At 68.1% G+C, this 84,707-nt stretch carries 73 protein-coding genes and 1 tRNA gene; 39 read left to right on the top strand and 35 right to left on the bottom strand.

Annotated elements, in window-relative coordinates:
- From C1Y63_RS08620 to C1Y63_RS08605, 4 genes are all read right to left on the bottom strand, one after another.
- Positions 1-686: hypothetical protein (locus tag C1Y63_RS08620; protein ID WP_146128909.1), on the bottom strand; the 686-nt coding region annotated here is incomplete at its 3' end.
- Between the two features lie 128 nt (positions 687-814).
- Positions 815-1,498 carry a GNAT family N-acetyltransferase gene (locus tag C1Y63_RS08615; RefSeq protein ID WP_106016050.1) on the bottom strand — a complete coding sequence of 228 codons (684 nt, stop codon included), beginning with the start codon at positions 1,496-1,498 and terminating at the stop codon, positions 815-817.
- A gap of 15 nt (positions 1,499-1,513) precedes the next feature.
- Positions 1,514-2,767, bottom strand: a complete 1,254-nt coding sequence (gene glp, locus C1Y63_RS08610; protein WP_106016049.1) for a gephyrin-like molybdotransferase Glp — start codon at positions 2,765-2,767, stop codon at positions 1,514-1,516.
- Between the two features lie 141 nt (positions 2,768-2,908).
- Entirely contained in the window at positions 2,909-3,832 is a 924-nt protein-coding gene (locus tag C1Y63_RS08605) for a UTP--glucose-1-phosphate uridylyltransferase (RefSeq protein ID WP_106016048.1), read from the bottom strand.
- A 605-nt stretch (positions 3,833-4,437) separates the two neighbouring features.
- Between C1Y63_RS08605 and C1Y63_RS08600 the strand changes: the two genes are divergently transcribed.
- The 3 genes from C1Y63_RS08600 to mscL all read left to right on the top strand — a co-directional run bounded on the left by C1Y63_RS08600 (position 4,438) and on the right by mscL (position 6,355).
- On the top strand, positions 4,438-5,019 hold the full coding sequence (locus tag C1Y63_RS08600; RefSeq protein WP_158256126.1) for a 5-formyltetrahydrofolate cyclo-ligase: 582 nt from the start codon (positions 4,438-4,440) through the stop codon (positions 5,017-5,019).
- Positions 5,020-5,066: 47 nt separating this feature from the next.
- Positions 5,067-5,801 (top strand): SAF domain-containing protein, encoded by a 735-nt coding sequence (locus C1Y63_RS08595; protein ID WP_106016046.1) that lies wholly within the window; start codon positions 5,067-5,069, stop codon positions 5,799-5,801.
- A 146-nt stretch (positions 5,802-5,947) separates the two neighbouring features.
- Positions 5,948-6,355, top strand: a complete 408-nt coding sequence (gene mscL, locus C1Y63_RS08590) for a large conductance mechanosensitive channel protein MscL (protein ID WP_106016045.1) — start codon at positions 5,948-5,950, stop codon at positions 6,353-6,355.
- 183 nt (positions 6,356-6,538) lie between these two features.
- On the opposite strand, the gene C1Y63_RS12535 is transcribed toward mscL, so the two are convergent.
- The 7 genes from C1Y63_RS12535 to C1Y63_RS08560 all read right to left on the bottom strand — a co-directional run bounded on the left by C1Y63_RS12535 (position 6,539) and on the right by C1Y63_RS08560 (position 12,212).
- Positions 6,539-6,721: a hypothetical protein gene (locus C1Y63_RS12535; RefSeq protein WP_146128908.1), complete on the bottom strand. Its 183-nt coding sequence runs from the start codon at positions 6,719-6,721 to the stop codon at positions 6,539-6,541.
- 9 nt (positions 6,722-6,730) lie between these two features.
- On the bottom strand, positions 6,731-7,291 hold the full coding sequence (locus tag C1Y63_RS08585; RefSeq protein WP_106016044.1) for a molybdenum cofactor biosynthesis protein B: 561 nt from the start codon (positions 7,289-7,291) through the stop codon (positions 6,731-6,733).
- Positions 7,292-7,390: 99 nt separating this feature from the next.
- Entirely contained in the window at positions 7,391-8,767 is a 1,377-nt protein-coding gene (locus C1Y63_RS08580) for a S1C family serine protease (RefSeq protein ID WP_233195653.1), read from the bottom strand.
- Between the two features lie 229 nt (positions 8,768-8,996).
- Positions 8,997-10,412 carry a HAMP domain-containing sensor histidine kinase gene (locus C1Y63_RS08575; protein WP_233195652.1) on the bottom strand — a complete coding sequence of 472 codons (1,416 nt, stop codon included), beginning with the start codon at positions 10,410-10,412 and terminating at the stop codon, positions 8,997-8,999.
- Positions 10,413-10,498: 86 nt separating this feature from the next.
- Positions 10,499-11,191 (bottom strand): response regulator transcription factor, encoded by a 693-nt coding sequence (locus C1Y63_RS08570; RefSeq protein ID WP_106016043.1) that lies wholly within the window; start codon positions 11,189-11,191, stop codon positions 10,499-10,501.
- A gap of 565 nt (positions 11,192-11,756) precedes the next feature.
- On the bottom strand, positions 11,757-11,930 hold the full coding sequence (gene rpmF / locus C1Y63_RS08565; protein ID WP_106016042.1) for a 50S ribosomal protein L32: 174 nt from the start codon (positions 11,928-11,930) through the stop codon (positions 11,757-11,759).
- 15 nt (positions 11,931-11,945) lie between these two features.
- Positions 11,946-12,212 (bottom strand): type B 50S ribosomal protein L31, encoded by a 267-nt coding sequence (locus C1Y63_RS08560; protein ID WP_106016041.1) that lies wholly within the window; start codon positions 12,210-12,212, stop codon positions 11,946-11,948.
- Positions 12,213-13,502: 1,290 nt separating this feature from the next.
- Here C1Y63_RS08560 and rpmB point away from each other — a divergent pair.
- From rpmB to C1Y63_RS08530, 6 genes are all read left to right on the top strand, one after another.
- The gene (gene rpmB, locus C1Y63_RS08555; protein ID WP_075725347.1) at positions 13,503-13,739 is read left to right on the top strand and encodes a 50S ribosomal protein L28; all 237 of its coding nucleotides are present in this window, start codon (positions 13,503-13,505) and stop codon (positions 13,737-13,739) included.
- Between the two features lie 3 nt (positions 13,740-13,742).
- Positions 13,743-13,907: a 50S ribosomal protein L33 gene (gene rpmG, locus C1Y63_RS08550; protein WP_027013145.1), complete on the top strand. Its 165-nt coding sequence runs from the start codon at positions 13,743-13,745 to the stop codon at positions 13,905-13,907.
- Between the two features lie 3 nt (positions 13,908-13,910).
- On the top strand, positions 13,911-14,216 hold the full coding sequence (gene rpsN, locus C1Y63_RS08545; RefSeq protein WP_075725345.1) for a 30S ribosomal protein S14: 306 nt from the start codon (positions 13,911-13,913) through the stop codon (positions 14,214-14,216).
- A gap of 12 nt (positions 14,217-14,228) precedes the next feature.
- Positions 14,229-14,477: a 30S ribosomal protein S18 gene (gene rpsR, locus C1Y63_RS08540; RefSeq protein WP_106016040.1), complete on the top strand. Its 249-nt coding sequence runs from the start codon at positions 14,229-14,231 to the stop codon at positions 14,475-14,477.
- 423 nt (positions 14,478-14,900) lie between these two features.
- Positions 14,901-15,944, top strand: coding sequence for a putative nucleotidyltransferase substrate binding domain-containing protein (locus tag C1Y63_RS08535; protein WP_106016039.1), 1,044 nt, complete (start codon positions 14,901-14,903; stop codon positions 15,942-15,944).
- Positions 15,944-16,621, top strand: a complete 678-nt coding sequence (locus C1Y63_RS08530) for a TetR/AcrR family transcriptional regulator (RefSeq protein WP_106016038.1) — start codon at positions 15,944-15,946, stop codon at positions 16,619-16,621. Before C1Y63_RS08535 ends, C1Y63_RS08530 begins: the two co-directional genes overlap by 1 nt.
- A 145-nt stretch (positions 16,622-16,766) precedes the next feature.
- On the opposite strand, the gene C1Y63_RS08525 is transcribed toward C1Y63_RS08530, so the two are convergent.
- The 4 genes from C1Y63_RS08525 to C1Y63_RS08510 all read right to left on the bottom strand — a co-directional run bounded on the left by C1Y63_RS08525 (position 16,767) and on the right by C1Y63_RS08510 (position 22,643).
- Positions 16,767-17,597, bottom strand: coding sequence for a CoA ester lyase (locus C1Y63_RS08525; RefSeq protein WP_106016053.1), 831 nt, complete (start codon positions 17,595-17,597; stop codon positions 16,767-16,769).
- A 251-nt stretch (positions 17,598-17,848) separates the two neighbouring features.
- Positions 17,849-19,405 carry a bifunctional phosphoribosylaminoimidazolecarboxamide formyltransferase/IMP cyclohydrolase gene (purH, locus tag C1Y63_RS08520; protein WP_106016037.1) on the bottom strand — a complete coding sequence of 519 codons (1,557 nt, stop codon included), beginning with the start codon at positions 19,403-19,405 and terminating at the stop codon, positions 17,849-17,851.
- A 126-nt stretch (positions 19,406-19,531) separates the two neighbouring features.
- Positions 19,532-20,149 carry a phosphoribosylglycinamide formyltransferase gene (purN, locus tag C1Y63_RS08515; RefSeq protein WP_233195657.1) on the bottom strand — a complete coding sequence of 206 codons (618 nt, stop codon included), beginning with the start codon at positions 20,147-20,149 and terminating at the stop codon, positions 19,532-19,534.
- A 508-nt stretch (positions 20,150-20,657) separates the two neighbouring features.
- A complete protein-coding gene (locus C1Y63_RS08510) occupies positions 20,658-22,643 on the bottom strand; it encodes a hypothetical protein (protein ID WP_106016035.1) in 1,986 nt (661 codons plus the stop codon).
- Positions 22,644-23,052: 409 nt separating this feature from the next.
- On the opposite strand from C1Y63_RS08510, the gene C1Y63_RS08505 reads away from it, so the two are divergent.
- Complete coding sequence (locus tag C1Y63_RS08505; RefSeq protein WP_106016034.1) at positions 23,053-23,778, top strand: M23 family metallopeptidase; 726 nt, start codon at positions 23,053-23,055, stop codon at positions 23,776-23,778.
- 244 nt (positions 23,779-24,022) lie between these two features.
- Here the strand turns inward: C1Y63_RS08505 and C1Y63_RS08500 are convergent, their stop codons facing one another.
- The gene (locus C1Y63_RS08500) at positions 24,023-26,686 is read right to left on the bottom strand and encodes a UvrD-helicase domain-containing protein (RefSeq protein ID WP_106016033.1); all 2,664 of its coding nucleotides are present in this window, start codon (positions 26,684-26,686) and stop codon (positions 24,023-24,025) included.
- A gap of 211 nt (positions 26,687-26,897) precedes the next feature.
- Between C1Y63_RS08500 and C1Y63_RS08495 the strand changes: the two genes are divergently transcribed.
- On the top strand, positions 26,898-27,260 hold the full coding sequence (locus C1Y63_RS08495; RefSeq protein WP_369831038.1) for a chorismate mutase: 363 nt from the start codon (positions 26,898-26,900) through the stop codon (positions 27,258-27,260).
- Between the two features lie 50 nt (positions 27,261-27,310).
- On the opposite strand, the gene C1Y63_RS08490 is transcribed toward C1Y63_RS08495, so the two are convergent.
- A complete protein-coding gene (locus C1Y63_RS08490; RefSeq protein WP_146128907.1) occupies positions 27,311-27,643 on the bottom strand; it encodes a hypothetical protein in 333 nt (110 codons plus the stop codon).
- 535 nt (positions 27,644-28,178) lie between these two features.
- Between C1Y63_RS08490 and pgi the strand changes: the two genes are divergently transcribed.
- The 4 genes from pgi (at position 28,179) to C1Y63_RS08470 (ending at position 32,431) form a co-directional block, all read left to right on the top strand.
- Positions 28,179-29,822 carry a glucose-6-phosphate isomerase gene (pgi, locus tag C1Y63_RS08485; RefSeq protein WP_106016030.1) on the top strand — a complete coding sequence of 548 codons (1,644 nt, stop codon included), beginning with the start codon at positions 28,179-28,181 and terminating at the stop codon, positions 29,820-29,822.
- A complete protein-coding gene (locus C1Y63_RS08480) occupies positions 29,812-30,297 on the top strand; it encodes a hypothetical protein (protein ID WP_146128906.1) in 486 nt (161 codons plus the stop codon). The genes pgi and C1Y63_RS08480 overlap by 11 nt, the downstream gene beginning before the upstream one ends.
- Before the next feature lie 126 nt (positions 30,298-30,423).
- Positions 30,424-31,677: an MFS transporter gene (locus C1Y63_RS08475; RefSeq protein ID WP_233195651.1), complete on the top strand. Its 1,254-nt coding sequence runs from the start codon at positions 30,424-30,426 to the stop codon at positions 31,675-31,677.
- 94 nt (positions 31,678-31,771) lie between these two features.
- The gene (locus tag C1Y63_RS08470; protein ID WP_106016028.1) at positions 31,772-32,431 is read left to right on the top strand and encodes a hypothetical protein; all 660 of its coding nucleotides are present in this window, start codon (positions 31,772-31,774) and stop codon (positions 32,429-32,431) included.
- 167 nt (positions 32,432-32,598) lie between these two features.
- Here C1Y63_RS08470 and C1Y63_RS08465 read toward each other — a convergent pair whose 3' ends face one another.
- Positions 32,599-33,456: a DNA-formamidopyrimidine glycosylase family protein gene (locus C1Y63_RS08465; RefSeq protein ID WP_106016027.1), complete on the bottom strand. Its 858-nt coding sequence runs from the start codon at positions 33,454-33,456 to the stop codon at positions 32,599-32,601.
- On the bottom strand, positions 33,443-38,881 hold the full coding sequence (locus C1Y63_RS08460) for a DEAD/DEAH box helicase (protein ID WP_106016026.1): 5,439 nt from the start codon (positions 38,879-38,881) through the stop codon (positions 33,443-33,445). Before C1Y63_RS08460 ends, C1Y63_RS08465 begins: the two co-directional genes overlap by 14 nt.
- 243 nt (positions 38,882-39,124) lie before the next feature.
- Here C1Y63_RS08460 and C1Y63_RS08455 point away from each other — a divergent pair, with 243 nt between their 5' ends.
- The 6 genes from C1Y63_RS08455 to C1Y63_RS08430 all read left to right on the top strand — a co-directional run bounded on the left by C1Y63_RS08455 (position 39,125) and on the right by C1Y63_RS08430 (position 43,420).
- Positions 39,125-39,886 carry a 3'(2'),5'-bisphosphate nucleotidase CysQ gene (locus C1Y63_RS08455; protein WP_106016025.1) on the top strand — a complete coding sequence of 254 codons (762 nt, stop codon included), beginning with the start codon at positions 39,125-39,127 and terminating at the stop codon, positions 39,884-39,886.
- On the top strand, positions 39,883-40,680 hold the full coding sequence (locus C1Y63_RS08450; RefSeq protein WP_106016024.1) for a thymidylate synthase: 798 nt from the start codon (positions 39,883-39,885) through the stop codon (positions 40,678-40,680). The genes C1Y63_RS08455 and C1Y63_RS08450 overlap by 4 nt, the downstream gene beginning before the upstream one ends.
- 276 nt (positions 40,681-40,956) lie before the next feature.
- Entirely contained in the window at positions 40,957-41,511 is a 555-nt protein-coding gene (locus C1Y63_RS08445) for a dihydrofolate reductase (protein ID WP_106016023.1), read from the top strand.
- A 141-nt stretch (positions 41,512-41,652) separates the two neighbouring features.
- Positions 41,653-41,904: a mycoredoxin gene (locus C1Y63_RS08440; RefSeq protein WP_106016022.1), complete on the top strand. Its 252-nt coding sequence runs from the start codon at positions 41,653-41,655 to the stop codon at positions 41,902-41,904.
- Between the two features lie 357 nt (positions 41,905-42,261).
- Positions 42,262-42,948: a Panacea domain-containing protein gene (locus C1Y63_RS08435; protein ID WP_158256125.1), complete on the top strand. Its 687-nt coding sequence runs from the start codon at positions 42,262-42,264 to the stop codon at positions 42,946-42,948.
- Positions 42,949-43,045: 97 nt separating this feature from the next.
- Entirely contained in the window at positions 43,046-43,420 is a 375-nt protein-coding gene (locus C1Y63_RS08430; protein ID WP_146128905.1) for a hypothetical protein, read from the top strand.
- Positions 43,421-43,583: 163 nt separating this feature from the next.
- On the opposite strand, the gene C1Y63_RS08425 is transcribed toward C1Y63_RS08430, so the two are convergent.
- Positions 43,584-43,656, bottom strand: a tRNA-Arg gene (locus tag C1Y63_RS08425).
- 348 nt (positions 43,657-44,004) lie between these two features.
- Here C1Y63_RS08425 and C1Y63_RS08420 point away from each other — a divergent pair.
- Together C1Y63_RS08420 and C1Y63_RS08415 are read left to right on the top strand one after the other, a co-directional pair.
- Positions 44,005-44,271 (top strand): hypothetical protein, encoded by a 267-nt coding sequence (locus tag C1Y63_RS08420; protein ID WP_106016019.1) that lies wholly within the window; start codon positions 44,005-44,007, stop codon positions 44,269-44,271.
- Positions 44,272-44,528: 257 nt separating this feature from the next.
- The gene (locus tag C1Y63_RS08415) at positions 44,529-45,446 is read left to right on the top strand and encodes a DUF1906 domain-containing protein (RefSeq protein ID WP_106016018.1); all 918 of its coding nucleotides are present in this window, start codon (positions 44,529-44,531) and stop codon (positions 45,444-45,446) included.
- 116 nt (positions 45,447-45,562) lie between these two features.
- Here the strand turns inward: C1Y63_RS08415 and C1Y63_RS08410 are convergent, their stop codons facing one another.
- The 7 genes from C1Y63_RS08410 to C1Y63_RS08380 form a co-directional block, all read right to left on the bottom strand.
- Entirely contained in the window at positions 45,563-47,002 is a 1,440-nt protein-coding gene (locus C1Y63_RS08410; RefSeq protein ID WP_106016017.1) for a cation:proton antiporter, read from the bottom strand.
- Between the two features lie 87 nt (positions 47,003-47,089).
- A complete protein-coding gene (locus C1Y63_RS08405; RefSeq protein WP_369831037.1) occupies positions 47,090-48,196 on the bottom strand; it encodes a hypothetical protein in 1,107 nt (368 codons plus the stop codon).
- Positions 48,197-48,439: 243 nt separating this feature from the next.
- On the bottom strand, positions 48,440-50,062 hold the full coding sequence (locus C1Y63_RS08400) for a cation acetate symporter (protein WP_106016016.1): 1,623 nt from the start codon (positions 50,060-50,062) through the stop codon (positions 48,440-48,442).
- 3 nt (positions 50,063-50,065) lie between these two features.
- A complete protein-coding gene (locus C1Y63_RS08395) occupies positions 50,066-50,410 on the bottom strand; it encodes a DUF485 domain-containing protein (protein ID WP_106016015.1) in 345 nt (114 codons plus the stop codon).
- A 436-nt stretch (positions 50,411-50,846) separates the two neighbouring features.
- Positions 50,847-53,315, bottom strand: a complete 2,469-nt coding sequence (locus C1Y63_RS08390) for an HAD-IC family P-type ATPase (RefSeq protein ID WP_106016014.1) — start codon at positions 53,313-53,315, stop codon at positions 50,847-50,849.
- Positions 53,316-53,337: 22 nt separating this feature from the next.
- On the bottom strand, positions 53,338-54,177 hold the full coding sequence (locus C1Y63_RS08385) for an enoyl-CoA hydratase (protein ID WP_106016013.1): 840 nt from the start codon (positions 54,175-54,177) through the stop codon (positions 53,338-53,340).
- Positions 54,178-54,310: 133 nt separating this feature from the next.
- On the bottom strand, positions 54,311-55,108 hold the full coding sequence (locus C1Y63_RS08380) for an aldo/keto reductase (RefSeq protein ID WP_233195655.1): 798 nt from the start codon (positions 55,106-55,108) through the stop codon (positions 54,311-54,313).
- Between the two features lie 467 nt (positions 55,109-55,575).
- Between C1Y63_RS08380 and C1Y63_RS08375 the strand changes: the two genes are divergently transcribed.
- Positions 55,576-57,075 (top strand): carboxyl transferase domain-containing protein, encoded by a 1,500-nt coding sequence (locus tag C1Y63_RS08375; protein WP_106016012.1) that lies wholly within the window; start codon positions 55,576-55,578, stop codon positions 57,073-57,075.
- Positions 57,076-57,286: 211 nt separating this feature from the next.
- On the opposite strand, the gene C1Y63_RS08370 is transcribed toward C1Y63_RS08375, so the two are convergent.
- Together C1Y63_RS08370 and C1Y63_RS08365 are read right to left on the bottom strand one after the other, a co-directional pair.
- Positions 57,287-57,646, bottom strand: a complete 360-nt coding sequence (locus C1Y63_RS08370) for an FKBP-type peptidyl-prolyl cis-trans isomerase (RefSeq protein ID WP_106016011.1) — start codon at positions 57,644-57,646, stop codon at positions 57,287-57,289.
- A 454-nt stretch (positions 57,647-58,100) separates the two neighbouring features.
- Positions 58,101-59,399 carry a citrate synthase gene (locus C1Y63_RS08365; RefSeq protein ID WP_106016010.1) on the bottom strand — a complete coding sequence of 433 codons (1,299 nt, stop codon included), beginning with the start codon at positions 59,397-59,399 and terminating at the stop codon, positions 58,101-58,103.
- A gap of 804 nt (positions 59,400-60,203) precedes the next feature.
- Here C1Y63_RS08365 and C1Y63_RS12530 point away from each other — a divergent pair.
- The 4 genes from C1Y63_RS12530 (at position 60,204) to C1Y63_RS12855 (ending at position 64,640) form a co-directional block, all read left to right on the top strand.
- Positions 60,204-60,389, top strand: coding sequence for a hypothetical protein (locus tag C1Y63_RS12530; protein WP_146128904.1), 186 nt, complete (start codon positions 60,204-60,206; stop codon positions 60,387-60,389).
- A 165-nt stretch (positions 60,390-60,554) separates the two neighbouring features.
- Positions 60,555-61,688, top strand: a complete 1,134-nt coding sequence (serC, locus tag C1Y63_RS08360; protein ID WP_106016009.1) for a phosphoserine transaminase — start codon at positions 60,555-60,557, stop codon at positions 61,686-61,688.
- A gap of 267 nt (positions 61,689-61,955) precedes the next feature.
- Complete coding sequence (sepH, locus tag C1Y63_RS08355; RefSeq protein WP_106016008.1) at positions 61,956-63,158, top strand: septation protein SepH; 1,203 nt, start codon at positions 61,956-61,958, stop codon at positions 63,156-63,158.
- A gap of 6 nt (positions 63,159-63,164) precedes the next feature.
- Complete coding sequence (locus C1Y63_RS12855) at positions 63,165-64,640, top strand: hypothetical protein (RefSeq protein ID WP_199189091.1); 1,476 nt, start codon at positions 63,165-63,167, stop codon at positions 64,638-64,640.
- A gap of 126 nt (positions 64,641-64,766) precedes the next feature.
- On the opposite strand, the gene C1Y63_RS08345 is transcribed toward C1Y63_RS12855, so the two are convergent.
- The gene (locus C1Y63_RS08345) at positions 64,767-65,591 is read right to left on the bottom strand and encodes an RNA methyltransferase (RefSeq protein ID WP_106016007.1); all 825 of its coding nucleotides are present in this window, start codon (positions 65,589-65,591) and stop codon (positions 64,767-64,769) included.
- Positions 65,588-67,039: an NCS2 family permease gene (locus C1Y63_RS08340; RefSeq protein WP_106016006.1), complete on the bottom strand. Its 1,452-nt coding sequence runs from the start codon at positions 67,037-67,039 to the stop codon at positions 65,588-65,590. The genes C1Y63_RS08345 and C1Y63_RS08340 overlap by 4 nt, the downstream gene beginning before the upstream one ends.
- Before the next feature lie 107 nt (positions 67,040-67,146).
- Between C1Y63_RS08340 and C1Y63_RS08335 the strand changes: the two genes are divergently transcribed.
- Both C1Y63_RS08335 and C1Y63_RS08330 read left to right on the top strand, forming a co-directional pair.
- On the top strand, positions 67,147-68,844 hold the full coding sequence (locus C1Y63_RS08335) for a chorismate-binding protein (protein WP_158256124.1): 1,698 nt from the start codon (positions 67,147-67,149) through the stop codon (positions 68,842-68,844).
- Between the two features lie 60 nt (positions 68,845-68,904).
- The gene (locus tag C1Y63_RS08330) at positions 68,905-69,591 is read left to right on the top strand and encodes an aminotransferase class IV (RefSeq protein WP_106016004.1); all 687 of its coding nucleotides are present in this window, start codon (positions 68,905-68,907) and stop codon (positions 69,589-69,591) included.
- Between the two features lie 85 nt (positions 69,592-69,676).
- Here C1Y63_RS08330 and C1Y63_RS08325 read toward each other — a convergent pair whose 3' ends face one another.
- The gene (locus C1Y63_RS08325; RefSeq protein WP_106016003.1) at positions 69,677-70,324 is read right to left on the bottom strand and encodes a DUF3027 domain-containing protein; all 648 of its coding nucleotides are present in this window, start codon (positions 70,322-70,324) and stop codon (positions 69,677-69,679) included.
- 137 nt (positions 70,325-70,461) lie between these two features.
- On the opposite strand from C1Y63_RS08325, the gene C1Y63_RS08320 reads away from it, so the two are divergent.
- Entirely contained in the window at positions 70,462-71,340 is an 879-nt protein-coding gene (locus C1Y63_RS08320) for a glutaminyl-peptide cyclotransferase (protein WP_106016002.1), read from the top strand.
- 143 nt (positions 71,341-71,483) lie between these two features.
- Positions 71,484-72,065: a DUF2771 domain-containing protein gene (locus C1Y63_RS08315; RefSeq protein ID WP_106016001.1), complete on the top strand. Its 582-nt coding sequence runs from the start codon at positions 71,484-71,486 to the stop codon at positions 72,063-72,065.
- A gap of 146 nt (positions 72,066-72,211) precedes the next feature.
- Here the strand turns inward: C1Y63_RS08315 and C1Y63_RS08310 are convergent, their stop codons facing one another.
- A complete protein-coding gene (locus tag C1Y63_RS08310) occupies positions 72,212-72,598 on the bottom strand; it encodes a cold-shock protein (protein WP_106016000.1) in 387 nt (128 codons plus the stop codon).
- 418 nt (positions 72,599-73,016) lie between these two features.
- Here C1Y63_RS08310 and C1Y63_RS08305 point away from each other — a divergent pair, with 418 nt between their 5' ends.
- The 3 genes from C1Y63_RS08305 (at position 73,017) to C1Y63_RS08295 (ending at position 76,027) form a co-directional block, all read left to right on the top strand.
- Positions 73,017-73,652 carry a resuscitation-promoting factor Rpf1 domain-containing protein gene (locus C1Y63_RS08305; RefSeq protein WP_106015999.1) on the top strand — a complete coding sequence of 212 codons (636 nt, stop codon included), beginning with the start codon at positions 73,017-73,019 and terminating at the stop codon, positions 73,650-73,652.
- 383 nt (positions 73,653-74,035) lie between these two features.
- Positions 74,036-74,380: a DUF485 domain-containing protein gene (locus C1Y63_RS08300; protein WP_106015998.1), complete on the top strand. Its 345-nt coding sequence runs from the start codon at positions 74,036-74,038 to the stop codon at positions 74,378-74,380.
- A gap of 3 nt (positions 74,381-74,383) precedes the next feature.
- Positions 74,384-76,027, top strand: a complete 1,644-nt coding sequence (locus tag C1Y63_RS08295) for a cation acetate symporter (protein WP_106015997.1) — start codon at positions 74,384-74,386, stop codon at positions 76,025-76,027.
- A 321-nt stretch (positions 76,028-76,348) separates the two neighbouring features.
- Here C1Y63_RS08295 and C1Y63_RS08290 read toward each other — a convergent pair whose 3' ends face one another.
- Positions 76,349-76,540 (bottom strand): hypothetical protein, encoded by a 192-nt coding sequence (locus C1Y63_RS08290; RefSeq protein ID WP_106015996.1) that lies wholly within the window; start codon positions 76,538-76,540, stop codon positions 76,349-76,351.
- Between the two features lie 150 nt (positions 76,541-76,690).
- Here C1Y63_RS08290 and C1Y63_RS08285 point away from each other — a divergent pair, with 150 nt between their 5' ends.
- From C1Y63_RS08285 to C1Y63_RS08270, 4 genes are all read left to right on the top strand, one after another.
- The gene (locus tag C1Y63_RS08285; protein ID WP_106015995.1) at positions 76,691-79,198 is read left to right on the top strand and encodes a helicase-associated domain-containing protein; all 2,508 of its coding nucleotides are present in this window, start codon (positions 76,691-76,693) and stop codon (positions 79,196-79,198) included.
- 110 nt (positions 79,199-79,308) lie between these two features.
- The gene (locus C1Y63_RS08280; protein ID WP_106015994.1) at positions 79,309-80,970 is read left to right on the top strand and encodes a DNA repair helicase XPB; all 1,662 of its coding nucleotides are present in this window, start codon (positions 79,309-79,311) and stop codon (positions 80,968-80,970) included.
- A 56-nt stretch (positions 80,971-81,026) separates the two neighbouring features.
- Positions 81,027-81,653 carry a DUF3239 domain-containing protein gene (locus C1Y63_RS08275; RefSeq protein WP_106015993.1) on the top strand — a complete coding sequence of 209 codons (627 nt, stop codon included), beginning with the start codon at positions 81,027-81,029 and terminating at the stop codon, positions 81,651-81,653.
- Positions 81,654-82,586: 933 nt separating this feature from the next.
- Entirely contained in the window at positions 82,587-82,847 is a 261-nt protein-coding gene (locus C1Y63_RS08270) for a response regulator transcription factor (protein ID WP_106015992.1), read from the top strand.
- Positions 82,848-83,566: 719 nt separating this feature from the next.
- Here the strand turns inward: C1Y63_RS08270 and C1Y63_RS08265 are convergent.
- Complete coding sequence (locus C1Y63_RS08265) at positions 83,567-83,941, bottom strand: hypothetical protein (RefSeq protein WP_106015991.1); 375 nt, start codon at positions 83,939-83,941, stop codon at positions 83,567-83,569.
- Positions 83,942-84,707 lie beyond the last annotated feature (766 nt).

Raw genomic sequence — 84,707 nt, 5'->3', positions numbered from 1 at the left:
GGGCCCTCATCATCCTTCTTCTTCTTTGATTTCTTGGTGTGCCGCAAAGCACCCTTCATCACGGCCTCCCCCTGGGCAATAAACCCATCAAGCAGACCCTTCGTCGTCGGATCACACTTCGCCGTCAACGTGTACAAGCCATCAGCGTCCGTGGTGCTACTCCAGTGCAAGCTTTCCGCCCCCGGCTTCGCAGGCTCACGATCAGAAGCCGGCTCCTGCCGCTCCTTCAACATCCGCTTCGCGTCCTTGATCGGCCGGCCAGCCACCAGGCGGGCCAACTCCAACCGCGCGGCGGGATCCTCCGGGGTGGTTTTCCCCTCATTGGCTTTCACCACCGCAGCATTGATGTCGTCCACTGTGGCGTCACTCAACTGCCCACCCAGGTGCATGTCGCGGAATTCTGCCTGCGCTGCGCGCTGGTCTTTCCGCACCGGCTTGTACATCGACGCACCCCGGGTGATGAGCTTCTTTGCTTCCCGGGTGGGCACAGCGTAGAGCTCTGCGAGGTAGTCCTCGGTGCGCGGGGAGCCGACCTCGTCACCGGCGTGGTCTTGATCGGCGTAGTAGGCGTATTCGGCGAGGAGGTGTTGGGCAGCACGAAGCTGCGGCTGCGCTTGTTCCATCGCTGCGCGCCGCTGTTCGGAGGTCATGCTGGGCATGGCCTTAGTGAGGCTGATCCAATCCATGCCGCACACCCTAAGAGCACGGCAACCCGGAAATCTAGGGGTCAGTTTTCTGCCTGTGGATAACCCACCCCGCCCACACCGTGTGCGCTGGTGGGAGGGGACGCGAACCTTGGTCCACAGGCCCCTTTTTAGTAGCGCAGAGTGCCGCGGCGCTGGAGGCGCGCCACCGCACTGGTGGCGTAGTCGTCGTCCACGAGGGACACCTGCACGTGGTCGAGCCAGTGGCCGTCGATGTGGAGGCTGCGGCGCAGTAGCCCCTCGTGACGGAAGCCGACGGCGTGGAGAACGCGCCCCGAGGCGGGGTTATTCGGCAGGTAGGTGGCGGTGATGCGGTGCAGGCCCACCCGGTCGAAGGCGTGGTCGACGGCGAGCGCCACCGCTGCTTGGGCGACTCCCTGCCCGGTGACTCTGCTGGACACCCAGTATCCGATCCAGCAGCTCATGGAGGTGCCGCGTTCAATGCCGCCGAGGGTGAGCTGCCCGGCGAAGGCACCGTCGACATCGATGGCAAGCGGCAGCAGTGCCCCCATGGCAGCGAGCCTGCGTTGGGTCAGTAGCTGGTGGTTGTAGGCGCTGCGGCTGTGCGCGGCACGCCAGGTGCCCTCCACCGTGGGCTCGACGGGCCGGATGAGCTTTTCGTCCTCGAGGCGCAGGTCCCGCCAGCGGGGATAATCTTTCGCCGCCAGGGGGCGCAGTTGCACGTGGGCGCCGCAGCCCAGCAGCACTTGGGAGGTGCGGGCCGGCCAGCCGGGATGCTCAGGCGATTCCTGCAGGGTGACGAGGCGGCGCAGCACATCACGCACGGTGTTCACGCGTGGCTGCCTCGCCTAGGCCCGTTGAGAGAGGAAGAGCACGTCGACGACGTCGCCGGGCTGGATGAGTTCCACGTTGTCGGGCACCCGGATGATGGCGTTGGCTTCGCCCATACCGGCCAGCAGGTGGGCGGGTGCGCCCGTGGCCCCGGAGAGTCCTTGGACGAGGTAGTCGGAGGTTTCCGCATCGCGCATGAGTTTGGCGCGCACGTAGCCGCGGCGACCGAGGCGGGATTGGATGCGGCCGACGCTGCGGGCGCGCACGTAGCGGCGCTGGGTGGAGGGCTTGCCGAGGGCCTGGCGAATGACGGGCCGGATGAAGATCTCGAAAATGACGAGCGCGGAGACGGGGTTGTTGGGCACGAGGAAGACGGGGGTGCCGCCGATGACGGCGAAGCCTTGCACGGAGCCGGGGTGCATGGCCACGCGGGTGGTATCGACGTCGCCCATCTCTGCCAGCACGCTGCGGATGAGTTCGGAGCCGGCGCCGCCGACGCCGCCGGAGATCACCAGGATTTCGCTGCGCAGGAGTTGCGCCTCGATGATGTCGCGGAGCCTGCGGGGTTCGCCCTCGATGATGCCGACGCGGTGGACGTCGGCCCCGGCTTCCCGGCCGGCGGCGGCCAGGGCATAGGAGTTCACGTCGAAGACCTGCCCCAGGGTGGGTTCCCGGTCAATGTCGACGAGTTCGCGGCCGACGCTCATCACGGACAGGCGGGGGCGGGGGTAGACCAGCACCTTGGAGCGGCCGACGGCGGCGAGCAACCCGATTTGGGCGGGGCCCAGAATGTCGCCCGGCTGGACGGCAACGTCGCCGGGTTCGATGTCAGCACCGACGCGGCGGATGAATTCCCCGCTGCGGACGGGTCGGGTGGGGCGCACGCGGGTGGTGCCGCGGTCGGACCATTCCAGGGGCAGCACAGCGTCCGCCAGGGAGGGCAGCGGCGCGCCGGTGAGCACGCGGACGGCCTGTTTAGGTTGCAGCCGCAGGGGCTGGGAGGAGCCGGCGGCGACTTCACCGACGACGGGGAGGGACACGTGGGCGGGGTTGAGGGGCTCCGCGCCGGACAGGGGGCGCTGCCCGCCGACGTCGACGGCGCGCACGGCGTAGCCGTCGATGGCGGCCTGCGCGAATCCCGGCAGTGGCCGGGTGGCCTCGACGTGTTCGGCGCACATGAGGCCAAGGGCCTCGGAGATGGCGATCCGCACCGGTTCAGGGGTGACCGGGGCGCTGGTGACGTGCACCAGTTGTTCTTCGACGGAGCGCATGACGTCTTCCCGCTCGTGTATCGGACAGGGCCAAAGCCACACGCCCGCAGCGCGGGCGGTGGACACATGCCTTGTAGTATCGCAGGATTTTCCCGCCGGCGTTTGGGCGTACACGCCCCGGGGTCCCTGCGCGGGGAGAATCTAGGCGTCGTCCGGGTTGTCTTCAGCCAGCCGTTGGGTGAGGTAGCGGCGCAGGCCGGGCGCGTACTGGGGGTCGCGGAGGGCGAAGTCGACGCAGGCGCGAATGTAGCCGCCCGGGTTGCCGAGGTCGTGGCGGGGACCGGAGTGCACGATGATGTGCACCGGGTGGCCTTCGTCGATGAGCAGGGCGATCGCGTCGGTGAGTTGGAGTTCCCCGCCGGCGCCCGGGGTGATGCGGCGCAGCGCGTCGAAGATGTCCCGGTCGAGGAGGTACCGGCCGGTGGCGGCGTAATTGGAGGGGGCGTCGGCGGCAGCGGGCTTTTCCACCATGCCGACCACGCGTTTGAGGTTCGGGTGCTCCGGGTCGTCGACGACGTCGAAGATGCCGTAGTTGCTCACCTCATCGTCCGGGACGACGCAGGCGCACAGGATGCTGCCGCCGACGCGGGCGCGGGCTTCCGCCATGGTTTCCATCACACCCTGCGGGAGGACCATGTCGTCGGGCAGCATGACGGCGACGACGTCTTCATCGTCGCTCAGTTGTTCTTCCGCGAGGCTCACCGCGTGCCCCAGGCCGAGGGGGCGGTCTTGGGTAACGGGGATCGTCTGGATGAGCCCGGGGGCGCGCCGCACCTTCGCCAGTTGGGCGTCCTTGCCGCGTTCCTCGAGGAGGGTTTCCAGCTCGGGGTAGGGGTCGAAGTGGGCGAGCACGCCCTGTTTCTTCGGGGCGGTGACGATGACCATTTTGCTCGCGCCGAGGCTGGCGGCCTCCGCGGCGATGACTTCGATGCCGGGGGTGTCGACCACGGGGAGGAGTTCCTTCGGCACCGTCTTGGTGGCGGGCAGGAAGCGGGTTCCCATGCCGGCGGCCGGCACGACGACGGTCTTAACGGACCATTTGTGGTCAGCGATCGGAAGATTCATGAGATTTCACTTTACCGTTGGGGCCGCACGCCCTTGAGGACGTTTGGGGCATCATCTTCGCCACAGTGGGCGCACACCTGCCGCGAAAGCAGGCGCCACGCGCCACCCGGAGGGGTGGGGCGTCACGGCGACAATGTGCTGCTCATCTGCAGCGCCGCACCCGCGCTGGCACATGCGCGCCGACTCGCCAGCCGGCGGCGAAATGTATGCGGAAAACACCGACATGTTTTGCCCCACACTGGCAGCGACTGTCATCTATGCTGTCATCGAGACCACCCCCGCCGCCCCACCCGACAGCCGAATTTCCGCACCGGCGACGCACACACGGGGCGGAGGCGGCGCGGGATGAGACTACTTTTGACGACACCTATGCGCCGATTTTAGCTAAACGGCGAAAAATATGGGTCCGATTTTAGGGTTTTTAGCTCCGCAGAGTAGGGCGCTTACCAGGAATTTTGCAATTATCGAGCCGGCAACGATAGATGGAAACGCATCAAATTGTGAAAGATAGCACCAACGGGCCGTACAGTGGGGGTATGGGCACCTCATCACAAAGCAAGGGTGTCAGAGTCAACTCAACGACACCATCCATTACCCGCGCCGACATGGCCGCCGCGAAACAGAATATTCGGGCACGGATCCGCGCCCGGCGCGCCGCGCACCCGCGCCCGGATTTGGACGAGGCCATCGCCGCCCACGCCGCGTGCATCGCGCACGGCGCGAGCCAGGTGGCCGCCTACTACCCCACCGCGGGCGAGCCCGGCGGCTGCGCGCTGCTGCCCGCGCTGTCTCGGCAGTGTCGGCCGCTGATCCCCCGTACCTTGCCGGGCCACGCCATGGACCTGGGCTGGGCGGACGGGCCTCTGATCCCCGCCCACTTTGGCGCGCAGGAGCCGGCCGCCGGCGGGCATTCCTTTTCGACCTGCGACCTCATCTTCGTGCCCGCGCTCGCCTGCACCCCGCAGGGGCTGCGGCTGGGGCAGGGCGGCGGATTCTACGACCGGGCGCTCGGCGGCGACAGCAACGTGCCGACGATTGCGCTGCTCTACGACGAGGAAGTCCTCGACGAGCTTCCCATCGAGGATCACGACATGCGGGTGTGCGGCATCATCACCCCCTCGGGGCTGATCTGGTGCGGCCCGCAGCTGGAGATGGAGATGCACCAGCCCTGCCGGCCTGAGGCCTAATCCTGCCGCGGGAACCATTTTTCGCGGCGCTCGTATCTCACTGACACATGAGCGATACAACCCACCACTATCCCGCCCCCAGCCCCTGGCGCCGCGAGGCCACTGCACCCACCACGACCCCCTCTCTCCTCAGCCGGCTGTCCCGCCGCCTGCAGGAGCCGACCCCGGATTTCCGGCAGCGGCTGCGACTGCGGCGCTTCGGCGCCCTCGCGCTCGTGGCACTGGCGGCGGTGGTTGCCACCGGCTCCCGCGTAGAGCGAGTACCCGTGGCCACCCGGGAGATTCCCGCCGGCACCCAGCTGCAGATGGGGGACGTCGAGTGGCGGGCGATGCCCGCCGGGACGGCGCCCCACGACCTGCCGGACGCGGAGGGCCTGGCGGGGGCGATTACGGCCCACGGGCTTGTTGCCGGGGACATTGTCACCGGTCTCGATATCATGGGCAGCCACCTGACGAACACCTTTGTGAGCACAAACACCAAAATCGGGGAAAGTCAGCCAGGCAACATGGTGCCGCTGCGACTCGCGGACCCGACATTGGCCCCCTTGTTGCACCACGGCGACGTCGTCGACATCGTCACCGCCGCAGAGAACGAACCCGCTCCGCGCGTCATCGCCGCAGGTGGAACCATCATTTCCACCGTTGGCGACGGCTCTACGGGTAGCACATCCTCTATCCTCGTGGCCCTGCCGGAGGCGGATGCGCGCGCTGTGGCGGCCACCGCACTGCACACCCCCCTTGCGGTTGTCATCACAGGGCCCCGGGCACACGCCGCCAGGTAAGCCCAGGTGCCGAACTACCGCTACCTTTGGTGTGCCCATTAGGCTTCAACCCACGAGCCGGGCGCAACCTTTGCGCCCACTGCTCCCGTTTTGTTAGGCCCACGCATGCGCGTGCCGGCCTTGGTCACTTCACAAGGAGACACCCCATGCTTAAGGGCTTCAAGGACTTCATCATGCGCGGCAACGTCGTCGACCTGGCTGTCGCCGTCGTCGTCGCCACCGCGTTCACCGCGATCGTCACCGCCTTCACCGACAACCTGATCAACCCGCTGATCGCCTCCTTCGGTGGTGCGAATGCCGACGGCCTCGGCTTCTACATCATTGCTGGCAACAAGGACACCTTCATGGACTTCGGTGCCGTGATCACCGCCGCCATCAACTTCGTGATCGTCGCCGCCATCGTCTACTTCCTCATCGTCGTCCCGATGAACAAGGTCAAGGCCGCTCAGGCTGCCCGCGCCGGCGCTGACGAGGCCGAGGAAGAGGAGACCGTCGCCATCGACACCCAGCTCCTCACCGAGATCCGCGACCTGCTGAAGACCCGCAACGTCTAAAGCACCTCCCCCACACTCGCACTACCCGCCGCGGTAGTGAGAGCGCGAGGACGCCGCTAAGCGCCGCACCCGCCCTTCACACAGGGCACCGGGTGCGGCGCGTTTTTCTTCTCCCGGCGAAGAAACACCCGCACCGTCGCACGAGCAGTCGTGACGGTGCGGGTGTGTGTCTGTGTGCGCGGCTTAGGCGCCGTGGTGGGGCGGGGTGTTCTCCTCATAGAAGCTGCGGGATAACCCGACGTCCGTGCGCGTCTGCGTCTCCCCCAGCCACGGCGGGGTGGGGTCGCCGCCACGGGGGACATCGGTGCGGGAGGGGGCCCGGCGCTGCCGGCGGCGGGGCGTGGGTTGTCCATGCGAGTCAGCCATCGGTGGGTGCTACTCGCAGGTCCACTGGTCGAGCTGGTCGAGCACGTGGTGCACCAGCGGCCCCAGGGTCGCCATGCCGTCGCGGATCGCGGAGCGCGAGGGCGCGAGGTTGACGATCATCGTCGACCCCGACACGCCCGCAATGCCGCGGGAGGTGCCCGCATCGATCGCGCCACACGCCAGGCCGCTGGCCCGCAGCGCCTGGGACACGCCGGGCAGAATCTGGTCGAGCACCACCCGCGTCGCATCCGGGGTCTTATTCGACGGCCCCACGCCCGTGCCACCAATGGTGAGCACGAGATCGGCGCCGCCCACCACGGCGGTCTCCAGGGCCTTGCGGATGGTCTTCATCTTCGGCTCCACGCCGAGTACCGCATCGACGGTGAACTCGGCCTCCAGGAGCAATTCCGTCACGAGGCGGGCGGTGTCTTGCGGATCCCCCACAGAGTCACCCACGAGCACCACGAGGGCGCGGCGCACCGCCTGCCCGGTCTCCATCGCGGCGAGCACCGCATCATCGGGCTCGGCAATCGCATCCAGGTCGACGGGGGTGGCGGGCGTGGTGTCCATAGCGGTCAATCCAATCGGAAAGGGTGAAACATCTACTCGGGTCCCGGGCGCATCCACCGCAGTCCACGCGCCCGGGGAACAATCATCGGTCAGTGTGCTCTAGCTTAGCGTGATGGTGACTTCGCGGATGTCGTTTCCGGAATCCCGATCCGCGACCTTCAGGGTGATGGTGTCGCCGAAGTCGTGGGAACGAATCGCCGCGATGAGCGCGTCGGCCGAGTCCGTCTGCCGGTCATCGACCGCGAGGATGACGTCGCCGGGGCGGATGCCCGCTTCCTCCGCGGGGGAATCCGGGTCCACCTGGCCGACGAGCGCGCCGGAGACCCGGGAACCCGGGGCGAGGCGCACACCAATCTTCGGGGTGGTGACGTGGCCGTCCTCGATGAGCTGCTGGGCGATCTTGCGGGCCTGGTTGACGGGGATCGCGAACCCGAGGCCGATGCTGCCGGCCTCACCATTGATCTGCGCCATGGAGGCGATGACCGAGTTCATGCCAATCAGGTTGCCGGACATATCGACGAGCGGGCCGCCGGAGTTACCCGGGTTGATGGCCGCATCCGTCTGGATGGCGTCAATGAGCGAGCTTTCGCCGCCCTGCTGCCCGGAGGCCCGCACCGGGCGGTTGAGCGCGGAGACGATACCGCTGGTCACCGTCGCGGACAGGCCCAGCGGGGAACCGATCGCGACGACCTGCTGGCCGACACGCACCTCATCGCTATTACCGAAGCTGATGACCGGCAGATCCTCCGCGCCGCGCAGCTTAATGACCGCAATGTCGTAGGAGGTGTCGCCGGCAACGAAGTCCGCCTCGAAGGAGCGGCCGTCGTTGAGCTGCACGAGCATCTGGCCACCGTCGGCGGCGTTCTTCACCACGTGCATGTTGGTGAGCACGTACCCATCGGAGGAAATAATCGACCCGGAGCCCTCATCGACGGCCTGCGGGGAGGCCACCTTGATGCTCACCACGGTGGGCAGCACGTTCGCCGCCACCTCCTCCACCGAGCCGGGCGTGCTGGTGGCGGTGCGGTGAATCTGCGGCTGCTCCCCCAGTGCGTTAACCACGTTCGTGGAGGAGGTGTCCTGCTGCCCCGCCACGACGACACCAGTGATCGTGCCGGCGGCGATCGACCCAACGAGCATCATCGACAGCGCGGTCGCCAAGCCGACCGTGCGCTTCGGGCGCACCTCAGGCTGGGCCACACCCCCGGCGGGACCCGCGAGCGGGACCGCCTCCTCCGGGATGAGCGCGGCGGGTGCTTCCTGGGCGCGGTGCGCGCCCTCCCGAGGGGCCTGGGCGGCCGGGCCGTAAGGGTTGGCCGGGGTATCAAAGTCAGCCACCGGGATCTCCTGCGTCGGCTGCGCGTCGCGGTAGGGGTTCGCCGGGTGCGGCTGCGGCACCTGGCCGGGGTGCGCCGCAGCGGGCTGCGGGGTGGTGGAATCGTGTGCGGGATTCATGGGCGTGGTGTGCTCGTTCATGCGGTCTAGAATGCGCCGCGCGTCTGCGCAGGCACTGGGATGAGTTCGGCAGGAGCTTAGGAGAAAGTTTCCGATTTCCTGAAAGGATATGCCCTCTACCACACCCACGGTAGAAGCCCAGCTCAGGCCACAATCCTGCGCGTGCGCCGCCCACGATAGGTGCCTGGCGCACAGCACAACCCCCGGAGGTGCCCTCCGGGGGTTGTTCGTTGCCACGCGGGCGGTGCGGTTAGTTCTTGGGCTCGCGGGCGGCAGCGCCTGCCTCGCGGGTGCCGAAGGCGAAACCCCAGCCGCTGCCGCCCTTCGGCCCCTGCGGCGCCTTGGTGAGATCCTCGGCGCTGGGGGCGCCCGGCAACGTCACGGTCATCATGGTGCCGCCGTCGGAGCTTTCGCCGGCGACAACGGTGCCGTTGTGGCGGTTGACGACCTGCTTGACGATCGCCAGGCCCAGGCCGCTGCCCGGCATGGAGCGGGACTGGATGGAGCGGTAGAAACGCTCGAAGACCTTCTCCCGCTCGCCGACGGGGATACCGGGGCCCGAGTCGGAGATCGTCAGCACCAGCTGATCGCCGACCTCCTTCATGACGACGCGGACGACACCATCCCCGGGCGACCACTTCGCCGCATTGTCCAGCAGGTTGAGCACCGCCCGGCCCAGGGCGAAGGGGTCGCCTTCGACGAACCAGGGCTGGTACGCCACATCGAAAGTCACATCGGAGCGGCGGCGCTGCACCCGCTCCAGGGAAGTCTCGACGGTCTCCATGAGGTCGACGACTTCGAAGTCCTTCTCCGGACCGTCTTCGCGGGCCAAATCCACGAGGTCGCCGACCAGGGTGGACAGCTCATCGAGCTGGGCGATGACGTCGCGTTCCAGGTCGCGGCGGTCCTGCTCCGCGATCTGCGCGGAACCCGCCTGGCTGACCATCATGAGCAGCTCAATGTTGGTGCGCAGCGACGTCAGCGGCGTCTTCAGCTCGTGGCCGGCATCGGCCACCAGCTCCGTCTGCCGGTGCCGGGAGGCCTGCAGGGCGCTGAGCATCCCGTTGAAGGAATTCGTCAGCTGTGCGATCTCGTCGGTGCCCTCCACCGAAATCGGGCGCAAGTCATCAGTGCGGGCCACGTAGTCGACCGCATTCTGCAAACGCTTGACCGGCCGCAGCCCCGCGGACGCGGCCACCGCACCCGCAGCAATCGCCACGAGCACGCCCAAGCCACCGATGAGCAGCAGCACAATACCCAGGGAGCTAATCATCTGGTGTGTTGAGCCCATGTCCTGGGCGAGGATGACGCGCGCGCCCGCGGCGTTCCGCTTCGCGAGGATGCGCTCGTTACCCGCGGTGCGCACGGTGCGGTCCTTCTCGTTCTGCAGCACCGCAGCCTCGTCCTGGAAATCGATGGGATCGCCGACACCAGCCACCGCCCCGGCCCCGAAGTAGGCGATGCGAATGTCCGGGTTATACACCTTAAACATTGCGATCTCCGCGCCGGGATTGACGAGGAAATTCGGATCGAAGGACTTACTCAACAGCGAGTTCGCCTTCTCATCCAGTTCAGAATCGACCTGGTTCGACAGCGACGCGGACACCGTCCAATACGCCACCACCGACATCACAACCACGGCCAGCGCCACCATCGAGGCGGTCACGACCGACAGTTGCCACCGCAGCGAACTCCGCCGAGACCCCTTACCCGGGGCCTCAGGGGCCTGCAGCCCAGATGTCTTTCTCAAAATCACGGAGCAGTCTCCCGCAACACATAACCCACGCCGCGGACCGTGTGAATCAGACGCGGCTCACCAGCCGCCTCCGTTTTGCGACGCAGGTACCCAATGTACACCTCCAACGCGTTGCCGGAGGTGGGGAAATCATAGCCCCACACCTCCTCCAGGATCGCCGCCCGGGACAGCACCCGCCGCGGCGAGCGCATGAGCAACTCCAGGAGCGCGAACTCCGTGCGCGTGAGCGAAATCTGCCGATCCCCCCGCGTCACGCTGCGGGTCTCCGGGTCGAGGCGCAGATCAGAAAACGCCAGCCGCGCCGAATTCGACGACACCGACGCATCGGCCGCGGCGCGGCGCAGCAAGCTGCGCACCCGCGCGAGAAGCTCCTCCAAGGCGAAAGGCTTCGGGAGGTAATCATCGGCCCCCGCATCCAGGCCGGCCACACGATCAGAGACCCCATCACGGGCGGTGAGCACGAGAATCGGGCGGTCGTCACCATTGCCGCGCAGCGTCCGGCACACCTGTAGACCATCCAGGCGCGGCATCATCACATCCAGGATCACGAGATCCGGCTGCTCAGCATCAATCACGCGCAACGCATGCTCGCCGTCCTCAGCGAGGACGACCGTGTAGCCATTGAACGTCAACGAGCGCCGCAGGGACTCCCGGACGGCCTGCTCGTCATCAACAACAAGAATCTTCATTGCGCCTTCTGCTGTACCAAGAAAAGAAACGAAAAACCCGGCACCCGCGCGCATCAACCGCACACGGGCGTAGGTCACAAAGGAGGGCAGTACGGCGCGCAAGGACCACAGGCAACACCTGTGGCCGGACACGGCCGCACCCGCATCGCGGAAAACACCATCACTGGTTCCACCCCGCCCGCACTCCACCCAGGTAGAGCACCAGCGGACATATGCGAATTGACGCAGGGTAGAACAGACTCTGAAAAGCTTACTCTACTGAGAGCGATTCAACCGGCGATAACCTGCCAGAAAACCCCCACCAGAGGCGTACACCACACCCACAGCCACGACCCCAAGAAAAACCTCAACAGCACTTAAGAAGCCCCTGATAAGACTGACCATCGATCAAGATCGCTCAGCGCCCCGCCACTCCCCACTCCCTATCCGGGTACACGTGCCACTGATGCACCACCCCCGACACCACAGACCGCAACATGCACGCAGCCCGCCCTCCCAGACAAGGGAGAACGGGCTGCGATGGAACTCGTGTCACCTCACACGGAGGCGACAGGCTCACGAAGTCTTAGAACTGCTCGACCTCGACGAGACCCAGCTGAGCTGCCTTGACCAGGCGGCGCGGGATCAGGTGAGTGCGGCCGTCGATCTTGACCTCCTGGAGGGCGACATTGTCGGCCTTCCACTGAGAGCGGCGAGAGTGGGTGTTAGCACGCGACATGCGACGCTTCGGAACTGCCATTTTTCTTTCCCTCCTTTAGTCTTTCTTCGCGCGGCGAGCGCGGTTGCCGTAACGACGCTGGAACTTCTCGACACGACCAGCGGTGTCCATGACACGCTGAGCGCCGGTCCAGAACGGGTGGGACTCGCTGGTGACGTCCACGACGATCAGCGGGTACTCGTTGCCATCTTCCCACTCAACGGTGCGCTGAGAGGTGGCGGTGGAACGGGTCAGGAACTTGAAACCCGTGCCGGCATCCTGGAAGACCACCGGGTGGTAGTCAGGGTGGATATCCTTCTTCATTAACGATCCTTCAATAAGGTTGACCATTACCGTAGACCTCATCCACCTGATGTGGAGAGCGATCCCTGTTACAAGCCGCCGGGATTCACAAAAACCTTTCGCCACCAGCGAGCTCCCTGGAAGTCAGCGGGGAACCATCATGACCCGCGAGCTGAGCGTGTGCACGAGAACTCAGCGGGGAAGGCACTGGTGAACGCGCGAAAGGCGTCTACGAGCGGAGCCCAGAAGTTGGGCAACTCTTGGAAATCCTACAGACAACGCGGGCAAAAACCTAACCCACCCCCGCCCACTACCCCGCAGCCGCCCACCAACCGGCCACCAACACACCCCATCGACACGGCGACGCCAGAGCTTTTCACGGCAACCTGACACAGTGTGAACGCCGTGGCGCGATGACAGGGCGCCTCACTGTGGACCCACCCAGGGCCCAACACAGCAGCGCCCAGACAGCACCGCGACGAGAGGGACCCTAGCGAGAAAACAAACGCATCTTTCGGGATTGCGCGCACCAGCGCGCGGACGAGCACACCTCAACCAACCGGGTTCGTTGCGCGGCGCGCCGACGCTGCAAAAGGCGATGGAGATAGCGACTCGCCCCAACCGCGGCCGGCGTGAGCACCTGCCCAACAGCAATCGCCGCGAGTACCTCGCGACAGACTCGGCAGGGCGCGCACACTACGACCACTCGGAGACCGCGCAGCAAAAATTCAGCCAACACCCGACTCCAACACCGCGATAGCCACCCCTCGAGCGCCACATATATATAGGAACGCTGCGGGACCACGCCCCATCGAAGGGACCGTCCCCCACAGGCCACCCCGGCGGCCGCCAGCGACTGCCCGTGAGGCACGGGCAGACATCGCCGGTGTGTTGTGCGCAGCATTTGGACACACACTGCTTTAGGCTCAGGGACGTTTCGACGGTGGGTCACACCCACACGCAGTCCCCACAACCGGGCGCCACCACGTCCCGCAGGACTGGTCCCGCACGACATCCTCCCAAGGACTGCCCCACCGACACTTCTCCCCCAGTTGTCACTTTCGCCACGGCCGACATGGCGCAACACGCACCCGCGGCACGGACGGCGAGTGACAGAGGCGCCGATCGTGGCCACGTGCGGCTTGGTCGATTAGGCAAACGCTCGGGCATACCTGTATGGTTGTCCCTTGCTGTTGTCAAAATGTTCGTTTAACGCCCCGTCAGCTGGCATGGCCGCGCCCCGGAGATGATTTTTCCTCTGGTGCGGCTGCGGCCACCGTTGCACGTGGGCGGCTAGGAGAAAGAAAGTCCATGTCGGCAATTTGCCAGGTCACGGGACGTCAGCCGGGTTTCGGCAAGTCTGTCTCGCACTCGCACCGGCGCACCAACCGCCGTTGGAATCCCAACGTGCAGCGCCGCAAGTTCTTCCTGCCCTCTGAGGGCCGTACCATCACCCTGACTGTGTCCACCAAGGGCCTGAAGGTTATCGACCGCGACGGCATCGAGTCTGTCGTTGCTGCGATCCGTGCACGTGGGGAGAAGATCTAACAGATGGCACGTAACGATATTCGTCCGATCATCAAGCTGAAGTCTACGGCTGGCACCGGTTACACCTACGTCACCCGTAAGAACAAGCGAAACAACCCGGACCGTATGACCCTGAAGAAGTACGATCCGATCGCCCGCAAGCACGTCGAATTCCGCGAGGAGCGATAATTCATGGCTAAGAAGTCGAAGATCGCCAAGAACGAGCAGCGCAAGGAAATCGTCGCCCGCTACGCGGAGCGCCGCAACGAGCTCAAGGCCATCATCAAGAACCCCAACTCCACCGACGAAGAGCGTCTGGATGCTCAGTACGAGCTGAACCGCCAGCCGCGTGACGCCTCCCCGGTGCGCGTTCGTAACCGCGACGCTGCCGACGGCCGTCCGCGTGGTTACCTGCGCAAGTTCGGTCTCTCTCGTGTCCGTGTCCGTGAGATGGCTCACCGCGGTGAGCTGCCCGGCGTTCGTAAGTCCAGCTGGTAAGGGAGTTTTCTAATGAAGCGCACCAACATGAAGAAGGCGCGGATGGAGCAGTCCCGCCGCCCCAAGAAGAACCCGCTCAAGGTCAAGGGCATCACCTCGGTGGACTACAAGGACACCGAGACCCTCTCCCTGTTCCTCTCTGATCGTGGCAAGATCCGTTCTCGTCGCGTCACCGGCCTGACCCCGCAGCAGCAGCGTCAGGTTGCTACCGCCGTGAAGAACGCCCGTGAGATGGCTCTCCTGCCGTTCACGAACCGCTAAGCACGACGGTTGTACAAAGGGACAGTTTTGACAGCCTTTTAGCCCCACATTGTGGGGCCGGGCGTCCACTGCCACCACACTGTGCGCAGTGTTGATGCCACCCCAAACAACCCACCTCCGAGTGTTCTCGGCGGGTGGGTTTTTTGGTACCTCCGCCGCAACCCCACCGCTGCTTCGCGCCTGCAGCAGGAATCATCGCCGCCGTACAGAGCGTCCGCCGTCCTGCCCGTCCAGGCGGCGCTAGGATATGGGGAACTGCCACCGGCCGACCACGCCGACGTCCAGCGCGTCCCGCCCGTCGCGGTGGTGCGTGCTCGGGTGGTTCGGTGTCGGCCCTTTCCCGCCACGGGCACCCCCATACCCCTGCTCTCTTGTTCGTCCGCCTCTGTCCGCGCGTTGTCTTCTCGTGAAAGGTTTCTTCGCATGCTGCACGAGTCTTTGTATCAGCTGGCCGCTGAGGCGCCCACCTGTTCCTCCCTGCCGATGGCACGCGGGGTGCTGGCGGACGCCTACGATGTGCTGCGCCAGTCGGCACGCCACGCGGGCGACGCCACGGAGCTGGGTGCATGGTTGTCCCGCATCGTCGTCGATGTCATCAACTCCCCCGCCGTTATTGCCTCCGTGGGCTGCGGCACCCAGTTCTACCCCTCCGGTGCCTTCGGCCGTTTGGAGGGCCTCGTCGACTCCCGCGTGCGGCTGCTGACGTGGGGCACTGCCGCGGCGCAGGACTTCGCCGCCGAGCTGTTGACCTCCGCCGGGCTCACGGTCCGCACCCCGCTGCCGGCGGCGACTGCTGCCGGCTGGCAGGACATCGCCCGGGAGGCGGTGGCGTCCCGCGATGCGGAAACCCTCGGTCTCATCAACGATGCCGGCACCTGGGGGAACTTCGCTATTCACGCCGCAGCAGAGAAAACCTGCGGGGTCGCGGATGTGGCCACGATCCTGCGCGACGATGCGCTCGCGCACCGGCCTCCGGCGGTGGTCGTGAAATCGGGGCTGCCGGACAAGGAGTCGTGGTTCGACATTCGGGAGCACCTCGTGGTGCCCGCAGCCCGGCTGGCGCGCTGGGCGGGGTTTGCCGCCGGTGCCCGCAGCACCCACACCCCCACCCGCTTGGCGGTCGCGGCCGCCGCCGGGGTGGTGGAACCCGCGGAAGCCGACGCCTTGCGCCAGGCGTGGGTGGCGGGCATGGACACCTACCTGTTCCTGTGGGCCAACGGCATGCCGGTGAAGCAACAATTGTTTGCTGACTTGCCGCCGATCCAGCGCACTCTGCTTGGTGCGAGTGCCAGAGCGGTGGCCGATGTGGCCCGCAGCGTCGCCGCACGATCCGCCCCACCGGGTGCTGCGCCCACGGCGCAGACCACCTACCACTCCAGCGTCACCCCACCTGTGGCCAGTGCGTTGCACTCTGGCCCCACGACCCAGCAAGCCGCGGCTGATGCCCGCGCAGAGGGAGAGCACTAATGGCCGGCAGCGTCGGACGCCCCCGCAAGCACAGCCCCCGCCGCAAAGGGTCCACCGCCCGGGAGGAAATCCTGGACGCCTCCGCGGAGCTGTTCACCACCCAGGGCTACGCCACGACCTCCACGCACCAGATCGCGGACGCGGTGGGGATTCGGCAGGCCTCCCTGTACTACCACTTCCCCTCCAAGGCGGACATCTTCATCTCCTTGTTGAAGTCCACCACGGAGCCCTCCCTCGCGATCGCGGAGCGCCTCGCCGCCCCGTCGACGGATGCTTCCCCGGAGCTGCGGCTGTGGGCCCTGGTGGCCGCCGAAGCCCGTCTGCTCATGAGTTCCCGCTGGAACCTGGGCCGGCTGTACCAGCTGCCGATTGCCGTCAGTGAGGAGTTCGAGGAGTTCCACCACGAACGCCACCAGCTGGCCGCCGTGTTCACGGACCTGGCGGAGGAGATCGTGGGCGCCGGGGATACGCGCGCCCAGTTGCCGTTCCTGCTGTCGCAGACGGTGACCGAGATGCGCCCCAACAACGGCACCGCCCCCTTCGATGTCTCCGGGCACTCCCTGCCGGAGGAGGCGGTCATGCTCGCCGACGCGGCACTGACGGTCCTCGGTGCCGAGCACCCCGCCGAGCGGGTGGAGTGGACGACGCGCGTGCTGGCCGAGGCCGCAGAGCAGTAACACCCCCATCCCCGCAGTAGCACCAGCACCCCACGCTCAGCGGGTCCCGGGTGCGCGCATGCCAGCGCCCCACCAGAACACGTTCCTCGTGTCCCTGCTGGGGCGCTTCGCTGCGTGAGGCGGAGTGTGGCTGCCGCCTGGGTGCTTAGGCCATGTGCTCGGCGCGGGCCACGATGCGCTGGGCCTGCGCGATGAGCGGGGCGTCAATCATTTCCCCGTCCAGCTTGAACGCGCCCGGGTGCTGTGCCGCGCCCGCCACCACGCGGCGCGCCCACTCCACCTGGGCCGGGTCCGGGGCGTACGCCCGGCGGATGGTCGCCACCTGGGCGGGGTGAATGCAGCAGGTGCCCATGAAGCCGCTGCGGGCGGCATCGGCGGCCTCCTCAAACTGGCCCTGCTCGTCGCGGAAGTCCGCGTGCACCGCATCGAGCACATACTTGCCGTGGGCGGCGGCGTGCAGGTGCATGAGGCTGCGCGCCAGCATCATGGTGGTGCGGTAGGGGCCGGGCCGATCCGCCGGTGCGCCTTCGTCCGGCAGGTAACGGGAGTGCGTGCCCCCGAGGAACTGGGTGAGGTCTTCCGCACCCCAGAACAGGCCCACGACCCGCGGGTCGGCGGCAATATCCTCCGCGTGAAGGACCGCCAGGGGGGTTTCGATCATGGCGATGACCTCAAAGCCGTCGCACTCCGGCGGCAGTGCTGCCTGCACCTTCGGCACCATGATCGTGTGGTAGTTCGTTTCCCGCACGGCGGCGATGTCGGCGGCGAAGCCGGGGTCGTCGGGGCCGCACACCCGCACGATGGTGGTGTCGGGGTCGAGGGCACTGGTCACCACGTTCCGGCGGGCGGTGTCGCGATCGTGTGCCCCGGCACCGTCCTCCAGGTCGAGGATCACGGTGTCGGCGGCGGCGACCGCTTTGGCGAAACGCTCCGGGCGGTTCGCGGGCGCGAACAGGACAGCGGGGCCGGGGTTCATCGTGGGCACCAGGGGGTTCCTTCCAACGGCGGATGACGGGCGGGGGTGTCCCCGCCGCTGGCGCGGGCAGGGACTACTGGTCCCAGTATGCCGCACCCGCCCGTCGCGCAGCACCCCCGCGAGAAGGCCGCCGCCCCACCGTGAGCGGTGCTGAGATGCACGCGGCTGTACACACACGACGGCCCCGGGCGCGCCATCACCGGTCGGCGCCCGGGGCCGGGGGTGGCACCAGTGTGGTGCCCAGTGGGTGTTTAGTGCGCGAAGTGGCGGGCACCCGTGAGGTACATGGTCACACCGGCCGCAGTGGCGGCCTCAATGACCTCGGCGTCGCGGATGGAACCACCCGGCTGCACGACGGCGCGCACGCCCGCCTTGGCAAGCACTTCGAAGCCATCGGCGAAGGGGAAGAACGCGTCCGAGGCCGCCACCGCGCCACGGGCGCGCTCCTCGCCCGCGCGCTGCACGGCGAGACGGGCGGAATCCACTCGGTTGACCTGCCCCATGCCGACACCGACGGTGGCGCCGTCGCGGGACAGTAGGATGGCGTTCGACTTCACAGCACGCACCGCGCGCCACGCGAACTCCAGCTCCTTCAGGGTGGCCTCGTCGGCGGGCTCGCCTGCGGCCAGCGTCCAGTTGGCGACCGCGTCTCCGTCGGCGTCGACGAGGTCGCGCTGCTGCACGAGCATGCCCCCGGAGACCTGCCGCAGCTCCCGGCCGGCCCGCTGCGGGGCCTCGGCCTGCAGGATGCGGATGTTCTTCTTCTGCGCCAGCAGCTCCACCGCGCCCTCGGCGTAGGAGGGGGCGATGATGACCTCGGTGAAGATGTCGGCGACCTGCTGCGCCATCTCCACGGTGACCTCACGGTTGGCGGCGATGACGCCACCGAAGGCGGACACCGAATCGCAGGCGTGGGCGGCCCGGTGGGCGGCCGCAATCGACTCGTCGCTCACAGCAATGCCGCAGGGGTTGGCGTGCTTGATGATCGCCACGCAGGGGCGCTCATGATCCCACGCGGCACGCCACGCCGCATCGGAGTCGGTGTAGTTGTTGTAGCTCATCTCCTTGCCGTGGAGCTGGCGGGCGTACGCCAGGCCGCCGTGCTCCGCGGGGTCGACGTAGAGCGCCGCCGACTGGTGGGGGTTCTCCCCGTAGCGCAGCGTGTGCGCCAGGTTGAGGCTCATCCCCATCCACGGCTGATACTCCTCCGTGGAGGTCTGCTCCCCCATCCAGGTCGCCACCGCCACGTCGTAGGCGGCGGTGTGGCGGAACGCGTCGACCGCCAGCTGGGTGCGCTGCGCGCGGGTAAACCCTCCCGCGGCCACCGCCTCAGCGACCTCCCCGTAGCGGGCCGGGTCGACCACCACAGCGACACTCGGGTGGTTCTTCGCGGCGGCGCGCACCATCGACGGCCCGCCGATATCGATCTGCTCCACGCAGGCATCGAAGTCCGCGCCCGAGGCCACCGTCTCGGTAAACGGGTAGAGGTTGACCACCACCAGCTGGAAGGGGGAGATCTCCAGCTCGGCCAGCTGCGCCAGGTGATCCTCCTTGCGGGTATCCGCCAGGATGCCGGCATGCACCCGCGGGTGCAGGGTCTTCACCCGGCCCTCCAGGCACTCGGGGAACCCGGTGAGGCTCTCCACGGGGGTGACGTCGATCCCGAGGGCGGCGATCGTCTTCGCCGTCGACCCGGTGGAGACGATCTCCACCCCATGGTCGGCTAGCGCCCGGGCCAGATCCTCCAGCCCGGTCTTGTCGTACACGCTGACCAGCGCGCGCTTGATGGCTTTCACGTCATCACTCATGGGGCTTCTACTCGCCGTCGCTTTCACTTCGTAGGAATGGGGGTGGTGACCTGGACTGACACAGGTGACCGGGGGGGGAACACAGCCACACTCACCTGCCGCAGCAGGGTGAGCAGGGTGGGAGAACTACTGGGGTGCGCGCCGCCGTGTCGCCGCCGCGATGGCGGCCAGCGGGTCGTTGCGCAACACGGAGACGATGAGGGCGCGCTCCACGACCTTGATGCGTTCGTGCAGCACCTCCTCGGTATCCCCGGGGAGCACCTCGACGGGGCGCTGGGCGATGATGGGGCCGGTATCGACCCCGCCGTCCACCACATGCACCGTGGATCCGGTGACCTGCACCCCATAATGCAGCGCATCCCGCACCGCGTGCGCGCCAGGGAAGGCGGGCAGCAGGGCGGGATGCGTATTGATGATGCGGGGTGCGAAGGCGGCGAGGAACCCCTCGCCAAGGATCCGCATGAAACCAGCAGACACCACCAGGTCGGGGTGGTACTCCCCCACCGCGGACGCCAACGCCACGTTCCACGCGGCACGATCCGCGCCCGCGCTCAGCGGCACCTGGGCTGTCGGCACACCCCGGGCGGCGGCCTTGTCGAGGGCCGCGCACTGGGTGTCGCTGACGAGGCCAACGACCTCATAGCGGGTGCCGGGGGTGGGGGCGGCCGCCCCGCGCATGATGGCGTCGGCCAAGGTGCCCGCCCCGGAGGCCAGAATCACGACCCGCACGACGTCGCCCGCCACGGGGGTTGCGGTGGGTGCGGCTGCGGGCGCAGCCGGTGTCTGTGCGGTTGGGTGGTCACCTGTCGTCGCTGAGGTCACGGACAACATCCTAGACGAGCACACACGGCCAGCAGGAAACTCGCGGCGGGGGCAGCGGCTACCCCCGCACCACCCGAACAACCCCCTCACGTGCCCTCACGAAGGCCGCCGAATCACCCGGCAGCCACGGGCCAAAACACCACGTCACACACCACGCGCGCGCCTCTCACTGGCCCTGCAGCAGCCACCCACACCAAGTGCTGTCACCCCAGTGCGGTGGGGAGGAAAAATCCCACAGCGCACACCACCTCGGTGCCCCGATCGACACCGGCCACCCGTAGCCAGCACCGCACATATCGCCCCGCACCTATCTCAGGTCGCTCAGTCCGCGGCCCGCCCCACGATCCCCGCAGACAGCTGTGCCCCGAGCACCACAGGCGCGCAGCCTTAATGTCTCGGGGCACAACCAGCCGGTGAGGGGGCTGGGTGGCTACTCGTCCTCGCGCTGGGCCTCGGCGCGCTCGCGGGCGGCGCGCAGGGCGTTGAGTTCGTCCTTGATGGTCGTGCGCGGCGCGGACTCGTCCATCTCCGACTCGCTGTCGTCGGCAGTGGGCTCGCCAGCCCCCTCCGGGGTGGCTGCGGGCGCACCGTCATGGGCGGTCTCGGAGTCCTCATCACCTGCATCCGGGTCCCCGGAGTCGGTGTCCGCTGCCTCCGCCGCGTCGTGCAGGTCGTCCGCCTCTGCGTGCACGCCGCCGGCGTCGGCGTCGGCCAGCGCATCGTCGTCGACATCCTCAGCGGCAGCGATGTCCTCGGCGGCGTCGTGATCGGCAGCGGTGCCCTCAACGGAGTCGACCCCGCCCGTGGCGGACACCTCTCCAGGCACCTCGTCATCGGCGTCGGCATCATCCCCGGCGTCTGCGGCAACGTCGGCGTCGGCCTCAACCTCAGCATCGGGGTCCTCCACCCCAGCATCTGCGTCGCTATCCGCAGCAGCATCGTCCGCGTCGTCTGCGTTCTCGGCGGGCTCACTGGCCTGAGCCTCGGAGGCGTCTTCGTCGTCGACGGCGAGAGCCTCCGCGTCGGCCACGCTCACGTCCTCATTCTCCGCGCTTACTGTGGGGGCTGCTGCGGTGTCGTCGCGCGCCTCGGCGGCGGTGTCGACAGTGTCTGCGGTCTCGACCGCGACGTCCTCGTCCTCAGCGGCGGCATCAGCGGCCGTCGCGGCGGCACCGCTGGCCGTGCTGGCTGCTGCGGTGGTGGTGCGGCGGTTGTCGCGGGCGATGGTGATGAACAGGGCGATGAGGGCACCGGCAGCGAAGAAGCTCGCCAGGGACAGTGCTGCCGGCCAGTAGGACGCACTCAGGGTCCCGAGAACACCCATCTGCCCAACGGTGAAGAACAACAGCACGCCGAGACCGACGACGATGCTCACCAGGGCGGTGAACAGCTGGCCAAGCACGGTGGCCCAGGTGGGGCTGGTGCGGGGTGCCCGGTAGACGATGACGGCGGCGATGACGACGCCGACAAGCCCGGCCAGTCCGAGGCGCTGCCACTGTTCCCAGGAGTGCTGGGGAACGGCGGCGAACCACAGCATCGGCGGCAGCGGGGCCTGGAGGATGGTCTCCTGTCCGAGGGCCACGAAGGTGTCGCCGACGAGGATGTAGCCCAGGCTGCCGAGGACGAGTCCCACGACGGCGGCGGTGGGGATATAGAGGGCAGCGAGCCCGATGTTGCCGACCCAGGCGGGAGCACCGCTGAAGGCGTGGAGGAACGTCGATGCCTCCGACCAGTGCAACCCCAGCGCCACGCTTGCGAGCACGAACCAGGCGATGAGCATCGCGGTGAGGAACTTCGCGCCCAGGGCGATGCCGTGGACGAGGAACTCGGGGATGCGGAACTTGCGGGCCAGTGCCGCGCACAGTTTCACCCCGCCGCCGGCAACGAAGGCGATGACCTCCAGGATGGCGACGCGGCCCAGCGCCTGCCCCATGGGCGGGGTGCCGACGGGCAGCACTGTCGCCGCGTCGAGGAGCATGCCCGCCGCCACGAGCGTGAGCAGCAGGGGGATGCCGATGGTCGCCACCATGAGCACGCCCAACTGCCGCAGGGTGATGCGGCCCCCGATGACGCCGCGCACGCGGCGGGCGGTCGCCAGGCACACGATGAGGCCCGGCAGCAGCGGCACCACCCCGAGGGCCGTGTCGCGGCTCGCGACGGGGGCGGTCATGGTGACGAGGAAGAGCTGCGCGATGGTGGCGGGCAGCGCCACGAAGGACGAGCCGGTGACCAGCAACGCCACAAGAGCCACAGCAATCACAAGCGTGACCACTATCACATTGAGGATGAGGGACGGCAAGGCGAAGCCCTGAAGCAACGCCTTCCACGAGCCGCCAGCGGCCGCCGCAGGGGTTGCCGGAGCCTTCGCCCGGGCCGCTTTCGCGCGCGCCCGCGCCGCCTTCGTGGGGCGCGCCACGGGGCGCGGACTTCGTCCCGAACGTGCCTGTGGGCTTGTCTTCTTACTCACATCGAACCACTGTGCCACGCAGACGCAGCCCTGTGGTTAAGGCGTGCCCAAGGATGTCACCAACTTCGCAGCCACGCCCGCACCACACCCACACGCACGCCACCCACCCGACGTTCAATAACAATTCGATAACGACCGTAACGTTCAGACTGAACGCCACGACGTGAAGTTCGAGCCGCATTTTTTCCAAAAAGGGTTGCCGGACCGCAACCAAACCGTTATCGTTGACTCTCGTTAGATAACGGGATGGTCACGATTGCATGTGGTCCACTCGACAGCATCACGTCACACCCGGCGGATGCCACAGACAACAACCACCGTGATCCCGGTAGTGAAGAACCTGAGGAAGAGGCTTTCAATGCAGAAGCAGGCTCAGCGCAGCAGTGCAGGCGCACACCGCAAGACGAGCGTCTCGCACTCCACGAAGGGCGCTGCAGCCCTGCTGGCCGTCGCCACCGGTGCCGCCGGCTCTGCCGCCGCCGCAGGCGCAGCTGTCGCCCACGCCCAGGCTCCTGCCGAAGCCCCCGTCGCCCCCTCCTATGAGTTGGCCGCCGACGACGCGCAGATCATCATCGACTCTGCCCCGCAGATCCTCGAGATCGCCGAGTTTAAGCCGGTCGCGAACCTCGCCGACCAGGTGACCAAGGCCATCCAGTACGCCGGCGAGCGCAAAGCCGCCGACGAGGCCGCCCGCGCGCCGCAGGCCGTCAAGCCCGCCGAAGGCATCCTGACCTCCGGGTACGGCATGCGCTGGGGCACCCTCCACGCCGGCATCGACATCGCCAACTCGCTGGGCACCCCGATCGTCGCCGTCGAGGACGGCACCGTCATCGACGCGGGCCCGGCCTCCGGTTTTGGCCAGTGGGTGCGCATCCAGCACGAGGACGGCACCATCACCGTCTACGGCCACATGGAAACCATCGACGTCTCCGTCGGCCAGCAGGTCACTGCCGGCACCAAGATTGCGGGCATGGGTTCTCGCGGCTTCTCCACTGGCGTGCACCTCCACTTCGAGGTTCACCCCGGTGGTGGCGGCGCGATCGACCCCGTGCCGTGGCTCGCAGAGCGCGGCATCAACGTCTAAGACGTTCCCCCGCACACCGCAGCAGCTTCTTCACGCTTCAAGGCCCCACACGCACCCCGCGTGTGGGGCCTTCGCTGTTGCCGCCTCGCGCAATTGAGCCAGACGGCGGACCAGGCGGCCTGTGGGCACCGACAGGGCCCACGCCAGGGGCTTCACGCGCCGAACACTCCCCCACGCCCCACAGGCATCGGGGAAGGGGGCACTCGGCGCGCGGCTGCGGCAACACTCAGCCGCACTCGAGCGCTTAGAGCTTCTGGATCGGGACGTTACCCAACAGCATGAGGCGGATGGTGCCGGAGGAACCGAAGTTGATCACCGCCGTATCGGCGGGGGCACCACGGTTGACTTCCTCCACCGTGCCGAGACCGTACTTGTCGTGCACGACCCGATCACCGGCGGCCAGCTGCAGATCCAGCTTCCCGACGTTCGCCTTCGGAATCCCGCCACGGGGCTGCTTCCTCGCCGAGGGCTTCTGCCCCCACCCGGAGCGCGCACCACCAGAGGAACCACTGCGGTGGTAGCCGCCGGAGGAACTCCCCCAGCCGCCGCCCCAGCCGCTTGAGCCCCAGTCGTCGCCGGAGTCGTAGTAGGGCTCCTCGCGGCGCCACTCGATGAGCTCAGTGGGGATTTCCTGCAGGAAACGCGACGGCGGATTCGTCATGGGGTTGCCCCACGCGGAGCGCATCATGGCGCGGGTGATGTAGAGACGCTTACCCGCACGGGTGATACCGACGTAGGCGAGGCGGCGTTCCTCCTGCAGCTCCTCCGGGTCGCCGAGGGAACGGGTGTGGGGGAACATGCCGTCCTCCCAGCCGACGGAGAACACGACGGGGAACTCCAAGCCCTTCGCCGTGTGCAGCGTCATGAGGGTGACAACCTGGTCCTGGCCCTCGGGGAGCTGATCGGAGTCGGCGACGAGGGACACGCGTTCCAGGAACGCGGCCAGGCTGCCGGGTTCGGGCTGCCCGTCATCGAGGTCGACGACGAAGTCCTCCGCCGCACCATCGCTCGGGGCGATGCCGGAGTTCTCGTCCTGGGCGAGGGCGCGGGCGACAGCCGCCCGGGAACCGGAGTCCATCTCCTCGTAGGCGCGCAGGTTCGCCGCCTCGGAGGCGAACTCGCGGGCCACCGCCACGAGCTCGTTGACGTTATCCAGCCGCGTCATGTCCTGAGGATCGTTGGACTTCATCAATTCATCCCGGTAGCCGGTGGCCTCCAGAACATCCGTGACGACCTGGCCCAGATCCGGGTAGCCGGTGGTGGCGTCCCGGGCGGCCAGTGCCGCCATGCGCAGCGAGTCCATCATCTGCACAAAATTCGCAATCGCCGTCTTCGAGCGCGTCGCCAGGCCATCAATCTGCCCGGCCGCGGCGGCGCTGAGCGCCTGCGCGAAGCTGAGCTGGTGGGAGTCGGCGTACATCGTCACCGTGGACACCGCCTTATCGCCGATGCCGCGGCGTGGGGTGTTGATGATGCGCCGCAGGCTCACCGTGTCCTCCTCGTTGTCGAGCAGGCGCAGGTAGGCGACGATGTCGCGGATTTCTTTCCGCTCGTAGAAGCGGGTGCCGCCGACAACCTTGTAGGGAATCCCGGAGCGAATAAACACGTCTTCCAGGGCGCGGGAGGAACTGTTGGTGCGGTACATCACGGCCATCTGCCCGAAGGCGATGCCCTTGTCCGCCAGTTCGTCGATCTCGCCGGCGATGAAGCGGGCCTCGTCGTGCTCGTTGTCGGCCACGTAGCCGACAATCGGCTCCCCGGCCCCCTCAGCAGTCCACAGGCGCTTCTCCCGGCGGCCATCATTGCGGGCAATGACCGCGTTGGCCGCATCCAGGATCGTCTGCGTAGAACGGTAATTCTGCTCCAGCACAATCGTGCGGGCCTGGGGGTAGTCGCGCTCAAATTCTTCAATGTTGCGAATCGTCGCCCCACGGAAGGCATAGATCGACTGGTCGGCGTCGCCCACCACACACAGCTCGGAGGGCTGCAGCCCGCTCGTCGTCGGCACCCGGCCCACCAATTCACTCACCAACACATACTGGGCGTGGTTGGTGTCCTGATACTCGTCGATGAGTACGTGGCGGAACCGCCGGCGGTAGTACTCCGCCACATCCGGGTGGCGCTGCAGGATACTGACGACCTCAGCAATGAGATCGTCGAAGTCGACGGCGTTCGCCTGCCGCAGCTGCCGCTGATAGTCGGCGTAGATCTCGGCGATGGTGCGGCGGTAGGGGTCCGCGCCCGTGGCCTCCACGCCGGCGGCTTCCTCAGGACCTACGAGTTCGTTCTTCCAATTCGAAATGCCGTTGGCCACGCCGCGCGGGGTGAACTTCTTGATGTCGAGCTGGCGGTCTTTGATGATCTGGTTGATCAGCCGCAGCGAATCATCCGAGTCGTAGATGGAGAAGTTGGTGTTCAGACCGTCCACCAGGTGCGCCTGCTGCCGCAGGATCCGCACACACGTCGAGTGGAACGTGGATACCCACATGCGTTCCGCGATGGGGCCAATGAGTTGGGCGACACGTTCCCGCATCTCCGTGGCGGCCTTGTTGGTGAAGGTGATGGCAAGCACCTGCCAGGGGGCCACGCCCCGGGCCGCCAACAGATAAGCGATCCGGCGGGTGAGCACCGCCGTCTTCCCGGATCCCGCACCCGCCACGATGAGCAGGGGGCTGCCGGTGTGCTCCACGGCGGCGCGCTGCTGCGGGTTGAGCCCCTCGAGGAGCTGCTCCACCGGCACGGCCCGCACGCCGGGCTGTTCCCCACCCGGGTAGCCGCCGGCGGCGGACGGACGCCCAGCGGCGAAAGGATGCGCGCCGCCGTCGCGGGCGCCCGCAAAAGGATTGTCGGCGGCGTCGCGCGCACGGGCCGGGCGGAAGGGGGTGGAGTTCGAATCCTGAGACACCATAGTGATTATCAAACCTACAGGTCTGTGCCGCAATTGGCATCCTCACAGCTGGGAACAGTCGTTCGAGACTTGCTCGCCACGAAGGAGCCCCGCGCAACCATGCACACACCTGGGTGCGCTGCCCCGCCACCCGGGCCCCACCACGGGCGGGAGACACCCAGTTTCCCGCAGCGCACGGGTGGAAAATATCGGGCACTGCGGGGCCCACACTGTGGCACAATGGTGCACCATGAACGCCCACGACGGTGACACCACCGCTACCCCCGACACCGCCACCCAGGAGCCTTTCGACATCCGCATGCCCACCGGCACGGATGACCCCTTGTCTGATGCGGAGATCCAGCAGTACCGGCAGGAAATCGACCGCCTCGACCGGGTGATCCTGGACGCGGTGAAGCGCCGCAGTGAAGTCTCCCGCGCGATTGGCCGCACCCGGATGGGGTCCGGCGGCACGAAGCTCGTGCACACCCGGGAGGTCGCCATCATCAACCAGTTCCGGGAGGAAATTGGTGAAGAGGGTCCGGCCCTGGCGAACCTGTTGCTGCGCATGGGGCGCGGCAAGCTGGGCTCCTAAGACCCCGGCATCCGGCGGCGCGCCCCGCTCGGAGCGCGCCTCCGCCGTCGCTAGTGCTCGGGGGCGGGCGGCGACGCCGGCTCCACGGCGGGCAGGTCGCGGTTCGGCAGGCCGGCGGGGGCGGCCGCGCGCTGGCGCAGGCGGGCGTGGAAGAACTCCACCTGCTCCGCCCAGGAGGTGAAGTCCTGCGGGCCGGTGGTCACATCAGACTGTCCGCGCAGGCGCGCCAGGCGTTCCCAGCGCACATATTCGCCCAAAACCTCCACCATGAGGTCGGCGACCGCGACGTGGTGTTCGCGGGCGGCCTCCTCCAGCTGGGCGAGCAACTCCGGGGCCAAGTCGAGGGGGTACGTCGTGTGGTCACTATTGCTGGTGGCACTCATGCCACCACTGTGCGCGCCCGCTGCGGCGCTGTCAATGGTCTGCGACACACCACCCCCGCACGCACCACCCCTTCTCTGAGATCTCCCCCATTTCTCCCCCGCACCCCACCGGCAGGTCCGGTTGTGTGGTTTTCCGCCCGTTCCCACACTCGCGCAGGCGTCTGGTGCCGGAGTGCGGCGACCGGCAACTCCCCGCCAGCCGCCCCCACACTGGATGTGTGTTCCATCTCCCCGGCCCGCCCTGAACTGGCCTAACTCACACTCTCGCCCGCGGTGTGGGCCCGCGCGGTGGTCGCGTGTGGGTTGGGCGACTAGATTGGTTTCCGGACAACGTCGACTCCGCCGACACCCACACACCCCACACAATCCCACACCCATCCCGCCCCGGCGGGTGCCCATGGAGCACCCCTCTCACGGTCCTCCATCACACTCGCCCCGGGAGAACACCCCTGAACACCTGGCAGGGTGGCGATTGTGCGCGTCGGGGCGCGCGGGCGACGACGACAACACCTTATGTGTAAGGAATGAACCTGACATGTCTTTTGACATTTCCTCCACTGAGCAGTGGCAGAAGCTCGCCACCCACCACACCGAGATGGCGAACACCACCCTGCGCGACCTGTTTGCCGCCGATGCCGCCCGCGCCGAGAAGCTGACCTTCGACGCCGCCGGCCTGCACGCGGACCTGTCGAAGAACCTCGTCACCACTGACACCCTCGCCCTGCTCATCGAGCTGGCTGAGGCTGCCGGGTTGAAGCAGCGCACCGAGGAGATGTTCGGCGGCGTGCACATCAACAACACCGAGGACCGTGCGGTGCTGCACACCGCGCTGCGCCTGCCGGTGGAGCAGTCCCTCGAGGTCGACGGCCAGGACGTCGCCGCGGACGTGCACGATGTGCTCTCCCGCATGCGGGACTTCGCGCACGCCCTGCGCTCCGGGGAGTGGCTGGGCTACACCGGCCACACCATCAAGACGATCGTCAACATTGGTATCGGCGGCTCCGACCTGGGCCCGGCGATGGCGGTGCAGGCGCTGCGCTGCGAAGCAACCGCAGGTATTTCCGCCCGCTTCGTCTCCAACGTCGACCCGGCAGACTTCCACGCCAAGGTCGATGACCTCGACCCGAACTCCACCCTGTTCGTCGTGGCCTCCAAGACGTTCACCACCCAGGAAACCCTGGCGAACGCCCACGCGGCGAAGCGCTGGATCCTTGATGCCTTCGGCGACGAGGCCGCTGTCGCGAAGCACTTCGTGGCGGTGTCCACCAACGCAGAGAAGGTCGCCGAGTTCGGCATCGACACCCGCAACATGTTTGGTTTCTGGGACTGGGTGGGCGGCCGCTACTCCGTCGACTCCGCCATCGGCCTGTCGCTCATGGCGGTCATCGGCCCCATGGACTTCATGCGGTTCCTCGACGGCTTCCACGCCATGGACGAGCACTTCCGCACCGCCGACTTCGACAAGAACCTGCCGGTGCTCATGGCGCTGCTCAACGTCTGGTACGGGGACTTCTATGGCGCAGAAACCCACGCGGTGCTGCCCTACTCGCAGGACCTGGCCCGCTTCCCCGCCTACCTGCAGCAGCTCACCATGGAATCCAACGGCAAGTCGGTGCGCCGCGACGGCTCCGCCGTCACCGTGGACACCGGTGAAATCTACTGGGGTGAGCCGGGCACCAACGGCCAGCACGCCTTCTTCCAGCTGCTGCACCAGGGCACCCGCATGGTGCCCGCCGACTTCATCGGTTTCGCCCGCCCCCGCCAGGACCTGCCGACCGCCGACGGCACCGGCAGCATGCACAACCTGCTCATGAGCAACTTCTTCGCGCAGACGAAGGTGCTGGCGTTCGGCAAGAACGAGCAGGAGATCTCCGCCGAAGGCGTGCCGGTCGACTTGGTCACCCACAAGGTGATGCCGGGCAACCGCCCCACCACCACGATCCTCGCCGAGGAACTCACCCCCTTCATCCTGGGCTCCCTGATCGCCCTCTACGAGCACATCGTCTTCGTCGAGGGTGTCATTTGGGACATCAACTCCTTCGACCAGTGGGGTGTGGAGCTCGGCAAGAAGCAGGCCGGCGACCTGCTGCCCGCCGTCGATGGGGACGTTGCCGTCGATTCCGGCGATGCCTCCACCGATGAGCTCATCACCTGGTTCCGTGCCCACCGTGGCGCCTAAGCGCACCACCGCCCGCGCTGCTGCGGGCGGTGCCCTCCTCTGCCTCGCCCTGGGGTTGGTGAGCTGCGCGGAGCTGAGCAAGGATCTCGCGTTCGGCGATATCGAGCACTCCGAGCAAACCCAGGTCACCGTCACCCTGGGCCACCTGGATGACCAGGACCGCTACCTGGTGGTCTGCCCGGAGACCACCGCGAAGCAACTGGCCCGCACGCTGGGTACCCAAGCGCCCGCGAAGTACCCGGAGGACGGCTACACGGATCGCTCCGCGCTGGTGTTCCTCACCCCCCGTGGGGAGACCACGCTGCGCACCTACGCGCTCGACCGCTTCGACCTGTGCAAGTCCTCCAACGCCTGGGAGGTCACCGACATCACCCAGCCGCTGAAGCTGACGAAGGACGAGAAGTCCGGCGCCTGGTACGCCTCCCCCGTGCCGGCGGCGGAAGCCACCGCCAATACCGGCACCGTGGTGAACTAGACCCACCACGCACGCCCCGCATGCACCCCCACCCGCATCCTTGCGGTGGGGGTGCCGGCGTTTGCGCGCGTTCACTGTCGCCCCGGGCGCACGGGAAAGACGCACCGGGGCCTACAATGTGGCATCGTGTCTACCCCAGCCCAGCCCACCGGCGCGCCGACGCCTGCCCGCATCCTCATTGTCGCCGGCATCGCGATCGTGCTCACCGCACTGAACATGCGCGCCGCCGTCACGGGGCTTTCCCCACTGCTGCCGCGGATCACCGCCGACCTGGGTATGACGACCACCCAGGTGGGTCTCGTCGGCATGATCCCCACCGCCATGTTCGCGGTCTCCGCCCTGGTGAGCCCAAAGATTCTCAAAATCCTCACCATCCCCCGGGCGCTCTGCGCCGGCATGGTGCTCACCGCCTTGGGCCAGTTGCTCCGCGTCCTCGTGCCGACGGTGCCGGGCATGTTTGCGGGTTCCCTGCTCGCCCTGTTCGCGATCGGTATCGCCAACGCGCTCGTGCCGCTGGCGGTGCGTGCCTTCTTCCCCACCCGGGTGCCCGCCTGGTCGATGGGGTACCTGGTGACCATGCAGGTGGGCATGTCCATGGCGCCGCTGCTCGCGGAGCCGCTGGCCGCCGCCGGTGATGCCGCCACCGGCGGACACGGCTGGCGCATCAGCCTCGGCGCCTGGAGCATCCTCGGCGTGCTCGCGGCAACCGCCTGGCTGCCACTGCTGGGCATGCCGCGTTCGGCGGTGGCGGCGAAGGCCTCGGCCGCCCCCTCCAGCCTGCCGGTGTGGCGCACCCCCGTCGGCTGGGGCCTGGCCACCATGTTCGGGTTCACGTCTTTCGCCACCTACGCGATGATGCTCTTCCTGCCGCAGATGTACGTCGACGGCGGGGCCACACCCCAGTTCGCCGCACTCATGCTGTCGGTGTGGGCGGGTCTGGGCCTATCACTGGCCTTCATCGGCCCCTGGCTGGTGGGGCGCTTCACCAACCCCTACCCGGCGATGGTGGCGTTCCTCATCATGTTCGTCGTCGGCAACATCGGCATCGCCACCAATCCCATGTCCGCCCCCTGGGTGTGGGTGGTGCTGTCCTCCCTGGGGCCCTGCGCGTTCCCCATGGGGCTCACCCTGGTGAACATTCGCGCCCGCACCATGCTGGGTGCGACAAGCCTGTCGTCGTTTGGGCAGGGTGCCGGCTACACCCTGGCCTGCGGTGGGCCGTTCTTCGTGGGCCTGCTGCACGACCACGCCGCCGGCTGGGCGTGGCCCACCGCCGCCACCACCGCGGCCTTGGTCGTCGTCGCCATCGGCGGTTTTTTCGCCTGCCGGCCGGTGTACGTGGAAGACCAGCTCGCCGCCCGGGGGATCACAGCGGCATAAGCGATCCTCCGCCGCGCCTCCGAGGCAGGATCACAGGCGCGCCTGCTGCACTCGAGAAGCACCCCAGAGAGCCCATGCGCTAAACTCTGCCACCATGAGTTTGCTTGCGCGCGCAGTCCCGTCTCGGCCTTCTACCCGCACCACCCGCACGGTGTGCGCCCTCGGTGTCGCCGCCCTGCTGCTGTCGAGTTGCTCCCGCGGCCCGGCCACCGACAACACCTTCACCGACGCCCTTGCTGACGCGTCGCTGCTGGAGAAAGTCACCTACCGGATCCCGGAGCTGTACTCCACGGAAGACAATGCCATCGACTTCTGGGCGGTCGGCTGCCCGGGCGCGGGCCGCCAGGCGATGGAATACCAGCTGTCGCTCGAGATGCCTGACTACCCGGAGGACGGCCCGAAGGAAGGCGAGCAGCTGCTGATCCTCGCCAACGAGGACAACTGGTACGAGTTGAAGAACATCCCCTCCGACGAGGTGGACCTGTGCTACACGGATGTGCTGGCGGGCGTGTACCACCCGGTCACCCAGGCGATGGACTTCCAGCACCTCGATGGCCGGTGGCGGATGAGCCTGGAACCGGATTCCTTCTTCGTCGACGAGCTCAACACGCGCGCCCGCTACGGCGCGAACGTCGAGAACGAAAACCCGGACGCGATGAGCGACGAGGAAGCCGCCGGGGACGCACCGGCAGCAGAAGCGCCCGCGGCCCCTGAGGCCCCTGAGGCCCCGGCGACGACGCCCGCCGCCGAGTAACGCACCCGCGCGCCCCGCGAGGAATCCCCCACCGCCCCGAGCCGCGTCTCTGCTCGGCTGGCAGGTGGGGTTCCTGCTTTCGGGGCCTGTGTGCCCCGTTAGAGTCCGCCGGGTGTCGCGCCCGGTGGAGTGGGGTCGCAGGGTGTGGCCGCAGCACGCCGTGTCCCCTAGTTCCAGCGGCTGGCCTCCGACAGGCGGGAATCCCACCGCCACTGCGGCGGCGTCGGCTGGCAGGTGGGGCACCACCAGATGAAGCGCTCCAATTCGCCCACCTCCCCGCCCCGATCCACCCCGCCGAGGGTGTCTTTGACGATCGGGGTTCGGCAGCGCCGGCAGGGCTTCCCACCCCGCCCGAACACGTAGGTGGTTTCCCCGGCGCGCCGCACGCCCGTCGTGACCCGCACGGGGCTCAGCCGGTTCGCCCACATCACCCGGCGGGTGATGTCCAGGATGGTGTCCACATCAACCTCCCCGGTGGGCACTCCGGGGTGGACGCCCGCGAGGAAACAGATCTCGGCCCGGTATTCGTTGCCCACCCCGGCCAGCATGCTCTGGTCGAGGAGTGCGGCCCCGATGGCCCGCTCCGGGCGGCGGCGGAGCCTGCGGGCGGCCGCCTCGTGGTCGAAGGTGGGGCTCAACACATCGGGCCCGAACTGGCTGATGTGGGCCGGGTAGTCCGTAGCACTCATGAGCCGCACGAGCCCTAAGTCGTGGCCCACCAATTCCAGGGGTGTGGGGTGGGCGTCGAAGTGCAGCACGACCCGCGCGGAGAACCCAGGGGCCCGCCAGCGGGTGCCCACGGGGTGCAGTGCCCAGGTGCCCTCCATTTTGAGGTGGGTGTGGAGGATCTGCTCGTCGAACTGCATGTAGAGGTTTTTGCCGTAGGGCCACAGGGCGCGCAGCACCCGACCGTTGAGGCTCACGGTGGCCAGCTGCGGCACCCGCAGGCTGGTGTGGCTGACGCTGAGGCCGACAAGCGGGTGGAGCCTGCGGGCGAGCTGGTAGACGGAATCACCTTCGGGCATTGCGTCCTCCTCGCCGCCCGCGGCCTGCGGCACCGCCGCGGGGGCGGGGCGTGAAGGGGCTGGTGCGCTGCGGGGTCGCGGGATCCTCCGGGTGGGTCTGCTCTCCGCCAGTGTTGTCAGTGTCCGCCGCGTGATCGTCGAAGCTCAGGCCACCACCCCCGCCGGCAGACGGGGTGCCGGCCGGCGCAGCATCCGGGCCGGGATCCTCCGCGAGGAGGGGCGCGTCCACGGCCCGCCGGCCACCGCGCGGCGGCACGCCCCCGCGGCCTGCTGCCGGGCAGGCGGACTGTGGGCGGCTGCGGTCGGTGATGCGCAGGCCTTTCGGCGTCAGCCCTGCGCCCGCGCCCCGCAGCAGGGCAGTGAGTTCCCCGGGCAGATGGCCGCCGAGGACCGGCTCGCCGTTGATCTGTTCCACAACAATCGGTGCGAGCACCCGCCGGCCGATGGCGTCCGCCAGGGCGGCCACCACCAGCGGGACGGTGTCCTCCCAGGTGATCCCCGTGGGCAGGGAGTCCTGCGCCAGGCTCAGGCTCCTCCCGCCGCGGGTGAGGTACGCCAGGAGGATCCCGTCGGTGATGACGACGAGGGCGCCGGCGGCGCGGGTGCCGCGGATGTCCTCCGGCCAGGGCAGTGCCGCACCATAGGGGTTGGCGGGGTCGGCGGCCGCCAGGACGAAGGTCTCCGGGTCGGTGGCCCCGCTGGGCCAGCCGCCCACGTCCGCCGAGTCGTGCTGCCCGCGGAGGCGATCAATGACCGCAGCCGTACTGAACTGGGCGGCGCCCAATCCTTCGATGACGTGGGCGCGCACCGCGCGGCCCTGTTCCTCAAAGGTGGCCAGTGTTTTGTAGGCCAGGGCGAAGCCACCCGGGGTGTCTTCGGCGACCACGCCGCCGCGGGTGACCACCCCGTAGCGGTCCAGCCAGGCCTCCCCGTGGGCGATTGCCCGGGCGGTCGCGTCCGGGTTCGCCGCCACCGCCAGTGCCCAGCGACCGGTGGTGTCCTGGGGGTGGCTACGCGCCCGGGTGGCCTGCGCGAAGCTGGTGCGCCCCATCCGCAGCCGCCCCCGGGCAGGGGTACGCGGCGCGCGGTGCGCGGCCCGGGGGCTGGACTGGGTAGCCAGGCGCGCCCGCACCGGGCCGAAACCGTCGGGGGTGACCAGCCCGAGTTCCACGAGCTCCCAGAGGGCGCGGCGCACGGTCTCCTCGTCCCCGCCCCCGGGGATCTCTAGCCCCAGCTCGTCGGCGCCGCTGGCGCCGGCGACGATCTGCGGGAAGTAGAACCCGCCGCCGGCGGACAGGGTGTCCAGGATGCGTTCCTGCACGGCAGTCAGGGGCAGCTCCTCGCGTTCCTTCTCGGTGCGCAGGGGTGCGAGTTCGGCGGCGTAGTCGCTGGGCAGCAGCATGAGCCACGGGTCGTGGGCGGCCGCGCTGCCAGCGCCGATGATGGTGATCTCGCCGGAGAGGCACAGTTCGTCGAGCATGCCGGGCTGGTAGTCCCGCACCCGGGTCGGCAGGATGACGCTCTCCCAGGCGGAGGCCGGCAGCCGCACCCCGGCGAGTTGCTCGAGTGCCTGGAAGACCCCGTCGACGCCGGTGGCCTGCGGGGCGCGGCCCACTGGTGCGAGCCCGTGCCAGCCCAGCAGGAATCGCGCGTACGCGCTGTGGCTGACGGGTTCCGCCTGGGCGCGGGCCTTCGCCAGGCTGCGGCTGCGCATCCGGCGGATGACCTCCTGGTCGGCCCACTGCTCCTCATCGCGGCTCAGCGCCCCGGTGACCAGCTGCCCCCGCTCCGCCAGCTGCCGCAGCACGTTGTACGCCACCGCGTGTGCCAGCCCGAAGGCCTGTGCCGCCTCGGCGGTGGTGAAGGGCCCGTGGGTGCGGGCGTAGCGAGAGAGCAGCTGGGTGAGCGCATCATCGATGGGGGTGGGATCGACAGCGATGCCGGGCGGGGTGGGAATCCCCAGCCCGTCCCGCAGCAAGGGCGCGTCCTCGGCGCGAGCGAGGTGCTCCCGGCCGGCGATGCGGACGACCATGGCGCGCCGCCCCGGCAGCGCCACCGCAGCATCGGCGAGTGCCCGCCGGGCGGCATCCGCCTGTGGCTGCGCTCCGCCCGCGGCCTGCGCGCCACGGGGCGCGACACTGGCGAGCAGTTCCGGGGTGACGTACTCATCCAGCTCGTCCAACGGCACCGGGCCGAGGATCTGCAGGGCGTCGAGCAGCTGCTCGTGTGTTGTCGCCCGGCGCGCCGGCGCGGTGCGCCGCACCTCGTCGGTGACGTCGAGGACGATGTCCGGGTCGAGGAGATCCTTGAGTGCGACGGTGCCTAAGAGTTGGGCCAGCAGCGCCGGGTCGAGGGCGAGGGCGGCGGCCCGTTTTTCTGCCGCCGGGGTGTCCCCCTGGTACATGAAGGCGCCGGTGTAGTTGAACAGCAGGCTGGCGGCAAAGGGGGTGGGGGTGGTGACGGTGACCTCGGCGGTGCGGATCTGGTGGCTGGCCAGGTCCGCGCAGACTTTCTGCAGGCTGGGTAGGTCGTAGACGTCCTGGAGGCATTCGCGGACGGTCTCCAAGATGATGGGGAAGCTGGGGTAGGCCTTCGCGACGTCGAGGAGTTGGGCGGCGCGCTGCCGCTGCTGCCACAGTGGGGCGCGGGCCCCGGGGTTTTTCCGCGGCAGCAGCAGGGCGCGGGCGGCGCATTCCCGGAAGCGGGAGGCGAACAGGGCGGAGTCGCCGACGGTAGCGGTGACGATGTCGGCGATCTCGTCCGGGTCGAAGTGGAACAGTTCGCTCCCGGGTTCGTGCTCCCCGTCGGGCAGGCGCAGCACAATGCCGTCGTCGCCGGCAACGGCCTGGGCGTCGATGCCGGTCGTCTGGGCGATGCGGTGGCCGACGGCCAGCGCCCAGGGGGCGTTGACGCCCCTACCGAAGGGGGTGTGGAGAATGACCCGCCAGTCGCCGAGTTCGTCGCGGAACCGCTCAAGCAGCAGCGTGCGCTCGTCGGGGATGATGCCGCAGGCCTCGCGCTGCTCCTCGAGGTAGGCCAGGAGGTTGTCGCGTGCCCAGGGGTCGATCTCGCCGTGGCCGCCGAGCAGGTTGTCGAGCATCGCCGGGGTGGCGGCCACCTCACGGCGGAAGGCGCCGACTGCGCAGCCCAGTTCGAAGGGGCGGGCCGCCTGGTCGCCTGTCCAGAACGGCAGCCGGCCGGTGTGCCCCGGGGCGGGGGTGACGAGCACCTGGTCGCGGGTGATCTCTTCGATGCGCCAGCTGGACGCCCCGAGGGTGAACACGTCGCCGACGCGGGACTCGTAGACCATTTCCTCGTCGAGTTCGCCGACGCGCCGCGGCGCGGAGCCTGCCTCGTCACCGCCGACGAGGAACACGCCGAACAGCCCCCGGTCGGGGATCGTGCCCCCGGAGGTCACGGCGATGCGCTGCGCGCCCGGCCGGGGGCTGAGCATCCCAGTGACCCGGTCGTAGACGACCCGGGGGCGCAGTTCGGAGAAGTCCGTCGAGGGGTACACGCCGCTGACGAGGTCGAGGACCGCGTCGAAGACCTCCCGCGGCAGCTGCTGGTAGGGCATCGCCCGGCGGACGATGTCGAACCACTCGTCGGCGTGGATCTCACCCTGGGCGGTCATGGCGACGGTCTGCTGGGCGAGCACGTCGAGGGGGTTGCTCGGCACCACGAGTTCCTCGATCTCGCCGCGCGCCATGCGGGAGACCACCACGCAGGTCTGCAGCAGGTCGCTGCGGTGCAGCGGGTAGAAGGAGCCGGCGCTCGTGGCGCCGACGCTGTGGCCGGCGCGGCCGGTGCGCTGCACACCACTGGCGACCGTCGGTGGGGACTGGACTTGGATGACCTTGTCGACCGCGCCCATGTCGATGCCGAGTTCCAGGGAACTGGTCGCGACGACGGCGCGCAGCTCACCGCTTTTCAGCATGTTCTCTGTTATCGCGCGTTCGTCTTTGGCCACCGACCCGTGGTGGGCGCGGGCGATGAGTGTCGGCGCGGTGCCGGCAACGTCGTTGACTTTGCCGAGGCTGGCGGGCAGGCGCCGCATGCTCGCGGAGAGTTCCTCTGGTGCGAACTGGGCCGCATAGAGCTCGTTGATGCGGGAGGTCAGCCGTTCGGCTTGGCGGCGGGAGTTGACGAAGACCAGGGTGCTGGTCGCGCCCATGATTTCCTCGTACACGGCCTGCTCGATAAACGGCCAGATGGATCCGGGCTGCGGGGTGGTGCCCTGGAGTTCCTCCCAGCCGCCACCCTCGATCGTGGCGAGACGACCAGCGACTACGGCGGTGTCGACGGCAGGGGCAGCCCCCACTGCAGGCGCGGCCGCAGCTGCGGCCTTCTCGTCCGCCGGCACCGATCCTGGCGATTCCGCCGTCGAGTTCGGGTCCTCGGCCGGGAGCAGGACCGGCCCCTGGGTGCCCCACAGTGCACCGGGATCGACCTCACCCACGGTGTCCTCTGCTGCGTCCTCCACGGCCTGGCTGGGCGACGTGCCCTGGGGCTGCTGCGGGTGCGGAAAGTGTTCGTCGAGGATCGCCCCCAGCCCCGCCATGCCGCCGGAGCGGTCGTCGAGCACGACCTCCCCGATGGGGGATCCCAGTTCAGGGGTGGGCAGGTCGCTCATGTTCGGCACCGCGGAACGCACCTGCAGATCCCACGCCTTCGCCGACTCCGGGTTCACCATGGTCACCGGCCGATCCCCGCCGAGGAAGTGGGCGACCCGCTCCAGGGGGCGCACGGTGGCGGACAGGCCGATGCGCTGCGGGGGCGTGGCGCACAGGTGCTCCAGCCGCTCGAGCGACAGGGCGAGGTGCACGCCCCGCTTGGTACCTGCCACCGCGTGGATCTCGTCGATGATGACGGTGTCGACGCTGCGCAGAATCCCACCCGCCTTGCTTGTCAGCATGAGGTAGAGGGACTCCGGGGTGGTGATGAGAATGTCCGGGGGATTTTTCACCTGCCGCTGCCGTTCCGCCGGCGGTGTGTCGCCGCTGCGCACAGCAACCCGAATATCGGGTGCCGCCTCCCCGAGGCGGGCGGCCACCTGGCCAATACCCAGCAGCGGTGCCCGCAGGTTGCGTTCCACGTCGACGCCGAGCGCTTTCAGCGGGGAGATGTACAGCACTCGCACGCCCTGCCGGGCCTGGCCATCCGGGCCCGACTGCGCCCCCGCCGCGCCGGCCGTGGGCAGGTCCTCCACCGGCAGCGGCAGCTGGCCGGGCTGGCCGGCCAAAGAATTCAACGCCCACAAAAACGCCGCCAGCGTCTTACCGCTACCGGTCGGCGCCACGATGAGGGTGTTCTCCCCACGGGAGATCGCCTCCCAGGCGCCGGCCTGGACTGCGGTGGGGGCCGCAAACACCTCCGAAAACCAGGTGGCGACCTCCGGGCGAAAACGTTCGGTGAGCGTCGACATGTGCACCACTGTAAAACACAAGTGCGAATCAGCTCTACCGCCACCCGCGCGCCCTGTGGATAACTGTCGCCCGGGCCCCTTTCGTTCCCTGCGGACGGCCGACTCTGTTCCCTGTGTACGCCCGGCACGAACGGTGGCGGGGCGCTCGTGAACTCCACCCCTGAGCCATACTCCGGGGCGGGGTGTTATTGAACGGGCTTTACAAGTCCACACCCGGGCATAAAACCAACTACTCTAGGAGGCATGACTGCGAAAGTTGATGACGCTATTTTGACCCGCCGCCTGGCGCAGGGCACCGGCGAGATCCTCAAAGGTGTGCGCAACGTGGGCCTGCTCCGCGGCCGCAACCTCGGCGACGCGGGCGATGACCTGGCACAGAACTGGATCGCCCGGGTGCTGGCCCAGCACCGCCCCGACGATGGTGTGCTCTCCGAGGAGGCCGCCGACAACCCGGCGCGCCTCGCCAAGGACCGCGTGTGGATCATCGACCCGCTCGACGGCACCAAGGAGTTCGCGACCGGCCGCCAGGACTGGGCCGTGCACATCGCCCTCGTGGAGAACGGCTCCCCGATCCACGCCGCCGTCGCCCTGCCGGACCTCGGTGTGGTGTTCACCTCCGAGGAATCCAAGGCTGTGGGCGGCCCCCTGGCCAAGAAGGTAGTCATGAGCCACAACCGCGCCCCGGAGGTCGCCTCCTTCGTCGCGGAAAAGCTCGGCTTCGACACCCTCCCCATGGGCTCCGCCGGCGCGAAGGCCATGCACGTGCTGCTCGGCGACGCGGACGCCTACGTCCACGCCGGCGGCCAGTACGAGTGGGACTCCGCCGCACCGGTGGGCGTGTGCCTCGCCGCGGGCCTGCACTGCTCCCGCCTGGACGGCACCCCGCTGACCTACAACAACAAGGACACCTACCTGCCGGACGTGCTGATCTGCCGCCCGGAGCTCGCCGACGACATCCTGGACTACGCCGCGGAATACCGTGAGGCCCACGGCAGCTTCGCATGATCCTGACCCCGTACGAAGACCTGCTGGCGAAAATCCTGCGGGAAGGCACCCACAAGGACGACCGCACCGGCACCGGCACCACCTCCCTGTTCGCGCAGCAGATGCGCTTCGACCTGTCGGAGAGCTTCCCGCTCATCACGACGAAGAAGGTGCACTGGCACTCCGTCGTGGGCGAATTGTTGTGGTTCTTGCGCGGCGAGTCGAACATCGGCTTCCTGCACGACAACAACATCACCATCTGGGACGAGTGGGCCGATGACAACGGCGATCTGGGGCCGGTGTACGGGGTGCAGTGGCGCTCCTGGCCGACCCCCGATGGCCGGCACATCGACCAGATCCAGCAGGCGGTCGAGACACTGAAGTCGAACCCGGATTCGCGGCGCAACATCGTCTCCGCGTGGAACGTCTCCGAGCTGCACAACATGGCGCTGCCGCCGTGCCACCTGCTGTTCCAGCTGTACGTGGCCGACGGCTCCCTGTCCTGCCAGCTGTACCAGCGCAGCGCTGACATGTTCCTCGGTGTGCCGTTCAACATTGCGTCCTACGCGCTGCTCACCCACATGTTCGCACAGCAGGCGGGCCTGAAGGTGGGCGAGTTCATCTGGACCGGTGGTGATTGCCACATCTACGACAATCACCGCGAGCAGGTGGAACTGCAGCTCAGCCGCGAGGCGCGCCCCTACCCCCAGGTGGAGCTCGCACCGGCGGACAGCATGAGTGACTACACCTTCGAGCACATCACGCTCACCGGCTACGATCCGCACCCGCTGATCCGCGCCCAGGTGGCCGTGTAGCGCACAGCACACACGCCCCCTCCACGCGCACGCGTGGACCCCAGGCCGGCCCGGCCCACCCCCAACCCACGATCTCCTCGCACCGCCGTCAGGCGCTGCGATGAGGGTTTGCGGTGGTGGACCGGCCGGCCTGTGGCGTACCGTGCGCCAGTAGCCCTCGCGCCGAGTGCGGTTTCTCCCCCACGACCCTCGTGGGGCCTCCCGGGCGCACCGCGCAGCGCTGGGGCGCTCGTGGGCGTTTTGTGTCCGGTGGCTCTCTCACGCAAGGTGGTTGTCATGGTTCGCGCAATTTGGGCACAATCCCTCGACGGCATCATCGGCGACGGCACCGACATGCCCTGGCACCTGCCAGAAGATTTAGCCCACTTCAAGGCCGCCACACTCGGGCACCCGGTCGTCATGGGCCGGGCGACGTGGGACTCCATCCCCGCCCGCTTCCGCCCCCTGCCGGGCCGCCGCAACATTGTGCTGTCCCGACAAGCCCCCGGCTCCTGGTCCGCCGGCGCGGACGTCATCCACTCCCTCGACGACGTCGCAGGGATCGATGACGCCGTCATCATGGGCGGCGGCCAAGTCTACGCGGCGACGCTGCCGCTGGTCGACGAGGTCATCGTCACCGAGATCGATGTCCTGCTCGCCGAGGTGCTCGGCGCGCAGGCCGTGCACGCCCCCTCGCTCGAGGATTTCCACCCCACCGTCACGGGGCCGTGGCTCACCTCCGCCGATGGCCGGCTCACCGCTGGCGGTGGGGCGCACAGCACGCAGAACGCGCCAGCACCGCTGCGTTACAGGTTCCTCACCTACACCCGCACCGCGGCACCCTCCGCGTAAGCGCACGCACCCTCCCGCTGGCCGGAAGGTTCGGTAGCATGGCCAGCACCCACACATCCACACCCCGACTGTCCCCCACGCGGTGAGTACGGCACAGGGGTGTGGCGAATCCACACCAGTGAAAGGTTTATTCTCTCCACCATGAGCAACCACGTCACCCTGTACACCACCACCTGGTGCCCCTTCTGCCAGCGCCTCACCAAGGCCCTGGACCGGACGAACACCCCGTACACCAACATCGACGTGGAGCAGGACCTCGACGCCGCCGCCTGGGTGGAGTCCGTCAACGACGGCAACCGCGTCGTGCCGACCGTGAAGTACTCCGACGGCACCCACGCCACCAACCCGCCGGCATCTGAGGTGCGCCGCAAGCTGGAGGAGCTGAGCTCCTAAGGCCCACGCCGCATCGCTGCCGGGTCCCCTCACATGTGTGTGGGCGGGACCCAGTCGTCGTTGTAGAGCATGGGTGCGCGACTGCGCTGACGTAGCACAATTGGCCGATCTGTGGAAAAATGCACGAAAGTGGGGGTACAATCCCGCAAGGGGCCACAAAGCGACATGACGCCACCGACGACAAATGCCGTCGGGACCGAAGCATCGGCGCCTACCCCTCACCCCGCCATCCATGGATGACGTCTCATCTGTCAGCCATCGTGAGTTCCCCAGACACAAGGTTCCAGAGGTTTCTTCGGATCGAGGATCCAGACGAGACCAGTGTTGACACTTCCGGCTATGCCGAGAGGATCGCTCGTGCCAAACACTCCAACCGTCCCCACGTTCTCTGCCATTAAAACCGCCCAGGCGCTCAACTTCTTTTTGAAGGAGAGCGCAGATGACAGCAAAAGCCGTGACGGCAAGAAGTACCTGAAGCTCATCAAACTGCTGTGGGCCGCCGATCGTTTCAGCCTGCGCAACTTCGGAACCGAGTTGACGGAAGACCGCTACGCTGCATTGACATACGGCCCGGTCGCTTCGTCGACCTACAACCTCATTCGTGCGTGCAAGCCGAACGAAGTACCTGATCCCAAGTGGACATCGATCGTCGACGCTCAGTGGTGGAAAGAACATTTCGAAACCCGCGACTACGACGTCGCGATCATTTCTGACCCCGGCACCGATCACCTGTCCAAGGCCGACATTCTCATGTTGGAGAAGGCATACGAACACTTCCGTTCGAAGGGCGCGTTCGAAGCGGCATGCGACATCAGTCATGTTTATCCCGAGTGGACGCGCGCCTTCGTTCCGAATTCCGAGAAGAAGTCGTTCCGCATCCAGACCATCGACTTCTTCGATGACCCCGAGAATCAGCCTGACGAATACTTCCAGGTGGACCCAGAGGTACTTAAGGCTGCGCGCGAACACTTTGTCGAGCGCAATGCATTGCGCGAATTCATCACGCAGCCCACGCAAGATACCCGTGAAGATGCTACGGCTTGATGGAAAACGCAGGGAACTATGGCTCACTCATAGTTGCGTGGCTGGCTCATCCCTGCGATTCCAAGGGGATCCGCCGTTTCCCTCGGAGACGGCCCACATGTTTTTTGTCCTCGGGAAACCCGACCCAGAGCACTTCCTCTTGGTCAACGCGACGTCTCGAGTAGAAAAGGCGCGCGATCAACTCGATCGGATATTCAAGCCTTTCGACTGCAGCGCCAGTGATGTCTCAGTAACCCTCGAGGCAAAGTCACACCCTTTCCTCACTAAGAAGACGTTGATTGACTGCTCGCAACCACATCGACTGAGCCTCGAGGAACTCATCAACGGCGCTCATTTTGAGCTACTCGAGAATGCGCCCGACCTCGAATTCTTCATTCCCCTTCTCACCGCCTGGGCAGCCAGCCCGCTGACAAACGAAGCCGACCTGACAAGTCTTCGCCCGCAGTGGAAAGAGCACGGGATCCTGTTTTAGCCCACAATCACACCCTGCGAGGTTCCTCACCCATCAGGAGTGCGGGTGCCGGCTATCCCGATCACATGCGCAGACCCCCGAACCCTGGCAGGGCTCGGGGGTCTGGCGTTACTGGCTGGGGGAGGCGTATGAGCGTGAACCCGGCGCAGTTGCTGTGGTGTTGTGCCCCAGAGAGGAATCGAACCTCCGACACCGGCTTTAGGAGAGCCGTGCTCTATCCACTGAGCTACTAGGGCATGCGTCGCGTCTAAGGGTACAACATCACCCGCACCCGGCGTACGTGCGGGGCGTGCGACCCTCGATGGGCGCACGCAGCACTGCCCGCAGGGGAAGCGTCGGGGGCACCTGCCGTGTGAGGTTGGTCGCGCAGCACCCCCACATTTCCGCTGCGCGGGGGTAGCAGATGGGGTGAAACAGGAAACACTTGGGCACGTTTGGAACACGCGGCCCGTGGTTTCGCTCTAGGGTGGAGGGTAACCGTGCGCCACCCCGCACGCCGGCAGCGTGATCGTTGCGGCAGCAGCTGGCGCCGCGCCCGCCGTCGACACCGTCGACGTCTATCCACCACAGATTCGAGGGACCCCATGTCTGTTAAGCCCACTTTCACCGACATCAACGGCATCAAGGTTGTGTGCACCCTGGCCGACCAGAACGACTTCGAGTACCTGGAGATCGACAAGCTTCTGGACGACGGCACCAAGGAGCGCCTGCTGACCCTGAACATGTACGACGCGAAGAAGCTCTTCGGCGCCTGTGAGATGTTCATGGCCCGCACCATCGCGAAGAACTTCTCCAACATGAACGGTCAGCTCACCCCGAACGACCGCAACTCGATGCTGGACGACGAGTAAACCACTCCACTCCCCCACGCCACTGCGGTGGCGTGGAATCCCACCCCTGCCGCGACTGCGTGTCGCCGCAGGGGTGTTGTCGTCTGCGGGACGGGCCGCGGCGTGCGCTCTGGGGTGGCTCTCGGCGTCCTGTTCTGCCCCGCCACACCACAGTTGTTGCTAGAGTGGCTGAAGTTATCTCTATCCACTTCTGTGGCGCATGTGCCGGCGTTTTCTTCTCAACCCCCGGGCGCGCCCCACACGATGGAAGGCCCCCAATGACACTCAGCCGCCGCCACTTCCTCGCCAGCACCCTCCTCGCCGTCGGCGCAGGCGTGGTGGGCGCGGGCACCGCCCACGCCCGCCCCGTCCTCGCCCGGGTGCTCGACTACTCCGCCAACGTGCCCAGCGGCGCGGCCGTCCGCGCGGCCGGCTACCAGGGCGCGATGCGCTACGTATCCGCGCCCCGCCCCGGCGCGGAGTGGATGAACGCCAAACCGATCCGCCGCCCAGAGGCCGAGGATTTCGCCGCCCACAACCTGGCGGTGGCCTCCGTGTACCAGTTCGGGGTGGGCCCCACCGCCGACTGGAAGACCGGGGCCGCCGGTGCCACGAAGCACGTGCCGCTGGCGATCGACTTCCACATCCGGGCCGGCGGCCCCACCGGCCGCCCCATCTACATGGCGGTCGACGCGAACCCCACCCGCAGCGAATACGAGCAGCAGATCCGCCCCTTCCTCAAGGAGGCCGATCGCCTGCTGCGGGCCAAGGGCTACATTCTGGGCGTGTACGGCAACTACAACGTCATCGACTGGTGCGTGGCCGACCGCCTGGGGTCCTACTACTGGATGCACGACTGGGGTTCCCAGGGCCGGCTGCACCCGCAGGCGCACATCCACCAGCTGCCGCAGAACAAGCAGGTCACCGTCGATGGGGTGCAGTGCGACGTCAACGAGGTATACGCCAGCGACTGGGGCCAGTGGACCCCGGGCCTGCCGACGGTGGTGCTGCCCGACACCACCAGCCGCCCCGGCACCCACGGGGCGGGCACCACGCCCACCGCGCCAGACGCGGGGCTCCCCCTCGAGCAGGTGGGCGACCTCGTGGGGCTCACCCCCGATGAGACCGCCGCCCTGGGGCGGGCCGGCCAGGCGCTGAGCAAGCTGCTCGGCGGGGGCTCGTCCTTCTCCTCCTAAACAACAACGCGCACGACCACGCAGCCACAGATATGTGGAGGCGTGGTCGTGTGCGTGTGTCGGCACCTGCTGTGGCCGCTATCGGGCCGTGAGCCCCTGCGGGGGCTGCGCGGCGGCTACTTCGTGGAGGGGTGATCGTCGTCGAGGGTGACCTCCGAATCGGCACCCGTCGTGGACTTCGGGCGCTTCTTCTCCTGGGTCTCCACCGCGGTGGCCTTGTTGGAGGGGTGCGCCTGCTGCCCGGCCTTCGCAGCGGCTTGGGTCTTTTGCTCCTTGTACTCCGCGTGCTCCTGCTTGGCGGCGTGCTCCCGGTGGGCTTTCGCCTCCGGGGAATCCTCGGCCTCGACAGGGCCGGGCAGGTATTGGCCCGCCAGGTGCGCCAGCATCGGGAACAGCAGCACCGTCGCCGCCCCGGAACACACGAGGATGGACGCCAACGCCTCGTCGATGAGCCCGCGGGCTTCCGCCACGTCGGTGACCGCCACAATGATCGGCAGGCCGGTGGCCGAATAGAGCGACATCTGCAGCTGATCGCGCACGCCTGTAATCCCGGAGCCGGTATCGGTGAAGCGTTCCGCGAGGAAGATCGGCAGCCCGCGGGCCATGAGGATGACCACCACACCCATGACGACGAGCCAGGGGGCGTCCTTGACGTCGTCGAGGTGGATCGACATCCCGGAGGTCACGAAAAACACCGGGATGAGCAGGCCGTAGCCCATGACGTCGAGGCGGGCCTCCACCGTTTTGCGCGCCCGGGCCGGCACCAGCCCGCGGAGAATAATGCCGGCGGCGAACGCGCCCAGCACCACATCCAACTCAAACACACTCGCCAGGGCCATGAGCAGCGTGAGCAGCACAATGACCGCGCGCATCACCGTCTGCGAGGTGTGCGAAGCGCCGTCGCGCACGGCGCGCCCCACCCAGGGCACCAGCCGGGACACGGTGCGCGGCACGAACGCCACCACCAGGGCGCCACCCATGAAGATGAGCAGGAACGCCAACGTCGGCCACGTCGCCCGGGAACTCAGCAGCAACGCCATCGCGAACACCGGGCCGAGCTCACCGACCGCGCCGTGCACGAGCACACCCCGACCCACCGGGGAATCCGACACCCCCGCCGTCTTAATGACCGGCAGCAGGGTGCCCATCGCCGTCGAACTCACCGCGATCGCCATGACCACGCTGCGGAGCATGTCGTCAGTGCCGAACACCACGAGGGAGCCGGCGAACGCCAGCATGAGGCTGAGCAGCCACACCCCGGAGGCGTGCTTCATCTGCCGGCCGCGCATGGTGTCCGGGTCGATTTCCCAGCCCGCCAGCAAAAACAGCATGCCCAAGCCCAACTCCCGCAACAGCGCATTGGAGCCGTCCGAGTGCGCCAGGTCGAGCACCTCCGGGCCGATGAGCACCCCCAACACCAGCATGAACACCACGCCGGGGACACGTTTACCGGTGAGGAAGCTGAGCAGCGGCGACAGCAGTGCCGCGACCGCGATCCACATGATGGACACGATGACGCCGGGCTCCACAGACGCACCAGAGGCAAGAAAAGTCATGACTGGGATTTTTTCACCCCACCCACCCAGGAACCAACCACACACCGCGCATGGGTGGAATCCCGCAACCCGGGTACCCCCGCCCGGCTAACGGGATGCCGGCGGCACCTGCGGGCCCACCACAACCCCGGTGCGGCGCGTTGGCGTGACGGTCACCCGGTGGGGCTCGTCCGTCTGCGGCCGCAGCGTCGCCACGCTCGTCGCCCGCGGGCGGGTCGCCGCGGAGGGCTCCTGGGTGGTGGGCTCCGGGGGCGGGGACCCGGCCGCGGAGGTGGACGTCGACGACGACGTCGCCTGCGCCGTGGAGGACTGGGGGCGGCCCGTCGGCAGCGCACGAGTCGTGCGCGGCGCCGGCGGGAGTGTCGTCGGCAGGTTGAAATAGCGCCCCAGCTGGGTGCGCACCAGGTTCGTCAAATCATCCGCCGTGCCCGTCACCGCCGCAGCGACCACGAAATCCTCCCCGAAGGACACGGAGGAATGCAGGCTCAGATCGTTCGACCAGCCCCACTTCGAGCCTTTCACCCCCGGCAGGATGACGGTGCCGAAATCCTGGGCGTAGCCGTCGGCGGCCACCGGCTGGGCGGCGCGCATCGCGCCAAGCACCGGGGAGGTGGGGTCCTGCTGCAGCTTCTGGGTGATGTAGCTGACCACATCGTAGGTGGAGGTCACGCTGTAGCCCCACATGTCGGAGGCCCGCGTCGACAGCAGCCCATAGCGCTCGGCGGTCGCCGCCACCGCATCCGGGTAGCGGGCGTAGAGGTCCTCCGCGGCGCGGTCGTCGGAGACTTCGATCATCTCGATCGCTTCCTCCGCGTCCTCCGGGTCGCCCTCCTCCAGCACGTAGTCGGCGATGTAGAGCTTGATGAGCGACAGGGCGGGGCGGGCGAAACGCTCCGTCGCCGTGCCCGTGTGGAACCCATCCGACAGGCGGGTGTAGGACACCTGGGAGCCGGTGGGATTGTTGACGAACTGGGAGAGGTTCTCGTCCGACAGGCGAACCGCCTGCGGGTTGGGGGCGTTACTGCCCTGCGGCGTCTTCACAGTCGTCGGCGCGGCAGCCGGCGGGGTGCCGTTGCTGTCGTGGGCGATGACCCACGGCAGGCTGGCGAGCGCGCACACAGAAACCACCACTGGCACTTTCAGCAGCCAGTGGTGGTGCAGCGGGCGGGTGCCCTCGTCGGGGGCGAGCGTCATGCAGAACATCATAAACCGTGTGCCGACACCCACCACCAACCCCACCGCATCGGCGGGGTGCGCAGCCCCGACAGGCCCGGCCACCACCACTGCCCGCGGCCACCACTGGCCCCATCAGCATGCAACCACGCCCCGGCGACGAAGCGCTGGGGCGTGGCGGATACCTAGGTTCTGTGGGTCACGCGGTCCATGCGGGCCACGTGGGCCCTGTGCCGCACGGCGGCAGTGCCGGTGTGCGTCGATCTAGTGGTCGACGGGAGCTTCGACGCCCACACCGGTCAGGGAGCGGACTTCCATCTCGGCCTGCAGGTCATCGAAGTTGTCGGGCTTGCCCACCAGGGTGCCGATGATGCCGGCGAGGAAGGCGAGCGGGATGGACACAATGCCCGGGTTGTTCAGCGGGAACCACGCGAAGTCAACGTTGGGGAGCATCGAGGTCGGCGAGCCGGAGACCGCCGGGGAGAAGATGATGAGTCCCAGGGCGCAGACGAGGCCGGTGTACATCGAGGCCAGCGCGCCGGTGGTGTTGAAGCGCTTCCAGTACAGGGAGTACAGGATGGTCGGCAGGTTCGCCGAGGCCGCGATGGCGAAGGCGAGGGCGACGAGGAAAGCAACGTTCTGGCCCATGGCGAGGATGCCCAGGATGATGGAGACGATGCCGATGATGACGACCGTGATGCGGGAGACCCGCACCTGCTCCTCCTCGGTGGACTGCCCGTCGCGGATGATGGAGTGGTAGATGTCGTGCGCCACGGATGCCGAGGCGGTAATCGCCAGGCCCGCCACCACCGCGAGGACGGTGGCGAAGGCGACGGCGGAGATCAGGGCCATGACGATCGGGCCGCCCACTTCGAGGGCCAGCAGCGGGGCTGCGGCGTTCGCGCCACCCGGCGCGCCCTTGATGTTGTCGGGGCCGACGAGGGCGGCGGCACCGTAGCCCAGGACGAAGGTCATGAGGTAGAAGGCGCCGATGAGGCCGATGGCCCAGGTGACGGAGCGGCGGGCTTCCTTCGCGGTGGGCACCGTGTAGAAGCGCATGAGCACGTGCGGCAGGCCCGCGGTGCCGAGCACCAGGGCGAGTGCCAGGGAGACGAAGTCGAGGCGGGTGGTCGCGGACTTGCCGTACTTCAGGCCCGGGTCCAGCACCGCGCGGTTGCCGCCGTGGTTGTCGACGGCCTGCTGCAGCAGCTCGGAGAAGTTGCCCTTGACGCCGATGAGGATGGCAATGGTGAGGCCACCGACGCCGGCGATGAGGAGCACCGCCTTGATCATCTGCACGTAGGTGGTGCCCTTCATGCCGCCCAACAGCACGTAGGCGATCATCACGGCGCCGACGACGGCGACGATGATGGCCTGGGTGGTCTTGTCGTGGATGTCGAGCAGCACCGACACCAGGGAGCCGGCGCCTGCCATCTGGGCGATGAGGTAGAACAGCGACACCCCGAGGGTGCCGAAGGCCGCGGCGAGGCGGACCGGCTTCTGCTTGAGCCGGAAGCTCAGCACGTCGGCCATCGTGAACTTGCCGGTGTTGCGCAGCGGCTCGGCGACGAGCAGGAGGGCCACCAGCCAGGCGACGAAGAAGCCGATGGAGTACAAGAAGCCGTCGTAGCCGTTGAGGGCCACCGCGCCGACGATGCCGAGGAAGGACGCGGCGGACAGGTAGTCGCCGGCAATCGCGAGGCCGTTTTGCTTGCCCGAGAAGGACGCGCCGCCGGTGTAGAAGTCACTGGCTTCCGAGGTCGACTTGCCGACCTTCATCACCACGGCCATGGTGACGACGATGAAGATGACGAAGATGGCGATGTTCAGCAGCGGGTTACCGACACTGGTGGGTTCTCCCGCGGCGTGGAGTACAAGAGTATTCATGGTTTAGTCCTCCATCTTCTTGCGGATCGCGGTGGCACGCGGCTCGATGTTCTTGTTCGCGTAGCGGATGTAGGCGGCCGTGATGAGGAAGGTCGTGGCGAACTGCGCCAGCCCCATGAAGACGCCCAGGTTGACGTTGCCGATGACCGGCTTGGAGTACAGGCCCGGGTCGTAGACCGCCAGCAGGACGTAGAGGAGGTACCACAGGAAGAACGCTGCGGTCATCGGGAAGGCGAACTTCCGGAAGGAGGACTTCAGGTCCACGAACTCGGGGCTTTGCTGCATGGCCCGGAACTCTGCCGCCGTGGGTTCACGGCGCGAGTCCGCAGGCGTGGCGTGTGCGCTCATTGCTGCTCAACTCACTTTCGGGTTGTGACGCTTCCGGCTGGTCGGGGGTGCCGCCAGCTCGCAGTCGCGAGGAGGGTGGCGCGTCGCACTCGGGGACAATTCTTCACCGAAGTGTGATGCCACCCACGAGGAGCGAATCCCTGTGGTTGACATCATGTGACGCTGTCGTAGTGCCCAAGTTACTCACCTCACATTGCAATGTGTAAATAGTTCAGTCCTCAGGCTCAGCAAATTCTGCAAAACCACCCCCGTCGACCACGTTCACCTGCACTGTTGATCCGTCCAACATCACCCCCGTTTTGTCACAAATCGGCAACATGCAAAGTTTGCAAACCCCGAATTTGCAACCCCGACGGGCGATACCCGCACAGACGACACCCCACCGCACAGCATGCGGTGGGGTGTGCATGACGGCCTCAGCGGCGCGGGCAACGACTTACGCGGCGGGCGTCCCCCGGCGGGCGCCAATGGCCTTGCCGATCCACCAGGCCGCCTCAATGAGCGCCGCCCCCGCGGCACCCGCCACCAGGCCCAGGAGCATCAAGCGATGATCGCCCGTATCCAGCTTCAACACGCGCGCCAGCGGGTGGTAGAAGAAGATGACCACATACGCCCCACCGCAGGCGGCGACGAGGGCCGCCCGCCACCCATTCCACGGGCGGGCCACCACGCCCAGAACCCACACCCCCATGATGATCAGCGCCGCAAACGTCGCCGTCGACGCCTGCAGCAGCGCCGCCTCCGGGGCATCGGCGCCCGGGTTGATGAGCAACCACAGCACCACCGTGACACTGCCGATGATGACGCCGCTGGGCAGCGCCAGGCGCAACACCCGGGACGCGAACCCCGGGCGGGCGCGCTCCGCATTGGGGGCCAGCGACAGGATGAAACCGGGGATACCGATCGTGAACCAGCCGGCCACCGTGACGTGGATGGGCTGGAAGGGGAAGTTCATCGTCGCCAACCCCACCACCAGCGCCAGCACGATCGAGTACACCGTCTTCGTGAGGAAGAGGTTCGCGATGCGCTCAATGTTGCCGATGACCCGGCGACCCTCGCGGACGACCTGCGGTAGGGACGCAAAACTGTTGTTGAGCAGCACCAGCTGCGCCACGCTCCGGGTCGCCGCCGCGCCCGATCCCATGGAGACACCAATCGCCGCCTCCTTCAGCGCCAGCACGTCGTTAATGCCATCACCAGTCATGGCCACGGTATGGCCCCGCGCGTCCAAGGCACGCACCATGTCGCGCTTCTGCTCCGGGGTGACGCGCCCAAACACGCGCGCCCGGTCAATGATGTCGGCGAACTCTTCCGGCGCTGCCGCAGCCTCCGGCAGCTCGCGGGCATCGATGACCTCCCCGTCGACACCGACGGCGCGCGCCACCGCGCCCACACTGACCGCATTGTCGCCGGAGATGATCTTCACCTCCACGCCCTCGCGGCGGAAGTACTCGATCGTCTCCGCGGCGTCGCTGCGGATGGTTTGTTCCACCACGCACAACGCCAACGGGGTGTCGACCTGCAGGCCCGCGAACGACTCCGGGCGGCGGGGATCGGACTCACGCGCCCAGGCACTGTCTTCAGGCACCAGCCCCAGCGCCAGCACACGCAGCCCCTCGGCCGCAATCGCCTGGGCCCGCTCCCCCAGGGGGCACGCGCCCAGCAGCACATCCGGCGCGCCCAGCACAACCATCTGGCCTGCGCCCACCCCCGCGGGCAGGGACTCCCCCGGGCCGTCTACCGCGGGCTGCAGCCGCCAGGAGGAGAACTTCACCGCCGGATCAAAAGGACGCACGCACTCGGCTGTCACCCCGTGGTCAGCGCCCGTGGTGCCCTGCAGCAGGGCCCGCATCGTATCGTTCGGGGCCTCGTCGGCAGCCGCGATCGCCGCCACCACCTGCCGCACCTGCTCCTCGGATGCGCCATCCGCGGGGATGATGCGCGCCAGGTGCATCGTGTTCTCCGTCAAGGTGCCCGTCTTATCCGCGCACACCACATCCACCCGGGCCAAGCCCTCAATGGCGGGCAACTCATTGACGAGCGCCTTGCGCTTCCCGAGGCGCACCACGCCGACAGCAAACGCCACCGACGTCATGAGCACCAGACCCTCCGGCACCATCGGCACCAGCGCCGCCACCATCGCCAAGATCGCTCGATGCAGGGGCGCGCCCGTCTCGGTGAGCTGCACCCAGATTGTCAACAACCCCACCGGCACCAGCAGCCAGGTGATGACCCGCAGAATCTTGTCAATGCCGCGGCGCAGCTCCGAATCGGCGAGCTGGAACTTCCCCGCTTCCTCCACGAGCTTCGCCTGGTAGGAGTCCGCGCCGACCGCGACCGCCTGGTAGGTCCCCGACCCGGAGGTCACGAACGACCCCGACCACACCGTATCGCCCGGGTATTTGTGCACCGGCAGCGATTCGCCGGTGAGCATCGACTCATCCACGTCGAGCCCCTGGGCCTGGCGCACCACCCCATCGACGACCACCTGATCGCCGGCAGCCACCACCACCAGGTCGTCGACGACAAGCCCCTCCTGGGGGATCTCCTGCCGCGCCCCCTCCCGGAGGACGACCGCGGGGCTGGCGGCGAGGATGCTCAGCTTGTCGAGAGTGCGCTTCGCGCGCAGCTCCTGGACGATACCGACCGCCGAGTTGACGATAATGAGCAACCCGAAGGCGCCGTTGACGATGCTGCCCGTGACCATGACACAGGCAAACAGCACCCCCAGGATCGCGTTGATGCGGGTAAACAGGTTCGCGCGGATGATCTCGCCCGCGGTGCGGCCGGTGCGCCGCGACGTGACGTTGGCTTTGCCCTGGGCGCGGCGCACAGCCACCTCAGGCGGGGTCAGACCCCCGGTCGGGGTGTCCTGAGTGAGTGTCAGCGGCGTCGCAAGGCTCATAGCCTCCCATCGTAAACGCTGTTTAGCGCCCCCGGAATCGCGGCGGACGCTTGTCCGCGCGCGCATCGCGCGCCTCCTGGGCGTCCGCGCTCGCCCAGCACTCCTCGTAGGCGCGCTGCTGCGCCTCCGGGAGGGTGAAACCGTAGCCGCCGTCGTTGAGAACATCCTTCAAATGCTTGAGGCTCAACGGCGCACCCGCAGCAACCTGGTGAGCGAACTCCAACGCCGCCGCACTATCGCCCGTCGCGGACGCGAAGCCACTGAGCCGGGCCTCCTCCTGCCCGACCCGGGCGCCGGCCAGCATGATGGTGCGGGCCCACGCCCCACCGACAAGATGCTCCGTGCGGCGCAGCGTCCAATTGTCCAAGGCAAAGCCCAGCTTCGCCGGCGGCACCATGAACCAGCCACGCTCCCCCACCACCCGCAGGTCGCACGCCAAGCTCAGCTGGGTGCCGGCACCCACGGCCGGGCCCTGCACGTCGGCGACCACCGGGTAGGGGAACTCCACCAGTGCCCGCAGCATGCCGTGCAGGGCGTCGTGGAACGTGTCCCCATAGACCGCGCCCGACAGGTCCGCGCCCGCGCAGAAGGCTTTCCCCTCGCCGCGCATGAGCACCGCCCGGATCGGCGGATCCACCGGGGCATGCCCGTCGACGGCCGCCACCGCCCGCAACAGGCGGCTGATCTCCTCGCAGGTCTCCTCGTTGAGCGCGTTGCGCTTCTCCTCCCGGGTGATGGTGAGGATGAGCACGAAGCCGTCGACCTCCGCGCGCAGCACAGGGCTGGAGTGCTGGGCCAGCAGCTCCAACAGTTCCTCGTGCGCGGCGTGCCGGGTGGGGTGATCGGGGGTGGACTGCGTCATCGAAAGGCCTCCTCGAAGGAAAAGAGAAAAAGGGGGAAGACAAGAGAAAAAACACCGAAGCGAAGAAGAAAAAGAAGAGAAGTAACCGGGGGCACCGCACGGCCTGCCGCGCGACCTCCCGCTGTGCGGGGCTTTAGGCCGCGGGGAAGGTGTGCGGGTCCGGGCCGATACGCCCGTCCGCGCTGTCCATGTCGAGCAGGCGCTGCATCTGGTCGTCGGTCAACACCAGGTCCTGGGCGCGGAAGTTCTCCTCAATGCGCTCCGGGTGGGAGCTGCGCGGCAACACCACGGACCCGGTGCCCAACGCGAACGCGATGCACACCTGCGCCGGGGTGGCGTCGGATTCCTCGGCGATGGCCCGCACCACCGGGTGCTCCAGGGTCTTGCCCTGCCCCAGCGGCGACCACGCCTGGGTGACGATGCCCTTGGCGGCGTCCACGGCCCGCACCTCCGGCTGGGAGAACCCGGGGTGGATTTCCACCTGGTTGACCGCCGGGGTGATCCCACAGCGGCTGATCAGCTCGTCGAGGGCCGCGGGGAAGAAGTTCGCCACGCCGATCGACTGGATGGTGCCGAAGCCCTGCATCTTCGCCATGCCGTCGAAGGCGCCCACCATCGTCTTGGCTGCGGGGCAGGGCCAGTGCAACAGGTAGAGGTCCACGTAGTCGAGGCCGAGGCGTTCCAGCGACTGCTGGAAACCACGCTCCGGCTCCGTGTGCTGATCGTTCCACAGCTTGGTGGTGACGAACAGCTCGTCGCGGGTGACATCGCCGGCGGCGACGGCATCGCGAATGGCCCGGCCGACCTGTTCCTCGTTGCGGTAGATCGCGGCCGTGTCGATGTGGCGGTAGCCCACCTCGATGGCGCGGCGGACGGCGGTGTAGGCCACCTCCCCCTCGAGCTGCCACACCCCGAACCCGAGGGTCGGCATGGGGGTGCCGTCGTTGAGGACGACCTCCCGGCCCAGCCGGTGCAGGTCGGCGGCGGTGGTGGCGGGGGTGGACAGCGGCGCAGTGGTGTCAGTCATGACCACCATTGAACACGACCGGGGTGACCTTGCGCTGCTGCAGAGGTGCATCCACCCGCATTCCCCCAGGTCACGCCCCCACCGGGGAACAGTGCACTACCCCCGGCACCTACCCACTGTTTTCACTCCCGTGGGGCACACGTGCGCGCACGCACGGGCATGCAGACGCCTGCCGGGGCGTGGACACGAAGGCTGGCCCATCGCGGCAGGCGCACGCCGCCGCAGTCGTGCCTTCCCTGTAGGCCTCGCTCCACCGCGCCGGTGGCGGGCAGTCACCGACGAGGCGTGGGGGTGGCGATGGGGGTGGATGTGGGTGCCGGATGCGGGGTTTGTGCGGCACGCGCGCGCCCGGACTACTACCGTAGGTGAGCATGAGCCGTACTTCTGCACACGACCTGATTTCCAGCGTTTTGGACCCGGGCAGCTTCCGCTCCTGGGACACCGAACCCGACTACGGTGACATCACCGCCGACTACCGGGACGCGCTCGCCCGCGCCCGGGAGAAGTCCGGCGTCGACGAGGCCGTCATCACCGGCGAGGGGACGGTGCAGGGCACCCGGGTGGCGTTCGTGCTCAGCGAGTTCGGCTTCCTCGGTGGCAGCATCGGCGCGGCCACCGCCCGCCGCATCATCGACGGCATCCACCGCGCCACCGCGGAGAAGCTCCCCCTACTCATCAGCCCGTCCTCCGGCGGGACGCGCATGCAGGAGGGCACCCCGGCGTTCGCGCTCATGGTGTCGATTACGACGGCGGTGTACCGCCACAAGGACGCCCACCTGCCGTTCCTGGTGTACCTGCGGCACCCCACCACCGGCGGGGTCATGGCCTCCTGGGGTTCGGCGGGCCACTTCACCTTCGCTGAACCGGACGCCCTGCTGGGATTCCTCGGGCCCCGCGTCGTGGAGCTGACGACCGGCACGCCGATGCCAGAGGGCGTGCAGTCCGGCGAGAATCTCGCCGCCTGTGGCGTCATCGACGGCGTCCTCGACCCGGAGGGGCTGCGGGCGGCGGTCACGAAAATCATCGACGTGCTGCGGCCCGCCCACCCGGATGCGGACCTCGGGCCCTGGCAGGAGGACAGCACCCAGGAGCGCAGCGCCTGGGAGTCCATCGAACTGACCCGCAAGGACGCCCGCCCGGGCCTGCGGGATATTACTGGGAAGCTCGCATCGCACTTCATTGAACTGTCCGGCACGGGTGATGGCCGCGTCGGCCCCGCCGTCACGGTCGCCCTCACCCGCATCGGGCACCGCCCGGTGGTGCTCATCGGGCAGGACCGGCACGCGCAGCCGCCCTACGGCCCCCACGAGCTGGGGCCGGCGGCGCTGCGTTTCGCGCGCCGCGGTATTGCGCTTGCGCACGAGCTGCAGTTGCCGCTGGTGAGCATCATCGACACCCCCGGCGCGGAGCTGTCCCAGCACGCCGAGGAAAACGGCATGGCCGGCTCCATCGCCCGCACCCTCGGCGAACTCGTCGACGTCGACGTGCCGACGATCTCCATCATCCTCGGCCAGGGCTGCGGCGGCGGGGCGCTCGCCATGCTGCCCAGCGACCGGGTGCTCGCCGCCGAAAACGCGTGGCTGTCGCCCCTGCCCCCGGAGGGCGCGTCGGCCATCATCTACCGCGACACCACCCACGCCCCGGAAATGATGGAACAGCAGCGCGTCGGCGCCCGCGCGCTCAAGGACGCCGGCATCGTCGACGCCCTCATCCCCGAGGCGACGGACGCCGCGGAAGACAAGGACGCCTTCGTCGAGCGCGTCATCAGCGCCATCGACCACACCCTCTGGGAGCTCGACCACGCGCCCCAGCGCGTCGGCCGGGAGCAGCGCTTCCGCCACTACGAAAAGCTCGCCGACACCCCGCTCTAAGGGCCGTCACAGACCCCGGGCGGCCACAGCCCGGGGCACCGGGGCATCCACCCCACCCCAACGCAGCACGACGCCCACCGGCGCGCATATTCTGTGCGCCGGTGGGCGTCGGTCGTTCACGGGACCTTCTCCGCGGGACGTCGGTGCCGTCACACTCGTGCGACGGCCCCTCAGGCTTGTCCCGCGGGGTCAGTGTCCGCGGTGCGCGGACTTAGTGCACCTCGATGAGGTCGATGACGAACACCAGGGTGCGGCCGGAGAGCGGGTGGCCGAAACCAGCCGGGCCGTAGGCGGCCTCCGGGGGGATGATGAGCTCGCGGCGGCCACCCTCCTTCATGCCCGGGATGCCTTCCTGCCAGCCGGCAATGAGCCCGTCCAGCGGGAACTCGATGGCCTGGCCGCGATCCCACGAGGAGTCAAACTGCTCGTTGGTCTCAAAGTCGACGCCCACGTAGTGCACCGTCAGGGTGCTGCCCGGGGTGGCTTCCTTACCGGTGCCCTCGACGAGATCGACGATGACGATGTCTTCCGGTGCGGGGCCCTTCTTGGGCTCAATGACAGGCTTTTCCATGTTGTTGACTCCTCATGCTTGTACAAGCACTTCTAGGTCGTAGGGACCCAACGCCCACGCAGCGCCCCTCACGCACAGCGTGACAGTTCTGCGACACACCCACCGCGCGACATCCCCACAGGGGGATAGTCCGCACCGTGTGCGTGGCGGTGGTGTGGCGTTGGGCGCGGCCGATGCCGCGCACGAATGCCCTACCATCCTAGCGGTTTGCCAGCAGCAAAGCAGATACCACCCCGCGGGACCCCCGCTGCCCCAACGCCCGCAAGCAGGAGTGATGCCGCCCAAGGGGATACTGGCCACACCGGCGCGCACGCCCCGCACGACGACCGTGGGAAGGGCTGCGGGACGCACCCCAGCAACGACACAACCCGCACCCCAGAAGTCAACGGGGGTGCGGGTTGGGTTCAGCTATTGCCTAGGCACCGCGTGCCTTGTGGCTGACGCGCCGGGGCGCTTAGCCGCGCTGGTCGCGCGGGATGAAGGGGCGCAGGGTCTCGCCGGTGTAGACCTGACGCGGGCGGTAGATCTTGGAGGCCGGATTCTCCACGAGCTCGCGGTACTGGGCGATCCAGCCGGGCAGGCGGCCCATGGCGAACAGGACGGTGAAGAAGTCGGTCGGGAAGCCCATCGCACGGTAGATGAGGCCGGTGTAGAAGTCGACGTTCGGGTACAGCTTGCGGCTGATGAAGTAGTCGTCGGCCAGGGCGATTTCCTCGAGGTTCATGGCGAGCTCGAGGGTGTCGTCGCCGCCCATCTTCTCCAGCACCTCGTGGGCGGTCTTCTTGATGATCGCCGCACGCGGGTCGTAGTTCTTGTAGACGCGGTGGCCGAAGCCCATGAGGCGGACGCCGGGCTCCTTGTTCTTCACGCGGTTCATGAAGTCGGTGGCGTCGCCACCGTTGGCCTTGATCTCGTCGAGCATCTCCAGCACGGCCTGGTTCGCGCCGCCGTGCAGCGGGCCGGACAGGGCGTTGATGCCGGCCGCGACGGAGACGAACATGTTCGCCTGTGCGGAGGCCACCATGCGGACGGTGGAGGTGGAGCAGTTCTGCTCGTGGTCGGCGTGCAGGATGAGCAGCTGGTCGAGAGCCTTGACGTGGAGCGGGTCGACCTCGTAGGGCTCGGTCGGGTAGCCGAACATCATGCGGAGGAAGTTCTCGCGGGCGTTGAGCGAGTTATCCGGGTACATGTAGGGCTCGCCGTGGCGGGCGCGGTGGGCGTAGGCCGCCAGCATCGGCACCTTCGCCATGAGGCGGACGGTGGCCTTGTCGAGGTGCTCGATGTTCAGCGGGTCGAGCTCGTCCTGGTAGTAGGTGGACAGAATGTTCAGCGAGGACGCCAGCACTGCCATCGGGTGGGCGTTGCGCGGGAACACGGAGAACTGCTTCTTAAAGTCCTCGTCCAGCAGGGTGTGGTGGCGCACCTCATCGTTGAAGGTGAGCAGCTGCTCCTGGGTGGGAAGCTCACCGTGGATGAGGAGGTAGGAGACCTCGTTGAAGGTGGCCTTCTCGGCAAGGTCCTCAATGGCGTAGCCGCGGTAACGCAGAATGCCCTTATCGCCGTCGATGTAGGTGATCTTCGACTCGGTGGAGCCGGTGCTCACATAGCCGGGGTCGTAGGTGACAAAACCGGTGTCGGCGAGCATCTTGCCCAGGGCGATGCCGTCATAGCCCTCGGTGGCGTGGACGATGTCCATCTCGTACTCGCCGCCGGGGTAGTGCAGTACTGCCTTGTCCTTGTTCTCAGATGCCACTTCGTGTGCCTTTCGCTAATCAAAAACGTCCATGGGGTGCCTGGAGTTTTTCTTCGATGTGCGGTGAACCGTGTGCGGCCCACCGTACCCATAAACCCGTGCACGCCCTTTCAGCTCTCGCCCCTGCAGGATGCGTGGCCCGCGGGTGGTGTGTGCTGTGCGGGCGCCGAGTGGGCGGCCGCGGTGGGGGTGCGTTTATGAGTTGACCTGTCCGGCCGTGTGAGGGCCATCCAGTGTCCGAAAAGATTCATTTGTGATGCGTGTGTGCAACACCCGTCATTGCTCGGAAATGTTATCCGCTGAGGTTGGCTTACACACACTTGGCCGGAAGCGCCCGCCTGCGACCTGCGGCGATGGATGCCAGCCACCCCCAAAAGGGTGGCGCTGACCCCATCACTTCACTGATCTGTGGCGACGCCGGTGTTGCTGTTTTCGCCCGCGCGTCCGCTGGGTTGCCTGCCACGCCACTGCGACACACACCAGTGATCCGCAATGGTCTGACAAGCGCGTGCGGGGTGGTGCGGAGACTCTACCGGGCAGGGCCGCACCCCCGCCACATGGGCGAATGAGGTGCGCCTATGACTGCAGTGTCATAAACCCTGTGAGTGCAGGTCACGGGGAACCCACACGCGACAGCGTCGCATGCGACCCGGGCGACACAGGGCCGGCCACGGGCGATGCGATGCGCGGCGCCACGCCCGCGCGAGCAAGGTAGCCCTGCCTGGCACGTGCGTGGGTTGCCCCACAGCGTACCAGGGATGTGATGAATGCGACAGATAACGGTTGCAATTAAGTTTTTTCCGCATGAGTGTCCCATCGCCGCAGGTCACAGCGGTAGCGCCCGTCACCCTCGCTACCCCCGCCGCTACCCCCACAGCGGCCGGCGGGGCGGCCTCCACCCGCCCCCTCGTGCATGCGCAGGCCCCGCCACTGCGTGACTGCGACCCGGCCGCACCCCCACGGATTACCCCTACGACCACCTGGGAGTGATTCGGCGGGACTAAGGTAGGACACCAGCGGCCACCTGTGAACCCTGGTGGCCCGCGGGCCGCGCGGGCGGCGCCCGCCGCCGACACCTCGTCGTGGGTGTTGCGTCCCGGGCGCGCAGCGCAGGCCAGGTCCGTTTGTCATCCCAGCGAAAACCCAAGATTGCGAATGTCTGACACTCTCCCCACTCTTCCCTCCGAGCTTCGTCCCGCCGATGGCCGCTTCGGGTGCGGCCCCTCCAAGGTGCGCCCCGCCCAGATCCAGGCGATCGTCGACGGCGCGGAGACCATCATCGGCACCTCCCACCGCCAGCCGGCGGTGAAGAACGTCGTGGGCTCCATCCGCGAGGGCCTCGCCGAGCTGTTTTCGCTCCCGGAGGGCTACGAGATCGTCCTGAGCCTGGGTGGCGCGACCGCCTTCTGGGATGCCGCCACCTTCGGCCTCATCGAGAACGCCTCCGGCCACCTCACCTTCGGCGAGTTCTCCGCCAAGTTCGCCCAGGCGTCGAAGAAGGCCCCGTGGCTGGGTGAGCCGACGATCGTCGCCGGCGAGCCGGGCACCGCCCCCACGCCTGTCGCGATGGAGGGCTGCGACGTCATCGCCTGGGCCCACAACGAGACCTCCACCGGCGCGATGGTGCCGGTCGTCCGCCCCGCGGGCTCTGAGGGTTCCCTCGTCGCCATCGACGCCACCAGTGGTGCCGGCGGCCTGCCCGTCGACATGAGCCAGGCGGACGTCTACTACTTCTCCCCGCAGAAGTGCTTCGCCTCCGACGGTGGCCTGTGGTTCGCCGCGATGAGCCCCGCCGCCCTGGAGCGCATCGAGAAGATCAACGCTTCTGACCGTTTCATCCCCGCCTTCCTCAACCTGCAGACTGCGGTGGACAACTCCCGCAAGAACCAGACCTACAACACCCCGGCCGTGGGCACCCTGCTCATGCTGGACAACCAGGTGCAGTGGATGAACGCCAACGGCGGCCTCGACGGCATGGTGGCCCGCACCACCGCGAACTCCCGCGCGCTCTACGACTGGGCCGAGTCCCGCCCGGAGGCCACCCCCTTCGTCGCCGACCCGAGCGCCCGCTCCCTGGTCGTCGGCACCATCGACTTCGCCGACACCATCGACGCCGCCCAGCTGGCGAAGGTGCTGCGCACCAACGGCATCAAGGACGTCGAGCCCTACCGCAAGCTGGGCCGCAACCAGCTGCGCATCGGCATGTTCCCCGCCATCGATACCTCGGACGTGGAGATCCTCACCCAGGCCATCGACTACTGCCTCGACAACGACCTGGCCACCACGTAGTAGCGACCCCCTCCCCCACGCGCGCCCCATGCGCGCCCCATGCGCGCCCCACGTCGCCGCGTGGGTGGGGAGGGGACACCACTTTTTTCGCGCCCCGCGCAGCACTCCGCTGCCGGGGCGCGGCCGTATTCACCCCCCTGTCGGTTACAGTGGTGTTATTCATCTGCCCAGCGTGCGCCCAACGTGCAGACGCGTCTCCGGCGCGGCTGCATCCGCGCGCACCGCTGGATCGTCCCCGCACACCCCGCCAACCCCCAGGAGTTTTATATGCGTGAGCTCACCCTCGTCGCCGATGATTCCGACGCCCACTCCCTGGTGTTTCGCGCCACCGAGGACGAGGACGCAGCCTACTTCCTGCAGGTCACAGGCGAGGTCGCCGAAGCACTGCGCACTTTGCTGCAGTCCACCGACGCGCAGGCGACCGTGACCACCCTCGGGGTCGTCGACGGCGACGCCGATACCCCGACCGACCTCACCGCGCAGGCGGAGTCCGAGGCGGACGACAGCACGGACGCCGCTACTGCTGCCGCGGGCGACGCGGGCGCGGACACCGCGGACACTGCGGGCGACGCTGATGCTGGCGACGCCGCCGAGGGCGAGAGCGACCACAGCGACCCCCACTCCCCCGCCGAGCAGGCCGCAGCGGCGTCCGAGGCTGCAGGCGCCGGGGAGGAGGGGGCGGACTCCGCTGACGCGGCGGAGGACTCGAGCGCGAATTCCGCCGCTGCCCCCGCACCGGCTGCTGCCGAGCCGGCACCCGCGCCGGCGAGCGTGACCGCGCAGTTGACGCTGCGGCCCCGGGAAATCCAGGCCCGCATCCGCGGCGGGCAGACGGTCGCCGAGGTCGCCCAGGAGGCGGGCGTGGCGGAATCCCGCATCGAGCCCTTCGCCCACCCCGTCCTCCTGGAGCGCGCCCGCATCGCCGACATGGCAAAGATGGCGCACCCCGTCCGCGACGACGGCCCCACCGCGCTCACCCTGTTTGAGGTCGTCGCGACCGCCTTCACGGCCCGCGACCTGGATCTCGCCACCGCCCGCTGGGACGCCTACCGGGACCACGCCAACCAGTGGGTCGTCACCCTCACCTGGACGGCAGGCCTCAACGAGCACACCGCCGAGTGGTCCTACCACGGGCGCGGCCAGTCCCCGGAGACCGCAGTGGCCCGCAACTCGCTGGCCGCCGACCTCATCGACCCCGATTTCGCCCGCCCGGTGCGCACCATCAGCCCCGCCGGCCACGGCGGCGGCCGGGTCACCGCCCTGCGCCCGGAGGAAGAACCCGGCGACGATCTCGACCGCACCCGCGACGACCTGCCCGTGGTGGAGGACGACACCCTCCTGGAGGGCGAAAGCCTCCTACAGCACCCGCAGGCGCCGAAGAAGCCCGCGAAGCGGAAGTCCGTGTCCGCCCCCGCCTGGGAGGATGTGCTCCTCGGGGTGCGGGGCAGCACGAAGCGGCCGCGGAAGTAGCCGCCCGTGAGTTCCGACATCCTCGGGCAGCGCACCTCCCACCCCACCCCGGTGCGGGCGCAGGACACCCACGTCACCGTGTGGTTCGTCACCGCCGCCCACCCCGCTGAGGCGATCGCCGCCGCGCCCGCCACCCACGTCGATCGGGGGTTCGGCCGCAAGTACTTAGCGATGCTCAACCCCCGCTGGCCGATCACCCCCATCGGCGAGTTCGTCATGAACCGCTCCATCCCGGCCTCCCCGGGCGAGTTCTACATCGGCACCTTCCCCGGGGTGACGGTGGTGCACACCTGCCTGCCGACGATTGAGCGGATCTCCCAACTGCCCGCCTGGCTCGTCTCCTCCCTGCCGGCGGCCGACACCTACGCCATCGCGTGGCGGGACTCCGACGGCTTCGGCGCGTTTGCCCACCTGCAGGGCGCGACCGTCAAGCGGGCGCTCAGCGCCCTGCCGGACCACGTGCTGGAGGACACCGGCCTGCCCGACCCCTGCGAGGCCCCCTACTGGGCGGGCGAGCACCCCAACCCCAGCCAGCATTCCCGCATCGCGCTGCCGTTCGCGCCCAGCGAGTTGGCCTTCGCCGCACAAACCGCCTGGATTGGCGTCGATGTGCAGGCCACCCACCCGGCGGTGCCGGTCGCGGCGTTCGCCGTCGACGGCCGCACCCAGCAGCCCTCCCCGCCGCGCCCCCACCTGGGCACCATGGTCAGTGCCGCCACCGCGAAGCTGGGCCTCGCCCCGGAACGCGACTACGACGACTACGAGGACTTCGAGCACGCACCGCTCGACGAGCTGGAGGCCGGGCTGGAACACGCCGCCCGGGAGTGGAAGCAACAATCGGCGTCCGTGACCGCCCGCGCGGGGCGCGCACTGCGGCGCACCCGCCGCGCCGCAGCGAAGCTGCTCGGCACCGCGCCCCCGGAGCGGCGCACGACTCCCCGCACCCCGGAGGCACCCGACCCCGAGTACGCGACTCTGCAGGACCTGCACGACCTCGACGCCGCGAGCGTGCGCCCCACTGGCAGTGATGCGGCCCCCAGCCCCGCAGAGGACCCCACCCCGGGCACCCCGCACGACACGCCGGCGCCCACCCGCGCCTCCCGCGCCCGGACGCGCGCTGCTTCCCGCACGCCCGCGCCCCCGCGGGACTCCGCCGCGCAGGACGACCCCGCCCCACAGGCCACCCCTGTCGAGGCTGCCGCGCCCAAGGCCACGGCCGAGCAGGCAGAAGGCACCCCTGATGGGGCGGAGTCCGCGTACGACGCCGCGACCCCGTTGCAGCCGCGCACGTCACGGGTCCGCGCCAGCGCGCCCGACGATCCCAGCGACGCCCTCGACGGGGCGCTGGGCACCCCCGCCGGGGATGCTGACACGCCCCGCCACCCGCGGCGCCTCAACCTGCTGGTGCAGAAGCTGCGCCACACGCTGTCCTCCCCCGCCCCAGGCCACGACGCGTCGGCCGACGAGATCATCATCGACTAGGTGTACGTCCTCGCGCTGGTGTGCACGCTGCGCGGCGTTGTGGCGCGTTTCCTCGACAATCACTTCACCCCCAGGCACCGTGCTGGTGCCTGGGGGTGAGGTGATTTGTGGGGTGTGGAGTGTGCCTCAGGGGCGGATGTGGCGGGCGCGGTCCCGCTCGTAGAAGGCGACCGCGCCGGCGGTGGCCACGTTGAGGGAATCGGTGCCCGGGGCCATCGGGATGCGGGCCCGCACATCGGTGGCGCGCATCGCGTGCTCCGTGAGCCCGGGGCCTTCCGCCCCGAGCAACAAGGCGACTTTGTCGTGGTTGGCCATCGCCTCCGCGAGGTGCACCGCCTGCGGGTCGGGGGTCAGGGAGACCACCGTGAAGCCGCGCTGTTTGAGATCCTCGAGGCTGCGCTGCCAGGTGGTGCGGGTGCCCGGCAGGTGGGCGAACGGCAGGCGCAGCACGTGCCCCATCGACACGCGCACCACCCGCCGGTAGAGGGGGTCGGCGCAGCCGGCGCCGAAGAGGACGGCGTCGACGCCGAGGCCGGCGGCGTTGCGGAAGATGCTGCCAATGTTTTCGTGGTCGCCCACGCCCTCCAGGACGCAGACGGTGCGCGCCGCGGCGAGGACCTCCTCGACAGCCAGTGGGGTGGGCCGGTCGGCTGCCGCGAGCAGGCCCCGGTGCAGATCAAAACCCGCGACTGCGGCCAGGGTCTCCCGGGTGACCTCGTAGACGGGCACACCCGGGTCGCCGTGGGTGGAAAGGTAGGTTTCCAGGCGGGGACCGAAGCCCACGATGGAGCGCACCGGGAACCGGGACTCCACGAGGCGGGGCACCACCAGCAGGCCTTCGGCGATGACGAGGCCTTTGCCGCCCGGCAGATCGGGGCGGCTATCGGAGTGGTTCAAGTCCCGGTAGTCGCCCAGGCGGGGATCCGCCGGGTCGTCGATGCGGATGATCATGCCGACAGGCTCATCAGCGGGTCGATGGCGAAGTACGCCAGGAACAGTGCGGCGATGACCCACAGCAGCCAGTGCACCTGGCGGGCGCGGCCGGCCGCGACCTGCAGCAGCACGTAGGACACGAAGCCGACACCGATGCCGTTGGCAATGGAGTAGGTGAACGGCATGACCACGATGGTGAGGAACGCCGGCAGGGCGATATCGAAACGGGAGAAGTCAATGTCGCGCACCTGGCCCATCATCATCGCGCCGACGACGACAAGCACCGGGGAGGCGGCCTCAATGGGGACGATCTCGTACAGGGGGGTGAGGAACATCGCCGCCAGGAACAGGCAGCCGGTCACCACGTTCGCCAGGCCCGTGCGGGCACCGTCGGCGATACCGGCGGCGGCGTCGATGTACACCGTCGACGAGGACGAGGACGTCGACCCGCCGACGATGGCACCCATGCCCTCCACGACGAGGGCTTTCTTCATCTCGGGCAGGTTGCCCTCCTCATCCACCAGGCCCGCCTGCTTACCCAGGGCCGTCATGGTGCCCATCGCGTCGAAGAAGTTCGCCAACACCAGGGTGAACACCAACAGGGCGGCACTGAGTGCGCCAATGTGCACGAACGCGCCCACCAGGTCCACCTTGCCGACGATCGACAGGTCCGGCAGCCCGCCGAAGCTCTCCGGCAGGGTCGGCACCGCAAAGTTCCAGCCCGTCGGGTTCGGCTGGCCGTCGACGAAGGAGGGGCCGGAGTGGGTGAGCGCTTCGACAATCATGCCGATGATGGTGGTGGCGACGATGCCGATGAACAGCCCGCCGCGGGTGCCACGGGCGACGAGCACACCACAGATCACCAGGCCGCACACGAAGACGAACGTCGGCCACGATGCGATCGAGCCGCCGATACCCAGCTGCACGGGCACCGTCGTGCCCGCCGCATCCGGGACGCGGCGCACGAAACCGGAGTCCACCAAACCAATGAACGCGATGAACAGGCCGATGCCCACACCCATCGCGGACTTCAACTCGGCGGGGATGGCGCGGAACACCGCCACGCGGAAACCACTGACCGCCAACAGCACGATGATGATGCCGTCGATGACGACCAGGCCCATGGCCTCCGGCCAGGTCAACCCCTCCGTGGCGACCAGCGTCACCGCCACCAGGGTGTTAATGCCCAAGCCGGTGGCAATACCGAAGGGATAGCGGGCGATGAGGCCGAAGAGGATCGTCATGACACCGGCGGTCAGTGCCGTGGCGGCCGCGACCTGCGGGATGCCGAGAACGTGACCGGTGCGATCCTCCGTCGTGCCAAGGATGAGGGGATTCAAAATGATGATGTACGCCATCGCGAAGAACGTGACGACGCCGGCACGAACCTCCGTGCCGATCGTGGAACCGCGCTTCGACACCTCGAAGAAACGGTCCAGTGCAGTGGGCGCGGCAGACGCGCTCATAAGCAACTCCTGGGGATGATGAGAAAAACACGCAGGGCTTGCAGTCCAGCCCACGCACAACAATCCCACCCCGCACACTGCAACACCAACTTGTAAACTTCCCCTGCGTGACCCGCATCGTCCTCATCGACAACCACGACTCTTTCACCCACCTGCTGGCCGACCTCGTCGACACCGCCACGGGCTGTACCCCCGAGATCATTGATCGGGACACCCCCGCCCACCTCCTGCCCGCCGCGGACTGCTACGTCATCTCCCCCGGGCCCGGCCACCCCGCAGACGAGCTGCCGGCGGCGCGCGCCGCCCTCGCCAGCGGGCGGCCAGTCGTCGGCGTGTGCCTCGGGCACCAGCTCATTGCCTATGAGGCGGGCGCGGTCGTCGATGTGGCCGCCCACCCCATGCACGGGCAAACCAGCCCGATCACCTACCGGGGGCGCGACTACCAGGTCACCCGCTACCACTCCCTCGCGGTCACCGCACCGCCGGAGCGCAGCTTCGCGGAGCTGGGAGTCGAGATCCTGGGGCGCGCCGCCGACGGCACCATCATGGCGCTGCGGCGCGGCAACCAGGTGGGCCTGCAATTCCACCCCGAATCCTTCGGCACCATCGGCGGCGCGGAGCTGCTTGCCGACGCGATCGTGCTGGCCATGGATCCGCTGGGCTGGGCGCGGGATTACCCGTTCTTCGCGTGGCTCGAATTCGAGGGCACCACCCGCCTGGCGGCCGGCCACGAGCCGGCCACCCTGGCAGACACTGTCGCACCCGCAGGCGGGGAGCACGGGGACCCGCTGCCGGTGGTGGGGGCCATGCAGTACGAGGCGACCGGCTTGGTCGACGGCAGCGAGGACGTCGACGCCGAGCGCACGGCACTGTTCCACGCGGAGCAGTTCCTCACCCTGCCGCTGCTGCTCCCGCGAGCAGACACCGCCCCCGACGGGGGCGGTCAGGCAGTGGGGCCGCGGATGACGCCCCCGCAGCTGGCGTGCACCCGGGAGGAGTACGAGGATGCGGTGCGGCGGGCCCAAGACTTCATCCGCCACGGGCACTCCTACGAACTGTGTCTGACCACCCGGGCCACCTCACAGGTGGTGGGCGAGCTGGACCCGGTGGCCGCCTACCAGGCGCTGCGGGCCCAAACCCCGGCCCCCATGGCGGGCCTGCTCATCACCCCCGAGGTCGTCATCCTGAGCGCCTCCCCGGAACGCTTCGTCGACGCCCACGACGGGGTGCTGCGCGCCCAGCCCATCAAAGGCACCCGCCCCCGGGGTGCAACCCCTGCCGAGGACGCCGCCCTCCGGGAGGAGCTGGCACACAGCACCAAGGACCATGCGGAAAACCTCATGATTGTGGATGTGTTGCGCAACGACCTCCACCGCTCCTGCGCGCAGCACTCCATCACCGTGCCGGAACAGGCCGCTGTGTACAGCTACCCCCGGGTGCACCAAATGGTGTCCACCATCCGCGGGCAGCTCACCTGCCCGCCGGCGGTGGCACTGCTGCGGGCCTTCCCCGGCGGCTCCATGACGGGCGCGCCGAAACAACGCTCCATGGAGATCCTCCACGAGCTCGAGGGGGCACCCCGGGGCTTCTACTCCGGGGTCATGGGCTACGTCGCGGGCAGCGACATGGACGTCAACATGCTCATCCGCACGATCGTCATCGACCGCGCCACCGGGGTCGCCACCTATGGTGCGGGCGGGGCGGTGACCCGGCTATCGGACCCGGCGGAAGAATTCGCCGAAGTGCTCGTGAAAATGCAGCCCTTCATGGTGTTTTGCGGCGCGCGTGGCACACTAGACGGGTAAGCATTTCTCCCCCGCCGCGTGTGCCGGCGGCGACCATGGATATCAAGGAGCCACGCTGCCGTGAAAGTGACCTCGTTCCGCATGATCGATGGGCATGTCCGGAACTTTCAGGCCCACCTCGACCGGCTGCGCTCCTACCAGCCCATGAGTGCCGCGCAGGAAGAACACCTGCGCGCCAGCCTGCGCCCCACGGGCACCTACAACGTGAAAATCACCTGCGCCTCCGGGGCCTTCGAGGTCACCCACCGGCCCGACCGGCCCGTGAAAGACACCATCACCCTGTGGCGGCACCCCCAGCGCGATGAGCGCACCCACCCCACGGTCAAAGGCCCCGACCTGTACTGGCTGGGGCGGCTGAAAAACACCGTGCAGGCCCACGGGGCCGACGAGGCCCTCCTCGTCGACGATGCCGGCCGGGTCATCGAGTGCATCTACGCCTCCGTGCTGGCGATTGAGGACCACACCATCCACGTCAGCGACCACCCCCGGGCACTCGTCGGCACCACCCGGCCCGTGGTGCTCGACTACCTCACCGGCCACTTCACCCTGCAGGTGCAATCTCACCCAGAGGGCCTCCCCCTGGAGTTGGTGCGCCGCAGCGAACTGCTCCTCACCAATGCCTTCCACGGCGCGCAGCACGTCACCCGGCGGATGGAGTACGGCACCACCTTCGCCAGCCCCACCACCCTCAACGTCGCCGCCATTAACCGTTACCTGTGGCGGCACGCCGACCCCGTGCACAGCTAGCGCCGGCGGGCCGCGCCACGAGCCTCACGGCAGCGTGCCCCGCCCGCGCGGCACCCCTACCAGGGGCGTGACGGGAGACAAGCGCCTAGAACTGCTCGTCGTCGAAGGGCTGAATCGTCGTCGCCTTCTCCTTCGCAGGCGTCAACGTGTGAGCCCCACAGCCGTTGCGCTCATGCACGACGTGCCCGTCGGCCGCGATCTCGTTGGCGCAGATGCCGAACTCGTCCAGCTTGCCCTCGAGCTCAATGTAGAAGCCACAGGTCCCGCAGGGGTGGGCGGCGTGGCGGGCGAAGACAGACTGGGGGCCGAACTTGCCGGACCGCCAGCGTTCCCGGGCGTCCTTCCACCCGCGGGGGCTGAGCAGCATCTGCCCGCCCACATCCTCCAGGTGGGGATCGTCGGCGCGGGGCGGCAGCAGCATCTCCGGGGTGAGATCCCCCTTGCGCAGGCGCTCCTCGTAGGGCACCCACTCGGGCGCTTTCAGCGCCTCCTGCCCCGGCATGAGGGCCACCTCGTTGACGGTGACATGATCGCTGCCCGGCGCGCAGGCCAACACCACGTGCCACTCCCACCCGGCGTAGCCGGGCTCGTGGGCCTCGAAGCGTAGGGTGGCGGCGTCGCGGCCGTGCGCTTGGGTGCCGAGATGGCGGCCGACCTGGCCGACGTCCTCCAGCGCGGAGCGCGCCACGTCGAGGGCAGCTGGGCTAAAGAAGGGTCCGTTTCGTCTGGGCACTCTGACATTATGCCCGCCCGTGGTGCAGGATGGAACGTAAACCCCCCGTCAGTGATCGTCACGGCCTTACTCCCCCGCGCCGCGCGCACCCCGTGGCCTGCCTGATGCCCCGACGCGTGTGGAAGGAACCGAACCCCATGCACCGAACCTGCGCCCCCGTGCGCCCCGCAGCACCGCAGCCCCAGCCGCGCCGACGGCGGCGCGCCCGCTGGTCGCTGCAGCGGCGCACGGTCGGCGCTGTGTGCGCGGCGGGGCTGGTGCTGGTGGGCTGTGCGGAGGCGCCGTCGGTGGATCCTCATGCCGCGCCAGAACAGCTCACCGCCACGATCGTGGCCACCCACCCCTTCGATCGGACGTCGTTTACCCAAGGGCTGGAACTCGACGAGGACACGCTGTGGGTTTCCACGGGGTGGTGGGGCGAGTCGGAGGTCTACCGCACCAGCATCGACGGCCACGACCGCACCCCTGGGGTCAAGCTCCCCGCGGAGCAATTCGGGGAAGGCATGACCGTCGTCGGCGATCACCTGTGGCAGCTCACGTGGAAAGCGGGCACCGCCTACCGGCGGGCCACCGACACCCTGGAGGTCGTGGACACCGCCACCTACCCGGGTCAGGGCTGGGGGCTGTGCCACACCGACCGCGCCCTGGTCATGTCCGACGGCACTGCGGAGCTGCGGCTGCTTGACCCGGAGAGTTTTGAGGAACGCTCCCGCGTCACCGTGCGCGCCCAGGGCACCCCGGTCGACCAGCTCAACGAACTGGACTGCAGAGAAGAACACGGCCGCTGGGTGGTGTACGCCAACGTGTGGAAGAGCACCGACATCGTCCGCATCGATCTCGACACAGGTGTGGTGACAGCGGTGGTGGACGCCTCCGGCCTGCCGAACCGGGCGGCGGTGGACTCCAACAACGTGCTCAACGGCATTGCGCACATCGCCGGCAGTGATCGTTTCCTGCTGACCGGGAAACGCTGGCCGGACCTCTACGAGGTGGAGTTCACACCCCGCCACGACTAACACGCCACTGCTTCACGCCCCACTGCCCCGTCCCCGCCCCTCAAGCAAGCCCGCGGGGAGAAGCAGTCGGGCGGGGGTGCGTGCCGCGGGTGGGTGTGCCCCGGGGCGCGGGTCACACGTGCGGGGCCTTATGCTTAACACTTATGGCAGCCCGCAAGAATCTCACCCAGTTCCTGGTCCTCGTCGCCGCCGTCGTCGTGGTGGTGACTGTCTCCGTCGTGTTCCAGAACTGGTGGAACACCCGCCCCGGCCCGGAGCCCACCGACGTCACCATCACCGCCCGCAGCGACGTCGACGAGATCACCGCCGGCCCCTACATCGCCTGTGAGATCGGTACGACCTGCGAGGAATCTGACGTCCCGAAGCTTGCCGTGCCGAAGGACGGGGTGCTGACCCTGGAGCTGCCGAAGGAGGTCTACGACCACGATTGGGCGTTGCTCAAGGTCTACGACGAGCCGGACGCCAGCGGGGAGGAGTACTTCACCTCCCCCGACACCAAGACCGTTCAGGTGCCGCTGGAAGCTGAGCCGGCCGCCGACGGGCACACCCCGCGCCTGGTGCTCGTGGAGATCTCCAGCCTGCTGGTCGGCCACACGGCTGACGGGGAGGAAGCTCCCTTCGAGGTGGTGTGGTCCATCGCCACCGATGATCCTTTCGCCACCGCCACCTCCCGCCCGGATGAGGACTCGGCGGCGACGAGCGCCCCGGCGACCGCGACGCAGTAAAAGAGCAACGCGGCGACGCGCATGCCCGCGCGCCACACAAGCAACGACGACCCCGCACCGGTGAGGTTCATCCGGTGCGGGGTCGTCGTCTGTCAGCGCCCGCGCAGGCGCGGGTTGGCACGGGATCGCTGCGGTGCTGGCAGGGGTTAGGCGTCGAGTTCCTTGGCGACGGCGCGCAGGATCTCGGCGACCTGGCGGCCGGTCTTCCGGTCGACGCGGTGGCCTTTCTGCAGGTCCGGCTGGATGGTGGTCTCCAGCATGGTGACCAGGTCGGAGATCATCGAGGACAGCTGCTCAGAGGTGTACTTCGACATCGAGCGCCGGCGGGGTGCCTCGTCGAGCACCACGACGCGCAGGGCCTGGGGGCCGCGGCGGCCGTCGGCCACATCGAACTCGATGCGCTGGCCGGGGTAGAGCTCGTCCACACCGTCGGGCAGGACGGCCTTGCCGACGAAGGCGTCCTCGGCCCCCGGGTTGGCGACGAAGCCGAAGCCCCGGTCGGCGTCGTACCATTTCACTTTTCCAATGGGCATCCCGGACGGTGTCCTTTCTGTCTCGTGTGCCGGCGCGCACGGCGCGCAGGCGGGGTGTGTCTGGGGTGGGCGCGGGCGGGCTGGCCCGCGCGCATAAGGGGTGAAGTATACACAGCCGGGATCGGGGCATCGAAACGGCTACGCCCCCGTTCAGGGGGAAGGTCTGACAAGCAGATGCGGCGCCACGCCAGGTGTGTGAGTGAGATCACGAGAGGAATTGTGGCCGAATTTTATGGGCGTGACCTGCACGAACTGTGCAACCGTTATAAAACTGTTACTTTTTCGCGCCCTCAGCGTGACACTGCCACAGCTGGGCGCTACTGTGGGTGAGCAGCAGGCCAGATATGGCCGACATTCATTTCTGACGTCTCTGTGCCGCCCAGGCGGCCCGAACACACTCGAGAAGGACCCCCTCCATATGGCACGTCACGCCGCACCCCGCCACAACACTCTGGCAAAGATCGCCGCCGGCACCCTCGCCATGGGCGCATCTGCAACCCTGTTCGCCCCGACCGCCTCCGCGGCACCGGATTCCGACTGGGATCGTCTCGCCCAGTGTGAGGCCGGCGGCAACTGGTCCATCAACACCGGCAACGGCTTCCACGGCGGCCTGCAGTTCTCCCCGAGCACCTGGCGCGCCTTCGGCGGTGCCCAGTTCGCCCCCTATGCCCACCAGGCCACTCGTGAGCAGCAGATCGTCATCGCTGAGAAGGTTCTGGCTGGCCAGGGCTGGGGCGCATGGCCGGCCTGCTCCCGCCGCCTGGGCCTGAACTCCGCTCCGACGCAGCGCACCGCGCCCGCCGCCAGCTCCGCACCGGTCGTGAGCTCCACCCCGGCACCGGCACAGCAGGAGGCTCCGGCCCCGGCCGCCACCACCTCCTCTGAGAACCTCACCGCCGTCGACGAGCTCTTCAACGCCCTGAAGAAGGAGTTCGCTGCCCGCAACCTCGTCATGCCGCAGTTCATCGTCGACCACTACACCGCTCACCGCGACGAGTTCAATGCTTTCTACGCTGCGAACCGCGGCACCATCGACGGCCTCCTCGGCCGCTAAGGCTACCCCCGAAAGGGGTTACCCCCACTTCGACCGCTCCACCCTTCTTGGGTGGGGCGGTTTTTGCATGCCCGCCCCATGTGGGCTGCAGCTTTGTCATCTTCGCAAGGTTGCGAATCTCCGCCACACTCGCACGCTTTGCAAAACTTCACTGGTCAGACAACGGAAATTTTTCGGCGAAAGCTGGGACATTCGCAAAGTTTTCATATGTAATGACTCACATCGCAGGACGCGAGGTGACGCGCACCGCTCACACGGCGGTGGTGGCACCACACGCACCACAGACGCTTTCGTTTTCTCTTCGACCTTCTCTTGTGAAACGAGGTGCGTGGGCCGCCTGCGACGAACCCCTTACCCCCTATGTCAACCAGAGGAAGGTCACCATGACTAGTCCCGCCCCCACTCCCCACGTGCCAACCCCGGAGGAGTTCCTCGCCACGAGCGAGACGCAGGAGTTCCAGCAGCTGCGCCGCACCTTCCGCGGCTTCGCTTTCCCCGTCACCGTCGCCTTCCTGGCCTGGTACATCTTCTACATCGTCACCGCCACCTTCGCGGTCGACTTCGTCTCCCGCCCCGTCTACGGGGCCATCAACCTGGGCATGGTCCTGGGCCTCGCCCAGTTCGCCACCGCCGGCATCATCACCTGGGCGTACGTCCGCTTCGCGGACAACACCCTCGACCCGGCGACCGCCGCGATCCGCAACCGCATGGAACACCTGGAGGACTAGGACATGTACACCCCCGCAGTGACCAGCCTGCTCGCGCAGGAATCCACCATCGAAACCGGTAACCCCTGGGTCAACATTGCCGTCTTCGTGCTGTTCATCGTCGGCACCATGACCGTGGTGGTCAAAGCGACCCGCAAAACCAGCCAAAAAGGCTCCGACTTCTACACCGGCGGCGCCTCGTTCTCCGGGTGGCAAAACGGCCTGGCGATCTCCGGCGACTACCTGTCCGCCGCCGCATTCCTCGGCGTGACGGGCGCGATCGCCGTCTACGGCTACGACGGCTTCCTCTACTCCGTCGGCTTCCTCATCGCCCTCCTCGTCGCCCTCGTCCTCGTCGCCGAACCGCTGCGTAACACCGGCAAGTTCACCATGGCCGACGTGCTCAGCTTCCGACTCAAGCAGAAGCCCGTCCGCATGGCGGCCGCCCTGTCGACGCTGTGCATCTCGCTGTTCTACCTCATCGCGCAGATGGCGGGCGCGGGCGGCTTGGTCGCCCTGCTGCTCGGGATTTCCGGCGGCACCGCCCAGGCCGGCGTCGTCGCCATCGTCGGCGTGCTCATGATCGTCTACGTCCTCGTCGGCGGCATGAAGGGCACCACCTACGTGCAGATGATCAAGGCCGTGCTCCTCGTCGGCGGCTCCATCATCATCACCGTGCTGACCTTCTGGACCATCAAGGGCGGCTTCAACGAGCTGCTGCAGTCCGCCCAGGACTTCCGCAACGGCGTCGACGGCGCCGACGTCCTCGGCCCCGGCCTCAAGTACGGCGCGACCACCCTGACCAAGCTCGACTTCGTCTCCCTCGGCATCGCCCTCGTCTTCGGCACCTCCGGCCTGCCGCACGTGCTCATGCGCTTCTACACGGTGCCCACCGCGAAGGAAGCCCGCCGCTCCGTGACGTGGACCATCGCGATCGTCGCCCTGTTCTTCCTCCTCACCGTCATCATGGGCTACGGTGCCGCCGCCCTCGTCGGCCCCGAAACCATCAAGGCCGCCCCCGGTGGCGTGAACTCCGCCGTGCTGCTGCTGTCCAGCGTCGTCGGCACCCCGCTGTTCATGTCCGTCATCTCCGCCATCGCGTTCGCCACCATCCTCGCCGTCGTCGCAGGCCTGGCGATCACCGCCTCCGCCTCCGTCGCCCACGACATCTACAACAGCATCATCCGTAACGGTGAGGCCACCGAAGAGGAGCAGGTGCGGGTCTCCCGCATCACCGTCGTCGTCATCGGCGTGCTCGCCATCGTCCTCGGCATCGGCGCCATCGGCCAGAACATCGCCTTCCTCGTCGCCCTGGCGTTCGGCATCGCCGCCGCCGCCAACCTGCCGACCATCCTGTACTCCCTGTACTGGAAGCGCTTCAACACCACGGGCGCACTGTTCTCCATCTACGGCGGCCTCATCACTTCCGTGGTGCTCATCATCTTCTCCCCCGCCGTCTCCGGCACCCCCGCCAGCTTCCTCGGCGACAGCATCGACATCGCCTGGTTCCCGCTGACCAACCCCTCCATCATCGCGGTGCCCACCGGCTTCCTCATGGGCATCATCGGCACCCTCATCGGCAAGCCCGACAACCTGCCGCTGAAGGCCGCAGAGATGGAAGTCCGCTCGCTCACCGGCGTCGGCGTCGAAAAGGCCGTCAGCCACTAACCCCCACCCCAGCGGCCCCACACCCCCGGGGCCGCTGCCCACAGACCCCCACACCCCACCCGTCGCGAGCAGCGCCACGGGTGGGGTGTCGGCGTTATTCGAGGCGACACACGCGCACAGGTGCACAGGTGCACAGGCGCGGGGCGCCCCTGAGACACGCAGGTGTGCAGATGCCCCCTGGGGATGAAAAAACCACCGCGAGGACGCGGTGGTAGAGAACAAGCCCCGGCGCGCCGGCACACGCGGGGTGTGCGTGGGGTCGCGCGGGGTCACGCATGCCGAAGCCTCCCCGCGCGGGGTGCGCGGGGAGGAGGCAGTGCGTTACTTGTTGACGCGAGTGTAGGGGTGGACGTACCCCAGCTTCTCGGCGGGGACGGGGAACACCATCTCGTCACCGTAGGGGCTGGAACCGCCCGCAATCTTCGAGATCAGCTCGGTGACGGCGTGGCCGCCACCGGGAACCTCAGAGGGCCAACCCGGGTCAACATAGGACTTCTTCTCAACGTTAGACATGTGCCCATTGTTTCAGACGCGCGCGGTTCATGTCACCTCTTTCTTTCCCACCCGGGTGCCCCCACCACGGGCAGCCCTCAAGGGCACTGCTGCACACCTTCGCCACGCGCGGGTCTGCGGGGCAGGTGCGGCATTACACTGTGGCTCATCATGACTGATTTCTCCCACGAGCAGCTGGCCGAATATCTCACCGAACACCTGCGCAGCATGGATGAACACGACCTCGCGCGGATGTTGGCGCAACGCGCGGACGTGCTGCGGCCCCGGCCCGCCTCCCTGGAGATGTTGGCCACCCGGCTCACCGTCGGCTACGTGCCGCGCGCCGCCTACGACAACGTCAGCGCCACCGCACTCCTCGTGTTGGCGGCGCTCGAAGAACTCCTCCTCGTGCGCACCCCGCACGCCCCCGTGACGGCGGTGGAGGCGCACGCGCTCATCAGGGAGCGTTTCAGCGCCGCGACGGGACCGGTGGACCCGGTCGTCGACCGCCTGCCCACCGAGGACGAGGTCACAGAGGCGGTGGAGGAGCTCGCCGGGCAGGGCCTCGTGTTTGATCTGGGGCCCCGCGGCCTCATGACGGCCACACCCCAGCCGCGGCTGCCGCGCCTGTGGAACCTGCTTCCCGACCCCGGCTGCGCCGCCACCGCCGCCGCGGCGGCCGCCCTCGTCGAGGAACTGCCGGAGACCTGCCAGCGGGTCGTCACTCGCCTCGCGGAGGGGCCCGGGGTGGGCACCAGTCTGGATGCTGCCGCCGACGCCGACCCGGAGCTGCCGATCCCCCGGCTCATCGCCGCCGGCATCCTCACCAGTGATGGGGTGCGCACCGTCGAGCTCGTACCGGCGGCGTTCCGGCAGGCGCTGCACCCGCGCCTGGCGCCCATCCCCTTGGCGCCGCTGCCGGCGGTGCCGCTGGCCGCGCAGGCGGAGGCCGATGCCCGCGCCGCGGGCGCCGCCGCGGAGGCCACCCGCCTGGCGCTGGACCTGGTGCGGCACCTGGACCGCAGCCCGCTGCGACTGCTCAAGGGCGATGTCATTGGGGTGCGGCCGGCGGCCGCCCTGGCCAAGCAGCTCGGCATCACGGTGCCGCAGCTGGGTCTGCTCGTCGCCGTCCTGGAGGCCGCCGGCATGCTCGCCGCGGGGGAGCCCGAACCCCACCCGGAGGGCGCGGACCTTCCCGCCTCCCGGGTGCAGGTGCCGGACTATCTGGCCCCCACCCCGCAAGCCACCGAGGAGTTCCTCTCCCTGTCGCTCGCGGAGGCGTGGCTCACCCTCGTCGGGGCGTGGCTGTCGACGCCCTACCAGGCCAGTGCCTACGTCGCCTCGGAGCACGGGCCGGCGTTGCGGCTGCGGGACATCCCCGATCATGCGGAGGAGTTCATCGACACCAAGCGGCAGTTCCTCGCCGCCGTGGCCACAGTCCCCGCAGGCCACGGGTATGAGGACATGGGTCTGGCGCTGCGCCACGCCCGGCCCCGCCGGGCGCTGCTCACAGGCGGCGGGCAGGACCCGGCGCGCGGGGAGGCCGTGGAGGACTTCCTCAGCGATGCCACCTTCCTCGGGTTGCTCACCGGCGGGCAGCCGGTGAGCCTGTGCCGCACCATCGCCGAGCTGCTGCCCGAGCACCCCGACTTCGGGGCCCCGCAACTGCTCGGCTCCGCCGAGGCCGTCGCGGCCGCCCAGGAATTGTTCCCGCCGGCGGCGACGATGCTCATCCCCCAGGGAGATATGACGCTGCTGGCCCCCGGCCCCCTGGAACCCACGGTGTACGAGTTCATCAGCACCATCGCCGAGCTGGAGTCCCCGGGGGTGGCCACCACCTGGAGGATCACCGACACCAGCCTCAAGCGTGCGATGTCCGCCGGGCAGACCCCGGAGACCATCCTCGCCACCCTGGAGCGCAGCATCGTAGGCGAAGTACCGCAGGCGATGCGGTACCTCATCGCCGACATTGGCCGCACCCACGGAGTACTGCGGGCCGGCATGGCCTCCAGCTACATCCGCACCAACGACGAGGCACTCCTCGCGGAAGCCGTCGCCTCGCCTGCGGGCCGGGCGGCGGGCCTGCGGCTCATCGCGCCGACCGTGGCGGTGAGCTGGAAACCCTTGGCCGCAGTCATCCAGGCGCTCCAGGAGGGCGGCTACCAGCCGGCGGCGGAGAACGATCTCGGCCACACCATCCAGATCACCAGCACCACCCACCGAGTGGAGCGCACCACCGCGCCCGCCGGCAGCAGCTCCCGCCACGCTGCAGCCAGCACGTGGGACGAGGCGGCTGCGGCCCCGCGGCGGACAGGCCCGGTGCACATCCCCTACGTGGAGGACACCTCCGTGTTTTTGCCCGCAGCCTACGTGCCCCGCACGCCCTCCCCGGCGAAAGTCCGCGACATCATCGCCACGCTGCGCGCCGCCGACACCAGTGAGGAGGATGCGCCCCAAAGCCCCCAGGACATTGTGGACCTGCTCGCCACGGCGGCGCGGCGCCGCAGCACCGTCACCCTGTCGTACGTCACCCGGGAGGGCGTGCCGCAGCACAGCATCGTCCAGCCTTTGCACGTCAACCACGGCACCCTCGACGCGGTGCAGACCAGCACCGGCCAGGTCACCCGCTTCGCGGTGCACCGACTCACCCACGTACGCCCCACCGGTGACGGCGACTAAGGCCGGCAGTACTGCGGCTGCAGGCTGCGGGGTGGGCTGTGGTGGTGTAGTTTGTGGGGTCTTATAGGACGCTTGACGTCACCCCCACCTTGTCGAGGAGAACAGCCGACGTGACACAAGGAGCCGCACCCACCCCGGGGCCGCTGATTGTTCAATCCGACCGCACGGTCCTGCTGGAGGTCGACCACCCGCTGGCGCAGGAGGCGCGGATCGCGCTCGCCCCCTTCGCGGAGCTGCAGCGCGCCCCGGAGCACGTGCACACCTACCTCATGACGCCCCTGGCGCTGTGGAATGCGCGCGCCGCCGGCTTCGACGCCGAACAGCTCGTCGACATGCTGGAACGCTACTCCCGCTTCCCCGCCCCGCAGTCCCTGCTCATCGACCTGGTGGAAACGATGAGCCGCTACGGCCGGGTGCAGTTGACGAAGCACCCCGCCCACGGGCTGGTGCTCAGCAGCGAAGAACCCGCCATCCTCGTCGAGATCGCCGGCAATAAAAGAATCGCGCCGATGCTGGGGGCCCGCATCGACGAGCACACCCTCGCCGTGCACCCCAGTGAGCGGGGCCGCCTCAAGCAGGAACTGCTGCGCGCCGGCTGGCCCGCCGAGGACACCGCCGGCTACGTCGACGGCGAAGCCCACCCCATCAGCCTCGTGCAGGACGGCTGGGAACTGCGCGACTACCAGGCGCAGGCGGCCGACGCGTTCACCGCCGGCGGCAGCGGCGTGGTGGTGCTGCCCTGCGGGGCGGGCAAAACACTCGTCGGCGCGGCCGCGATGGCGGCGGCGCAAACCACCACCCTCATCCTCGTCACCAACACGGTGGCGGGCAGGCAGTGGCGCGACGAACTGCTGGCGCGTACCACCCTCACCGCGGACGAGGTTGGTGAATACTCCGGTGAGAAGAAAGAAATCCGCCCCATCACCATCGCCACCTACCAGGTCATTACCCGCAAGACGAAGGGCGAATACGCCCACCTGGGCCTGTTTGATTCCCGCGACTGGGGGCTCATCATCTACGACGAGGTGCACCTGCTGCCCGCCCCGGTGTTCCGCATGACCAGCCACCTGCAGTCCCGCCGCCGGCTGGGGCTGACTGCCACCCTGGTGCGGGAAGACAACCTCGAAGACGACGTGTTCACCCTCATCGGGCCGAAACGCTTCGAAGCGCCCTGGAAAGACATCGAAGCCCACGGGTTCATCGCCACCGCCGACTGTGTGGAGGTGCGCTGCACCATGACCGCCGACGAGCGGATGGCCTACGCGCAGGCTACCGCCCGGGAGAAATACCGGCTGGCGGCCTGCGCGGAGGCCAAATACGCCGTCGCCGAGAAACTCTGCGCCCGCCATGCTGACAAACCCACCCTCATCATCGGCGCCTACATCGAGCAGCTGCACGACATCGCCGCCCGCCTCGACGCACCCCTGGTCGAGGGGTCCACGTCGACGGCGCGGCGGGAGGCACTATTCGAGCAATTCCGCCGCGGGGAGATCACCTGCCTCGTGGTGTCCAAGGTCGCGAACTTCAGCATCGATCTCCCGGAGGCTTCCGTCGCGATCCAAATCTCCGGCACCTTCGGCTCCCGGCAGGAGGAAGCCCAGCGGCTCGGCCGGCTGCTGCGGCCCAAGCGGGACGGCGGGCAGGCCCACTTCTACTCGGTGGTCACCCGGGATAGTGTGGATGCGGACTACGCCGCCCACCGGCAGCGCTTCCTCGCCGAACAGGGCTACGCCTACCGCATCGTCGACGCCGGCGACCTCGACCGCGACTAAGCGCTTCTGCCCGCCCGCCGGGCGAGTCACCACGACACAGAAGTAAGGATCCCGCCATGCACATCCCCGTCGATGCCGGCTACAACGCCGCCCACAACGAGCTCTACCGCGACGCCAAACGACTCGTGGTCTCCGCCATCGTCATGGCCATTCTCTTGAGTCTCGGTGCTGCGGGCGCGGCGTACACCACCAGCGGCACGCCCGGCACCATGTTGGCCGTGCTCTGCGGGCTCGGGGCGGTGTTCTGCCTCGCGGTCATCCCGATGATCCGACGCTCGGTCGGCGATGCGGAGCACAACTACAACTCCAACCCGCTCGTGCCGGCGATCGTCGCGAAAGTTACCCCCCGCGACGGGGTGCTGCTCGCACTGGTGAACACCACCATGGACCCGGATGCGGAACCCCAGTGGGCGCTCGCATGCCGCACGGTCACCCGCATCAACGGGGCCACCCCGAAGCTGGGCACCCGGGTGCCGTCCGTGGCGATGCGGGGCCGCACCCGCAGCCACGACACCCACTACACGCAGATCTCCCCGATGCCGGTCGACTGGGCAACGCCCGACAAGGCCATCGTCACCCAGGCCACCAAGGCGATCCCCCATTCCGAGTGGACCCGCCTGGAAGGCATGCGCGACCGCATCGACGAGGTCATGGCCACCCCGAATAATCTGCTGCCGCTCTAGCAGCCCGCGATACTGTCACGGCCCGGACAACCCATCCCCCGGTGGGTATCCGGGCCGTTTCATATTTCCCGGGCACACACCCCGAGCGCGGCGCGTGAGCCAGAAAAAGCACACCCCCTTCATGAGAGATACCTCACAAACGGCGTAATCCGTGCGGGGTAGGGAGGTGGTCAACACATGAGCACATCGCAGCCCAGCCAAGGCAACCCTGGCACGCGTCAACAAAACACACACCACCCCACATCGCCCACCACCCCCGCCCCGGCGGCAGGGCACCCCCAGCGCCCAAGATGGACCCGCCGCCTTGCGCGAGCCGCACGCAAGAAAAACCTCCCTCGAACAATGTACAGGGAAGAATTGAGCCGACGAGACTCAATTGAAAATTACAAGAAACGGCAGTATATATGCGAAAAATGCTGAGAAAACCACAGGGGCCAGCCGCGACAGAGGGCGCGCGCCACACTCCCCAGTGATGCCCGAACCGCAGGCCCTCAGGGCAGAAAAACCAACCCCATCAGCACACGTGCAGCAACAATCCGGGGCCTGCGCGAGTCACCCGCACAGGCGGAAACAACGCCCAACTGGCGCCCGGGGGCACTCATCTGACAACAGCCCCACCACACCCCCGACACCGTAGCCAGACACCCTAACGGGTGGGCCACGCGGGGGTAGCGACTTTTCGCCGGGGGCTTTAACACCCCGCGAATCTCTACTAGCCTAGAGCTGAAAGGTTTAGTGCCAAAACCTCGAAGCTGTCCGGCACACGCGCCTACGACAACGCACTCCCATACAACCGAACCGCAGTCCGCACCCCCACACAGTGCGCCCCCCGCCGTTCGGTTCGTACGCCGGGTGCGGTTTGTGCTGTAGGGGCCGACCGGACCGAAGATCTATGTACCGCCGCATGCATGCGCTCCCCCTCAGGAGAAACAGATGTCGCTCACGTTCCAAAAACCAAAAGACGAACAGCGCCCGCAGCTGACCCCCCGCGAACGCGAAGTTCTTCTCACCTGGCTGGAGAACCCCTCCAAAGCGGCGACAGCTGAGATCCTCGGCGTAGCTGAAGACACCGTGCGCAGCCACATCTCGCACATCCGCCACAAGTACGCGGCCCTCGACCGCCCGGCCCGCTCCAAGGCAGAGCTTCTGATCCGCGCCATCGAGGACGGCATCATCAAGGCCCAGGCCGAGTAACCCAGACGAGAACACCACAGCCTCCTCCCCGCGCGCACCTCAAGCCCCGCCGCCCGCACACATCGGGCAGCCACCGGCAGGGTCGCTCAAGCAGGCAGGCTGTTTTTCTTCCGCCCGCGCGCGTCCATGCCAGTCACCGCAGGCGAAGACGGCACACCCGTTCTCTTCTCCCCCACTCTCCACGACGCCCCGAGTAGCACCCACAGGTGCCGCCCGGGGCGTTCGCATGCCTGAACGACCGTGCAGACACGGCCCGACACCCGCGACACGCTACGTGCGGACGACACCGCCCCAGAGCGCAGCGTCAGGCCACACAGGGAGTGCAGTTGGGCCCGGCTCGTGGAGCGCACGCCACAGACGCGCCAAACAAGCCCCCACAGCGCCAAAGCGACCGGGTGCGCCCAGAGGCCCACGCGCCCCACACCACGGCCACACCCCAGCCTGGGCGCGCCAACAGGAGACCAACGGGGCCCCCAGCGCACACAGCCTCACGCCCAAGGTTGTGGGGAGCTTCTGCCCACCGGCGCGCACCGCCATCGCGCACAACGGGGGCCAATGCCCATGGCTGCGGCCCGCTGACACGAGCACACACAGCTGTGGCCCCTTCACCCCGCCGTGGGAGTGAAGGGGCCACACAAGCAACGCACGGCAGCACACGGACACCACGTGAGCGACAGCGACGCCACCGGCGAGCCACAGTGCCTACGGGTTGCTGGGGGTTAGCTCGACAGCGCGCTGCTGAAGGCGGTGTTCGTGCCCGGGTTGATCAGCGCGTTGATGGGCAGCACCACAAGGCGCAGCAGCATCGCGCCCGCGTAGGTGAGCCACGAGATATCACCGGTCGGGCAGGGCGGCTTCGGTGCGTCAGCGGTGACTGCGTCACCGGGCTGCGGTGCTACGCAGGTGTCCTTCTTCGAATCCCACACGCCGTAGTGGGTGATGGTCTCCAGGGAGTCGGAGGAGCCCGCCAGGGGCTGGGTGTACAGGTCACCACTGGAGGCGGATTCAGCGGCGTGTGCCGGCAGAGCCGGGGACAGCGCCAGCGTGAGAGCGAGTGCGCCTGCTACAGCAGTAGCGCGGGTCATCTTCTTCATGATTGTTTCCTTCGATGTATGGATAATGACGCCGTGAGCTCACAGCCCAGTGATTGATTGAGGCGCTGGGCCCACGGGGAGCGCTCGTCGATAGAAGTGCTCAGCGACGACGTGATAGGGGCCGTGCAACCATCCGGCGAACCGATGCCTGCGAAAGAGCGTCGCGCCCCTCGTGCGAGTCGGAGCTCCCCTTGAGGCCTCCAGATAGCAGCCACCGTAGAACAGCCAAACACAGCGATCTGAGACAGCTGCATGGCAATGCCATGGGCGAAAGCCACGACACTCAAGAGAGCGATCGCGGAGCGCTCACAGCGAGGCGCGCGCCTTGCTTGGAGATGAGCGCGTACCAGTGCACGCGCTATCGCAGTGGCGGTTTCGACGACCACAACACGGTCGCACAGGCCGCATACCTGCCACCCACTTGGGGCCGCATGCCGGCGGCTGAGTTGACGAGCATGCGCCAAGCGACGCCACCGGCGTGCCTGAAATATTGTCTTTTGCGGATCGGCCGCCCCAACCACCCCGGCGGTGAACCCCATAGCGATCACCGGTAGAGCCCCACGTGCTCCACCGACCGCCTCCCCGGGGGCAGGCCCGCAACGAAAACTAGCAACCCCCAAAACCCCCTGTAAACGCAACAAAGCCCCGAAAACCAGAGTTACTGGTTTTCGGGGCCTTGAAGCAATATTTTATGAAGATATAATGTCGGCAGTGACCTACTCTCCCACACACTCCCGTGTGCAGTACCATCGGCGCAGGTGGGCTT

Origin of the sequence: Corynebacterium sp. 13CS0277, assembly GCF_002994655.1 — a bacterium.
Taxonomy (GTDB): Bacteria; Actinomycetota; Actinomycetes; order Mycobacteriales; family Mycobacteriaceae; genus Corynebacterium.
The sequence above is the reverse complement of the archived record's forward strand: the minus strand, read 5'-3'. Positions and strand labels throughout refer to the sequence as shown.

What these genes read in the sequence shown, in the direction of transcription:
- glp (WP_106016049.1), bottom strand. Translation starts at nt 2,767, where the DNA reads ATGCGCTCCGTCGAAGAACAACTGGTGCACGTCACCAGCGCCCCGGTC.
- C1Y63_RS08605 (WP_106016048.1), bottom strand. Translation starts at nt 3,832, where the DNA reads ATGAATCTTCCGATCGCTGACCACAAATGGTCCGTTAAGACCGTCGTC.
- C1Y63_RS08600 (WP_158256126.1), top strand. Translation starts at nt 4,438, where the DNA reads ATGGCCGCCGCGAAACAGAATATTCGGGCACGGATCCGCGCCCGGCGC.
- C1Y63_RS08595 (WP_106016046.1), top strand. Translation starts at nt 5,067, where the DNA reads ATGAGCGATACAACCCACCACTATCCCGCCCCCAGCCCCTGGCGCCGC.
- mscL (WP_106016045.1), top strand. Translation starts at nt 5,948, where the DNA reads ATGCTTAAGGGCTTCAAGGACTTCATCATGCGCGGCAACGTCGTCGAC.
- C1Y63_RS12535 (WP_146128908.1), bottom strand. Translation starts at nt 6,721, where the DNA reads ATGGCTGACTCGCATGGACAACCCACGCCCCGCCGCCGGCAGCGCCGG.
- C1Y63_RS08585 (WP_106016044.1), bottom strand. Translation starts at nt 7,291, where the DNA reads ATGGACACCACGCCCGCCACCCCCGTCGACCTGGATGCGATTGCCGAG.
- C1Y63_RS08580 (WP_233195653.1), bottom strand. Translation starts at nt 8,767, where the DNA reads ATGAACGAGCACACCACGCCCATGAATCCCGCACACGATTCCACCACC.
- C1Y63_RS08570 (WP_106016043.1), bottom strand. Translation starts at nt 11,191, where the DNA reads ATGAAGATTCTTGTTGTTGATGACGAGCAGGCCGTCCGGGAGTCCCTG.
- rpmF (WP_106016042.1), bottom strand. Translation starts at nt 11,930, where the DNA reads ATGGCAGTTCCGAAGCGTCGCATGTCGCGTGCTAACACCCACTCTCGC.
- C1Y63_RS08560 (WP_106016041.1), bottom strand. Translation starts at nt 12,212, where the DNA reads ATGAAGAAGGATATCCACCCTGACTACCACCCGGTGGTCTTCCAGGAT.
- rpmB (WP_075725347.1), top strand. Translation starts at nt 13,503, where the DNA reads ATGTCGGCAATTTGCCAGGTCACGGGACGTCAGCCGGGTTTCGGCAAG.
- rpmG (WP_027013145.1), top strand. Translation starts at nt 13,743, where the DNA reads ATGGCACGTAACGATATTCGTCCGATCATCAAGCTGAAGTCTACGGCT.
- rpsN (WP_075725345.1), top strand. Translation starts at nt 13,911, where the DNA reads ATGGCTAAGAAGTCGAAGATCGCCAAGAACGAGCAGCGCAAGGAAATC.
- rpsR (WP_106016040.1), top strand. Translation starts at nt 14,229, where the DNA reads ATGAAGCGCACCAACATGAAGAAGGCGCGGATGGAGCAGTCCCGCCGC.
- C1Y63_RS08535 (WP_106016039.1), top strand. Translation starts at nt 14,901, where the DNA reads ATGCTGCACGAGTCTTTGTATCAGCTGGCCGCTGAGGCGCCCACCTGT.
- C1Y63_RS08530 (WP_106016038.1), top strand. Translation starts at nt 15,944, where the DNA reads ATGGCCGGCAGCGTCGGACGCCCCCGCAAGCACAGCCCCCGCCGCAAA.
- C1Y63_RS08525 (WP_106016053.1), bottom strand. Translation starts at nt 17,597, where the DNA reads ATGAACCCCGGCCCCGCTGTCCTGTTCGCGCCCGCGAACCGCCCGGAG.
- purH (WP_106016037.1), bottom strand. Translation starts at nt 19,405, where the DNA reads ATGAGTGATGACGTGAAAGCCATCAAGCGCGCGCTGGTCAGCGTGTAC.
- C1Y63_RS08505 (WP_106016034.1), top strand. Translation starts at nt 23,053, where the DNA reads ATGCAGAAGCAGGCTCAGCGCAGCAGTGCAGGCGCACACCGCAAGACG.
- C1Y63_RS08500 (WP_106016033.1), bottom strand. Translation starts at nt 26,686, where the DNA reads ATGGTGTCTCAGGATTCGAACTCCACCCCCTTCCGCCCGGCCCGTGCG.
- C1Y63_RS08490 (WP_146128907.1), bottom strand. Translation starts at nt 27,643, where the DNA reads ATGAGTGCCACCAGCAATAGTGACCACACGACGTACCCCCTCGACTTG.
- pgi (WP_106016030.1), top strand. Translation starts at nt 28,179, where the DNA reads ATGTCTTTTGACATTTCCTCCACTGAGCAGTGGCAGAAGCTCGCCACC.
- C1Y63_RS08470 (WP_106016028.1), top strand. Translation starts at nt 31,772, where the DNA reads ATGAGTTTGCTTGCGCGCGCAGTCCCGTCTCGGCCTTCTACCCGCACC.
- C1Y63_RS08465 (WP_106016027.1), bottom strand. Translation starts at nt 33,456, where the DNA reads ATGCCCGAAGGTGATTCCGTCTACCAGCTCGCCCGCAGGCTCCACCCG.
- C1Y63_RS08460 (WP_106016026.1), bottom strand. Translation starts at nt 38,881, where the DNA reads ATGTCGACGCTCACCGAACGTTTTCGCCCGGAGGTCGCCACCTGGTTT.
- C1Y63_RS08455 (WP_106016025.1), top strand. Translation starts at nt 39,125, where the DNA reads ATGACTGCGAAAGTTGATGACGCTATTTTGACCCGCCGCCTGGCGCAG.
- C1Y63_RS08450 (WP_106016024.1), top strand. Translation starts at nt 39,883, where the DNA reads ATGATCCTGACCCCGTACGAAGACCTGCTGGCGAAAATCCTGCGGGAA.
- C1Y63_RS08445 (WP_106016023.1), top strand. Translation starts at nt 40,957, where the DNA reads ATGGTTCGCGCAATTTGGGCACAATCCCTCGACGGCATCATCGGCGAC.
- C1Y63_RS08440 (WP_106016022.1), top strand. Translation starts at nt 41,653, where the DNA reads ATGAGCAACCACGTCACCCTGTACACCACCACCTGGTGCCCCTTCTGC.
- C1Y63_RS08430 (WP_146128905.1), top strand. Translation starts at nt 43,046, where the DNA reads ATGTTTTTTGTCCTCGGGAAACCCGACCCAGAGCACTTCCTCTTGGTC.
- C1Y63_RS08420 (WP_106016019.1), top strand. Translation starts at nt 44,005, where the DNA reads ATGTCTGTTAAGCCCACTTTCACCGACATCAACGGCATCAAGGTTGTG.
- C1Y63_RS08415 (WP_106016018.1), top strand. Translation starts at nt 44,529, where the DNA reads ATGACACTCAGCCGCCGCCACTTCCTCGCCAGCACCCTCCTCGCCGTC.
- C1Y63_RS08410 (WP_106016017.1), bottom strand. Translation starts at nt 47,002, where the DNA reads ATGACTTTTCTTGCCTCTGGTGCGTCTGTGGAGCCCGGCGTCATCGTG.
- C1Y63_RS08405 (WP_369831037.1), bottom strand. Translation starts at nt 48,196, where the DNA reads ATGACGCTCGCCCCCGACGAGGGCACCCGCCCGCTGCACCACCACTGG.
- C1Y63_RS08400 (WP_106016016.1), bottom strand. Translation starts at nt 50,062, where the DNA reads ATGAATACTCTTGTACTCCACGCCGCGGGAGAACCCACCAGTGTCGGT.
- C1Y63_RS08395 (WP_106016015.1), bottom strand. Translation starts at nt 50,410, where the DNA reads ATGAGCGCACACGCCACGCCTGCGGACTCGCGCCGTGAACCCACGGCG.
- C1Y63_RS08390 (WP_106016014.1), bottom strand. Translation starts at nt 53,315, where the DNA reads ATGAGCCTTGCGACGCCGCTGACACTCACTCAGGACACCCCGACCGGG.
- C1Y63_RS08385 (WP_106016013.1), bottom strand. Translation starts at nt 54,177, where the DNA reads ATGACGCAGTCCACCCCCGATCACCCCACCCGGCACGCCGCGCACGAG.
- C1Y63_RS08380 (WP_233195655.1), bottom strand. Translation starts at nt 55,108, where the DNA reads ATGCCGACCCTCGGGTTCGGGGTGTGGCAGCTCGAGGGGGAGGTGGCC.
- C1Y63_RS08375 (WP_106016012.1), top strand. Translation starts at nt 55,576, where the DNA reads ATGAGCCGTACTTCTGCACACGACCTGATTTCCAGCGTTTTGGACCCG.
- C1Y63_RS08370 (WP_106016011.1), bottom strand. Translation starts at nt 57,646, where the DNA reads ATGGAAAAGCCTGTCATTGAGCCCAAGAAGGGCCCCGCACCGGAAGAC.
- C1Y63_RS12530 (WP_146128904.1), top strand. Translation starts at nt 60,204, where the DNA reads ATGAGTGTCCCATCGCCGCAGGTCACAGCGGTAGCGCCCGTCACCCTC.
- serC (WP_106016009.1), top strand. Translation starts at nt 60,555, where the DNA reads ATGTCTGACACTCTCCCCACTCTTCCCTCCGAGCTTCGTCCCGCCGAT.
- sepH (WP_106016008.1), top strand. Translation starts at nt 61,956, where the DNA reads ATGCGTGAGCTCACCCTCGTCGCCGATGATTCCGACGCCCACTCCCTG.
- C1Y63_RS08345 (WP_106016007.1), bottom strand. Translation starts at nt 65,591, where the DNA reads ATGATCATCCGCATCGACGACCCGGCGGATCCCCGCCTGGGCGACTAC.
- C1Y63_RS08340 (WP_106016006.1), bottom strand. Translation starts at nt 67,039, where the DNA reads ATGAGCGCGTCTGCCGCGCCCACTGCACTGGACCGTTTCTTCGAGGTG.
- C1Y63_RS08320 (WP_106016002.1), top strand. Translation starts at nt 70,462, where the DNA reads ATGCACCGAACCTGCGCCCCCGTGCGCCCCGCAGCACCGCAGCCCCAG.
- C1Y63_RS08315 (WP_106016001.1), top strand. Translation starts at nt 71,484, where the DNA reads ATGGCAGCCCGCAAGAATCTCACCCAGTTCCTGGTCCTCGTCGCCGCC.
- C1Y63_RS08310 (WP_106016000.1), bottom strand. Translation starts at nt 72,598, where the DNA reads ATGCCCATTGGAAAAGTGAAATGGTACGACGCCGACCGGGGCTTCGGC.
- C1Y63_RS08305 (WP_106015999.1), top strand. Translation starts at nt 73,017, where the DNA reads ATGGCACGTCACGCCGCACCCCGCCACAACACTCTGGCAAAGATCGCC.
- C1Y63_RS08300 (WP_106015998.1), top strand. Translation starts at nt 74,036, where the DNA reads ATGACTAGTCCCGCCCCCACTCCCCACGTGCCAACCCCGGAGGAGTTC.
- C1Y63_RS08295 (WP_106015997.1), top strand. Translation starts at nt 74,384, where the DNA reads ATGTACACCCCCGCAGTGACCAGCCTGCTCGCGCAGGAATCCACCATC.
- C1Y63_RS08290 (WP_106015996.1), bottom strand. Translation starts at nt 76,540, where the DNA reads ATGTCTAACGTTGAGAAGAAGTCCTATGTTGACCCGGGTTGGCCCTCT.
- C1Y63_RS08285 (WP_106015995.1), top strand. Translation starts at nt 76,691, where the DNA reads ATGACTGATTTCTCCCACGAGCAGCTGGCCGAATATCTCACCGAACAC.
- C1Y63_RS08275 (WP_106015993.1), top strand. Translation starts at nt 81,027, where the DNA reads ATGCACATCCCCGTCGATGCCGGCTACAACGCCGCCCACAACGAGCTC.
- C1Y63_RS08270 (WP_106015992.1), top strand. Translation starts at nt 82,587, where the DNA reads ATGTCGCTCACGTTCCAAAAACCAAAAGACGAACAGCGCCCGCAGCTG.
- C1Y63_RS08265 (WP_106015991.1), bottom strand. Translation starts at nt 83,941, where the DNA reads ATGAAGAAGATGACCCGCGCTACTGCTGTAGCAGGCGCACTCGCTCTC.